Source organism: Paraburkholderia rhizosphaerae (assembly GCF_004366595.1).
GTDB lineage: Bacteria > Pseudomonadota > Gammaproteobacteria > Burkholderiales > Burkholderiaceae > Paraburkholderia > Paraburkholderia rhizosphaerae.
Map to the genome: position 1 here is coordinate 1 of NZ_SORE01000021.1, position 111,942 is coordinate 111,942.

Sequence of the window (111,942 nt, forward strand, 5' to 3'; positions counted from 1 at the left end):
CTTTACGTTCGCAATGTCCACGCCCGTGTTGTCCGATTTCACGCGCACCTTCACGTTGTAATCGACCACCCTTTTGACTGGCACCAGAATTTTCAAGGTTTGGCTCCTCCTGCCTGGTTCGATAGATCGGCGCGAGCGCGGGGCGCGGTGTGCGCGCCCAGACTCGCTGCATGGTTCAACTCTGGCAGAACAGGCGCGTGATGGGAATTGTCGATTCCTGAAGTGGCCATTAGGCGTGGGCTAATCGGCGGATGAGGACTACTTCGACGAGTGCTGGCCGCGCCAGATTTTTTCCGCGCATTGACGCGGCGTGGCGTTCCGGAAAAGTTGGACGTTGTCTGAGCAACCTGTGCGACGGTCCGCGATGCGGTTGCACGGTTTGCAGCTTTGGACGTGAATATCAATCGCGTCAAGCACTTGGCATAGCAGTGCGCAGGATGTCCACAGGCTTGTTCAAGCTAACTGTGGATAAGACGGCGCGCCGGCGAAGGCGCGTTGCCGTATTGCGGGCACGGTAGCGAATTCGAGAAACATCAAGCACTTGCGCATGTCATGCGCAGGTTATGCACACCCTTGTCCAGTGAAACTGTTGATAACGCGGCGGAGGGTTTGGTCTGTCCTTGCGTTCGATGTTGCGGCCGTCTGGTTGTCTATTCGCGTGTGTTGTGTTCTCCCGGTCGCGACGAACATGCAGACTACATTCGAAAGATCGCGCTACCATATTCACTCTTCCGCACCCCCTTCCCAAGCATTTTCCATGCACTTCGACTTCGTCGACCTGAGCCTGATGACCGCGCTTGCGGACACGAAGAACCTCGCGCGCGCCGCGAGCCGCTGCCATCTATCCGCGCCGGCCGCCAGCAACCGCGTCAAAAACCTCGAAGAAGGGCTCGGTTTTCGTCTGCTCTATCGCACGAGCCAGGGCATGACGCTCACCCCCGCCGGTGAAACCTTTGTGCGCCACGCGCGCCTCGTGCTCGAAGAAACCGAGCGTCTTGCCGCGGACATGCAGGACTACGGCGAAGGCATCAAAGGACACGTGCGCGTGTGGGCCAACACCACCGCAATCAGCGAATTTCTTCCCGCGGTGTTGAGCCAGTTCCTCCGCGAGCATCAGGACGTCAACATCGAATTGCGTGAAGTGCTAAGCGGCGAGATCGTCAAAGGCCTCACCGAAGGCGCGACCGACATCGGCATTGTCGCGGGCAACGTCGATACCGGTCACCTGGAAACGCTGCCGTATCGCGACGACCGTCTCGTGCTCGTCACCGCGCCCGATCATCCGCTCGCGCAACGCGACGCGGTCGACTTTGCCGAGACGCTCGACGAAGACTTCATCGGGCTGCCAACATCGAGCGCGATTCACTCGTTCATCAACATCGCCGCCGATGCACTCGGGCGGCGCATCAAGCTGCGCATTCAGGTCGGCAATTTCGAGGCCGCTTGCCGGATGATCGCGGCGGGCGTCGGTATCGGCATCGTGCCGGGCTCCGTCGCGTTGCGGCACGCAAATACGATGCACATCAAGATTGTCCACCTGAACGACGCATGGGCAGAGCGCAAGCTGAAGATCTGCGTGCGCAGCGTCAAGGACCTACCACAATTCTCCCGCGAACTGATCGACATGCTGACCGCCGAAGCAGACTAGCCGCTGCAGTGCCGGACCATGCGTCGCAACGAAATACGCTACATTGTTGCCCGGAATTGCGGGCTTGGCCGACAGCGCGTGCGGGACGCGTGACCGGTTCGGGGTAGCCGTGGCGACACGGAAAGCAGACGCATCATCGGCCGCGATTCCTTGTGACTGCAACAGAAAAAGGACAGGTCGATGAAAATTACGCAGTGGCTACATCTCATTCCTTTAGTCTTACTAAGCGCGTGCGCTGTCAGTAGTAAGAAAGGCGCGTCGCCGATGGCGGGCGAACCCGGTGTGATACGGGAATTCCAGGTATTGTCGCAAGCGCCTGCCTATAACGGCGCGACACCGCCGGACGCGGTCGGCCCGTACGAGGTGATCACCGGAATTGTGCACGGCGAACTCGATCCGGACAGTGCGGCCAATGCGCGCATCGTGAACCTGAAAAACGCACCGGTAAACGCGCGCGGCTATGTCGAGTATTCGACGGATGTCGTGATCCTCACGCCGCTGCATCCGGTCGACGGCAAACGCGTGGTGTTCTATGACGTTGTCAATCGCGGCCGCAAGTATGCGCAAGATTATTTTATCGGCGGCAAGGGACCACTCGATTCCGGCGGCGCGCCGGCGTCCACGTTCCCGTCGCTGCTGCGTGACGGTTATACGATCGTATGGAGCGGCTGGCAGGGCGACCTGCCGCAAACCGGCAAGAGCACCATCGCGGGTTCCGCGCTGCTCGGTACGCGTTTCCCGGTCGCGACCCGGCATGATGGCAGCCCGCTTACCGGCTTCACACGTGAGGAGTTCGTGCCCGACTTCGCGGAAGGCGCGCCGACCACCATTGCGCTCAGCTATCCGCCCGCCGATGCGAACGACAACGCGTCTGCCACGCTGAGCGCGCGGCAATCGTGGCAAGTCGACGACGCGCGCGCGACAAGCCGTGCGTCCGGCAATGAGACGCTCACGTATGACGCACCGTCCGTCACGGTGCACGACTGGAAATACGTGCGCAACGAGCAAGGCGGTTACGCAGTGACCTTCACGCCACCCACCGCGGTGCCGGGTCCGCACGGAACCAGCGTGCCGCCTGACGCGGGCACGATCTACAGCTTCGTCTATCGCGCATCGCAACCGACGGTCAACGGTATCGCGTTCGCAGCGGTGCGCGATCTGATCTCGTTCCTGCGCTATCAGCCAAGCGATGAAGAGGGCAATCCAAACCCGCTCAACGGCCTGAAGCAAGCACAATGCGCGGGCGCGCATTGTGCGAACAAGTCGGCGAATTTCGACGTGGCGATCGGCGAAGGCATCTCGCAGTCGGGCCGCTTCATGCGCGACTTCCTGCATCTGGGCTTTAACCAGGACGTCGACGGCAAGCGTGTATTCGACGGCATCATGCCGATCGTACCGGCCGCACGCGGCACCTGGACCAATATGGCGTTTTCGCAGCCCGGCCGCTGGTCGCGCGAGCACGAGGATCACTTCACGCCCGGCTTCCAGTTTCCGTTCGCCTATAACGTAACGACCGATCCGGTCAGCGGGCAGACCGACGGCCTGATGCAGCAGTGTCTCGCGACGCACACCTGCCCGAAGATCATGCAGATCGACGGTGAATTCGAATGGTGGGGCGGCGGCGCATCACTGGTGGTCACCGACGGTGCCGGCAAAGATCTGACGCTGCCGCCCGACGTGCGCTACTACCTCGTCTCCGGCACGCGCCATACCGGCGACCAGGGCGTGACGACGGGACTCTTCACCCAACCGGGCGCAAACAGCGTGTGCGCGCTGCCGAATTCGCCGGTTGCGCTGCGGCCGGTCGTGCGCGCGCTGATTCCGCGGATGGTCGACTGGGTCGCACAGGACAAGACGCCGCCGCCGTCGCAGTACCCCACTGTTGCACACGCAACCGCTGTGGCACCCACCGTCGCGGCGACCGGCTTTCCGGACCTGTCCGATGTGATGGTGCCGAACGGTCCTGCCGCGAAGCCGTTGCAGCTACATGTGCAGTTCGGGCTAGTCAATCCGGTGTTCGTCACCGATTACAGCAACGCGGCGCCGGTGGTCGATACCGCAAAACGCTATACGGTGCTGGTGCCGAAGGACGATCGTAATGGCAACGCGCTAGCGGGCGTGCGCGTGCCCGACCTGCAGGTGCCGCTTGCGACTTATACCGGCTGGAGTTATCGCGCGAGTGGCCATGCGGCGGGGGAGAGCTGCCTGTCCGCGGGTTCGGCGATTCCGCTCGCGGTCAACGACGCGGAAAAGAACGGCGGGCACGATACGCGCGCGTCGCTGGCTTCGCTGTATCACGGCCGCGCGGATTACGTCAGCAAGGTCGCCAACGCCGCGCATCAACTCGTCGACGATGGCTACTTACTGCCGGCCGACGCGGATAACCTGTTCGTCGCGAACGCGCGCAAGGTCTCGCCAGCGTTGCTGCCGAGCCCCTGATACCGCGTGCGTGCGGCGCGTTTAGCCGCGTACGCGGAATACCGACACCGCCTGCGACAGCCGCTGCGTCTGCCCTTCGAGCGACGCAGTGGCGGCCGCCGCCTGCTCGACGAGCGCCGCGTTCTGCTGCGTGACGAGATCCATCTGCGACACGCTCTGGCCGACCTGGCCGATGCCGGCGCTTTGTTCCTGCGAGGCGGCGGCAATTTCGCTGATGATGTCGGTCACCTGCTTGACCGAGCGCACCACGTCGGCCATTGTCGTCGCTGCGCGTTCCACTTCGACGTTGCCGTTACTCACGTCCTGCGCGGCGCCGTGAATCAGCGCCTTGATTTCCTTCGCCGCCGTCGCGCTACGCTGCGCGAGGCTGCGTACTTCCGATGCGACCACCGCGAAGCCGCGGCCGTTCTCGCCCGCGCGCGCCGCTTCGACGGCTGCGTTCAACGCGAGAATGTTGGTCTGGAACGCGATCCCTTCGATCACCGCGATGATGTCGACGATCTTGTTCGAACTGCCGGCAATCTTGTGCATCGTCTCGGTGACCTGGCTCACCGCTTCGCCGCCGCGTGTCGCGGTGTCGGATGCACCAATCGCGAGCCGGCTTGCCTGTTGAGCGTTGTCAGTGTTATGGCGCACCGCGGAGGTCAACTGCTCCATGCTCGATGCAGTGGTTTGCAGCGACGCCGCCTGTTCTTCAGTGCGCGACGACAGATCGGTATGGCCGCTTGCAAGCTCGTGCACGCCGGCCTCGATCGAATGCGCGCCCTGGCGCACCGCGGTCACGATGTCGGTGAGGCTCGTCTGCATCGCCCTCAGCGCGTCGAACAGACGGCCGATCTCATTGCGTGACTCGTGCGCGATCCGCCCGGTCAGATCGCCGCGCGCGACGCGCGACAATTCGTCGACCGCGTCGGTAAGCGGCTGCACGACCGCGCGGTTCAGCAACTGATAGACAAGCACGATCAGCGCCGCGGCGACGATCAGCGTGCCGCTTACCAGATACACCATCATCTGATATGAGTCCGCCTTCGCCGCGCGAATTTCCGCCGAATCGGCTTGCACCAGTTTGAAGAAATCTTCTGCGGCGTGGCCGAACGCAGCACTTGTGTCGGTCATCTCGCGCTCGTTGACCGCTGCATAACGTTTGCCGTCGCCCGCGTGCAACGCGTCGAACAGCGCGTCGAGCGCGGCGGCATGGGCCTTGAACGTATCACCGACACGATCGGCCGCGGCGCGGCTCGCATCGCTCCACTTCGGCACCGCCGCAAACGACGCGTAGTTTTGCTTTGCGAGGTCGTAGTAACCGGAGGCGGCGGCGAGCGCGCCCTGTTCCTCCTTGCTGTCGGCGCCCGCGCCCGATAGCAGCGCGATATACGCACGCGCGAGCGCGCTGCGCGCCCGCAGGTTGTTGATATAGACGTCTTTCAGGCCGATTACTTCGGTATCCTGGACGCTGATCTTCGCCGACGCGGCATTGTTCCGCTGCAGCGACACGATGCTCAGCGCGCCGATGATCACAATCAGTGCGCCGAACAGGGCAAGCACGGCCACAAAACCGGCGCGTACCGGGAAATTCTTTAAGCTCATCGCGGTTGATTCCGAGGGTCGATTGCTGGACCGGCGCGCGCGTCGCGCAACACCGGGGATTCACGTGGGCACGGAAAGCCGGTGGCGCAGCGAGATGCGCAACTGGCGGAGTGCCTGATCACCGCGGTATATCGGCCGCAATCTGCGGAATCTTGACGAACGTGCGATGTTTACTCAGGTGCGTTTCACAGGGCTGCATGACGCTGGCGGTCATGCCAGGGTTTCTACTGGTTTGCGCGAGGCTGTCAGGTCACTAGCATGAGCTACTTGGTCAACTGGTCGACCAGTTGACCAATTGAAAGGTTCTAAGTCATGGCGGTGTGCGGGCGGTTGAAGGTGCGGGCGGCACGTGAGCGCTCCAGAGCGTCCGCGGCACGCGGCGGCATGTCTCGCGGGCCGAAGGAGATGGAATGAGTTACCTGTACGACGAGAAGCTCGACGGAGCGCTCGAGTCGCACGATCGGGATACGGTCGTGGCGGAACTGCAGAAGTTGCTGCCGGACCTGCAACTGCTGCATTCACGCGAAGAAGTGCGTCCCTTCGAATGCGATGGGCTGTCCGCGTATCGCACCGCGCCGATGCTGGTCGCGTTGCCGGAACGCGTCGAACAGGTGCAGGCCATACTGAAGTATGCGCACACGCGCCGGATTCCGGTGGTCGCGCGCGGCGCGGGTACCGGGCTGTCGGGTGGCGCGATGCCGCTGGAAAAAGGCATCCTGCTCGTAATGGCGCGCTTCAACAGGATTGTCGAAATTGACGCGGATGCCGGTATTGCACGCGTGCAACCCGGCGTGCGCAACCTTGCGATCTCGCACGCGGCCGCGCCTTACGGCCTTTACTACGCGCCTGACCCTTCGTCGCAGATCGCCTGTTCGATCGGCGGCAATGTCGCGGAAAACGCGGGCGGTGTGCACTGCCTGAAATACGGGCTGACCGTGCACAACATTCTGCGCGTCGACATGATCACGATTGACGGCGAACGTCTGACGCTCGGCTCCGACGCGCTCGACAGCCCCGGCTTCGATCTGCTCGCGTTGTTTACCGGCTCGGAGGGCATGCTCGGCGTCGTGACGGAAGTAACCGTCAAGCTGCTGACCAAGCCGCAGAGCGCGAAAGTGCTGCTCGCCAGCTTCGTTGATGTCGAGAAAGCCGGCGGTGCGGTCGCGAAGATTATCGGCGCGGGGGTGATTCCGGGCGGCCTCGAGATGATGGACAACCTGTCGATTCGCGCAGCCGAAGACTTTATCAAGGCGGGTTACCCGGTGGACGCGGAAGCGATCCTGCTGTGCGAGCTCGACGGCGCGGAATCGGATGTCGACGAAGATATCGCCTGCGTCGATGGCATTCTGCGCGAGTCCGGCGCGACCGATGTGCGGCTTGCGCAAAACGAGGCCCAACGGCAGCGTTTCTGGGCGGGCCGCAAGAACGCGTTCCCCGCGGTCGGCCGCATTTCACCCGATTACTACTGCATGGACGGTACGATCCCGCGCCGCGAACTGCCGCGCGTGCTGAAAGGTATCGCCGATCTATCGACTGAATACGGCCTGCGAGTCGCGAACGTATTTCATGCAGGCGACGGCAATATGCATCCGCTGATTCTGTTCGATGCGAATGTGCCCGGCGAAATGGACCGTGCCGAAGGACTCGGTGCGCGCATTCTCGAGTTGTGTGTCGAGGTCGGCGGCAGCATTACCGGCGAACACGGCGTCGGGCGCGAGAAGATCAACCAGATGTGCTCGCAGTTCAATAGCGCCGAGCTGACCGTGTTTCATGCGGTCAAGGCGGCATTCGACGAGTTGGGCCTGTTGAACCCCGGCAAGAACATCCCGACGCTGCATCGCTGCGCGGAATTCGGCGCGATGCATGTGCATCACGGCGCGTTGCCTTTTCCCGAACTGGAGCGTTTCTGATGCGCCGCGATTTCGAATCCGTCGACGACAGCATCCGGCTGATCGACCAGGTCGCTTCGGCGGCGGCGCGGCGCGTGCCGCTGCGCATTCGCGGCGGCGATAGCAAGGTGTCGCTCGGCCGGCCCGTCGAAGGCGAAGCACTCGATACGCGTGGACACCGCGGCGTGGTGAGCTACGACCCGACCGAACTGGTGATAACCGTGCGCGCCGGAACGCCGGTAGCGGAACTGAATGCGGTACTCGATGACGCCGGCCAGATGCTGCCATGCGAGCCGCCCGAGTTCGCCGGGCAGGCGACGGTCGGCGGCGCGGTTGCGAGCGGCCTCTCGGGGCCGCGTCGTCCGTGGGTCGGCGCGGTGCGCGATTTCGTGCTCGGCTGCCGGTTGATCACGAGCGAAGGCAAGTATGTGCGCTTTGGCGGCGAAGTGATGAAGAACGTCGCCGGCTACGATCTGTCGCGCCTGATGGCCGGTAGCTTCGGTTGTCTCGGCGTGATCGCGGAAGTGTCGTTCAAGGTGCTGCCGAAACCGCGTGCGCAGTACAGCCTGTGCCACGCGATGAGCGCGGCGGAAGCGCTCGACCGAATCGTCGAGTGGCGTCGGGCGGGTTTACCGGTTACAGGCGCGTGTCATCTGAACGATGCATTGTATTTGCGCCTCGAAGGCGGCACTGCGTCGGTGCAGTCGGCTGCGCAACGGATCGGCGGCACAGGTATCGATCCGTCGTTCTGGACCGATCTGCGCGAACAGCGTTTGCGGTTTTTTTCGGACCCTGCGTGTCTTTGGCGCCTGTCGTTGCCCAACGGCGCGAACCTCGCGGCAGTGCCCGGCGAGGCGGCGCTCGACTGGGGCGGCGCGCAGCGCTGGCTGAAGAGCAACGCGCCGGCCGCGCAGATCCGGCATCTCGCCGAATCCGCCGGCGGACACGCGACGTGCTTCACGCCCGCAGCGGGCGTCGAACCGTTCCATCCGCTGCCTGCGCCGCTACTGCGCTTTCACAAACAATTGAAACAGAAGCTCGATCCGCACGGCATCCTCAATCCTGGGCGGATGTACGCCGAACTGTGAGCCCCATCGAGAAAGAGAAACAGCATGCAGACGAACCTTTCCGATCGCGCACGCAGCCTGCCGCGTGCCGAGGAAGCCGATGAAATCCTGCGCTCTTGCGTGCATTGCGGCTTCTGTAACGCGACCTGTCCGACCTACCAGATCCTTGGCAACGAACTGGACGGGCCGCGTGGGCGTATCTATCTGATCAAGCAGTTGCTCGAAGGCGGGGAGGCAACCGGGAAGACGCAGCTGCATCTCGACCGGTGTCTCACCTGCCGCAATTGTGAAACGACCTGCCCGTCGGGCGTGCGTTACCACTCGCTGCTCGATATCGGCCGCGCGGAACTCGAAAGTCGCGTCGAACGGCCGCTGCGCGAGCGTGCGCTGCGCGCCGGGCTGCGTCATGTGATTCCGCGTGCCGGTGTGTTCAATTCGCTGCTGAAGGCCGGCCGTGCAATGCGGCCGATGTTGCCGAAGGCGCTGGGCGACAAGATTCCGGAGAATACGGTAGCGGCGAAGGCGCGCCCGGTTCAACGTCACGCGCGCCGGATGCTGATGCTCGAAGGTTGCGTGCAGCGGTCGCTGTCGCCGAATACGAATGCGGCGACGGCGCGTGTGCTCGACAAGCTCGGTATCAGCATCGAAAACGCACCGCAGGCAGGCTGCTGCGGCGCGACTGACTACCATCTGAATGCACAGCAGGCGGGACTCGAACGCGCACGCCGCAATATCGACGCATGGTGGCCGGCTATCGAGGCAGGCGCCGAGGCGATCATCCAGACCGCGAGCGGCTGCGGCGCATTCGTCAAGGAGTACGGCCATCTGCTGCGCGACGATCCGCGCTATGCACAGAAGGCACAACGTGTCAGCGAGCTCACGCGCGATCTGGTCGAAGTGCTGTCAGCGGAGAAACTCGACACGCTGCGCACGACCGAAGCGGAGCGCCGCGTTGCGTTTCACTGTCCGTGCACGCTGCAGCATGCACAGAAACTCGGCGGCGCGGTGGAGGGCGTATTACAGCGGCTCGGCTTCGAATTGACCGCGGTGCCCGATGGACATCTGTGCTGCGGTTCGGCGGGCACGTATTCGTTCACGCAGCCCGAGCTGTCGAAGCAGTTGCGCGACAACAGACTCGATGCGCTCGAGAGCGGCAAGCCGGACCTGATCGCGACCGCGAACATCGGCTGTCAGACGCATCTGGATGGCGCGGGCAGAACGCGGGTGCGTCACTGGATCGAGATCGTCGAGGATGCGCTGACGGATGCATGAGTGCGCGGTACGACGGGCGCGTCGGGTCCCGTTTCGGGAACGCCTGAAGCGCGGCTAACGCGACGCGTTTTCGCGGATAAACTCGAGATGGGTGCCGAGCGCACTGCGCGCGGCGCCCGGATCGTGCTTGCGAATCGCTTCGTAGATCGTGCGATGCTGCTGCACCAGATAAAACAGATCGGCATTACGCTTCTTGAACGTCGCGTAGGTTTCTTCGATCGACTTCTGCACCAGGTTGTGGATGCCGTGCATCACGTGCACGAGCACGATATTGTGCGTTGCGTCCGCAATCCTCAAATGAAACGCCGCATCGAGCTGCGGTAGCGTGGCCCCGCCGTCGGCGACGTCGTATGGATGATCCTTGCTGAACGCGGTTTCCAGTTCGGCGAGCGCTTCCTTGATGCTCTGGATATCCGTTTTGGTCGCGCGCACCGCGGCAAGCTCGACGGCGACCGCCTCCAGCCCTTCACGCATTTCCAGAATATCGCCGGCGGCCTTGCGGTGGCGTGCCATCAGATGCGCGAGCGGATCCGCGATCAGCGGCGCAGTGGAATTCGCGACGACATACCCGCCTCCCGCCTTCGCCTGTATCAGTTTGCTGCCTTCCAGACGCAATAGCGCTTCGCGCAGCGACGGGCGCGACACATTGAGCTTCTGCGCCAGATCGCGTTCGGACGGCAGCGATTCGCCCGCCCGCAGCGTTCCATCGACGATCAACTGCTCGAGCTGGTCGCAGACCGCATCGGAGAGTCGAAACCGTGGAGGCGGAACGATTGGCGAATAGGACATCGGCGTGGTGCTCCTTCTGGCTTTCGGTTGTTATGTTGGCAGAGAGCGCGGCCGGCGGGCTCCCGAACACAGTGTATGGCGGCGAGCGCCGACCGACTGTGCGTTAAAACCCGCTGGAAACCGGCAAATTTCAACGGGCAACTGTAGCCAGTAACCGGAATCGGGTCAATTGCGGCGGAAAGATGTGTGCGAACGCGGGCAATCGATATTCCGCAGCGGGCGCGCGGATCGCGAGGACGTCGATGCGGGTTGGATGACTGACTTGTGCTGACGCGGGCGCATCGCGCCGCTTTGAACGCGGAGGAAGCGAGTTAACCCGCGAACCAGGCCGCGGGGCGGCTTAATGAACGGTCTGTACGGATGCACTCGGCGTTTGTTGCGCCGACCGGTCGGGCGTCGCGGCATTGTCGCGCGCTTGCTGCGCGATATCCCGCTGCGCAAGCAAGTCGATTTCGTGCTCGAACTTCGCGAGCGCGGGTGTCAGCCATTCACGCAGAAAGTCGACGAGGGTGCGCGTTTTTGCGTCCAGATAGCGGCGCGACACATAGAGCGCGTAAACATTCATCTGCCGCAGCCGCCACTGAGGCAGTACACGCACAAGTGCACCACTGCGCAAATCGTCGACGGCGTTGTAGGCAGCCAGCACGCCGATGCCGGCACCGGATTGCAGCGCGTAACGCATTGCGTCCGGCACGTTGGTCTGGAACGGCGACGTTTTCACGGTGACGATGCTCGAGCCGTCGGCGCCTTCCAGAGGCCACTCGTCAAGCGGCATGCCGGGGCATGAAAAACGCAGCAGCGTATGTTGCGCGAGATCTTCGGCGCGGGTCGGTATGCCATGTCTTTCCAGGTACGCGGGCGACGCGGCCAGTACCGCATGAGAGGAGCCCAGCTTCTGCGCGATATAGGCGGAATCGGGCAATTGCATCGAGCCGACCAGCGACACGTCATAACCGTCTTCGACGAGATTCGGCATGATCTGCGCGACTTCGAGATCGACCGACACGTCAGGGTGCCTCGCCTGATAGGCGATCAGCGCTGCGGTGACCGCGCCGCGCGCAAGACCCGGCGCCGCGTGCACGCGCAGCCGCCCATGCGCATGCGACATCGCATTGCGCGCTTCGACGGTTGCATTGTCCAGTTCAGCGAGAATCAGTTTTGCGCGTTCGAAGTACTTCGCGCCTGCTTCGGTGACCGATAGATGCCGCGTGGTGCGATGAAGCAGCAGCGTTTGCAGTTCATCTTCGAGCAGCGAGACCGCACGCGACACCTGCGCGGTGGTGACGTTGCTCTCTCTCGCAACGGCCGTAAACGTACCCGCTTCGACGACGCGCACGAATGTGCGCATGCTGTGAACCATGTCGACCATGACAAACCTCATCAGCGGCGTACCCATCGCCACACGGCAAATCATGCTGCCATAGTTAGACACGAGTGTCAAGAATGGCTGGCTGGAATTGAGGATTGGGGGCGATTACCGCAATCTGCGTAAAGAGTCTCTATCCGAGTAAACCCTTAAATGTCGGGCCGGTGATGACTAGACTTCGAATCAACGACGAAATGCGACCGACGCATCGATCGTCGAGGTTTCAACTGATCTTTACGAGGCGATTCATCATGAACATCCGACAAGTTTTGATTGCATCTGCTGTGCTTTCCGCATTGGTTGCGCCGGCCGCGGCGTTCGCGCAGCAAAATTCGTCTGTGACGCGTGCGCAGGTGAAGGCTGAACTGGCGCAACTGCGTGCCGCGGGCTATCGAGGCGATACGGAGGCCGGGTATCCGAACGAACTCGACGCGGCGCAGGCGCGCGTTGCGGCGAAACAGGCTCAATCCGCGGCGGCTAGCTCATATGGCCCTGGCACCGCAGGGACATCCGCTGCGGGCGGTGGTGCGACGCCGGGCCTGAAGCCGATCTATACCGGTCAGTAAGCCGATACGTTCAGGCTTCTGGACGCAGGTGTGGCAGGCGCGTAATCGCGCTGCGATCGCGATATGACCGGCGCCGCGGTGTTCGACGTGCGCGAAGAAGGGTTGCTGAAACATGACCGGGTCGAGCGTAGCGCGCTTGAAGTGGAGCGCAATATCGAGCGCTTCAGGCTCGCCGCGTGATGCGCTTGCGCGCGTGCATCGGGACCGGTCTCGACCCGTCGATCACGGCGCTTACAGCGCCTACAGCGCCGCATCGACAAGCAGCGATGCCTTCAGATGACGTATGCGCTGATCGACAAAGTAACCGCCGCCTTCGACGTAACGCAGGTAACAGCGGCCGCAAACCGTGCATTCGGAGACGGTGCAGCGGTTATAAGGGAAGAAGCGCGGCGCGATGGGCGCGTTTTCGGACCAGTAGCGTGTGCCGTGCGGATGGTATTCGGCGAAGGTCGCATCGTCTTGCGGTTGTTCGGCGAGCGTGCCGGCCTCACGCAGTTGCGCTTCGGGGATCGACAGCGGCAGTGTTTGCCAGCCGTCGGTGGGCGTTGCGTTGCACGCGCATGGGACGCTGACCGCTTCCGAACGTGATGCGAGTTCGGACAGGGCGGCGAAGTCGAGAAGGGGAGGTGTGGTCATTGGATGGTGAATGGCATGCATGGCGGGCGTTGCGATCTCGCGGCGGATCTCCCAGCGAATCTCGCGGTGGGTGAGCGGGATAAGCTGGCGCGCTTGTCCCGCGTTCAACCCGTTACCTACCTACCGACGCGAAAAGCCGCAAGCTTCGCACATTCGGGCGCGGCATGCGTAATGCCGGTGCATGCGGCCGGTGCATGCGGCCGGTGCAATCCGGCCGGCGCAATCCGGCCGGCGCAATCCGGCAATTGCAAATGCCGCGAGTGAGGATGCATCAAGCCGTGCAGCGCCCGATGCTTGCATCATTGCACCGCACTCGATTCCGACAGCGCCTGGCTTTCCTTCGCGACCGCACGCTCCGGCAGCAGGTAGGCGATCAGCGCCGCAAGGAACGCGGCGACCGCAAGCGCGATCAGCGCCGCGCCGAAGTGCCCGGTGAAGTCTTTGATGATGCCGACCAGCCACGGTCCGAGCAGTCCGCCGAACTGGCCGATCGTATTGATCAGCGCAATGCCGATCGCGGCCGCCGCGCCGGTCAGGAATTCGCCGGTGAGCGTCCAGAACACCGCGAGACAGCCCCAGATGCCGCCAGCCGCGATGCACAGCAGCACCAGCCCGATAAGCGGCTGCGAAACGAATGCGCATGCGAGCAACGCGAGGCCGCCGATCGCCATGCAGATCACGATATGCATCCGCCGTTCGCCGACGCGATCCGAATGGCGCGCGACCAGATACATCGACACGGCCGCGCAGCAGAACGGCAACGCGCTAACGAAGCCAACCTGTAAATCGGACATCGTGCCCATGTTCTTGACGATCTGCGGCAACCACAGCAGCACACCGTAGAACGCGGTCAGGAAGCAGACGAACAGCAGCGACAGGCTCCATACGCGCGGCATCATCGCGATCTTGACGAACGGCATGCTCGCTGTTTTCGTGAGCTTCGACGCTTCGGCTTCGAGTTCAGCGACGAGCCACGCGCGCTGATCGTCGCGCAGCCAGGTTGCGCGTTGCGGACGGTCGGTCAGCCAGAACAGCACGAAAAAGCCGAGGACCACCGCCGGTACCGCTTCGAGCAGCAGCATCCAGCGCCAGCCGGAGTATCCGTGCACGCCGTCGAGCGCGTGCATCAGGATGCCCGACAGCGGCGAACCGATCGCGGACGCCACCGCGGTGGCCATGATCACGCCCGCATTCGCGCGCGACCGGTAACGCACCGGAAACCAGAACGCGAGATACGCGACCACGCCCGGAATAAAGCCTGCTTCAGCGACGCCAAGCAGAAAGCGCAGCACGAAGAACGAGGTTTGCGTATGCACGAACGCGAGTCCCGCGGACACGAGCCCCCACGTGATCATGATGCGCGAAATCCACATTCGCGCGCCGAAGCGATGCAGCATGATGTTGCTCGGCACTTCAAAGAGCGCATAGCCGATAAAGAAGATGCCGGCGCCCAGGCCGAACACCGATGCGCTGAAGCCGAGCTCATGGTTCATCCGCAGCGCGGCGAAGCCGACATTCACGCGGTCCATGTAGTTGATGATCAGCAGCACGAACAGCAGCGGCACAAGGCGCCGATAGATGCGGCTGATCGTGGATGCTTCGAGGGTGGGGTTCAAAATCGTCTCCTGTACTGGCGCGGCCTGCCCGGCTGCGCAATCTTGGGTTTGTAGCGCAATTGGCTTGCGCGTGCCGGGAGCGCCGCGCGGGCCGCGCCGCCAGAGGCGCGGCACGTACCGCCGCTGCGCTGCGACCCCCGTCGCGGTTGAACGTTAACCTGCCGCCGCGGCGTTCGATGCGACCGCTAGCGGATTGAGCACGTTGATCGGTTCGCCCGCGCGCCACGCGATCAACTGCTCGATTGCAATGCCGAAGTAGTGTTCGTACGTGTCTTTCTCGACGTAGCCGATATGCGGCGTCGCAAGCACGTTGTCGAACGCGAGCAGCGGATGGTTTGCACCATAAATCGGCTCGTGCTCGTAGACGTCGACCGCCGCAAAGCCGGGACGGCCTGCTTTGAGCGCCGCTTCGAGCGCGCCCGGCGCAACCACTTCGCTGCGGCTCGTGTTCACGAACAGCGCGGAGGGTTTCATCGCCGACAGATCCTGCAGCGTGATCGCACCGCGCGTGGCCGGCAGCAGCCGCAGATGGCAGCACACCACATCGGCTTGCGCGAAGAATTTCTGCCGGTCGCTTTCGCTTTCAATGCCGTCGGCAAGCGCGGCCGCGCGCGAGGTTTCGTGATCGTCGAGCGCGACCACGCGCATGCCGAACGCGCGTCCGTAGCCGCCGACCACGCTGCCGATCTTGCCGTATCCCGCGATGCCGAGCGTGCGACCCTTTAGCCCGATGCCCAGATGTCCTTGCCATAGGCCCGCCTTCAGCCGGTTCGCTTCGACGTGGACCTTGCGCATCGATGCCATCACGAGCGCCCACGTCAGTTCGGCCGCGGCCGTCGTCGCCGAGCCTTCCGCCGAGACCGGAATGCCGCGCGCGGTGCACGCGGCAAGGTCGACGTGATTTGCCGCGCGGCCGGTCTGGCTGATGAACCGGAGCTTCGGCAGACGCGCGAGCAGCTCGGCCGTCACCGGCGTGCGCTCGCGCACCAGCAGCAGTGCGTCGGCATCGGCAAAACGCGCGGCTTGCGCATCGACGGACTGCAGCGTGTCGTTATGAATCTCGACGTCGAATTGCGCGGCGAGCTGCGCATAACAATCGAGCGTGCGCACGCAGTCCTGGTAGTCGTCGGAAATAATCACTTTCATTGCGGTCTCCTGGCGCCCGTTCAGATCTTCGACCAGGGCGCGGACATCACGAGCTGGTTTTCCTGGCGCTCGATATACCCTTGCGCGGTCATCTTTTTGTATTCGGCCCAGTCCGGGTCCGCTTCCATCGCGGCGCGGCGCCGCTGACGGTCTTCGAAACTCTCGTAGCCCCACAAATGCACAACCTGGTTCAACGTGCCCACTTCGGAGATGAAGTAGCCGAGCGGGTCGCCCACGTGCCGACGTTGCACCGGCAGACCATACTTTTCATACAGCGCCAGATAGGCCTTCAACTGGCCCGGTACGATCGTGTAGCGGCGCAGATCCACCAACATCCGTGTCTCCTTTCGACAATTCATGTTTGAAGCGCCGAGTCTAGTGGTGGCGGATGGGGGAATACAATCGATTAAATTCGCTTGATTCACGAGCAAAATCGATGAATGACAAGTCTTTCAATTCAGCTTCCAAACGCCTTTCGATCCGGCATATCCGTGCGTTTGTCGCGGTCGCGATGCATCGCAGCCTGACGCGCGCGGCCGAGTCGCTATTCGTCACACAATCGGCGCTCAGCCTGACGATCCAGCATCTCGAGGACGATCTCGGCGTCATGCTGTTCGACCGCTCGACGCGACGTCTCGACCTGACCCAGGCGGGCCACGAGTTTTTGCCTTCGGCTGAAAGGCTGTTGCAGGATTTCGATTCGTCGATCCGCACGATGCGCGCGCTCGGCAAACGCGAGCGAGGCAAAGTGGGTGTGGCGGCGGTGCCGTCGGTGATGGCGTTGCTGCTGCCGGAAGCGGTGGCAGTCTATATCGATGCGTACCCGAACATCGATATCTATTTGCGAGAGGACAATTCGGAAACGGTGCAGCAGCGCATTATCAGCGGCGATGTCGATTTCGGCATTTGCAGCCCGTGGGAGCACGATCCGGAGCTCGTCTTCGAGCCGCTTTTCGAAGACAGCTTCGGTGTCGTCTGCGCGCCGCATCACGCGCTGGCTGCTAGCGACGGCGAGCTGTCGTGGCAGGAGGTCGCCGGGTACCGGATCATCGGCTTCAGCCCCGACCTTGGCATGCAACACCAACTAAGCCGCACGCCGGGCTTGAGCATCGAAGTACGCGAGCCGCGCTACCGTGTGTCGAATACGTCGACCATTGAAACACTGGTTGCGCGCGGTGTTGGCGTGTCGATCATGTCGGCGCTGGCGGCGCAGCGCGCGCCGCTGGACAAGCTGAAATTGCGGCTGTTATCGCAGCCGGTGCTGACGCGGACGGTGGGTGTGCTGCGCCGCGAGGGCAAATCGCTGTCGCCGGCCGCGGCGACGATGCTGCAGTATGTGCGCGCCGCGGTGCCGCAACTCGCGCGTTTTCCGGGCGTACGGGTCGAGCCATCGCTCGTTGACGATGCGCCGCGCGTTTGATCGGAACGTTGAGCGGTGCGATTCGCTGGCGCAATGCCCATCGGGTACGAAAGACCTGGCATGCTCGATGATTTATCGGCGCGCGTTCAGCGCTTTTTTCTTGCCGACCGCCGCGATTTCGCTGATTTCGCGTTTCTTCGACGCTTGATCAGCTTGGCGAGTGACTTCTCCTGACTGCCGTTCACTTCAGTCCAGCGCGCGGGTTGCGAGAAGACCCATCGCGACGCCGTGGTAGTCCTCGCTTTGTTCTTCCCACGTCCGCCGCGCTTCGCGGGCCTTGCGTGCGCGTCGCGCAGCGAGTGCTTTTTCAACGGACCGTTCAGAAATCTTCGTATCGATCCGGTCGACGATGATTGCAAACAACGCCGATACGACACCGACCATGATTCCCATTCCAATGAAAAGTGAAAGAGCGGGGGTAAAGCTCATTTTCGACTCCTGATTGCGAACTGAATTTGTCTGATTCGTCCGTTCGGCGCGCTGCGGCGAACTCGAATGCTGACAAGCGTAGTGCCGGTGAATGAGGGCAGAGTTAGCACACGCGATTCGCTATGCAGGAACCCGAAAGGTGCAATGCCGCCAAACGCGCGCAATTTTAGAAGAGCCCGCTTACCTAACTGACGAGAATAGGGTGCCCTTGCGAAATCGCACGGGTTTTTCAATCTAGTCACGACGGAGATGACGGAATGTCCAAACCGGAACAAGTCGACACGCTGATCCTCGGAAGCGGTCAGGGTGGCAAGCTGCTCGCGTGGCATCTCGGACGCTCAGGGCAGAAGGTGGCGGTGGTCGAGCGCCAATGGGTCGGCGGTTCGTGCCCCGCGGTCGCGTGCCTGCCGAGCAAGAACGAAATCTGGAGTGCGCGCGTCGCGCATCTCGCGCATCACGCCGCGGCGTTCGGCACAACAACGGGCGCGGTGAAGACCGACCTCGCGAAGGTCCGGCAGCGCAAACGCGAGATGGTCGAGCGCGAGACGGCCGCGCATCTGCACTTCTATCAGTCGACCGGCGGAGAACTGGTGATGGGCACCGGCCGCTTCGTTGCGCCGAAGACGATCGAAGTCGCGCTCAACGACGGCGGCACGCGCACGCTGACCGGCGCTCAGGTCGTCGTCAATGTCGGTTCGCATGCAGCGATACCGGAGATTGCGGGGCTCAAGGACGCGCGACCGCTCACGCATATCGAAGCGCTCGAACTCGGCGAACTGCCCGAGCATCTGATCGTGCTCGGCGGCGGCTATATCGGCATCGAAATGGCGCAGGCTCTGCGGCGTTTCGGCAGCCGCGTGACGATCATCGATCACAATCCGCATTTGATGCATCGGGAGGATCCGGACATCGCCGACGAAGTGCAAAACATTTTGCGTAGCGAAGGAATCGAATTGCTGCTCGGCGCGCAAGCGTTGAACGTCGCGGGCCAATCAGGCAAAGACGTGCGCGTGACGGTGCGCGTCGCGGACAACGAAAAGATCGTCGACGGCAGTCATCTGCTGGTCGCGACCGGGCGCATTCCGAATACCGCGGACATCGGCCTCGACAAGACCGGCGTCGAACTGGACGAGCGCGGCTATCTACGCGTGAACGAGCGCTTGCAGACGAGTGCGCCCGGTGTCTGGGCGATCGGCGAATGCGCGGGCAGTCCGCACTTTACGCATGTGTCGGTCGACGACTTCCGGATCGTGCGCGACAACATGGCGGGCGGCACACGCAGCACGCAGGACCGGCTGGTGCCGTACTGCATGTTCACTGATCCGCCTCTCGCGCACGTCGGCCTCAATGAGAGCGAAGCGAAACGCCGCCAGGTTCCGGTGCGGGTCGCCAGGCTACCGATGAAAAACGTGCTGCGCGGCGAGGCCACCGACGAGACGCTGGGCTTCATGAAAGTGCTGGTCGGCGCCGACGACGATCGGATCGTCGGCTTTACGATGCTCGGCGCGGAGTCGGGCGAAGTGATGGCGGCCGTGCAGACGGCGATGCTCGCGGACCTGCCGTATACGAAGCTGCGCGATGCAGTGATCGCGCATCTGACCTACGCGGAGGGACTTGGGCCGTTGCTTGGCAACGTGCCGGCGCGCGCGGGCTGAGCAGGGCGGCCACGGCGCGAAGACGATAGTGGTTGTGCACGCAACCTGCGAAGGCAGGCGCCGGCAGCGCTTCGCCAGGCCGTTTCATCAGCGCTTCATTGAGGGCATGCAAAGTCCGCGTGGTTCGAGTCGACCACACCCGGGCCGCACGGGGGCGGACTCGGGGCAGACCCGGCCAGGCCTTGGCCCGACCCGGCCTGAGCGGCCCGAAACCGGGCTGGACCCGATTCGTTACAATAACGCCGCCCATTCACGAGGAGAGAATCTGATGAAATTTGCATTGTCCGCGCTGACCGCCGCTGTTTTCGCCACCGCCGCCGCCGGCAGCGCGTTCGCCGCCCAAGGCTCGACGCAGAAGCTGCCGTCGGGCGTGATCGTCGAGACGCTGACGGCCGGCACGGGTGCGCAACCGGTCGCGACCGACGTCGTGCGCGTCAACTACCGCGGCACGCTCGCGGACGGCACCGAGTTCGACAGCTCGGCCAAACATGGCGGCCCGGCTGAATTTCCGCTCAATCGCGTGATTCCGTGCTGGACCCAAGGCGTCGCGACGATGAAAGTCGGCGGCAAAGCGAAGCTCACGTGTCCGGCCGCGACCGCCTATGGTCCGCGCTCGATCGGCATCATTCCGGCGAACAGCGACCTGACCTTCGAAGTTGAACTGCTCGCGATTGTCAAGTAAGGCCCGCGCGTTCCGCTTTCTTCCGCTTTCCGTAGTCTGACCGCCAGCCGCGCCGCCGTCGTGCAATGCGACGCCGGCGCGGTGCCGTATCGGTTATGCGGCCACGATGTGTGTCCCCTGCCGGGAAACATCGCGTGCAACGGGGCATGCAGCGAAAAATGCGTGCCGCGTGTTACTGTGAGCAGTCGCGCGTCGGCGCGGCAGCCCGCCGCGAACTGACCGGCGGGCGAGCCCGGCGCCATTGCTTCACATCGCATGGAGGCGCCTTGGACCATCCCCTGATCGTCGGTTACGCGATCGTCGTTGTCGATCTCGCCGTATGGCGCTTTCGCCTGCCACCGCAGGAAGTGCCGCGGCTTCTGTCGCGCCTCGTGCTATTCGCGGCGCTCAGTTATGTGCTGTTCGCTTCCGGCCTGAGTCCGTTCTCGCAGGCGCCCGTGTTCGACTCGGTGCCGCAGCACGTGGCCGGCCAGGTGCTCGAGATCATCTGGTGGCTGATGGGCGCGCGGCTGCTCGGCATGACGCTCGACACGCTGTTGCTGCCGCGCGCATGGCGTCGCCAGCGCCTGTTTCAGGATGTATTCGGCGCGCTGGTGTTTCTCGCCGCAGTGGTCGCGTCGCTTGGCTTCGTGCTCGAGTTGCCGATTCGCGGGCTGGTTGCGACGTCCGGCGCGCTCGCAATCGTCCTCGGTCTGGCGATTCAAAGCACGCTGAGCGACGTGTTCGCCGGCATCGTGCTGAACACGACCGAGCCGTATCAGATCGGCGACTGGGTCGCGATCGACGATGTCGAAGGCCGGGTCGTCGAGATGAACTGGCGCGCGACGCATCTGCTCACATCACAAGGCAATGTCGTGATCGTGCCGAACGCGGTGGCCGCGAAAACGAAGATCACCAATAACAGCCGGCCGGGCGCGCTGCATGGCGTGAAGGTCAGCCTCGAGATCTCGCCGCAGGAGCGGCCCGCGACCGTGATCGGCGCGCTCGAGCGCGCCGTCGCCAGTGTCACGTCGCTGATGTCGGACCCGGCGCCGTATGTGAATGCCAAGCACAGCACGATCAATTCGGTGCTGTATGAGGTGACCGGCTACGTGAACGACATGGGCAAGAAAACCTCGGTGACCAACGAACTGTTCGACCTGTGCTACCGGCATCTCGCGTCGGCAGGCGTCGAATTGCGTTCGCTCGGTGTGCCGGCCGCCGCGCCGATGATCGACGATCCGCGCGAGGCGCTGTTGCGGCGCGTCGATCTGTTCTCGACACTGAGCCGCGACGAAATTCAGAAGCTTGCGCCGCTGCTGCAGCGCAAGGAATACGAGGCCGGTGACGTGCTGCTGACAAAGGAGGTGGTGCCGGAGTGTCTGACCATCGTCGAGTCCGGTATCCTCAGCGTCACGATCGACGAGCCCGCCGGCACGATCGAACTCTCGCGGCTCGGCCCCGGCGATACGATGGGCGAGCAGGGGTTGCTGGCCGGCATGCAGGCCCGTGTGCAGATCGCGGCGTTGAGCCGGGTGATCGTCTACCGGTTGCAGAAGGACGATCTGACGCCGCTGCTCAAGCGCAACCCCGATGTCGCGAAGCAGATGTGCGAGTTGCTGTCGCGGCGGCAGGACAAGCTAAGCCGCGTGTCGTCCGCCGACGCGCCAGTCTCGCATACCGAGCAGGGGCTGTTTCAATGGCTGCTCGACGGCATGCGCAAGCTGCACGACCTCACGTTCTGAGTACATCGCCACGCGCGCGGCGTTACAGGTCGAGCACGAGGGGCGCGCCGCCGCTCGCTTCCGGGCTGGCGGGCACCGCGCAGCAGATCAACGCTTCGTGATCCGCGACCGGGTACTCCGGCGGGTTCGGGTACGCAACCGCGCCGTCGACCACGCGGGTGCGGCAGGTTCCGCAACTGCCGCCCCGGCAGCTGAATTCCGGCGATAACCCCTGCGCTTCCGCGAATTCCAGCAGGGTGCCGCTCGCTGGCGTCCAGCGCGTCTGCTTGACCGATTTCGCGAACACGACGGGCGTCGGCGCGGTCGCGGGCGTGCGCGTCGCGGTATCGGCGCAAGCTGGCACCACAGCGCCGCTGCTATCCGCTTCTGCGGACTTCGCATCGCGGGTGCGGGTGAGGCCCGATGGCCCGAACGCTTCGGCGTGAATCCGCACGTCGTCGATATTCATGTTGCGCAAGCCGTCGTACAGCGATTGCATGAAGCCGGCCGGCCCGCACAGATAGAAATCGTAGTCGTCCAATGGCAGCGTGCGTCGCAACAGAGCGATATCGATCCGTCCTGCGTGATCGAAGTCCTTGCCTTTGATTGCACGTTGCGCATCGGACAGCGCGCGCACCACATGCACCGCGCCGCCGGACAGGCTCGCGAGATAGTCGATCTCGTCGTTGAACGCGCGCTCTCCTGCGGTGCGCGCGGACTGGAACAACCACGTCGGCCGCATGCGCCGCGTACGCAGCCCTTCATACACGATATGCCGCAGCATCGCGATCATCGGCGTGATGCCGACGCCCGCCGCGAGCAACACGGCCGGCCGCGTTTCGTGTGCATCGAGTGTGAAGCGGCCCGCGGGCGCGCGGGCTTCGATCACGCTGCCCACACGCAGCGTGTCGTGCAGATGCCGCGATACCTTTCCATCGCGCTTCACGCTGATCCGGTAATAGCCGTCCGCCGGACCCGATGAGATCGTGTAGGTGCGCAGCAGCGTCTTCGTGGACGAAGGTGCAGAAGTCGGCGCGGACGCAAGCGTCGATGCGCCCGCGGTCGAACTGGCGGCGGTATCCGGCAGCACGACGCGAATCGGCAAATGCTGTCCCGCCGCATGCGGAATGATCCCGGCGCCATCGACCGGCTCCAGATGAAACGACCGGATCGTCGCGCTTTCGTCGACGATTTGCGCGACCTTGAATGGGCGCCAGCTTGCGGCGAGCGTCGCTGCCTGCAGACGACGTTCCGCTTCCGTCCAGTTGCCGGTCATCAGCGAATTCAGCGACCAGCCGTTCTCATGAAACACCCAGCGCAGCGGCAGCGTGCCCGCGCGGTACACGATGCGGCGCGGCGTCACGCGCCACAAGCGCTCGGCGCCCTGAAATGAGGCGACGTCCGGCGAGTCGAGCTCGACGGTGGCGTCGCCGCTAATCTGCAGCAGATCGCCGCTTGCGAAGTCGACGAACACGAGGCCCACATGGCCGTTCACGACGATATTGCCGAGCGTCGCGAAAAACCGGTTGCCGGCGAAGTCGGGCACGGTCAGCACGCCGTCCGCGCCGATGCGCACGAAGCCGGTATTGCCGCCGCGATGCGACACATCGACCTCGCGATGCGACCCGCCACGGTCCGCGTACGATGCTACAAAGAACGTATCGGCGCCAGCGATCATTTCCCGTGCGCGATCCGTTAACGCGCGGCTAATCACCGGTTCGGCGTCCGCCGCCACCGCGGGGTCGCGCGTGAACGCGAAATTGCGCAGCTGGATGTACTGCGGGCAATTGCCGAAACTTTGCGCGACATCGACCGAGAATCCTGTCGCGCTGTTTTCTCTGACGATGCCGTTCATCCGGTTGCGCCGGCGCGTATGCAGTTCGATGCCGAGCAGGCCGACCGCAGCGCCGTTATATATCCCGGCGGAAACCGGGTCGTGCGAGTCAGGCTTCGCGTTCACGCGCAGCGTGTGTGCGCTCGGCGCGTGCATGAAACCGGGCTTGCCGGCGACCAGCGTCGCCCACACGTCACCGTCGTGATCGACTGAACCCAGCGCGACAAACGGCAACTGCGCGAAGAATGCGCGATGCTGATCCGGCATATGGTCGCGCAGCACGCGGCGCCCGAGGTCCTTCATCTGGTCCGCAACGCCCGCCTGCCGTTGCAGCGCTACCTCGCCCGCATGCCATGGCGAGTCGGCTTCATCGAACCATCCGGGAGGGGTCATGTCCATCACTGCGCTCCTTCAGAATCTGCGAGTTCCGTCCTGTTCCCGCGCTCGAGCCAGCGCGCGGCCGCGCCGCTTACTGGTGCGCCGCCAGCCCGGCCGGCGTCTTCTGGAACGGCACGAAGCCGGGCAATGCTTCGATGCGGCGCAGCCACTTGAGCACCTGCGGGTAACCGGACAGATCGACATTGCCTTCGGGCGCGCTCGAGATATAGCTGTAAAGCGCGATGTCCGCGATGGTGGGTGCGCTGCCGACGATATAGTCATGGCCGCCCAGCGTCGCATCGATCAGACCGAGAATGCGATGCGCGCGCTTAATCACTTCGTCCGCATTCATATCGCGGCCGAACACGGTGATCAGACGTGCGGCGCACGGTCCATAAGCAATTTCTCCGGCCGCTACCGATAGCCAGCGTTGCACACTCGCCTCGCCGAGCGCGTCTTGCGGCAGCCAGTCAGTCTTGCCGAACTTGCGCGCAACGTACACAAGAATGGAATTCGAATCGGGGATCACGGTGTCGCCGTCGACTAGCACCGGAATCTGCCCGAACGGATTCAGCTTCAGGAACGGCGGCGACTTGTGCTCCGCAGCCGCGAGGTTCACTTCGATCAGCTCGTGCGGCACACCAAGCAGCGACAGGCCAAGATGAGCGCGGTGCGAATGGCCGGACAGCGGGTGGGAATAGAGTTTCATGGCGCGAGTCTCATGTCGAATGAATGGCCCGGACCATCCGGACCACTGCTTCGAAGTGTAGGAGCGCGGGGTGCGTTTCTGAATACGTGGCGAGCCCAAAGCATTTTTCTCGTTGCGAGAACAATGCGCGGGCCATCGTGTGAATGCGCGTATTTGAGCCGCGCAAGCAGATCGATGAGCCGTTCAAGCATGCCGGAGCATGGGCTCTGCCGCTACACTGCGTGCGAGGCAACTCTGTTTCGGCAGCAGGTACGTTATTCAATGAACTTTGGATTTTTTTCACTGCCGCTCGGTCCGCTGATCCTGTTGGTGAGCGTGATCGCGGCGTTGGTCGCGGGTCATTTCGCGGGTAGGCGCGCAGCGGTGGCGGTCGACCAGTCGGTGTTCAATGCGCTGATCGTCGGACTCGTCGCGGCGCGGCTCGTCTTTATCGGACGGTACCTGCCCGGCTATGACGGCAGTGTGGTGAAAATGCTCGATTTCCGCGATCTGGGTTTCGACATGGCCGCAGGCGCGATAGCGGGCGCATTGGTGGTCGCGTGGACCGTGCTGCGGCGGCCTGCATTGCGCAAACCGCTGCTCATCGCAATGGCCGCCGGCGTCGCCACCTGGAGCGCTGCGACGGTTGCCGCGCAGTTCGCGCAGCCGCCGCAGTTTGTGCCGCAGGTGTCGCTCGTCGATAGCGACGGCCAGTTGCGTCCGCTCGCGCGACACGATGGCAAGCCGCTCGTCGTCAATCTGTGGGCGACATGGTGTCCGCCGTGTCAGGCCGAAATGCCGGTGCTCGCGCAAGCGCAGACGGACCATCCGCGTGTCGATCTGGTGTTCGTCAATCAGGGCGAAACGCGTACGGTGGTCGACGGTTATCTCGCATCGCACGATATCCGCATTGCGAACTCGATGTTCGATCCCGGGCTTGCCGTCGCGCGCGCGGTTGGCGCGGCCGGTTTCCCGACGACGTTGTTCTACGATGCGCAGGGCCGATTGCTCGCGCGGCACCTGGGCGGGTTTTCGCGCGCGACATTCGAGCAGGCGCTCGAACAGTTCTATCCGGAAAGCCCGGCGCACAAGCAGGAGGCCTCGCGATGAGCGGCTGCCGGTCGTGCCGGTTACACCGGCCGCATGCCGTGCCGCTGTATGACGACAGCGGCCGGCGCTTCCTTCGTGCTGCCGCCGCGTCGCTATTCGTATTTTTCACCCTCTGGAAGGGGACTGTCATGACTGCCTATGCTGAAGCACCAGATGCCGTTCCCGCATCGCTTGTCACCGTGCAGAGCCAGTACGATTTCGCGACGACGGTTGCGCGCCTGCGCGATACGCTCGCCGCGCGCGGGATAACGCTGTTCGCCGATATCGACCAGAGCGAAGCCGCGGCGGGTGTCGGCATGTCGCTGCGGCCGACGCGGCTATTTCTATTCGGCAATCCGAAATCGGGAACGCCGGTGATGGATGCGTATCCGCATGCGGCGCTGGAGTTGCCGCTCAAGGCCGTGGTGTGGGAGGACGCGGACCAGCATGTTCATATCGACTATCAGGATGTGGCGAAGACGCTCACGCCGTATGGCGTCGATGCGTCGCAACTGGCGCCGTTGCAGCCGGTGGCGGGCTTGTTACGCGCGGTGGCCGGGCAGTAGCGTGGTGCGCATTCACGAATGACCGACCGGAAGCTGACACAGTTGTCGCTCGACATCTGCCAGTTCGCCGAGCCTGGTGTATTGCATGTTGCGCACATCTCGCAACGAACTGTGCACGCGCTCGACCTCAGTCCGTAATTGCGCGATCAGCGCACTTTCTTCACGCCCATCCGCGCCGGCCGCCTGCAAATGGCGCAATGCATCCTCGTAGGTTCGCAGCTTCTCGTAACCGCGGTCGATCATCGCGAGCATCGATTGTTCCGAGGCACTCAGGGATCCGAGAGCCTGTTTCAGGCTATCGCGCCTGTTTTGCAGATCCTGACGCATGGCCGCGCTGCCGGGTCCATCTGGACTGCCGCCGGGCAGCCCGGTGTCGCGATGTGGCGCCCAGTTGCCTGCAGAAGTCTGGCGGATCGGAATGCCCGGCTTTGTCGGGTCCTGCAACTGCACGACGCGCGACGTACCGTTCGCCGCGTCATTGCGTATCGCGTAGTAGTCGGCGCCAATCGGCACGTAAGGCTGGCCTGACGCATCGATCAGCATGCCGGCGTGCTGCGGATCCGAATGCAGGTCGCCGGTCGGCTTACCGATGTACGCATCGGGCAGTGCTGCGGCTGCGGTGGTCTGAATCGCGCCGGACGCGTCGTGAGCAGCGACGGGTGGTCTACGTGCTGCGACGGTCCCGTGCTGCGCGGGCGGCGCCTGTCGTACGAGGTTGGGCGCACCGGCTTCGGGAGGCGGAATTTGGGTTTCGCTCGGGTGCAATATGCTGGGTTCGATATGAACCTGGCCCGTTTCCAGATGCAGTAGTGGCATGTGCGGCAATCTCCGTGAAGAATGAACGCGCGCTACGTTCGCGGCGGCCTGTCGGACCGTTTCGCTAAACGAATCGCGTACCGTTGATTTACTCAGAGATTTGCATCGCAATGTGATGCAATAAGCAAGTTTGCCCGCAACCTCGCGGCTGCCGCGGGGCCAAGCTTCGGCGCTCGCGGCCGAGAGGATCTACGTCGAACGTGGCGGCAATTGAGAAAGGCTTCGATCGATGTCGCGGACGTTGCTGCGTATAACGTGCAGCGCGTCCCGGATTCCCCTTAACGACCTGTGTGTACGCGATAGCCGCTCTTTTATCTGATTGATCATGCGTTCCTGTTCCGCTACGTCTTCGCCGCGGTTTTGCATGTCGCGCAGACGGGCCTCGGCGCGTTCCCGTTCACCGTCGAGCACGTCGATCATTCCAAGCGAGCCATGCTCCTGCGCGCTCAGGCTGTCCGCTTGAAGCAGATTGGCGTTACGGGAATGCTCGAGAGTCCGGCGCTGCGCTTCCACACGTGGATCGTTTGGGCTACCGCCGCGCAAGCCGGTGTCCTCGCGCGGCTTCCAGCGGCCCATCTGATCGCGCGCGATCAGGATTTCCGGTTTGACCGGGTCCTGCGCCTGATACACACGCCATGTGTCGCCCGTGTGATCGTCGCGAACCGCGTAGTAGCGGTCGCCGATCGGTACGTATCGTTGCCCTGATGCATCGACGACTACGCCTGCGTGGAGCGGATCCGTACGCAGATCGCCTTGCGGCTTGCCGATGTAGCGCTCGGGCAAACCGGCCGGTAAGGTTGCGATACCGGTAAAAGCACTGGATTGCGGTCGCGTTGCGGCAGGCCTGAGAGGGGCTGCCGCAGGCGCGATCGCGCTACCGGTCTGCGGCCCGTGTTCCCGTTGCGCGGTGGTGTCGGAACTGGACGCGCTGCTATCGCGCACGCGCGGTGATTCTGCCGGCGGTGTTTCGATCGGCCCCGATCGAACCGGCTCGGGATGAGTACGGACCACGATTGCAGGGCGGACGATCATCGCGGCATTCTCCATCGTAAGAAGTCACAGCAAACCGCTATTCGACATCGCTTGATATCGACTCGAGTTCTTCGATCCGCTGCCTCGCGCGCAGGATCGACTCCGACGTGTGCTCCAGCTCAGCGGTCGTGGTGGTGATCATCGTCCGCAGCGTAGCGATGTGCGTCGCCGTCTGATCGACCAGGCGCTGCAACCCCGCCATCCCGCCTGTCATGATGTCGATCCGTTCGGTCATCCGCTCGAGTCCGGTCCGCATTGAGGGTTCCGGGTCGCCGCGCTCAAGCTGTCGTGCGTAGTAGCCCGCCATGCCCTGGGCGAAGTCGCGTTCGCTGCGTACCGCGTCGAGGTCCGCACGTGCTTCGTCGCGAAACGTTTCGTGTCCGCGCAGCATGTCGCGAAGATCGAAGATGTGCTGACGCTGACCGATTCGCCGGAGTGTCAACTCGTGCAGCGACGCTTGCGTTGCGCGAAGATCGGACGCTATCTGGGTCCGCGTCGGAATCGGTCGGCCGCCTCGCATTCCCACTTCGTGATGCGGGCGCCACTGGCCCTCCGGATCGCGGCGGACAGGAATGCCGGGCGTCGCCCGATCTTGCAACCGGACCGCGCGCCACGTTCCGTTTGCAGCGTCGTTACGCACCGCGTAGTAGTGGTCGCCAATCGGAACATACGGCTGGCCGGTTTCATCGGTGAGCACGCCTGGGTGATGCGGATCGGACTTCAGATCGCCTTGGGGCATACCGATGTAACGGGCGGGGAGCGAGATGGCTCGCGTGCCGTTCGTGCCGGCGGCGGCGCCTGTCATGCGACGCGGCGGCACTCCGATGACGTGGGATGCGCCGGCTGGGAGCGGGGAATGTGTGCTGGACCCGGTGCGTTGCTGCGTCGTATCCGCTTGTGCCGGCGGCGGGCGCTGAGTTTCCGGCATGCGGGTTTCCGGCGAGCCGGTTCCGCAGGGTTCGGCAGTCAGCAGGTCATGGACGGCGGGCAATCTGATCATCGACAAACGCTCCGGGCAATGACACGCGCGAGCGGCTGCGTCGCTCACGGGGCGAGCGCGCGGCGCTGCGGCGCTTGAGCGTCATTAACCCAGAAACCGCTGCGGCGATGTCGTACCAGGAGCGAGCAGATTGTCAGTCGATCGCCGATTGCTTCACGCTCGTCCGTTCAAAACTTCTCTGGCTCTTTCTCCCATGCGACCTCGATCGCATGCAGCGCACCGAGCACGATCGAGCGGTTCAGCGCCGCGGCCAGCACGCCGTCGCGTTCCTCATACGCTTCGCACAGCCGCTGGTGATCCGCGCAGGAACGCTGCAGACGGCCAGGCAGCGATGTGCTCAGATGCCGCAGCCGGTTGGTGCGCATCTTCAGCGTATCGAGCACTTCCCTGAAGATGTTATTGCGGCTCACGCGCAACTCTTCGTCGCGAAACGCGACGTTCGCCCAGAAGTAGCCGTCCACATCGTCGCGTGCCGCGACGTCCGCGAGACGTTGGTGCGCGCGCCATAGCGCGGCGATATCGTCGTCGTTCGCCTGCTCGACGATCGCGTACGACACCTGCGCATACAGCACCGCGCGCAACTGGTAGATCTCGCGCACGTCCTTGATGTTAAGTGTCGACACTCGTGGCCGCCGCCGCGGCGACCAGTCGACCAGTCCTTCGCGGCTCAGCACGAACAGCGCCTCGCGCACCGGCGTGCGGCTCACGCTGAAACGTTTCGCGAGATCGACCGAGTTCAGGTCGTCGCCGGGCCGCAGGCGTCCTTCGATGATGCCGCGCGCGACCCAGTCGACGATTTCCGCCACCCGTGGCGAATCCGCTTCCTCGAGCGACGCCGCGCCCGCGGCCATACCGGCCGCCGCGTGTCTGCCCCCATCCCTGACCATATTCTGTTCCTCGCTCAACTGCCCGCCGCTGCGCTGCACGGGGCCAGATTCTAACAAACCGGCGGCGTCCGGCGACAGGCGGCCTACGCGTTCCGGAACTTAAAGTGTGCACACTTGATGAAGGTTTTGCTTGAGTTTACCCGAATCAACCAGCATACTCGGTCTAAGTGTCGACACTAAAGTATTCAAGGCACGCACTTCCCGTTCAGAGACAGGAGACGTCGATGTACATGGACAAAGAACTCGCAACGACCGCGAATGGCAATGCGAGCGTTTCGGCGCGGCTCGACCGGTTGCCGCCCACGCGCTATTTCAGAGGACTGGTCGCGCGGATCGCGGTTGGGGGCTGGTTCGAGTTCTATGAACTTTTCATGGCGGCGTACGTGTCGCTCGGGTTGATCCATGGCGGCCTGTATCGCGCGACGACCGCGGGGCTGTTCGACATCAATGGTTTCGCGAGCTTTCTGGGTTCATTCTTCGCGGGCATGTTCGTCGGCACGGTGGCGCTCGGCGGCATCACTGACCGCTATGGACGCCGCGCGGTATTTACCGCGGCGATGGTCATCTATTCAATCGCGACCTTTGTCGCCGCTTTTCAGGCAACCCCGGAGGCGCTCGACGTATGGCGCTTCATCGCGGGCGCGGGCATCGGCGTGCAGTTGCTGACGGTCGATACCTATATCTCCGAGCTCACACCGTACAAGACACGCGGCCGCTACATGGCGTTCAGCATTCTGGTGATCCTTACGTCGGTGCCCGTCGTCGCGGTGCTCGCGTATGCGCTGGTGCCGCGCACGGTGCTGGGTCTCGAAGGCTGGCGATGGGTGATGATCGTCGGCTCGGCCGGCGCAATCGCGATCTGGTTCGTGCGGCGCGGCTTGCCGGAGTCGCCGCGCTGGCTCGAGAGCAAGGGGCGTCACCAGGAAGCGCTTGCCATCGTCGACCAGATCGAAGCGCGCGTGATCGCGGAAACCGGCCAGCCGCTTGCGGCGCCGGAACGGCAGGCGTCGGGCGCCGCGGACCCGCACGCGCAGGGGGCGCGCAGCGAGCAGGGTTCGTGGTCCGAGATGTGGAAGGGCCGCTATCTGCCGCGCACGATCATGCTGTCGTTCTTCAATTTCTGCCAGACCTTCGGCGTGTACGGCTTCGGCTCCTGGGTGCCGGTGCTGCTGTTCTCGAAGGGCATCACGATCACGCACTCGCTGCTGTACACGATGGTGATCGCGTTCGCGACACCGCTGGGCGCGATCGGCGCGATGACCTGCGCGGAACGGCTCGAGCGCAAGTGGCAGCTAGTGGGCTGCGCGCTGGTGGTAGCGGTTGCGGGCGTGCTGTTCGGACTCGCGCGCGACACCGCGACGATTCTGATCTGCGGCAGCGCGGTGACGATCGCGAATAACTGGCTGATCGGCATCTTCCATACGTACCAGGCCGAGCTGTATCCGACCCGTATTCGCGCGCGCGCGGTCGGCTTCGTGTTCAGCTGGAGCCGGGTCAGTTCGATTTTCGTGGGTTTCTGGGTGGCGGCTCTGCTCAAGCATTCGGGTGTGACCGCCGTGTTCGTGCTGATTTCGTCAGCCATGTTAGTGATCGTCGTGATGGTCAGCGTGCTCGGCCCGAAGACCAACGGCGTTCGTCTCGAGGAGTTGTCTCAATGAGTTTTGTCGCCGCCGCATTTGCGCAGGGCCTTTATGCGCTCGCGCAGCGTCCGCTGCCCGCGGAAGTCCAACGGGAGGCACGGCGTTCGTTTATCAATGTGGTCGGAACGTCGATTGGCGCGTCGCGCCATCCGGGTGTCGATGCGATTCTGTCCACCGCGAGCGATTTGCGGGTCGCCGCGCTCGCACCGGTGCTGGGCCGCACCGAACGCGTCGATGTCCATTTTTCGGCGCTCGCCACCGGCTTTGCCGGCCATCTCGACGATTTCGACGACACTCATCTCGCGACCGTGATTCACCCGGCCGCGTCGGTGCTCGCGGTGCTGAGCGCGCTCGCGCCGGAGACAGAACCGGACGGCGCGAAGGCGCTGAGCGCGTTTGCGCTCGGCTGCGAGGCACAGTTGCGCGTCGGCGTGTCGATCTCGCCGGAGCACTACGATCGCGGCTGGCATATCACCGGCACGTGCGGCGTGATCGGCTGCGCGGTGACCGCGGGCTTGCTGCTCGGGCTCGATGAACAGCAGCTCACGCACGCGGTCGGCATTGCTGCGTCGATGTTCGTCGGCCATCGCGAAGCGTTCGGCACGATGACGAAGCCGTACCACCCCGGCAAGGCCGCGTCGAACGGTATCGCCGCCGCGCGCCTCGCGAAGGCGGGGCAGCACGCGCAAGCGGATATTTTCGAAGCGCAGGGTGGTTATTCGCACTCGATGTCGACCAAGGTCGATTTCGATCTGATGAACGGTGCATTCGGCGAGCGCTGGGAATTGCTGTTCAATACGTACAAGCCGTATCCGTGCGGGATCGTCGCGCATCCGGCCATCGACGGTGGCCTCGCGCTGTCCGAAAAGATCGCGAACGCGGCCGATATTGAAGCGATCACGCTGCGTTGCCATCCGCTCGTGCCCGAGCTGATGGGCAACCCGCAACCGAAGGATGGCTTGCAGGCGCGCTTCAGCGCGATCCACGGTGTCGCGGCGGCGTTGTGCGACAAGGTGGTCGGCATCGCGCAATACGAAGACGCGCGGGTCGTGCAGGACGATGTGACGGCCGTGCGCGCGAAGACGACGCTCGCGCCGGACACGTCAGTGAACCGCGACGAAGTGTTTATCGAGGCCCGTCTCAAGGACGGCACGACGGTCAAACATCACGTCGGGCATGCGCGCGGCAGTCTCGCGCGTCCGCTGACCGACGCAGAGCTATTGAACAAGGTACGCCTGCTGGTGGATCCGCTGCTTGGCCAAGGCACGGCAGTGAAGCTTGCCGCTGTTGTCGACGGTATCGCCGAGGCGAAGAATCTCGATGCGCTTTTCGCGCTTTGCACTCCGACGAAGGAATCGAATCATGCATAACCCTGCTGCCCATTCCGCCATATCCGATGCGCTCGTCAAATTCGCGTCGGGCCCGTTGACCGAGCAAGGCGCGGCGGCTGTCGCGGCCGCGGCACGCGCCGTCGCGCATGCGCGCTCGAATCTCGCCACGCTGAACCATGCGGGCCGTCAAACCGCCGCGCTGCTGCAATCGCAAGGCAGCGGCCCGAACGACACGCGCGTGCAAGCGTGGGCGCTTGGCGCGACGCTTGCGAACGAGCAGCCGGCGACCACCGCTACGCCGGTGCTCGCGGCGGTTGTCGCGACCGGCGAGCTGGTGTCGGCCGACGCCGAAGAGGTTGCTGTTGCGGCGGCAATCGGTATCGAAGCGGCGCTGCGCATTCGCAATGCGGTCGACAGCGACGAGTTTCGCGCGCGCTGGAATGTCGCGTCGGCCGTCGGTGTGCTCGGTGCGGTGCTCGCGGTCGCGCGCCTGCTGAAGCTCGACGGCACGCGCATGCGCAACGCGCTCGGCATCGCGGCGACGCAGTCGGCAGGGCTTGCGCACAATGACGGCCAGGCGCTTGCCGCGCTCGAAGTCGGCAAGGCCGCGGCGGATGCGATCGAGGCGGCGCTGATGGGCAAACACGGCTTCACGAGCGCGCCGGCTTCGATCGACGGCCGGCGCGGTTTCGCGGCGCTGATGGCGTATCGTTTCGATGCGGCGGCGATTACCGAAGGGCTGGGTGAAGCGTGGGCGTCGCTGCGCTGATGCGCTAATTCTCTGACGCTGGTGGTTCATGTGCGGTGCGGTGTGCTGTCCGTGTTTGGGTGGCCGCTGCCCGCACTTTTGCATGGATGAAATCGCTGCCGCGCGACGGGCCGGAAAATTCAAATAGTGCGGACAGGGTGTTGTTGGCGGGTTGACCGGTTGAGCGCGAAGCTCACGCGCATCGTGCATCTTGTGCGATCGAGCGGAAACCAGCCGTCGCTCAGGGTCGTCGCTGATGGTCGTTTGTGGCAGACTATGTCGCCATTGCAGCCGCCATCAGTGAGCGTCACGCATGCGTTCATCGCAATTCACACAGATAGTCTGTGCACTACCGTCGCGAATCTCGCGATGAAACAGCGCCTGACATTTTGCAATCTGGCAGCCGCCATGGTCCTTTCGGTGCTGCTTGTCACAGCCTGTTCGCGACAGGACAGCGTGTTTTCAAGGGCGCCTGCGCTGACGCTGCACTCGCATGCGTCGCTCACCGCGGTGGCCAACTGTATTGCTTCAAGATGGCAGGACAGCGCGCGCCATCTGCGCCGCGTGCAGACCGGCGGCATCGTCACGCTGAAGGCTCAGTCCTTCTTCAAGGGCGTGACCATCGGCGTACGGCTCACACGCCAGTCAGGCGAAACGTTCGTTCAATACTTCGAGCGGCGCGTCGCGACGCCGCTTTACGCGGCGATGGTGCGCGATTGCGCGATGCCATCCGGAACGATTTCGCCTGAAAAGGTCAAACGAACCCAATAGGTCCTGTCGTCCGGTTCTGGCAGGTCAATCGCCCGAAAGCGCTGGCCATCGGGCACGAATTGCCGGTCAACTGCTTGTTCCGCCACCGCTCACTCATGCACGATCCCTCGAAGCGCAGCCCTTTTTCGCGTGTGGCCCACCAGTATGCGAGGCAACGGTCGGCACTCGTGGCCGCAACGTTCGCACTTGCATTCGTTGCGCTTGCGTTGCGCGCCTTCTGGGTTCAATGCGTCGACTACGGGTTTTATCAATGGCAGGGCAACCTGCGGCAGATGCGCGACTTCCAGATCCACGCGATGCGCGGACGCCTGCTCGACCGGGATGGCCGGCCGCTCGCGCTGAGCTTGCCGACCCGTGCGCTATGGATCGATTCGAGCGATGTCGACGACGTGCCGCTGAACAAGGTGTCGGCGGTCGCATCCGTGCTGGGCCTTGATGCGAAACACGTGTCCGCGCTGTTCGCCGCGCATCGTTCTTTTGCGTATCTGAAGCGTCAGGTGCCGGATGCCGTCGCGCTGCGCGCAATGCGCGTCGATCTGCCCGGCCTCTATATGGCGCGCGACTATCGGCGGTTCTACCCGGAGGGCGGGATTGCAGCGCACGTGACCGGCTTTGCGGGTGTCGACGGCGCCGGGCAGGAAGGCATGGAGCGGGTCGACGACCGGCTTCTGACCGGCGTCGACGGCAACCGGCGCGTGCTGCGGGACGCGCACGGTCGGGTCATCGACACCGTGTCGCTCGTCAAACCGCAAGCGGGCAAGGATGTGACGCTGTCGATCGATCAGGCGATCCAGTACGCAGCGTTCAAGGCCGTCAAGGACGCTGTCGCGCGCAGCGACGCGCGCGCCGGGTCCGCGATCGTGCTCGATGCGCATACCGGCGGCATCCTCGCGCTGGCGAACTGGCCGACGTACGATCCGAACCGCCAGTCGGCGCGTCACGGCGACGGTGTACGCGATCGCGCGGTTACCGATGTGTTCGAGCCCGGCTCGGTGCTGAAGCCTTTTACGATCGCGCTGGCGCTCGCGCGCGGCGTGATCTTGCCCGATTCCATCGTGCCGACGGACGGCGGGCGCTTGCACCTCGATCACGCGGTCATTCACGACGACAAGGATTTCGGCACGCTGACGGTGTCGCAGGTTTTACAGAAGTCGAGCAACGTCGGCACCGCGAGTATCGCGATGCTGCTGTCGCCTCGCGATATGTGGACCAATTTCCGGGCCATCGGTCTCGGTCGGCCGCCGGGCGCGGGACTACCGGGTGCCGCGTCGGGCAGCTTGCGGCACTACGCGCACTGGCGGCGCATTGAACAGGCCACCATGTCGTACGGCTACGGTTTGTCTGCTTCGCTGCTGCAACTGGCGCAGGCGTACACCGTGTTTGCCAATGACGGCGTGTTCGTCCCCGCGTCGATTCAACTGGCAACCGGCTCGCCAGTACGCGGGCGGCGCGTGTATCCGGCGCAAGTCGCGCGCGAGGTGAGGGCGATGCTCGAGACGGTGATCTCCGCGGACGGCACCGCGCCGCAGGCGTCCGTGCCCGGCTATACGGCCGCCGGCAAGACCGGCACCGCGTACCGCTGGACGCCGGACGGATACGACCACGACCAGTACCGCGCGTCGTTCGTCGGCATGGTGCCCGCCGACGCGCCGCGCGTGATTATCGCGGTGTCGATCGACCGGCCGCACGTCGGCTCGCACTTCGGCGGCGCGGTGTCCGGCCCGGCGTTCTCGGCGATTGCGGCCCGCACGATGAGCATCATGAATGTGATGCCCGATAACCCGACGGTTCATTTCGTATCGGGTCCACGCGACCCGTCGACATAGGTGAGGGTGCTTTCACATCGGCACGACGCGCTATGTGCGCGTGCAAATAAGGGCCGTTGCAATGCCCACAAATTTAAGTTTCGTTTAAGTTTCGCCTTTTACGGTTTGCGTTCCTCGACCTCCATGGCCACGCCGTTCCGATGCCATCGCACTCGTTCAGTCGATCCGCCGCGCACGGTATCCGTGCACCCGTTCAGCGGGAATAGCGACGGCGCGTCTGTCATCGCGGGTCGAGCCGCACATTGGTGCCCTTCATTTACAAGCGGGCTTGTTGATCGCCGCTGTCAATCTTCCGTGCTCTTCCATGCCTTTTCCCGTAGTGGCGACGCTCTCGACGCGCGCCGGCAAAGTCATACTCGTTTGTGCAATCAGTTCAGCCTGCGCGGCGTTGCTGTTCTCCCAGTCGTTTTCCGTGCCCAGCAAAAAGCCGCGTGCCGATGGCGACGATGCGGATGAGTTGCCCGCGCAGCCGTTAAGCCGTGACGCCGAAGCGTCGCGTGCCGCGCGTGCGGCTGCGGCATCGGCTCCGCAGCAGGCGGCGTCCGCTGTGCCGGACGTCAATGCGGCCAACGCGGCGGCCAGCGCGGCAACAGACGCTGAAACCAACGCCGCAAAGAGCGCCTCATCAGCGCCGCCGCCGGCAATGACCGTCCGATCCGTGCCGTTGCACACGAGCTTCGACGACGCGATGCAGCGTCTCGGTGTCAACGCGGCAACGACCGCGCTGCTCGTGCACGCATATGCAGGCGTAATCAATTTTCATCGGGATCTTCGCGAAGGCGACACCGTCAGCATTGTGGTCGCGCCACCCGCCGCGAGCGGGCCACGCAACGCAGCGGACAGCGAGCCGCTTGCCGTGCGCGTGCAACACGGGACCACGTCGCACGACCTGTTTCTGCATCGCAATCTGCAAGGCAAACCGTTTTACTACACGAAGAGCGGTGCGGCCACGACGCCGTCGTTCGAGCGCTATCCGCTCGCGTATTCGCGCGTGTCGTCGGGCTTTGCGTTGCGGCGGCTCGATCCGGTCACGCACCAGTGGCAGAGCCACGACGGCGTCGATCTGGCGGCGCCGGCCGGCACGCCCGTGTATGCGACCGCGCGCGGCACGGTGTCGTTTATCGGCCGCGAACGGGGTTACGGGCGGATCGTCGTGCTCAACAACGTGCGGCCTTATCAGACGGCGTTCGCGCATTTGTCGCGTTTTGCAAAGGGGCTGCACCGCGGCAGCCGCGTGCGTCGCGGACAGGTGATCGGGTATGTCGGCTCGAGCGGTTGGGCGACAGGCCCGCACCTGCATTTCGAGGTGCGTGTGCATCACGTGCCGCGAGACCCGCTGACGGTCGCGTTGCCGGGCAATGACGCGGGCGGCCTGCACGGTGACGAGCAAGCGCGCTTTGCCGCGCAGGCGCAGCGTCTATCCGCGCTGCTATGACGCGCGGCGTCGCGCGTGACCGGACCAGGCCAAGCCTGTGGCTCGCAGCGGCCATGCTGGTTTTCATCGGTATGGTTCCGGCGCTCGCGTTCGCGAAGCGCGCGGTGCCGCGGCCGGCGGTGTCCTCCCGGGCGGCGATGGTCGTCGACCTTTCGACCGGCAGGACGCTCTACACGAAGCATGCCGACGAACAGATGCCGATCGCGTCGCTGACCAAGCTGTTGACCGCGATGGTCGTGCTCGATTCGAAGCGTTCGCTGCTGCGTCCCGCCCGCATCACGAATAACGACGTGGACCGCCTGAAGGGGTCGCGCTCGCGTTTGCCGGTGGGTTCGCTGCTGCTGCGCAAGACGATGTTGCACATCGCGCTGATGTCGTCGGAGAATCGCGCGGCATTTGCGCTGAGCCGGGATTACCCCGGCGGACGCCGCGGCTTCGTGCGCGCAATGAACCGCACTGCGCAGCGGCTGCATATGAAACGCAGCCATTTCGTGGACCCGACCGGTCTTTCGCCGCACAACGTATCGACTGCACGCGATCTGACACGGCTCGCGCGCGCCGCGTACCGGTACAAGACGATCCGCAGCTACACGACCTCGCAAGAGCAACGGGTGCTCGGCGGCGCAGGTCCGCTGATGTACCACAACACCGACCCGCTGGTGCGCCGCGCGGCCTGGCATGTCGGCTTGCAGAAGACCGGCTTTACCAACGAGGCGGGGCATTGCCTGATTGTCATCACGCCGGTACACGGACACGCGATGCTGATCGTACTGCTGGGCGCTCCGACGCCGAGCTCGCACTTCCAGGATGCGATCGACCTGCGGCGCTGGCTGGTGAGCACGCACCACGCGCGCCGCAAGCATTAGCTAGCGATGGCGTAAATTGAAGGGAATGAACGTTTCCAGTCAGGCGTTTTATTCAATATGCGGCTCTAATTGCGTTGCCGGTTCGCTCGAACACGACGCCGATGGGCCGCGTCGTCTTCCTTCAAGGAGTGTGCGCAATCATGTTAGCCAACGCTGTGGCCCGAGCCCGCCAGTCTTCCGCGTCGTATCGTATCGACGACGGTTGTGACTGTTCGCGCCGTTCCGGTCAGTCACGAGCCCCATTCATGCGCGGCACGCTCGCCGCGCTAGCGGCGGTTTTCGGACTCGCGTTCTCGGGCGCCGCATTTGCGCAGCAGCCGCCGGCCGGCATCAAGATCGAAACCTTGCTGAAAAGCGACAACTCTTGGGACGGCACACGCTACCAGTCGTATCCGTCGGGGCAGCCGCAACTGTCGGTACTGAAAATCGAAATTCCCGCGCATTCGGTGTTGCCATGGCATACCCATCCGATGCCGAATGCCGGCTATGTGCTCGCGGGCGAGATTACCGTCGAAAAAAAGGATGGCGAGAAACAGACGGTGCGGGCAGGACAGGTGCTGCCTGAGACGGTCGGCAGCGTGCATCGCGGTGTAACCGGAGATAGTCCGGTTACGTTGATCGTTTTTTATGCGGGAGCGGATGGAATGCCGCTTTCGCAGCATCCGTGAAGCGGCTTCGCAAAATAATAGCGGGCGAACGGCTGCGTGTGGCGCGGCAATCAGCGAGAATGCGGGTCTCGATTCGTCTGATTTGCGACCTTCAACGGAGAAAAAATGACTGGGAAGACGGCTCAAGCCCGCCGGCTAACGGGCGCGCGCGTCGTGCTGGCAGCCGTGGCGGCACTGGCGCTGTGGCACGGTGCGCCGCAAGCGGCGCACGCGGATACGACACTGCTCAATGTGTCTTATGACGTCGCGCGCGAACTCTACAAGGACATCGATCCTGCGTTCACCACTGAATACAAGCAGAAAACCGGCGAGACGGTAGACGTGCGGCAGTCGCACGGCGCATCGAGCGCGCAGGCGCTGTCGGTGCTGCAGGGCTTGCCGGCCGATGTGGTGACGATGAACCAGCCGAACGATATCGATCTGCTCGTGCAGCAGGGGCACTTGTTGCCGGCGGACTGGCGCACGCGTTTGCCGCATGACAGCGCGCCGTACACGACGACGATGGTGTTTCTCGTGCGTAAGGGCAACCCTAAGCACATTCAGGACTGGGACGATCTTGCAAAGCCCGGCGTTCAGGTCGTAATTCCGAATCCGAAGACCGCGGGCAATGGCCGCTATTCGTATCTGGCCGCATGGGGCTACCGGAAGATGCACGGCGGTACCGACGCGCAGGCGCTCGATTTCGAAAAGGAGATTTTCCGTAACGTGCCGGTGCTCGATACCGGTGGACGTGGCGCGACGACGACGTTCACGCAGCGCGGCATCGGCGACGTGCTGGTGACGTTCGAGAATGAGGTCGCGTTGATCGATAGCGGAGTGGGCGGCGGCGGATTCGATGTCGTCTATCCGTCGGTGAGCATTGTCGCGGCGCCGCCGGTGGCGATGGTCGATAAGGTGGTCGACAAACGTGGCACGCGTAAGGAAGCGCAGGCGTTTCTGAATTTTCTATATTCGCCTGCCGCGCAGGAGATCATGGCGAAGCATCATTTGCGGCCGACTGATGCGGCCGTGCTGGCGAAGCATCAGAGCGAATTCAAGCCGATCAGGACTTTTACGGTAGAGCAGATGTTCGGTAGCTGGCAGAACGCGCAGCAGGTGCATTTCGCGGATGGCGGGACGTTCGACAGGATTATTGTGGATCGGAAATAACAAGGCGCGCGGGGTGGATGCCTCGCGCGGCGCAACTCCAGGCATCAACATCTATGTCGTGCACCGTCTAAAGCTGCTCGAGAGTGCCTGGCCGCTCTTCACCCCTTGCTAAACCGCGCCAAAAACTGCTGCGCACGGGCCGACTTCGGCGCGCCAAAAAACTCATCAGGCGACCCCGATTCGACAATCTGCCCACCATCCATAAACACCACCCGCGACGCCACCTGCCTTGCAAATTCCATCTCATGCGTGACGATGATCATCGTCGCCCCTTCCGCAGCGAGCGATTTCATCACCGCGAGCACTTCACCGACCAGTTCGGGATCGAGCGCACTGGTCGGCTCATCGAACAGCAGCACATCAGGTTTCATCGCCAGCGCGCGGGCAATCCCGACGCGTTGTTTCTGCCCGCCCGACAAGCGCGACGGAAACTGATCGCGCTTTTCCGCAAGCCCCACACGCGCGAGCAACGCCTCAGCCTCCGCACGTACCGCCGCACGGTCGCGCTTCAATACATGCAGCGGTGCTTCCATCACATTCTCGATCACGGTCATATGCGGCCATAGCGCGAAGTGCTGAAACACCATGCCGATTTTCGCGCGCATCTGCGCGAGGTCCGCATCGCTCATCTTGATGCGCGTGTTGTCGCGCACGCCCATCCGTTTGCCGGAGATATGCACGCTGCCCGCATCGGGCGTTTCCAACCAGTTGACGCAACGAAGCAAGGTCGACTTGCCGCAGCCGGACGGCCCAAGCAGACAGATCGTCTCGCCTTGCGCGACCTGCAGCGACACGTCGCGCAGCACCGTATTGCTGCCAAACGACTTCGAGATGCCGTTCAGCATCACGACAGGGCGCGCGTCGCCACGTGCGGCCAGTGACGCGTCGTGCAGCGTCTGCGTGGTTTTGGCGGCGGCCCACGAATCGGTAGGGGAGTTCACGCGCGGCGCTCCTCAGCAAGTTTGTTCAGCATGCCGGTACCGGCCTCGATCGCGAGACACACGCACCAGTAAAGCAGCACGGCCGTTACAAAGGCCGCGAACGGAATGAAATAGGTTGACTGAATACCGGTCATTTCGTGCGTCAATTCGTCGACCGCAATCACGGTCAGAAACGCACTGTCCTTGACGATCTGGATCACCTGGTTGCCGATCATCGGCATCGCGCGCAAAAAGACCGGCGGCAGGATGATCCGGCGTAGCAGCGTGAAGCCGGAAAAGCCGTACGCCTTGCCCGATTCGACCAGCGCGGCGGGCAGTTCATGCCATGCGCCACGCAGCAATTCGGCCATATACGCGGTGTTGTACAGGATCAACGCAATCGCGCCGGCCCACCAGTTCGACAACCGGATGCCGAGCGTCGGTAGCCCGAAATAGATCAGGTAGACGAACAGCAGAAACGGCGCGCAGCGCATCGCATCGACATAGGCGGTGGCCGCGCGTGCAATCGGCTTGCGCTGAGACATCAGCAGCGGCGTGACTAGCGCGCCGAGCACGAGCGATGCGATTCCCGAGCAGACCAGCAGAATCACGGTATTCAGCAAGCCGGACAGCACGTCGGCACGTTGGGCCCAGATTGTCGCGAAGTCGTGGATCATGCGGCTTCTCCGTGCCGCGCGCGCCATTCGATCACGCGCTGCACGCGTAGCAGCGCATAGACAATCACACCGTACAGCACGAGCGCGAACACAAAGGGCGGCAGCGGCTCATACGTATTCGAGCCGACCCGTAGCGCCGCGCGCGTGATTTCGACGATACCGATCACCGCAACTGCCGGCGTCGACTTGATCTGCAGCGTCATTTCATTCACAAGGCCCGGCAAACTCGCTCGCCAGATCTGCGGCAGCACGATGCGGCGCATCCGCGTCATGCGCGGCATCGCGAACGACAGCGCCGCGTCGTACTGGTCGCGTGGAAACGCAACCAGCGCGCTGCGCCACACCTCGCAGTTGAACGCGGATGTGCTGACTGTCAACGCGACAATCGCCGCCGGAACCGGATCGAGCGACAGTCCCAACTGCGGCAGCGCGAAGAAGATCAGCAGCGTCAGCGTGACGGTCGGGCACGAGCGCACGATGCTCACGTACGAGTACACCGCGCGATCGAGCACCGGCAGACGCGCCCAGCGGATCAATGCGAGTGCGAGACCGAGCGGCACGCCGAGCACGATGCTCGCCAGCGATAGCGAGATCGTCGACAGCGCGCCGCGGGTGATGCTCCAGTAGTCGAATGCGGTCATCGGACAGGGCTCGCCGGTAGCATCAGTTGACCGACTGCGGCATCGATTCGAAGCTCGCGCCGAACCACTTCTTTTGCATCTGGTACATCTCGCCGCTCTTGCGCAGATCGAACAGCACCGCGTTGATCATCTGCAGCGCGGCGGTGTTGCCTTTCTTCACCGCCCACGCGATATACACCGGCTGGCCGACCTTCTGGCCGAGCACGAACGTGTCCGGGCGCGTCTTGATCAGCGAATTCAGATTGATCTGCGTGTTCGCGACCGCATCAAGCCGGCCAACGCCCAGGTCCTGGTAAGCCTCCGGATACGACTGATACTCGACAATCTGTTTGATGCCCTGGCCGCCGTGCTTCTTCTTCAGTTCGTCGTCGTACGCCTTCAGGTCCGACAGCATCGCGCTGCCGGTTTGCACACCGACCACCTTGCCAACCAGATCGTCGCCGGTCTTGATGCTCGAGCCTTTCTTCGTCGCGTAGTACGTGGTCGATTCGACCAGCGGTGTCGTGAAATCGAATGTGTTCTTGCGTTCCGGCGTGACCAGTACCGCAGTGACCGCCATGTCGTACTTGCCGGTCGTCACGCCGGGCAGGATGCCTGGCCACGGCATGATCTGCTGCCGCACGTCGACCGGCAGCTTCTTCTTCACGAGCGCGAGCATCTCGTTGTCGTAGCCGGTCGGCTTGCCGTCGTCGACGAATTCGAACGGTTTGAAGTCGTCTTCGGTCGCGACCGTCAGATAGCCGCGCGCCTTGATGTCGTCGGCGCCCGCCGCGCTGGCGGGTTTCGTCAGGCCGAAGCCAAGGCCGGCCGCGGCGAGTGCGGAGAACAGCGCGAGCACGCACGCGCGCCGTGCGACTGCGCGCGGTTTGGCCGGGACGGCGGTGACGCGAGTGAAACGGCGAACGAGGTGAAACGGGCGGCACGGCATGTCATTCCCCTTTGCGGTTGGAGGCGTCGGTCGGTGAGTCGTCGCTGCGAACAGCGATATTTGTTTGCACACTGATGAGTTCGGTCGCCACGATGCAAATGACATGCCAGTGATCGACGTTTCCACGGCTGCAAGGTGCGCACGCGTGCAGCACATCCGGGCGCTGCGTCATGCGGCCGGATATCCTGTACGGAAGCGCACCAAAGCGTTGCGGCGATGCACGTTGTGCTGCGTGTTTTGCACTCGAATGGACGCATCGGAGAGACGGCGCGATAAGCTAGTACAGCCTCGTTTCTTCCTGATACGATGTGTACTGACGATATCGCGAACACAAGGAAATGCGACGATGACCGAGGCCGCCAGATCGGGGCGCCACACAGACGGCTATGCGGAAAATCGCGCGAACAAGCCCGCGCATGCACTCACGATGGCCTTCGAGCGATGACTACCCGAGCACCCAGCAAACGGATTGCGGCAAAAGCCGCGCCCGCGCCGGCGCACGCCGCGGATGGCTCCGAATGGCGGCACACCGCGCTTGAAGTACGGCCGGGCTTTCTGATTCGACGCCTGCATCAGATTCACGTCGCGCTGTTTATCGAAGAGTGCGCGCCGGAAGGCATTACGCCGGTGCAGTACAGCATCCTGACCGCGCTCGATCAGATGGGGCCGTCAGAACAGATCGCATTGTCGAACGCGGTCGGTCTCGATCGTGCGAACACCGCGGACGTCATCGCGCGGCTCGCCGAGCGGCGCTTTATTCAACGACGCGGTTCACGTACCGACAAGCGGAAGAAGGTCGCCGAACTGACCGACGTCGGGCGCGCGCTGCTGGCGCGGCTCGAAACAGGCGTCGAGCGTGCGCATCAACGCACGCTGGCCGCGCTGCCCGCGAAGGACCGCAAGCAATTTATCGAGTACCTGGTGCGGCTCGTCGAAACCAACAATGAGTTGAGCCGCACGCCAATCCGGCGTGAACGCAAGAGCGCGGCGGCAACGGGCGACGCGTAAAGCGTGCGTGACGCGCGGGTCGGAGTCGTCTTAGCGTCTGAACCGGCTTCAGACTGAGCGCGCGAGCGCGTCATGCACCGCGCGCGCAACGGCAAGCACGCCTTCGTCGTCGCCGCGCGCGCCGATCACCGACAGCCCGAGCGGCGCACCGTCGAACGATGTCCAAGGCAGGTTGACTTGCGGCAAGCCGGCCAACCCCGCGATGCACAGCATCTGCTGCGAGCGCACGCGCGCCTCGTCGACTTCGACGCCGGATGCGCCGATCAGCGGCGCGATCCACGGCAGCGTCGGCATCACGATATAGGTATCGGATTCGTCAAAGACATGCGCGAGCGCACGGATCGCATCGCTGCGCACCCGTTGCGCGGCATGCACCTGCTTGCTGTTGATGGTGACTGCGGCTTGCATGCGCGCGCGGATATCGGCGCCGAAGCTATCCAGATGCTGCAACGCCCATGCGCCGTACTGCTGCGCGATTTCGGCCGCTTGCAACACACGGAAGCTCTGCGCCCACGTTTCGGGCGCGAGGCTCGCCGATGTCAGCAGGCTGGTGTCGAAGCGCTCGGAGAGCGTATCGAATACCGATGCAAACGCGGTTCGAACCTCGATGTGCAGCAACGTGACGAGATCGTCGGGCAGACACACCATCACGCGCTCGGGTAACGTGCGGGTTTCGCTGTGCGCGAGCGCATTGAACACGTCGGTCAGCAACGCGCCATCGCGGGCGAACCAGCCGACCGTGTCGAAGCTGTGCGCGAGCGTGAAGCAGCCGTTGGTCGCGATGCGTCCGTGCGTGGGGCGGATGCCCCAGATCCCGCAATAGCTCGCGGGCAGCCGGATCGATCCGCCGCAGTCGGTGCCGAGGCCAATGTCCGCGTGGCCAGCTGCGACGGCGACCGCCGAACCCGAAGACGAACCGCCGGGTATGCGCTGCGGACTCGCCGGGTTGCTGGGCGTGCCGTAATGAACGTTCACGCCCGCGAGACTGTAGGTCAGTTCATCGGTGACGGTCTTGCCGACCCACTGTGCGCCGTGTTCCAGAAGCGTCTGCACGGCGAATGCGGTGGAGGTTGCCAGCGGCTGCTGCGCGGCCCATGTGGGGTTGCCGTCGCCCGCGCGTAGCCCTTTGACGTCGAAGACATCCTTGACCGCGAGTCGCTGGCCGACCAGTGTGAGTTGCGATGTAGTTGGCGCAACGGAATGGGCGGCGGTTCGCGCGGCAACTTCGGCGGCAACTTCGGTGGCGACTTCGGCAGGCAATGCGCCGAAGCCATCGCGAACGAATGCGCCATTAAGGCCCGGTTCAAGCAGGGTATTCATCTGTTAAGCCATCCAGCTCACGTGTGCGGCGACGACGCGCCAATCTCCACCGATTTTCACCCAGGTCTGGGTTTGACGCCCAATGCGTGCTTCACCTGCGCGCGTAAACGTAATGTTCGCGACTGCGTAGTCGTAGCCGAACGTCGTAATCGAACGATCGACGATGGTGCGCATCAGGTTGCCACCTGGCCGCTGCGCGCGGAACGCGCGGATTTCGTCGTACCCATGCAGGTTTTCCGTCGCGCCGTAACGCAACGTGTGCGGGCTATTCCAGAACAGCGTGTCGAGCATCGCGACATCGTTGGTCGTGAGCGCGGTTTCATACGCGTCGAACGCGGCGCTGACGGCGTCGTAGGTAGCAGGGTCGTTGATCAGCATGGTTGGGCTTACGAAATTCGTTGTCAATGATCGCGGTCCTCCTGTCTCGTTTCGCCGAAACGGGGCCGGCGGCACGTAGCATACGATGCGCGGATTACAGTGCGCGCAACGCGGCTTCGAACAGGGCAACCGGCGCGGCATAGACGCCGCGGCCGACGAGGCCTGCGCGTCCATCGGCGCCGATCATCGCGATCGCGGCGAGCGGTTCGACGTTCTGCCGCACGACCGCTGCGGCATCGAGCGCGCTATGTAACCTGCCGAATGCTGGATGCGCGCCGGCGAGCAGCGCGGGCTGCGCGCTGTGCCAATCGGCGGGCAGCCATGCGGCGAATGTGCTCGCGGGCTCCGGCGCGAGCGCGAACGCCTGCGCGCCGAAGCCGGCCGCATCGATTATGCCGCTGTCGCCCGTCAAAGGCGCGACGGCGGCGTGCGTCGCGTGGTCGAGACGCGGACCGGCGGGCGCCCCGGCCGCGCACGTCGTCCATACCGAAGGCCGGCCCGCGAGCCGCACGCCGGCTTCGCGGCCGTTGCCGGCAAGCGCGACGACCAGCGTCGTCGCGGGGTCCGCGTCGCGCGCCGTGGCGGACATCATCAGATGGCAAGCGGCCATCCATAGCGTCAGGAAGAACAGCGGCGTATCCGCAAGCATCGCATCGACCGGTCGCGCTTCGATGAATGGCGATAGCTGCGCGCGCAGTGCCGCCGTCGCCGCGCTGGTGCGTGCATGCAGGTCGTCGCCGTTCGCAAGGCCCGTGGCCGCAAGCGCCAACAGATCGATCGGCCCGGTTCGCCCGAGCACCGCGACGAGTTCGCGCGCGAGCACCGTATCGCGCCATGCGAGCCGCTCGAGCACGGCGGGGTTGCGGCTGCCGAAGCGGATCTGCGGACCCGCGCCGCTGCCGGCGAGCGACCATGCGCGATGCGACGGATCGCGCGGGTCGCCGACTTCGACCAGCGTCGACGAGGGTGAGACGACGGCGGCGAGTGGCGTGACCACGCCGAAAGACTGCGCGTTGACCAGTTTCACCTGACCGCTCGCGATCAGTTGTTCCGCCTGTGCTTCGGTGCTTGCCCATTTCTCGTACAGACAGCACAGCACGGCCGACGACCGTACCGGCGCGGCGGGGTCGCACGGGTTCGCGTACGGAGGGCCCGCATGCAGCAACGTGAACTCGGGCAGGCCGAGCGCGTCGCGGGCGCTCGAGACTGCTTGCCAGTGCGGTCGTACCGCATATAGCCGCGCGAGCGCGTCGCGGTTTGCGTCGTTCGACGCGGGTGCGTTGCCCGGGGTCATCGCGATGTCGCGCCCAGGCGCAGCCAGCCGCGTATGCGCGACCACAGGATTTTCCAGAACAGATTGCCGAGGTCGAGTGGGGCGTTTGCTGGAGCGGTGACTTGAGCAGTGTGCCGTACGCTTGCATTTGCCGCGTCGACGCCCGGTTTCGTGTGCGGCGGAGTCTGCATCGCGCGCGTCGTGGCGGCGTCAGCGGATGCAGCGCTTGATTGCGGCATTGCTGCGTTCACCGGTACAGACGGCGCCGCGTCGACTTCAGCTTCTGCTTGCGCTTCGTTTAACGCGATTGGCTGTGTCCCGTGCGTTGCAGCGAGCGCCGACGCCGACGCGGTTTGCCCGGCGCGCGCATGCGGCGACGCATCGAGCTTCGCTTTCAGATTCTGCGCAAATGCGTCGGTCAGGCGCGTCGCGAGTTCCTTCACGATGCCGCCGCGCGAAAACTGCGCGAGACTGCCCGCGATCGTATAGTCCACTTTCACGTCGACACGCGTTTCGCGCGACGCGATCTCGTGCAACGCAAATGCCGCGATGCCCTTCACGCGCGATGCGCTTTTACGGTCGACGCCCGCGCCGCTGACGCTGCCGCGCTTGCCGTGTTCATCGAGCGTCATCTCGCCGTCGCCGGCGAAGCTGGCGGCGATCGGACCGAGCTTCACGCTCATCACAAGCTTGAGCGCGCCGTTTTCCGGCGGCGCGGTAAGCGACGCGCCGGGCAGGCATGCGACGATGCCGGGTGTGTCGTGAAACGACGCCCATACGTGATCGAGCGGATAGGCGACGGTAAAGCTTTGTTCGATTTCCATTGGGTCTCGCTCGCGGTTGGAACAGCGGGGTGGTGGAACCGGTTACGCGGTCGTCACCGCGGGCACAGCGGCCGCCGCCGGCACGTGCGGTTGGGCGGCCGCCGCGCGGCGCGCATCGAGCACGCGCCGGATCGCGCGGACAATGCCCACATAGCCGGTGCAGCGGCACAGATTCCCGGATAGCTCATAGCGCACGCGCGCATCGTCGGCGTCGGGCACGCGCGTGACGATGTCGTGCGCGGTGACCAGCATGCCCGGCGTGCAATAGCCGCATTGCAGCGCGTGTTCCGCGGAAAATGCGGCGCGCAGCTCGTTCATCAGTGCGTCGTCGTCGAAGCCTTCGATGGTGCGGACCTGTGAGCCTGCGCACGCGATTGCCGGCGTAATGCACGAGCGCGCCGGCGCACCGTCGATCTGCACCGTGCACGCGCCGCAAACGCCCTGTTCGCAGCCGATGTTCGTGCCGGTCAGCAGTTGTGCCTCGCGCAGGAAATCGGCCAGATGCGTGCGCGGTTCGACGAAAGCGGCAACCGGCTTATCGTTGAGCGTGAGTTGCAGCGGTTTTACGAGCGCGTGGGTCATAGCGGATTCCTGCCGTAAGTGCGAAGCGTCGCGATCGCGCGTTCCAGCGCCACGCGATGCACCTGGTATTCATAGCTGCCGGGTTCCAGTCCCGCGTCGAGCAGATGCGGGTCCGGTGCGGCGGGCGATGGATCGTCAAGCAACGCGTGCGCATTTTCGATGCGGTGAGGGGCACCGTCGAGCGCGCCGATCACCGCACGGCAGATGCCGGCGGCCGCGTCGTCGATGCACAGCGCGATCGCCTCGGCGAACTCGCCAGGCTTGCGGTTGAATTTGTAGTAGCTCCAGCGCGCGGCACTCGTCAGTTTTCTGATGCGCACGCCGGCGAGGATTTCGTCGGGTTCGAGCGCCGTCGTGAACGCGCCGGCCATCCAGTCGGCGCTTGTGACGATGCGCTCGCCGTGCGCGCCGATCACCAGAAAGTCCGCGTCAAGGCCGCACATCACGTTGATCCAGTCGGCGGCCGGGTCTGCGTGCGCGAGACTGCCGCCGAGCGTGCCGCGATTGCGCACCGCGCGATACGCGATGCCGCGCGCGACATAGCGCATCAGTCCCTGCGTGTAATCGTCGGCTGCGCCGTCTTCGATTTGCGCGTGCGTTATGCCCGCGCCCAGCACGCCGAACGCGCCTTCGTCGCGGCACGCGCGCAGAGCGGCGATACCGCGCAAGTCGACCAGCGATTCCGGTTGCGCGAAACGCAGGTTCATCATCGGGCCAAGCGACTGGCTGCCTGCGACAAATTTGCCGTTGCCGCCGCTCGCGGCCATCACGCGTATCGCTTCGTTGAAGTCGAGCGGCTTTTCATAGTCGAATGCGGCAGCCTTCATACGGTCGCTCCTTTCGTCGCGCGTTCACGCGCGGTGGCTCGCGCAATGGCATCGAGCACCACACGCGGCGACACGGGCAGGCATGTCACTTCGGCGTTAAGCGGGCGCAGCGCATCGTTGACTGCATTCGCGATCGCAGCGGTCGAGCCGATCGCGCCGGATTCGCCAATGCCCTTCTGGCCGAATTCGGTGTAAGGAGCCGGTGTTTCCATATGCTCGATGCGGATCGCCGGCACTTCCGTCGCGCCGGGCAGCAGATAGTCGGCGAGCGTCGACGCAAGCGGCTGGCCGTCTTCGCTGTACGGCATCGCTTCGTAAAGCGCGGTGCCGATGCCTTGTGCGGCGCCGCCGTACACCTGGCCGTCGACCACCATCGGATTGATCAGCACACCGCCGTCTTCGACAATCACGTAATCGAGAATTTCAGTTAGCCCGAGCGCGGTATCGACCGCGACGACCACCGCGTGACACGCATAGCTGAACGTGCCGGTGTCGCGTTTCGCCTGATAGGTGGTGGCGACTTCGAGGCCGCGCCGGTCGACGTCGGGCGGCAGCCGTTGCGGTTTCAGGTACCACGTGTGCGCGATCTGCGCGAGCGTGCATGACGTGCCGTCAGGCGCAATGGCTGCACCGTGTTGCCAGCGCACCTCGGCAACCGGCGCTTCGAGCAGCCATGCGCCGATTTTCAGCAGTCGCTCTTTCAGTTCTTTCGCTGCCTGACCTACCGCGCCGCCCGCCATCACGATCGAGCGCGAGCCCCAGGTGCCGGTCGAGTAGGGCGTGACACCGGTATCGCCGAGCACGACGCGCACGCGATCGGTGTCGATGCCGAGCACGTCGTGCGCGATCTGCGCGAGCGTGGTCTCCATGCTCTGGCCATGCGAATGGACGCCCGCGCGCACTTCGAGCACGCCGTCCGGCGTCACGCGCAACACCGCGGGCTCGCGGCCGGGCACCATCGGAATGCCCCAGCCGTGATAAACGGACGTGCCGTGCGCGCCTTGTTCGCAGAACACCGCAATGCCGAAGCCGATCCGGCGTCCGTCCGTTTCAGGTTGTTGCTGCCGCGCGCGCACCGCGGGCAGATCGATCGCCGCGACCGCGCGGCGCACCGCCTCCGGATAATCGCCGCTGTCGAAGTGCTTGTTCGTGATGTTGTCGAACGGCATTTCATGCGGCTCGACGAGGTTGCGCAGCCGCACTTCATGTGGCTCGAGACCGGCGGCCACCGCGATCGCATCCATCATCGTTTCAATCGCATAGCAGACGCCGGTGCGCGCGACGCCGCGATACGGCAGGATCGGCGGCTTGTTGGTCGCAACCGACCAGGTGCGGCAGCGGTAGCGATCCAACTTGTACGGCCCCGGCAAAATGCTGCCGACTTGCGCCGCTTCGAGGCACGCGGAAAACGGATACGACGAATACGCGCCGGAGTCGACGGTCGCTTCGCACTCGATCGCGAGCAGACGTCCATCGTGGTCCGCATACGCGGTGATGTCGTAGTCGTGCTCGCGGCAATTCGCGTTCGCGCTCAGTTGCTCGCGGCGGTCTTCAAGCCAGCGCACCGGCCGCTCGAGCCGCATCGCCAGCCAGCCGCAGCAGACTTCCTCGGGCAGCAGAATGCCCTTATAGCCGAAGCCGCCGCCGACGTCCGGTGCGATCACACGGACTTGACCTTCGTCCAGACCGAGGCATTGAGCGAGACCGGTGCGCGTGATGTGCGGCATCTGCGCGGATGTGTGTACGATCAGTTGCGCGAGACGCTTGTCCCAGTGCGCGACCACGCCGCGGCCTTCGATCGGTGCCATGCTCTGGCGCGCGGTGCGCAGGGTGCGCTGCACGCGGATCGGCGCGTGGCGGCGGAGCTCGTCGAGATCGGTTTGTGTTGCTGCTGCACTGGTGGCATCGACAAAGGTTTCGAGAAACACGTTGTCGCCCCAATGCTCGTGGACGAGCGCCGAGTGTTCGCGGCGCGCGTCGAGCATATCGACCACCGCGGGCAGTTCCTCGAAGTCGACGAATACCTGGGCGGCGATGTCTTCCGCGTCGGCGCGCGTCGCGGCGACGCACATCGCGATCATCTCGCCGACCTGGCGGACCTTGCCGCGCGCGAGCACCGGCTGCTCCGACGATTTGAAGCCCGGTAGCGCCGAGTTCGCAATGATCGGTTGAACGCTGTCGAGATCGGCGTGCGTATAGACCGCGTTTTCAAGGCCCGCGGGCTTTTCGATGCCGACGATATGACCATGCGCGATCGGACTGCGCACGAATGCGACATCGAGCATGCCGACCATCCGGATGTTGCCGACGTATTCGCCGCGCCCGCGCATGAAGCGCTCGTCTTCCTTGCGCGTGAGCGACGCGCCGATGCCCTGCGGACGGTCAGGCGGCTGCGGTGCGGGACGTTTGATCATCTGTGGTGTTTCCTCGCGGCGTGGCGCCGGGTATGACATTCATTCAGGCGGCCCGCGCGAGCGGCAGGCTCGGCGAGTCAGCGTCGTAGCGCACGCCGTCGCGCACGCACAGTGCGGGGGTGAGCATCCGGTCGGTGACGATCTGCGTGCCTTCGTTGTCCTCGAGCACCCAGCGGCCGCGCCGGTCGTCCAGCACGCTGATGTCCGCGATGCCGCCGGCCTTCAGTGTGCCGAGTTCGCCTTCCATGCCGACCATGCGCGCCGCGTTCGACGTGACCATGCGCACCACGTGATCGAGCGGCAGGCCGAGCGCGAGCATGCTCGTCATCGCGCTGACGAGGCTGAACTGCGTGCGGCCGAGAAACGAGTGCTCTTCGTCCGGATGGCTGTCGGGCGTGCCGGCCGGCGCGGGCAGATGCGTGTTGTAGCCGTGCATATCGGCGCCGAGCGTATCCGGCATGACGCCCGCGTCGAGCACGATGCGCGCCGTTTTGAAGCTGAAGTGCGAACCGTGGCCGACGTCGACCTTCAATCCGCGCGCAATCGCTTCGGGCACGAGCGGGTGCAGTTTGCCGTTCTGCTCGACAAAGCCGCCCGGGTGGCGGCTGAACGGATGCGCGAGGATATCGCCGGGTTTCAGCGTTTGAACGACCTGATTGAAGATCGAGTCCGGATTGACCGGCAGGCCGCCGCGCTCGGGCTTCGGCCACAGTTGCCCGAAGTGGATGTAGACGGGCAACTGCGCGTCGCGGCCGATCTGCGACGCGATTTTCATCACGTCGAGGCCCCAGCGCGCGAAGCCGCCTATCTCGGCATGCGCCTTCACGCCTTTCACGAGATCCAGATTGGCTTGCGCAGCCTTGACGGTCGCGGCCGCATCCAGGCAATCGGGGCGATAGAGCTCCGGATAATAGTGCCCTTCGAGTCCGCCGACGATATATGCGGAGATAAACGACAGCACGCGCGTCTTCGACGGCGCGGCGATGAAATGCCGGAACCCCGGCATCGTGATACAGCTCGGGCCGCCCTGATCGACGAGCGTGGTCACGCCGGACTGAACGCCGCACATGTCCGCGTTCAGTCCGAAGCGGCCGGTCACGTACTGGTACACGTGTGCATGGGTATCGATCAGGCCGGGCAGCACGAGCTTGTCCTTGCAGTCGATGATGTCGGCGATCGGCGCGGTGGCCGCGAGGTCGGGGCCGATCGCGGCGATGCGTGAGCCGTCGACGAGAATATCGAGGGTTGCATCGAGACCGGCGGCGGGGTCGATCACACGACCGCCTTGCAGAAGAACCTGGGTCATAGCGCGTAGCGAGCCTGGTGGCAGTGGTGGAAAAATGCGTGGTGTACCGCAAATAGCGTGCCGGTTGCCGGCAGGCCGGAGCAGCACGCGCGAAAAGCCAACCGTGCGTGGGGTTTGCGCGGGCCTGCATGACATTTGCATCGATGTCGTTCGACATGCGGTTATGCACAGCATCGACGCGTGTCGCATGCGGCTGCGCACCGGATCAACGCGCCGCGCATGATTATGGTGAATTGCGTGGTGTACCCCGGTTATGGCCCCACGCGCTTTGATTCGATAGAATGCAGCCCATTCAGACTTGCAGCGATCGCATGATGCGCTTGCGCGATCGCGAGGACCCACACCTATGTCGACCACGATCAACGACGATGCCGCGACCCGTTCGGTGCGCGAAGAACTGAACGCATGGCAGGCGCGCTCGCCGCTCTTTAGCCGGCCGGGGTTTCTGATTCGCCGCATGCACCAGATTCACGGCTTTCTGTTTGCGCAGGAAACCGCTGAGTTCGATGTCACGCCGGTGCAATACAGTTTGCTGACCGCGCTCGAAGCGCTTGGCGATATCGATCAGAACTCGCTCGCGATCGAAATTGGTCTCGAGCGCTCGAGCGTCGCGGAGGTGATGCCGCGCCTCGAAGGACGCGGGCTGATCGAGCGCCGTCAGGCCGACTATGACAGGCGCGTGAAACTCGTCAAGCTGACACGGCAGGGCAAGCGGCTCGTCGCAAAGATGGCGCCTGCGGTGCAGCGCGCGCACGATCGCACGATCGAGCATCTGCCGCCCGCCGAGCGCGATCTGTTCATGCTGCAACTGATCAGACTGGTCGAAGCGAATAACGACAACAGCGTCGTGCCGTTCCGCTTGCCGCAGGATTGACGCGCCGCTGCCGCGCGCCACATGGCGCGCGGCGCGCTGCTATGCGAGCACGGTGAATTCCACTTCGACCGGATGCAGTGCATTGATCGGCACGATGTCCTGCGGACAGGCGGAGAACACGAAGACGCAATCCATCGCCGCCTTGATGTCGACATAGTCGCCGGCCTTCGACACCGCCGGCAGCCACTCGATTGAATAGTCGGGCTTCACCGGAATGTTCATCCACAGGTTGAACGGCTGCGGCACTTCGCGGGCGCGCAGGCCGATCGCCTTCAGCGCGAGCCGCATATTGTCCGCGCAGTTGTCGTGATAGCCGGCCACGCCGAAATTGCGGTAACGGTACAGGTCGCACGCGGCGATCAGCGTGTCGTGCACGCCGGGCGACGTGTCCGCGGTGAGTTCGGCAATCGGGCGGCGCTGGTTTGTCACGAGCGGGTCGCCGGGCCGGGGAATCACGCGGTCGATATACGCGCGGGTGTGCTCGAACGACAGGAACTCATTCAGATGCGCGGCGTTGAAGATCCACGTATCGCAGACCTGCGTGCCGTGCGGGTTCGCGATGCGAATCGTCTGGCCGGCTTTCACGCGCACCGCGCGGCCGCAGCGCGCGGGGACCGTGTAGGTGCGGCCGGGCTCGGGCGTGCCGTCCGGCGAAATCGGCTCGTGCAGCGTTGCGTTTTCGCCGAGCGCGCTGCCGTTGTCATCGTGCGTATGCGAGTGGGTTTCAGCGGGGGAATGGGTCGTTGCAGTCATTGCGGATTCCTCGTGCACACGGGTTCGGTTGGGATCGATTGGGAGGTGCGCTTACGCATGTTCAGTGAGCTTCATTGCACAGTTCGACCAGGCAGTGCGCGAGCGCGCGCGTGCCTAGCACGAGGTCCGCATCGTCGGTCGCTTCGAGCGGATTGTGACTGATGCCGCCGCGGCTCGGTACGAAGATCATCGCGGTCGCGCATTGCTTCGCGAGATGCAGCGCATCATGAAACGCACCGGAGACAATCGGTTGCGAACGCGCGCCGAGCGCATCGCAGGCCGAGCGCACACGCGCGATCGCGGAATCGGCAAAGTGCACCGGCGGGTGTTCGAACAGCGGTTCGAGATGCACATCGGCACCGTGGTGCGCGATACAGGCGGCGAGCGCCGCATCGAAGCGCGCGAGCACCGCGGGGTCCGGGTGACGGAAGTCGACGGTTAGCGTGACCGTCGACGGAATCGTGTTGATCGAGTTCGGCTCGATGTGCCAGCTGCCGAATGTGATGCGTGCCGCGTCGCCACCCAGTTCGAGCGCGAATGCTTCGATTTCACCGCGCACGCGCACCGCGAGCGTCATCGCGTCACGCCGTACGCGCATCGGCGTGGTGCCCGCATGCGCGGCGGCGCCGGTGCAGCGGATCGAATGCCAACGCACACCCTGGATGCCGGTCACGACGCCAAGCGGTGTGCCGGCCAGTTCGAGCAGCGGTCCCTGTTCGATATGCAGTTCGATAAACGCGTGCGCGGCGCCCGGTGCGCGCGTGGCGAGCGATGGGAAAGCCGTGCGATGCGCGTCGAGCGTCGCGCCGAACGTGACGCCCGCCGCATCGCGCACTGAGCGGAAGCCGGCCAGACGCGCCGGGTCGACGAAGGTGCTCGAGCCCATCGCGCCCGGTTGGAAGCGCGAGCCTTCCTCGTTGGTCCAGATTGCCACTTCGAGCGGCCGGCGCGTGTGCACGCCCGCATCCGCGAGCGCGGCGAGGCATTCGAAGCCGGCCAGTACACCATAGGCACCATCGAGCCGGCCACCGGTCGGCTGCGTATCGATATGGCTGCCGGTTATCACAGGCGGCAGATCCTCTTCGCCGGCGCGGCGGAAGAACAGGTTCGCGCATGCGTCGGTGGAGACGGTGCAGCCAAGCGCCTGGGCGCGCTCGATCAGGCCGCGGCGCGCATCGATCTCAAGCGTCGAGAGCGCGGGGCGGTCGACGCCGCCGTCGCCGCGTGCGCCGATCGTTGCGAGCGCATCGATCGAGCGGAGCAGACGCGCGGCGTCGACGTGTTCCGCCGCGCGTAATGCGCTTGTTGTGTCGTCGTAAGAGTGGTTCATGGTGGTCCGGTGTGGGTGCGCCGATCTGCTGCGCGACGCGAACGCATGATCGCGCGTCACGCTCGATGGGCCCGATGTCGATTGCGGATCGGACGTCGATTCAAGGATAGTGAACGGTGTGCGCGATCGTGCGGAAATCGCACGAAGCGATGCTGGAAGCATGATGCATGCCGGAATGCGCGGCGAATGGTGCACCGTAATCGTGATTCGTATGCCGGCATTGCACCGCGGACGTGAGCGCGGAGAAATGCGCTCTGCCTAGTTGTGAAATTCGGGCAGCACGTATTCGGCGAGTTCTTCGATCACATCGCGCGGCGCGCGTGGCGACGAAGGTAGGTTCAGCGATACATGGTGCGTGCCGTGTTCGCGCAGCGCGCGCAATCGCTCGACCAGCGCATGCCGGCCTGTGCGATAACCGAGCAGGATTGGCGTTGCCGGCTCGTCCGGGTCGTCGCTGAGTTCGAGCCGCAGCGCCGTGCCGAACGCGCGGAACTCGCCCGGCGCAACCCGTTCGACCGCCGCGCGCCACATGCTGTGCCGCGCCTGTTGTGCGTCGGGTTCGCGATGGTAGGTCATCCAGCCGATTGCATGGCGCGCAATCCAGTCGACGCTCTGTCCGCCTGAGCCGACCGCGAGCATCGGCACCGCGCGCAGCGGCTGCGGCAGCAGCGTGAAGCCGGGTGCGCCGTCGGGCGCGGCGTCCGGCATTACGCGCGGTGCAGGTCCGACGGCGGCTGTCACTGTTTCCCAATGGCGGCGATAGAGTTCGCGGCGCGCGTCGCCGTTTGCACCGAATGCCGCGTATTCGGGCGGCCGGTCGCCAGAGCCGAGGCCGAGAATGAAACGCCCGCGCGACAAGGTTTGCACGGAAATCGCGCCCTTCGCGATATGCAATGGATGACGCAGCGTCAGCACGATTGCGCCGCTGACGAGCGCGATCTGACGGGTGTGAGAGGCCAGCGCGCCGAGTAGCACCCAAGGGTCGAGATGGCCGACCGGGTCCGGATAGTCCGCGCTATTGAGCGGTACGTCGCGTACCCATAGTGCGCGAAAGCCGAGCGCGTCGGCGCGTTGTGCCAGCGCGATCTGCTCGTTGAAGTCCGCGACGATCTGGCCGGACGGTAGAAGCGGCAGATTCAGTCCAATCGATAAGTGTGCTGCGCGAAATACGCGGGTTTCGATGGGTTCGGTCTGTGGGCTGGCGTCGGGAGCGCGGGTCAGGTCGTCTGCTTGAGCGGGCATCGGATTCTTCGTTCAGGGCAGGGCGGAAGAAGGTCCAGCGCGACGCGGCTTGCGGCTCGCGCCGATGTGCAGCTGCGCGTGATGGCGTGCGCGTTTTTCAACGCGCGATGTTCGACGCATCGATGTTATCACCGCGCTTCGCGGCACGACGGCCGAGCGTCACGCGCTTGCAGCGGCAAGGGTTGCGGCTGTGCGCAAGCAGCGCGAGCGGTGAGTGCAACCGCAACCGCCAGCGTTACGGGCGGCTCGCTTCGATCACGAAGTCGACAAAGCGCCGCACGCGCGAAGGCATCTGTGTGCGCTGAGGGTAGTACATGAACACGCTCAGGCGCGCGCTCGACAATTGCGGCAACAGCGGGACCAGGCTGCCGTCGTCGAGATCCTGCTGGATCATGTACGTCGCCAGCTGGCCAATGCCGATTCCGTTACGCACCGCTTCGACTTCGGTCGCGACGTCGTTGAACGTCGCGACCGCCGGCACCTCCTGATAGACGATCTCGCTGCCTTTTTGCAATTCCCACGGCAGCGTCTTCCCGGTATTCGGATGCCGAAAGCCGGTGCAGCGATGCTTGAGCAGCTGCGCGAGCGACGCCGGTTTGCCGTTTTCTTCGATATACGCGGGCGCCGCGCAAATCACGAGCCGCACATCGCGCAGCTTGCGCGCGATCACATTGCGTTCGGCCGATGTGCCGATCCGGAAACCGACGTCGACACGCGCTTCGACCAGATCGGTGAAGCGATCGTCGAGTAGCACGTCGAAGCGCATGGACGGGTGCAACTTCTGATAGTCGCGCATCAGTGGCACCAGCAGTTTGCCGCCGAGCGAAGGGGGCGCGGCGACGCGCACGGTGCCGCCCGCCGCTTCGCGGCTCGCGTGCACCTGGTCCACTGCATCGTCGAGCATCCGCATGCCCGGATCCGCCAGCTCAAATAGCCTTGAGCCTTCGTCGGTCAGGCTGAGCTTGCGCGTCGTCCGGTGCAGCAGGCGCACGTTCAGGTGCGCTTCGAGCTGGCGTACCGCCTTGCTCATCGCTTGCGGCGTGAGGCCGGCTTCGACCGCGGCGCGGCTGAAGCTGCCCGCGCGCACGACGGCAAGAAAAAGCGTAAGGGCTCGGGTTCGGTCCAAGGTGGGGGCGCCGCCTGCGGTTGAAATGCCCGCCAGTTTACAGGGTCGGCTTGCGCAGCGGACGGCGTTGCATTGCCTGTGCGGCAACGCATCGAACTTTTTTTGCTGCGGACTTCGACGGTTTGCTTCGCATGCGAAGCGGCGGCAATCGTTCGGTCACCTGGAAGGCTGTTCGTATGCGCGCGCCGCGAAGGGGGGGCGCGGCGCGCCGATCATGCGCAGAAAACCACAATGAAACGGCGATTGGATGATTCGATCGGCATATCGAAGCAGACCTTGGCTACCGCATCGCGCGTGCCGCACCGTGCGCCGTTCGCATTGCGTGCCGATGCCATGTGTAGAACCACTGTCGTGGCCCTTCTGGATAAAGGAGACCTCGAGCCGTCGCAGCGCGGCCGTTCGCATCACCGGAGCGCGTTGCCTGCATCGCGGTGATGATGCTGCTCGTGACAATGGCGCCGACCTGGCGAGGCGTTGCGGTCGGCATGCTGGTGCTGGCGGGGCTCGGTCTCACGTTCGAGCATTTCGATCGTCAGCAGGCGATTGTGTATCTCGCCGCATTGACGCCGTCACGTTGTGTCTAGCGCGTGATAGCGACCGCTGGTGCAGCGTGGGTCACCCGTTAACGCTGCGGCATTCGCGGCGAAGCGGTTTGCTTCGCCGCGAATGCCGCGCGCTTATACCTATGTATATCGCCCGATAGAGCGCGTGACACGTCGCAGGTCAACCTGCGGTGTTCAACCGCGATGACCGCCACAAGGCTCGCGGTTGATCGCGCGGTCGATACACGCAAGGATCGTTTCGCCGTCGACGGGCTTGGTCAGAAAGCAGGTTGCGCCATTCGCCTCGGCGACGCTGCGCAACTCGTGGTCGGGAAACGCAGTAATGAACACCATCGGAATGGGCAAGCGCCGCTCGCGCAACGCGGTCTGCAGATCGATGCCGCTCATGCCAGGCATCTGCATGTCCGAGATCACGCAAGCGGTGTGATCGACACATTCCGACGCGAGAAACGCTTCCACCGAAATGAAGGTGCGGCTTTGCACGCCGAACGAGCGAAGGAGATTGGCGGTGGCAAGACGGACAGAGTCGTCGTCGTCGATGATCGACACCACCTGGGAAGGAAGCAAACTCGGCATTGCGAACCTGGATAACGAAATAAAGCTGTTGCTCACGCAACTGGCCATCACAGGTTACCGGACGCGTCCTGCTTCACAACTATATGTAGGTATAACAAAGCCGCGCCACGAGCCGCGCGCGGTGCCGCGCTTTATGCCTGCTCTTCGCGAATTTTCAACATCACCGCCTGGTGCAGCAAATCGGCCAGCGTACGCGCGCCCATTTTTTTCATTGCCTGGCCGCGGTGCACTTTCACGGTAATTTCACTTAAGTTCAGCTCGGCCGCGATCTGCTTGTTGAGCAGACCCTTCGCGACCAGCGACATGACCTGCTGTTCGCGCGGCGACAATGACTGGAAACGCACCTTCAGTTCGGTCAACGATCTCTGCGACTCGCGCCGCGCGCGATCATTGCTGATCGCGCGCGTCACCGCATCGAGCAGGTCCTGGTCGCGAAAAGGTTTGGTGAGGAAGTCGACCGCGCCCGCCTTCATCGCTTGCACGGTCATCGGGATATCGCCGAAGCCGGTCATGAAGATGATCGGCAACTCGACGCCCGCGCGCGCCAGGTCGTTTTGCACCGTGAGCCCGCTATCCGCCTTTAGCCGCACGTCCAGCACGATGCAGGCGGGCGCGTCCGGCCAGTTCGTGGTGAGCAGGCTCTGCGCGGAAGCAAAGGCTTCGACGCGCATGCCGACCGAGCGCAGCAGGTTGGTCAGGGCGCCGCGGAAGGAGTCGTCGTCATCGACGACGAAGACGACCGGGTCGTGGTCCGCCGGAGTGACGCTGCCATCGCGGGATGCGCCAGCCTTGGCGGTTGCATACGGAAGTTGGGCCATAATCGGATCTTCGTGTCGCGGTGTCGTGGGTGCGTGGGTGCCGGTACCATGCGGACACCCCGTCTGCGGCCCGAGCCACGCGTGGCCGGAAAAATACACGCAGGCGAAATCGGGTTAGTGCAGTATCTTCGCATGTCTGACCGTTGCGCGCATCTAGCCAGCGGTCATCGCGCGCCGCCTTCGGCGGCAACTCTGGAGAAGCCGAAATATGTCTGATCTGAACGGCCGCCGCGCTGCTGTGAAGGATCCGCTTGTCGATGCCTCGGGTGCTTCGCCCGCTGCCCGCAACAGCGCGCCGGCGGCTGCCGGGGCGCGCGGCGCGGCCAGCCGCGCGTCCGCCGCGTCCGGCCATGCGGCAGCCGCGAGCCGGCGTGCCGCGGCGTCGCATGTCGCCTGCCCGATCGTCGCGCCGGCCGGCGACGCGCTGCCCGATGACGCGCGTTCTCACGCGTCGGCCGCACGGCAGGATTCGCCGCAGAACAAACTGCCTCGCATGGGCATCGCGTTCGCGATTGCGGCCGCGATCTTTCTGGTCGACGCACTGACGACGCTCGATATCGCGATCGCCGTGTTGTATGTCGTTGTCGTCCTGATTGTTGCGCCGATCTGTTCGCGGCGCTCGATGCTGGCGGTCTGCTGCGCGCTGATGGCGCTGACGGTGATCGCTTTCGTGATGTCGCACAGCGATATCGATATGGTTCCGCCGATCGGCCGCTGCATCGTCAGCCTTGCGGCGATCGGCATCTCCGGGTTTCTGACGCTAAAGAACATCGCGGCCACCGATGTGCTGCGCGAGCACGTCGCGCTGCTCGATCTGACGAGCGATGCGCTGATCGTGTACGACATGAAACGCCGCATCCGCTTCTGGAACAGCGGCGCGCACGCGCTGTACGGCGTAAGCGCCGAACAAGCGCTTGGCCGGTCTCCGCACGAAGTCCTGCAAACGGCGTTTCCGCTCCCGCTCGCCGATATGCTTGCCGAGTTGCGGCGCACCGGTCGCTGGGAGGGCGAGCTGACGCAGACTTGCCGCGACGGCCGCGAACTGATTGTCGCGAGTCGCTGGACCTTGCAGCGCGATCTGCAGGACAAGCCGCTCGCAGTGCTGGTCACCAATAACGACATCACGCAGCGCAGGCGGATGGAGATCGAGATCCAGCGGCAGCAACAGGAGATTCGCGCGGCGATCGATGCGATTCCGGCGATGGTGTGGGTGTCGTCCACCGACGGCCGGCCAGTGTTCGTCAACCAGCGCTGGTCCGAACTCGGGCTGCCGCTCGAGCAGATCGGCGAGAACTGGCACACGCTCGTGCATCCGGACGATCTGCCGCAGATGAAAAGCGACTGGAGTCATGCGCTTGCGACCGGCGCGCCGTTCGAGAACGAGTCGAGGATGCGCGGCGGCGACGGTGCGTATCGCTGGGTGCTGCTGCGCGCGACGCCGCTCACCGATGACGACGGCCACATCGTGCGCTGGTACGGCGTGACGGTCGATATTGAGGAGCGCAAGCGCGCGGCCGAGGCGCTCGCGCGTAGCGAATCGTTCCTCGCCGAAGCAGAGACGCTGAGCGAGACCGGCAGCATCGGCTTCTCGGTGCCGCGCTTCGAGATGTTCTGGTCGAAGCAGGCATTCCGCATCTTCGGTTATCCGGACACGGTCGAGCCGTCGCTACGGGCGATGCTCGCGCGCGTGCATCCGGACGATCACGCGCGCGTGTCGGCGCTGATGAAAGCGGCCGGCGCAAGTTCGGCCGATACCGATCGCGACATCGAAGCGGAATTCCGCTTGACGATGCCGGGCGGCGCGGTCAAGCAGGTGCATCTGGTCGCGCATGCGGTCGATGCGGGCCATGAGGCGAGCGAATTCCGCGGCGCGTTGATGGACGTCACCGAAGCACGCAATGTGCAGGACGCATTGCATCGCTCGCTTGCAGAGCTCGCACATGTCACGCGTGTGACAATGCTCGGTGAGCTTTCCGCATCGATCGCGCACGAAGTGAGTCAGCCGATCGCCGCGATCATGACCAACGGCGACGCGGGGATGCGCTGGCTCGACCGCGACGAACCGCAGTTGAACGAAGTGCGTGCGGCATTGAGCAACATGTTGCGCGATGCGCAGCGCGCGGGCGGCATCGTGCAGCGGATCCGCACGCTCGCGAAGAAGAGCGCGCCGAACCGCGCGCCGTTCGACCTGAACGCGTTGATTGACGAATCGGCTCTGCTGATTCAGCGGGAAATCGGCATCCATGCGATCGAGCTCGATCTGCAGCTGACCGACGACGGGCTGACGATCATCGGCGACCGTGTGCAGTTGCAGCAGGTCGTGATCAATCTGATGATGAACGCGATCCAGGCGATGGCCGCGATCGCCGGACAGCCACGCCGGCTCACCGTGCGCTCATCGTTCTCGCAGGACGACGGCGCGCGGGTCGATGTCGTGGACAGCGGACCCGGCATTGCCGAAGCGGACTTGCAGCGGCTCTTTCAGCCGTTCTTCACGACGCGCGTCGAGGGTATGGGCATGGGGTTGTCGATCTGCCGGTCGATTGTCGAGTCGCACGGCGGCAAAATTCGTGCTTGTTCGGAGCCGGGCTGCGGCGCGACGATAAGTTTCGTGCTGCCGAATTCCACGCGCGAGGAAAAGCGCGAACCCGTGGCGGTGGGGCACACGTAGCGCTGATTGCGCGTCTGCGCCTCTCTGGTCCGCGGGCCATCCCTGGGATAACTCGACAATCCGCCGGACAACCCGCTGGACACCTCGCGGGAGACCTGCTAAACACCCCGCAACACTCCGCAACACCCCTCCGCCGGGGCGCGTCGCAACGCGCCAAATCGGTGCGCACCTGGTTCCAACGACCTTAAAGTTGCGGTGAATGGCACCAAAGTATAGGTCGATGACACGTATACACCGTTGCAAGGAACCTTTGTACGATAGAGCGCCACGCTTTTCTCCACTACCTTTGAAGCCATAGAGCGGCGAAGCGAATCGCCTCCCGCAGATGGCGTTCGAATCGTTGGAGATACCAGGAGCGTGGACCATGGAAGCCTCTTCTTTGCCCGTCGGCGGTGCGCTGGCGGATTCGCTGAAATCCTGCATACGTAGCGAGGATGCGTGGCGGCTGCCGGCGCTGGCCGATGGGGTGGGCATGGGCGTTCAATCTGCATCCTCCGCCGCCTCAAGCCTTGCAGTGTCTCGCTGGAGCGTGGTCGGCATCGGCGGCACCGCACCCTCCAAGGAACTGTCGGCAACCACGCCGGCGGACACCTATACCGTCGGCGTGAACCTGCGTTCGACCGACATCACGTTCCTGCATGACGGCCGTCTCACGTACGAAGGCCGTGTGATGCCCGGCATGTTTCAGGTGACCGGCCCCGGTCATGCGGCGCGCGCGGTGTTCCATGCGCCTTGCGACGTGCTGCATCTGTATGTGCCGCAAGCGGTGCTCGATGCGTGCCAGCGCGAGGTGGCGGGCAAAAACCCCACCGCGGGCGCGCTGATCGACGACCCGCAGGTCAGTCACGATCCTTGCATCGAGCGGCTCGGCCAGGCGCTGTTGCTTGCCGACGAAGCGTTCACGTCGTTCGGCCAGATGTATGTCGACAGTATCAGTCTTGCGCTGGTGAGCCGTCTGCTAGAGCTGCGTTCACGCGTGCCGGTAAACAGCGCGCAGCCGAAGCTGCGCAAGTCCGCACTGCCCAAATGGCGCCTGAAGCGCGCGGTCGAGTTTATCGACGCGCACCTGTCCGAAGCGATCGGTCTCGAAGATGTCGCGAACGCGACGGGCCTGACACGCATGCACTTTGCCGCGCAGTTTCGCGCGGCGACCGGGCTGAGGCCGCATGAGTACTTGCTGCGCAGGCGTATCGAATGCGCGCAGCAACTGCTTGCCGACGAAGAGTACTCGCTGCTCGACGCCGCCCAACTGGCGGGATTCCGCTCGCAAGCCCACTTCACGACGGTGTTCAAGCGGATGGTCGGCTCGACGCCGAAACGCTGGAGGGACACGCAATATGACGGAGCGTGACCTATTGCGTTGGCTGGACCGCGCGCGTTGCGGCGCGCTCGCTCCATCGGCGCATGCGGCGCGGGCGGCACGTACCGCGTCGCATCGTCGGGAATCCTGTCCTGTTCGCCTGCTGGACTCGAGCAGGCGTACCCGATGCCGGTGTGCTTCGCATGGCCACCGACGCCTTGACGCCTACCGCATCGCGGCAGGCCGTCGCTGTGATGACATATGACATGGCCGCGCCGTTTCATCGCGGTCGCCGCCAGGAGCCTCGAAAATGTCAGACGTAGCTCGTTGTGATCCGTGGTCCCAGACGTTGGGCCTGTTGTCGTCGCTGTCGCAAGGCGCGACAGGCTTGCCGCGTCCGCGCCGGCTGAAGTCGTGCGCGCCGCGCGCGCCGTCGGCCGACTCATGCACTGGAACCGCGCGGCTGGTGGAACGGGTCGGAGAACGCCTGTTGACCGTCAGCTGGAGCGATCCGACGTCGTGCTGCTATCCGGATCAACCGTGGGTCGTCGCGATTGCGCGGCGCGACGGTGTATGCGCGTTAAGCGGCCAGGTCATTTCGTATGGCGACCCGATCTTCCGGCCGCGCGCGGCGAAGCTGATGCCGACCAACTCGCAGGCGATGATGCTGGCAAGCGCGGTCAATGCCGTGATGCCTGCGCCGGCGCCTGGCTGCTGGCTTTGATTGGCGCGCACCGCATGGACCGCCGGCGTGTGCGTCGGCGGAGGTGGGTTAAGAGCGTGGGTTAGAAGCGTAGGCGGTTTAAAGGGCGATTAACGGTTACTGGTGGCGTAACTGCGGGAGTAACTGCGGAAATAGTAGCCGGCGCCGGGCTTGACGCCGGCGTTGGCGTTGGCGTTGGCGCCGCACGCGTTTCCACGCGTTGCATTGAACGCTCAGGTCCAGTGCTTGAACTCTTCGAAGCGGATCGAACGCACGACACCTGGCGTGCTTTCATGCGTGTCGCGGCCGGTCGGGCGCGTCGTCGACGCGGCGCGCGATTCCCAGAATGCCGGATCACGCACCGGACCTTGTGTCGTGCCGCGCGACGTTTGCGCTGCCGGCGCGTCGAACTGCATCGACGGGGCCGTGCGCGACCGGTCGCGCATCAGGCTGCGCGTGCGCGTATCACGATGCGCGCGCGAGATGATCTCTTCCTCCACTTTCACCTGCTCGATCGCGAGCGTTTCCAGTGGCAGTTCAGTGTCCGCACCGACTTTGTTGAAGGTATCGGCAAAGCTGGACGGTCCGCCGACATACATGCCGATCGACACGCAGCTCGCCGCGCTGACAAGCAACCCGCGGCGTAACAATGCAATTCGGCGTGTGTCCATGGTCGTGCTCCCGCGGTGCTGCACTCGAACAGATACGGATGACGAAGGGTTGCATCAGCGTTGCGCATCCTTCGCCTTTCGCCGCGCGATTCGCGGCATTGCGTTTAGCGTTGGGTTCAGTATTGACCGGCGGTCGATTCAGATCTTCCGGCACTGCACGTTCGCTTTGAGATTCGCACCGGTCGCGTGCTGCGTTCGCCGTGCCGCTTGATGCTTGACCCCTGTGTCAGTCACGCGGCGATCGGATAAACGGTCAGCGAAGGTCGTGTCGCGTGCGGCGGGAATACCCGCCAGCACCGGTCCTGATGACGGAAGAAAAACATGCCGCGCGTGCCGGTGGAGGTGATCGTTTCGATCAGCACGAAACGCGCGCGCTGCGCGGGCATGCGGCCGGAACGCACGACGCGCACTTGCAGCACCGTCGCCGGTCCAAGCCATTTGTCGACGAGCCGATGCAGGGACGTTTCGCTTGCGTTCATCAGAGTCTCCTTCCGTCTCGCCGCGCGCCGTTGATCGACGCTGTGCGCTTGCCGCCGCTGATTTTCCGGCGGCAATGACTGAAGAGTAGGCGGACATATCCAAGATAACAGTTAATGTTTTTCATGGAAACAATAGCTGATCGTCTATGGATGTGCGCCGCCGCGGAATCAGCCGGCCGCGACTGCGCTTTCAGGTGGCTGCATTGAAGCCCAGATATTCGAACGCGGCGTTCGGACAGTCGCTCGTATGCGCGTGCAATGCACCGATCGATGCAAGCGTGTCGACGGTGGCGCGCTGGTTCGACACGATGCGCCACTGTGTTGCCGACTCAGGCGCCGCGCGATCCGCGTGCATATCGAGCGATTGCAGTGCATGCAGCGCATCATCGCGCGCCGGCGAGTGAATCGCGAAGCCTTCGTTGGCCAGTGCGGCGGTGTCGATGCGAAGCAGCGCGCACAAGCGATCCTTGAGCGACGCATCGCGCGCATCGACCGCACGCGATTCGTCGATTACCTGTGCGATTCGCGCGTCGACAAGCTTGCCGGCCACTGAAAAAACCGGCTTGTGCTGGCTCCATGCGTCAGGCGGACACGCCTTGCTCGCGGGAGCGAGTTCGATGAACGGATTGGATTCCGCCGGATAGATGCGGCACACACGCGGCCTCGCGTCGTAGATGCCGCAACGCATGTCCGCGCCGAGATTGGGGCAGGGGCCGTCGTACGTGGCGACGATGGTCGCAATCACGCGCACCGGCAGTGCCGCGCTGTTCGACGCGAATGAACGTCTGCGCTTGTGCTGCGCCTGCAGATGGCTCGCGGGCGGCTCGTCGGGCCACGGGATCGCCTCGCAGAAAAGCTGGACCGTGCCGCCGCGCGTCAGCCACGCGAGCGCTTCGTCGAGGCTCAACGGCAAACGCAGGTCGTGGCAGCATTGCCCGCACATCGTGCAGGCGAAGTGTTGAGTCATGAGTGGGATGACGGTTCATGCCGCGGCGTGCACGCCTGACGGATGAACGGAGCGCGGCGGGAAGCGATTGTGCACGCAATTTTCCGCACGTGCTTTTGCCCGCGGCGCCAGTTTACGAAACCGTATCCTCGGCCGGTGCGCAGTCCTTTACGTCGCGGCTGCCCGGCGGCGCGGGCAGGTCCTCGCAGCGCACATGCTGCTCGATGATCGCCCGCGCGAAGTTGACGAGCGACGATACGTTCCCGTGCACGCTGTGGTACTCGGCATTACCGATGCGCGCATCCAGCGCGACGAGCATGCCTGATTGCTTGGCCAGTTTGAGAATATCCACCATATGTCAGTCTCCGAGATGCTGCGATTGCACACGCAAGAAGCGGGCCGGAATCGCCTATACGTGCATGTTGAAACGGTCCGCCGACGCGTGGTTGTTCAAACGAAGTCCACGTTTCGCAAATGCCCGCTGTTTGCACCGCGGCGTTCGCTGTGCCGGTCCGCGCAGCTGGAATGCGTGCTGCTGAAGATGTCGTGCTGAGTCTTTTGCTTTGCAATGGACCGAAACAGAAAGACTGTCGTGCGAATTGTGAAACTGAGCCATGACTGAAAAATCGCGACGGGCGTTCTCGTCCTACTGTGATACGCACGGGTTGTCGCAACGCGACGCCCCATCGCGCGTACCGCAACGCAAGCCGGCGTGTCCGGTTGCGAACAGTCAGGTTACGAGTGGTTAACAAGCGGCGAGCGCAGAACATTCCGGAGGAGACTGTTATGTTGCTGTGGTCGAATCATGAAAATCGCCGGGGCTTGACGGTGGTGCAGCGCACCGCATTGGGCGCGGTGCTGGCCGGGTCACTGATCGAAACCCCGTTTGAACTGTCCGCCAGCGTATCGGCGACGCAAAGCGCCGCGCTCGTGTTCTCCAAACTGTTGCTGGTGATGCTGGTCGCGTGCGCGTGCAGCCGTGCATCGCTTGCGCCGCTCGCGCGGGTCGTGACGCTATTTATCTGTGGCGCGAGCGTGCTCGCGATCGTGCCCGCATTGCCGACTGAATTCCGCTACGACCGTGTCGCGTTTGTGCTGTCTGTCGTCGAATGTGCGACGAAGGCGTTCGCGATCCTCGCGCTCGCTTCGCGCGACACCCGTCCTTCACTTTGGAACGGGTGGCAGCGTTCGTGACGGATCGGGTGCGTGGTACTTATAGCGTGGTCGTGACCTGCTGCTCGACCACGCCATACCATCCCATGCCGCGATACGTTTCATAGCCGGGCGTCAACGCATAGCCGACCAGCGAGCCGTTGCCGGTGCGGTAATTGCCGGTGTTTTCGCGGTTTGGCGGCAAATCGAAACGCGCGGCATCACGGCCCGCTTCCTTCGAATCCGCGATCACGCGGCCGCCCGCATCGACGATCATGCAGCGCGTGCGCGCGCGTTCTTCATCGGTGAGGCGAACGCCATGCACGACCGCGGACGCCTGTTTTGCCCAATCGAAAAACACCGCGAGCACGCCGACGACGCGACCATCGCTCGCGCCGTCCGCGCGAATCGCGGTCGCATAAGTTGCGACTTGCGCATCGTTCAGCGGCTCGAACGAATCGACATTGGCGGTCGCGTACTCGTCGCCGGAGCGAGTGCGTAGCGCGGCCGCGAACCATTCGTGCTGCGCCGCATTGGCCGCGCCGGCCACCGGAAATTCCGCGGGCCGGCCGTTGGCGACCACGCGGCCGTGCAGATCGAGCACCCAGATGTCCAGATAAACCGTGTAGCTGTCCAGAATCACCGACAGTCGTTTCGACGCATACGTGGCCGCGTCTTCCGAGCCGCTCATCATGCAATTGACGATGGCCGCATCGGTCGCCCACCACCGCACGTCGCATGAGCGTTCGTAGAGGTTGCGGTCGATCACGTCGATCATGTTCAACGCGAGATCGGTGAGGCGCTGCCCCTGCTGTCGTTCGAGTTCCGTGACCATCCGTTCGGAGAGGCCGTTGAGCTCCTTGCCCAGTTCGCCGGTCAACTGGCCGATGCGGCCCGAAACATTCTTCACCTGATTCGCGACCACCGCGAAGCCGCGGCCGGCTTCGCCCGCACGCGCCGCTTCGATCAGCGCATTGATCGCAAGATAGGTGGCCTCGCGATTGATCAGATCGATGTCCGAAATCTTGTCCCGGGAAATCTTGCGGACTTCGCGGGTCAGTTCGGCGATAGCCGAACCTTGTGACGTTTGACGCTTTTCCAACAGGGTGGACATAGTGTGAATCCGATTCGCGGAATGGTCAGCGCTTGTGACGCCCTTCGATTAGTTAATCGGCGTTTACGGCATCCCAATTCGAATACTTAAGCGCACCTGAATAAAATTCGCGGTAAAGCTTTCAGTCTTTTGCCGATTGCACCGGACTTGTGCGGGAGGCGATTCGTTTATCTTTTTTCGTGCGCGAATGATGCGAAATGGGGCGCACCGCGATGGGGCGTCGAGGCGCTTTGTCCCATTTGCCGGGAAGCCTGCGGGGCCAGGGCGTGACGGGCGGATCATGAGTTTTTTGTCATGCTGGCGTAAGATCTTGCGTGATAAGAGATGAAACCGTTTCCACCCGCGCCGCGGGTGGCCGGGTTTTGTCGAGCGTCCGGGTATTCCGGATTAATACGCGCACAGCGCGAATCAACGATAGGGCAGATACATGGACCGCTTGGAGGCAATGGAGATATTTACGCGGGTAGTCGAAGCGAACAGTTTTTCGAAAGTGTCGGAATCGCTCGAACTGCCGCGGGCCAAGGTCAGCCGAACCATCCAGGCGCTGGAGGAACACGTCGGCGTGCGGCTGTTGAACCGCTCGACGCGCCAGGTCAACGTGACGGAAGATGGTGCGCTTTTTTACGATCGCTGCGTGCGCATTCTCGCTGACGTCGCCGATGCGGAATCGTCGTTATCGAACAAGCGGGAAACGCCGGCCGGAACAATCCGCGTGGATACGTCGGGGACGCTTGCGCGCGCGTTGCTGCTGCCGGCGCTCGACGATTTCTACCGGAAGTTTCCGGAAATCGATGTGCGGCTCGGGCTGGCCGACCGCAATATCGATCTGATCCAGGATGGCGCGGATTGTGTGATCCGCATGGGCCGGCTCGAGGAGTCGAGCCTCGTCGCGCGCCGGATCGGCAATGCGCGCATCGTCACCTGCGCGGCGCCCGCGTATCTGGAGAAGTACGGCACGCCGGAAACGCTCGACGATCTGAACGAACACCGCGCGGTCAACTATGTATCGGCGCGCAGCGGAAAGACGTTTCCATTCGAGTATGAAGTGGATGGCGAGACCGTCAAGGTACAGATGAAAGGCGTGCTTGCGGTCAACGACGGTAGTGTTTATATCGGCGCGGCCGCGCTCGGTCACGGCATTATTCAGCCGTCGCGTTTCATGGTGGCTGAACTGATCGACAAGGGCTTGTTGCGCGAAATTTTGACGGGCTTTACGAGCCCGTCGACACCGCTATCGATCGTCTATCCGCACCGCCGCAATCTGAGCTCGCGGTTGCGGGCGTTTACCGGTTGGGTCAGCGAACTGGCGCAGAGCCACCCGGATCTGAACGGCGCCGCGCAGGACTGAGCCTGCGCGGAGGTTGAAGCGGGCTCGCGCCGGTGCTTCGCGGCGCGCTGCCATTTGTTTTCGGTTCAGCGAACCGTGCCGGTCGGCAGCCATCCATCGTTGACGCCGATCTCCGCGATCTGCTTTGCGATCTTGTCGCCGAGGTGCTTCGCATCCTGCGCGATCGTGTCGTGCTTCGTTTCGGACACACCATGCAGTCCGCCGCCGACCGCGGCGGATGTCGCGATATGTCCAGCCGCCGCGCCGACGCCGGCCGTTTCGACGACGCCAGGCATCTTGCCGCTGTCCGCATTCGCATCGAAGCTCTGGACCAGCGTCGGGGTGCCGCCGGCCGGCTTGTAGAGAATCTGCACGCTGGTGCCGACATCGCTTTCGCCGGCGCCCAGGCCGATCATCGTACGGCGGCGGCGGTTGCCGGCGTCGATCTTGTCGAAGCTGCCTTGCACGAGCAGCACGTTCTGGTCGGCGGGCGGCGGCGCATCGGCGCGCACCGCATGCAAGCCCATCGACTGCAGCTTCACGACGATTTCGTTAGCGACCTGTTCCTGCACCTGCACTGCGTCTGCTGCCTGCTGCGCCTCGCCGGAACTGCCGGACATGCGCGACATCAGCTTGTGCGCGAGGCCGCCGCTATCGAGCTTGACCTGGTCCGGCGTGCTGCCGAACGAGTACACGTAGATGGTGTCGGGCCGCACTTGCGGCGCCGTTGAATACTCGCTCGCGTTTGCGACGTTGCTGATGCCGCTTGCGCAGCCGGTGAGAAGGATCGAGCTGAACAGCAGCGCGGTGGACGCGCGGCGCGCGGTTTTTTTGCTGAGCGAAGAGAACGTCGTGAACATGATTGACCTTGTGCGATGTCGTAAAAACGTTTTGGACGTATCGTCCGATGATTCCGGCGATGTCACCTGTTGCGTGACTTGCCTGATCTGATCTGCTCTTACGCTTTCACAAGGCCGTGCACGCGGAAGCGAGTATGGTCGACGCGCTCCGCTAGCGCCATTCATCAATTATGTCGCGCCATGTCAGTGCGCCGCGGCGCCTGCTGCGCGGCGGTCTCGCGCAAACCGGTTCAGCTCTTGCGTGACGTCTTCGCGACGAACTGTGTAGGCAGGTGCTGAGTTTTCTCGCTGCCGCATTTCGGGCAGACCGGATGCGCGGTCGGATGCTCGCTGATGTGCTCGGCGTGTTCGAACTTTTCGCCGCATTTTTCGCAGCGGTATTCGTAGGTCGGCATGGCAGAACCTCCTGCTGGAAGCGGTGCGGGAGAAGTGATGCATCGGATGCGCCGGCGGTTAAGGCAAGCGGTGTGTTGCGTGGCGCTTGCGCGGTGTCAGCCGGGCCAAATTTATTCTAGTGCGGAAATGTGCGACGGGCGGCGCTGTATAAGCGGGTAATGCAGGGGCGGGTAATGCAAAGGCGGGTAATGCAAAGGCGGGTAATGCAAAGGCGGGTAATGCAGAGGTCGGATGTCGAGCCTCTGCGTGCGCAGCGTGTTTTCTTCAAGCGTGCGGCTTATCGCGCGGACGCGTCGAAGCGATACAGCGTTTGCGGCGAGCGCGTGAGGATCGTCTCGCGTTGCGCGGGGTTCGGCACCCAATAGTCGAGCGCCATACGCGCCGCGTCGTAGTCCACGCATTGCCGGTGCTGCGTATGCGGCCAGTCGCTGCCCCACACGAGCCGCTCGGGCGTAAACGCGGCGAGCAGCGGTGCGGCGAGGCGCGCGCCGAGTTCGGTGCCGTCGTCGTGCATGCAGTCGCCGCGCACGCTTCGATACGCACCGGACAGCTTGACCCACACGCGGCCCGTCGACGCCACCGACAATAAATACTGGAAGCCCGGGTCGTCGGCGCCCAACTCGGGAGACGGCCGGCCGAAATGATCGACGACCACCGTGCAGCGGTGATCGAGTAGCGCGCCGACTATCGCAGGCAGATCCGCCGCCTCGCGGTAGACCTCGACATGCCAGCCGAGCGCGTTGATATGCGCCAGCAGGTTTCGCCACTCGCGCGTGCTCAGATCCGGATTCGGCAGACCGATCAGGTTCAGCCGGATGCCGACCACGCCCGCTTGCGCCAGTGCGTCGAGTTCAGCGTCGCGGACCGACGGTTCGACGACGGCAACGCCGCGCAAGCGGGATGGAAAACGCGTTATCGCGTCGACGAAGAAGCGGTTGTCGGTGCCGAGAAAGCTCGGTTGCACGAGTACGGCATGCGACAGACCATTCGGCTGCAAATAGCTCGCATACGCTTCGAGTGTGGCGTCGTATTCGGGTACATGTCGGCGCTGCGCGGCAAGCGGCAGGCCGCGCACGAATACGTGCGAATGGGTGTCGACTCCGGTGAGCGTCGGATGCGCTGCGCCAAGCCAGCCGGGCGGGACGCCGGCAGGAGTCGGCGTGTCGGAGGATGCGGCCTGCGAGAGGGAGGTCGGCCATTCGATATCTTTGCTGTTCATGAAGATCGTTTGACATGAATGCGCGCCGCGGTCATACGCGATGCGTTTGCGACGCCTGCTGTTGCGTACCCTGCTGTTGCGTACCCTGCTGTTGCGTTCCGTGCGTGCCGTGCATTCCGTGTGAACTGGACGCGGTGACGGTGGCGCCCGGTTGACCGGTGATGCTGCGGCCCTTCGTTTCCGGCAGCAGCAGCGCGGCCAGCACGACGAGTCCATAGGCCGCGCCCGCATCGATGCCGAGCGCGGAGCCGATCGACATCGACTCGCCCATGTGACCGACCAGCACCGGGAAGCCTGCCGACACGATGCGGCCGAAGTTGTAGCAGAAGCCGACGCCGGTGCCGCGCACGCCTTGCGGATAGAGTTCGTTGAACAGCGCGCCAAGCGTTGCGGGAATGCCCGCGGAGAAAAAGCCGAGTGGAAAGCTCAGCGCGAGAATCGCGATATCGCCGATCGGCAGGAACACGTACAGGTTCACGGTCACCGCGCAGCAGACCGCGAACAGCATCAGGTTTTTGCGCCGGCCGATGCGGTCCTGCAGCCATGCGCTCGCGAAGCACCCGCAAGTAAACGCGACGATGATGACCGCGAGATAGCCGCCGGTGCCAAGCACCGACAGATGACGCTCCGTCTTCAGATACGTCGGCAGCCACGTGGCAATCGCGTAATAGCCGCCGTGCGCGCCCAGGCCGATCAGCCCGCCGACGATCGTCGTGCGGATCACCGACCGGTCGAAGATGCCGATCACTGGCAGCTTCGATTCGAGCTTGCGTTCGGTTGCGTTCGCCGCGTCGCGCGGCGGCTCGGGCACGTTGCGGCGCGCGTACAGCACCAGCAGCGCGGGCACCGCGCCGGCCGCGAACAGCACGCGCCACGCCCATTCCGGCGACACCCATGAAAACACGGCTGCATAGAGCAGCACCGCGCCGGCCCAGCCGAAGCCCCATGCGCTCTGCACGATGCCGAGCGCCTTGCCGCGGTGCTGCGCGCGGATCGTTTCGCTGAGCAGCACCGAGCCGGCGGTCCATTCGCCGCCGAAGCCAAGTCCTTGCAGCGCTTTGAGCACCAGCAACTGCTCGTAGTTCTGCGCGCACGCGCAGAGCAGCGTGAACAGCGAAAACCACAGTACCGTGACTTGCAGCGCGCGCACGCGGCCGAAGCGGTCTGACAGGACGCCGGCCAGCAGGCCGCCCAGCGCACCGGCGACCAGTGTCGCGCCGCCGATCAGCCCCGCTTGTCCTTTGGCAATGCCCCAAGTCGCAATCAACGCGGGAATCACGAGGCTGAACGCCTGCGTGTCGAGCGCATCGAGTGCCCAGCCGCCGAAGCATGTCCATAACGTGCGCTTTTCCGTTGGCGAGATTTCCCGGTACCAATTCATCCTGTCTCCGTGCCTGAGGGCCGCGTGCGATGGCCCAGCGTTGCATTGTTCGAATGCGTAACGGCTGCGCCCGCTGCATGTCGGACGAGCATGCACGACGTCCGATGCGGGTGCGTCCATGCGGGGCATTCTAGGGACTCGGTGGATATCGTTGTATTATGAAAGTAATGAATATTCATATTGCGATAATATGGAAACGCGCAATCTCAAGTACTTTCTGGCGATCGCGGATGCGGGCAGCGTGACGCGTGCCGCGGACGTGCTCGGCGTCGCGCAGCCGGCGTTGAGCCAGGCGCTGACGCGCATGGAAAAAGAGTGGGGCGTGAAGCTCTTCGAGCGGACTCGGCGTGGCGCGGCGCTGACGTCGGCGGGGCTGGCGATCGTCGACGATATCCGGCTGTCGGTCGCGCGCATCGATGCAGCATCGCAGCGCGCGCGTGCGATCGGCGCGGACCGTGCGGGGCGCCTGACGATCGGCTTTGCGTCGGCCGCGCTCTTCGATGTGCTGCCGCGCACGATTGCGGCATTGCGCGGCGCGGTGCCCGGTGTCGATCTGGTGTTGCGCGAGATGAGCAACGCGGAACAGGTGAATGCACTCGAAAAGGGTGAGATCGACCTCGGGCTGCTGCATACGCCGGTCGCGGTCAGCGGCAAGATGAAAGAAAAGCTGATCGCGCGCGAGCGCCTGCTGGCGGTGCTGCCGGATTCGTTTCCGCGCACCGGGGACGCGCCGGTTCGACTGCGCGATCTCGCACCGCACGGGTTCGTGTGGTTTCCGCACGATCAGTTGCCGGTGATTCACGCGGGCATTCTCAGCGCGTTTCGCCAGGCAGGCTGCGAGATTGAGATCGCGCAGAACGCGAACCGGTCGCTGACGGTGCTCGCGTGTGTTGCAGCCGGGTGCGGCGTCTCGCTGCTGCCGCGTTCGGTGCGCACGCTGCAGTTCAGCGGCGTGCGCTTATGCGAGATCGAGGACGGCGACGCGCTGCCGCGCTTCGAGTTGAGTGCGATCTGGCCCGCGCGCGCCCGGCCGACACTTGCGGACCGGTTCGCGGAACTGATCAGGGCTTACGAGCCGGAGTAGATCGCGCGTCGGTGGCCGGTGGGTCCTGCGGCGGCTCGTGGGGTGGCCCATCGGGTGGCTCGTTGGGTGTCGCGTGGGGTGCCTCAAGCCGCATGTCGCGCGCCGGGGCACGTCGGCGATCGTGCGACGCCGCACCGCCGATCAACCCGAATTCGACCGGCACGCGCACATAGAACACATGCGCGTTGGCCGTGCGCACGATGTCGAGCACACGCTCGGCTTCCTCTTCGGTGACGGCCATCACGATCTGCACCGGCTGATCGGCGAGCCGCAGCATATGCGCGGCGTGATGCGCGCCCGCGTGTCCGATGCCTTCCGCGCAGTTGACGACAGTCACGCCGCGAATGCCGAGCCGCCGCACTTCGCCGAGCAGCCATTCGCAGACGCTTTGATGCCCGTGCCGGCGATCCTGCCCGGTGTAAAACGTCAGTTGATAGCCGTGCATCGCTACCTCTTCGCGCGGAGTGGCGCACCGCGCGCGAGCCGGCTCGCGCTGGCGTCGCTGTCCTTCTGCGGCGGGAAGCGGGGGGGCTCGCGATGCAGCGTGTCGCGCGCATAGTCGATTGCGTCGATCAGCACCGGCGCGAGGTCGGCGACGCGCTCGCGCGTGATGCGCACTTCGACCCATTCGTGCATTGGGGAGCGCCCGTAAGGCTGGAACGCGAACGCATCGCCTCGTTCGACCAGACGCGCGGCCTTGTCCGCCGGCAGCTTGATGCCGATGCCGCTACCGTACACGCAAAACGCCAGATGCGAACCGACGAACGCGGCCGGACAGCCGAACATCGTGCCTTCACGCACCGCGGGGTCGAGATGCCGGACGTGCGAGAACACCGCGTCGAAAAGGCCCAGGTCGTGCAGAAGTCGGGGAGCGGTTTTCATGGTTGTCTCCAGTGCCAGGCGACGGGCGCTTGCGTCGGCCCTGCGACGCAAGCGCCGATGGCCTTTTTTACGGGTATTTCGTGGATTCGTCGGGCGGGTTCGTGTGCGCGCCGATCAATGCATATTCGACCGGAAAGCGCGTATAGAAGAGCGTGACGTCGCCTTGTCGCAGACGCTCGAGCAGCGAGTCGATGCGCGTTTCATCGGCGGCGACGGTAATGGCGACCGGCTGATCGATCAGTTCGAAGAAACGGGCCGCGTGGTACTTGCCATGCCGGTCGATGCTTTCGCTCGCTTCGATCACGGTGGCGCCCTGAATGCCCGCCTTGGTGATTTCGTCCAGCAACCATTGGACGATTGTCATGCGATTCGTGCGGACGCTGCGGCTGTCCGCGTACACCGTCAGCTGGCTGCCTTTCATGGCAGGCTCTCCGAAAGACCCGAACGGATGCGTCGCCGCGCAGCGTGTGTGCACTGTCGCGGTCGCAGGTGCTGCTGGCAGATTACGCCTCGCGATCTGGCGAGACAAGCGGCGCAGGCCGGACTTCTGCTGCGCGCCTGCCCGGTCCGCAGGCTTCGCTTGTTTCCGGGCTTCGGTGGTTTATTCCGCATCGGCGGATGCGCTCCGCGCAATCGCGGCCGCTCCTGCACCGATAACAACCGGTCGAAGGCAAAATTCCACGCATCAGCGGGCTTAGGTTAGATCGTGAAGCGCCTTATCGTTCGGTGCGCCGACCTGAAACTCGTCGAACTCGACGATCAGGCCGCCGCGCTCGGGCGTGCAGCACATCGGCCCGACGAAGTAGCTCGACGCATGCGGAAACGGCGCGAGCCGCAGCAGCGGCCAGTGCATGCGGTCCACGGAATATTGGACGCGCAATACGCCTTTGGCCACGCTCGCGCGCAACCAGAAGCCGCCGGTGTTGTCGATACGCGAACCGGTCGCCCAGTCGGACTGGCCGACGGTCAATACGCTGCTGAGCATCAATTGCCCGTCGGTGAATTCGACGCCCGCCTTCAGCCATTGTGAGCAATCGATCCGGACCATCAGGCCGGCCTGATCGTAAAGCGTTTCAAATCGACCCTGCACGCGCACCTGTGCCGTGAAATCGCCGGTGGTGCGCACACCGTAACAATGCCCGGAGTCGCGCGTAAAACCGTAGTGGGTTTCGCGCCAGAAATCGGTTGAGTGGTTGGTCGTCACGCGCAGGCGCTCGCCGGTCAGCGTCCATGCCGTGGGTTCGTTCAGCCATTCGCATTGTTCGAACACATCCGTCTCCTTGGGCTTTGCGTTTTGGGGGCTTGCGTGGTCTTTCCCTGGCATGCGGGCAGTGGCAAGCATAAGCCAATCATCGTCCGAGGTGCGTGGCTGTGATGTCGCGCGTCGTTGCGGGAATGGCGGTTGCTTTGATGCGCAATGCGTCGGCGACGTTGCCGTGCGCGCATCGAGCGATGCGATATCCGATCACGCGCCATTCGCGCGACAGGAGGGCACCATGCCGCTAAAGAGAGGAACTTCGAAGGAAACCGTCGGTGAGAACATCAAGACGGAAAAGAAGCAGGGCAAATCGCAGAAGCAGGCAGTTGCGATTGCATTGAATCAGGCGCGCAAGTCGGGCGCGAAGATTCCGAAGAAGGGCGGAAAGTGACGCAGGCGGGCGCCGCCGTTTTAGCGGCGGCGCCCGCGGGCCTGCTCCTGCTTCATTGCGGCGTCATTCAATCACGGTCCATGTCGAATTCGGTGCGCACACCGCGTGGCAGCCATGGCTCCTTACGGCAGCAATAAAGTTCGTAGGTCGGTTCGAAAATACCGGTTTGATCGAATGCGCCGAGTGGCATGTCGATTTCGCTCCTGTCGCCGTACTCCATGTATGCCACTGAGCCGCATACCGGACAGAAATGACGGCGTCCCAGTTCCGAACTCAGCCACGCCTGCGTGGCGCCGGACCACTCGACGTCGTCATGTTCATAGATCGCATAAGAGCCGAACGCCGACCCATGGATGCGTCGGCACGTCATGCAATGGCAGAGGCCGACGCGCTTCGGCACACCTTGCGCGCGAAAGCGCAAGGCGCCGCATGCGCAACCCCCTTCATAGATGTCTTCCTGTGGATGGGCTTCTGGTAACGATTCCATCTGGACCTCCGTATCAAGTGACTTGATTCAAGGCTCAGCAAAGCTTGGACCATAAGGATTCCGTCTGATTTTGTTCTATATTGCTATGTCATGCTGATGACACGATGGTTTAAAACACTTCGTGTTGTGAGGCAGGAATTGCCGGATGCCTCGCGATGCCAAAGCAAGAGTTTCCGGCATATCGAACCTGGCGCAAAAAAGATGCATGAAGAGGGATGCATACCAATTGAAATAACCGCTTTGCCGCATTAGGATGAGGTCCCCGGATCAGAGCCGAGCAGGCTCACAGCCATACCGGACAAGGGTATCGTCAGATTAAACGGTGGCGGTCGCGGCCAGTTCCGGCAGCGGCGCAACCCATCGATCAGGAGACATGCATGCTAAGCCCCCATGAGTTTGCAACGCTCATGCTCGTAAAGCACGCCGAACAATCAATCGACTTCGATCAGGCCGATCTTCATACGCTCATCGAACGCAAGCTCGTTGAGTTCGAGAGCGGCGCCTATGCATCCGAGCAGCCGCGGATAACCGACCGCGGTCATGCCTTGCTCGCGCGTTTTCATGCGCTTCGCTAAACCGACAGGAGACGTCGCGCTCGCATGAGCGTCGTTTCCGCAACGAGGGGTTGCTAAATGGCTAATCTTTTCCCGGAACAATTCGCTGACGCGCAGAAGGCTAATGTCGATGCGATGTATCGGTTCGCGACCGAGACGTTCAACATCTTCGAACAGCTTCTGAGGCTCAATTTGCAAACCATGAAGACCTCGCTCGATGTGCAGGCGGCACGGTGGCAGAACGCGCTGTCGGGCAATGGGGCACAGGCATTTTTAGAGGCACCGCGCGGGACGCAGACGTTGGCCGAACGGGCTACCGCGTACAACCGCCAGGTGTTCGAGATCCTGATGAATGCCCAAGCGGCACTGGCTCAACAGGCGGGCGCCCAGTATGAACGTCAGGCGCGCAAGGTTCAGACGGGGATCGACGAGGCCGCGAAAAGCGGACCGGTCGGGTCGGAAGCCGCAGTCGCCGCGCTGAACTCGATGATTCATGCGACGAACTCGTGGTACGACAGCCTGTACAAGACAGCGCGTCAGGCAGTCGAAACCGCGGAATCCAATATGAATGTCGTGGCGGAGGCGGCGAAGCGCGCGCAAACGGGCGTGCCTCACGCGTCGGCAGGCAGAAAATAGCCGCCGCGGGCATGGCCGTCGGGTGACAGCATCTGTCGAAAGCGCCTTATTGCAGCGCTTTTGACAGTCATAGAAAAGAGACGGCGCGGCACACCTGGCTGCCGCGCCGTACGCATGGTGATTTCAATGCACCGGGTAGTAACCGGGACGCGATCCCCGCGTCCAGGCGCTTTTCAGGCCCGCTATCCGGCGGGCCATTTTTTTTTTGCGCTTACCGCACCGTGACTAGCCCCGCGGCAGCAATGCATCGACTAGCGCCGATGCCGTTTGCCGCAAGCGCTTCGGATCTTCATAAACACGTTCCATCACCGCGATGCCGCGCGTCATCGTGATGATGATCGATGCGGCCTGTTGCGGCGGCACGGCGAGCTGCGCGCGTGCTTCCTTCGTATTCAGCACGCCGAATACCGTTTCTTCGAGTTCATCGAGCATGGCCTGCACGGCCTCACGCAGACGTGGCGAATCCGGGTCGATCTCAACAGCGGTCTTGGTCGACAGGCAGCCGCGCGTGGGCGAGCCCTGTGAAATAGAACGGATTGCAAACGTGAAGAATGACACTAGCGCATCGCGCAGGTCGGGCTTGTCGAGTGCCTTGCGCGCATCGGCGAGAAAGCGCCCGGCGTAGCGCTCGAATACGCGGACGAAAATCTCTTCCTTATCGCCGTATGCGTTGTACAGCGAGCCGCGCTGCACACCGGTGGCCTCGGCGAGGTCGAGCATCGACGTCGAGCGGAAACCCTTGCGCCAGAAAACTTCGAGCGCGTCGGCGAACGCGGTGTCTTCATCGAACTGTCGGACTCCTGCCATGGCTTTCCTCTTATAACGAACGGGTACCTTCGTATTTTGACATCGTTGGAAAAAATGCGCAAAGCTCAATTTGCGCTGGTCTGTGCGGCTTTGTCTGTTTGCAAAAGATTGCAAAGCTTAGCGCGCGGATGGGTCAATGAAGCCTTTGAGCGTCGCCAATGTATCGGCGTCCTCGACGTGTTTGTCGGTGCGCCAGCGCAACATGCGCGGGAATCTGACAGCGACGCCGGATTTGTGTCGAGGGCTCGCCTGAATGCCTTCGAAGCCGATTTCGAATACGAGTGTCGGTGTGACGCTGCGCACCGGCCCGAATTTCTCGATGGTGGTCTTGCGCACGATCGCGTCGACGTCGCGCATTTCATCGTCGGTCAGGCCTGAGTAAGCTTTGGCGAACGGCACCAGCGTGCGTACCCCGTTCGCTTCGTCCCACACCGCGAACGTGAAATCGGTGTACAGGCTCGCTCGTCTGCCGTGGCCCCGTTGCGCATAAACAAGCACGGCATCCACTGCATACGGGTCGATCTTCCATTTCCACCACGTGCCCGCGGCCTTGGTTCGTCCGACGCCGTAGAGCGATTGCCTGTCTTTGAGCATCAAACCTTCGACGCCGCGTGTGCGGCTTTCGCCACATAATGCGGCGAGTTCGGACCAGCTGTTCGCGTCGACGAGCGGGGAGATGCGCAGCAGGTCGTGTGCGAACGTATCGACGAGAGAGGTGGCCAGCGTGTCGAGTTGCACTCGCCGCGCGGCAAGCGGCGCCATGCGCAAGTCGGCGCCGTGCGCTTCGAGCAGGTCGTACGCGAGAAACGCGGCAGGCGATTCGGCGAGCACTTTCTTCGTGAGCAATTTGCGCGTGATGCGCGGCTGCAGACGGGCGAATGGCAAAGGCGCTTGCGCGCCTGGCTGCCACGCGAGGATTTCCCCATCGAGCACGAAGCCGTCCGGGAGCGCATCGCTGAGCGTGACGACTTCGGGGAAGCGCTCGGTGATCAGATCCTCGCCGCGCGACCAGATCCAGACGCGGCCGTCGCGCTTGACGACCTGTGCGCGAATGCCGTCCCACTTCCATTCGACCTGCCATTGCGCCGGCTCGCCGAGTGTTTCGGGCGCAGCCTGCAACGGGTGCGCGAGAAAGAACGGGTACGGCAACCCGCGTTGCGCTTCGTGCGCGGATTGAGCGATGGCAGTTGCCGCATCGGTCGCGCCGGCCGGGCCATTCCGGGCCGGTTCGGCCGGCGCGATCAGCCTCAGGTAGCGTGCGGCGTCGGGTGTTTGACGTGCATCGGTCCAGCCGACCATTCGTTGCGCAATCAACTTGTGGTCGACGCCCGCGACGGTGGCCAGCGCGCGTACGACAAGTTGCCTCGCGACACCGACGCGAAATCCGCCGCCGATCAGCTTGGTCAACAGGAAGCGGCCGCTCCAGTCCAGTTCGTCCCAGTAGTCGACGAGGCGGGTGCGCAATGTGTCCGGCGCGGCGCCGCGCAAGGGCAGCACGCGCTCCTCGATCCATTGCGTAAGTCCCAGTCCGGACGTGCGCGCGGCCGGCGGCAGCACATGCGCAATGGTTTCGGCGAGGTCGCCGACCGCCTGATACGACTCGTCGAAGAGCCACTCCGGTAGACCGGCCCGTTCACGCGCAATCTCGCTCATCAGGCGCGTGGGAACGGTTTGCCGCGGTTTGCCGCCGGCGAGGAAGTACGATGCCCATGCGGCGTCCTCCGGCGGCGCGGCGGAAAAATAGGTTGTCAGCGCATCGAGTTTGTCGCGGGTGGACGTGGTCGCGTCGAGCGCGGTATAGAGTGCGGCGAAGCGCTTCATTGGGGCGGCGCCTCCGTGTGTTCGGGAGCAGTCGCGCGCGGGTCGGGTGACGCGCACGCCGCGGTGTCGTCCGCGGCGCTTTCTTTAGCGCCTTGTGCATCGGCTTCGACGCTGTCGCCGCTGTACTCGGTCGCGAACGCGGCGGCGTCGAGGCCCTGTTCGCGTAGCCAGCGGACCATCGGCTCCACCTGACCGTGGGTGACGATCACGCGCGTCGCACCGGTTGCGGCAATCGCCGTTTGCAGCGCGGGCCAATCCGCGTGGTCCGACAGCACGAAGCCGCGATCGACTCCGCGCCGCCGACGGGTTCCGCGCAAACGCATCCATCCGGACGCGAACGCGTCGCTGTAATCGCCGAAGCGCCGCAGCCATGCGCTGCCTTGCGCGGACGGCGGGGCGACGATCAGCGCTTCGTTGAAGATCGACTTGCTCTTCGCGGCAATGCTCGCGACGTTGTGCGTGTCCTGCAACGCGACGCCCGCGGCGCGGTACGCGCGATTCAGCGGCTCGATCGCGCCGTGGCAAAACACGGGACCGATCGCCGCGTCGATGCTGGCAAGAACGCGCTGCGCCTTGCCGAACGCGTAGCAGAACAGTACTGACGCGCGCCCTTGTGCCGCGTTGTGGCGCCACCATGCGTCGATGCCCGCGAATATCGCGGGCGGCGTGTCCCATCGATAGATCGGTAACCCGAAGGTCGATTCGGTGATGAACGTATTGCACCGCACGGCTTCGAACGCCGCGCAGGTCGGATCGGCGTCGAGTTTGTAGTCGCCGGAAGCGACCCACACGTCGCCGCGATGCGCAACACGCACTTGTGCCGAGCCCAGCACGTGTCCCGCCGGATGCAGCGAAACATCGACACCGTTGATCACGATGCGCTCGCCGTACTCGACGGTTTGCAAGCTGATGCCGGGTAGCCGGGACAGAAGTACCCCCGCGCCTGCTGCCGATGCGAGGTAATGACGATGGCCGACGCGGGCGTGATCCGCATGCGCGTGCGTGATCACGGCCCGGTCGACCGGCTGCCAAGGGTCGATATGGAAGTCGCCCGCGGGGCAATACAGGCCTTCCGGGCGCGCGACGATCAGGTCCGCTGGTGTCGTCAATCGCGGTCTCCGTGATGCGCGATGCGATACGCGCGTGCGGTTAGTTTAATCGTGGAGAGGGGGCCGGGTGAGCGGGATGCGCCGGCGCGATGCGGTGAGTGTCCTCCATCGTTTTGGGTGTGTCGGTGTGTATTGGCGTTTCGGAGGCGCTGTCAATGTCGTACGGTTGATCCGCACGCGATACGTTTGAAGTGGCGCGCCTGCGTGAAGCCGACGCGCCACTTTGACTGGCTCCGACTACTGCGTTTTGCCCGCGTCGAGCTGACTACCAAGCTTCACGTGTGATTCGCGCGGTAGTTGGCTTGCGGTTATTCGCCGTTGCGCAGCGTATCGCCTGTCGCGCCTGACGGGGTACCTGGCGACGTATTTGGCGCCATGCCGCCGTTGCCTGGCGCCATGCCGCGATTCATCGGCCGCTGCTGCGGCGAGGCGCCCGTGCCGGTACCGACGCCGCCGCCGGTGCCCGTTACGCCCGGGCTACCGTAGCCGCCATTCGAATTCATTCCGGGCCGGTTCATCCCGCCGTTCGCGCCAGTGCCTGGTGTCGCGACACCGCCTGCTCCGCCTGTCGTGCCGCCGCCTGCGCCGACACCGTTGCCGTTACCCGCGGTGCCGCCACCCGCGCCACCGCCCGCGCCGCCGGCACCCGCTTGAGCAAAGACGCCACCGGACAGTGCCATCACCAGCGCTGAGGCAAGAAGCTTCTTCACAGTGCTTTTCATCGTCGGATCCTCCGAGAAGGGTTCATGAACACGAGCGGTTGTTGCTCGCCCTCAACCGTTTGATCGCGCAAACGCTGTGCCGCGTTCCGAAGGACGCATTCGATTCGCGTGGGAACGGCGGTTGCGCGAGAGAACTCTGCAATAGCAGCGGGGGAACGACATGGATCAATCGATCGATATGCAGCAACGCGTGAACGAGCTCGAACATGCGCTGTCGCGACGCTTCGCTTCAGCGTCGACGTCGGTCACGCACGTGGCTGATTCGGCCGGGCGGTTGACGCTCCAGGTGTCGTGGATCGCGTCGGCTGCGCAGATGAATATTCTCGACGCGCGTTGCGCATTGAGCGTGGTGCTCGCGCCGCGCGTGCTCGGCCGTTACGCATCGATGAACACCGCTACGCGAGTACGCGCGCGGGAGCGTCTAAGCGGTATCGCCGGCGATGTCGCGCGCGACGCGCAACGCGACGGTCATTCTGGCGAGTGCAATGCAACGCTCGATGTGAGCGAGCCGATGCTCGAGGAAGCGGCGCGCCAGCTGACCAGTGCACCGCGCGACTAGTGCACCTCGCGGTCCGTGCGGCTCACCGCTGTACAACCGTGCAATGACCGCATGGCGCTGTCCGCGCGTGCCCTGCAGGCCCAACGCTCAACACAACGCAGGAACAGCCATTGCGGTGCGGTCCGCAATGTAGTTAATCGTGCCGTGTAGTTATTCACGCAGTCATCGCATAAGCCAATAAGGAGCGCACCGAAATGGCAAGCAAACCCCGCAAGCAAACCGCCGGCTCAACCTCGACGGATGCCAGGTCCGAGGCGCTCGAAAGCTCGCGCTCGCGTCCTGCCGGCGAGGCGCTACGCACCAACCAGGGCGTGAAGATCGCCGACAACCAGAACACGTTGCGTGCAGGTCCGCGCGGGCCATCGTTGCTCGAGGACTTCATCATGCGTGAAAAAATCACGCACTTCGATCACGAGCGCATTCCCGAGCGCATCGTGCATGCGCGTGGCTCGGCCGCACACGGCGTGTTTCAGGTCTATGAACCGATGACCGAATTCACGAAGGCGGCTTTTTTGCAGGACCCGTCGGTGCAGACGCCGGTCTACGTGCGCTTTTCGACGGTCCAGGGACCGCGCGGCTCCGCCGATACGGTGCGCGATGTGCGCGGTTTCGCGGTCAAGTTCTACACGACCGAAGGCAATTACGATCTGGTCGGCAACAACATGCCGGTGTTCTTCATTCAGGACGCGATCAAGTTTCCGGACTTCGTGCATGCGGTGAAGCCGGAGGCGCCGAACGAAATGCCGACAGGCGGCTCCGCGCACGATACGTTCTGGGACTTCGTATCGCTCGTACCCGAATCCACGCATATGGTGCTGTGGACGATGTCGGATCGCGCGATTCCGCGCAGCCTTCGCACGATGGAGGGCTTTGGCGTGCACACGTTCCGCTTCGTCAACGGCGACGGCAAGGCGCGCTTCGTGAAGTTTCACTGGCGACCGGTGCTCGGATCGTACTCGCTGCTGTGGGATGAAGCGCAGAAGATCGCCGGCAAGGACCCGGACTTTCATCGGCGCGACCTGTGGCAAGCGATCGAGCGCGGCGATTTCCCCGAGTACGAACTGGGCGTGCAACTGATTGAAGAGAAGGACCAGCACACGTTCGGCTTCGATCTGTTCGATCCGACCAAGCTCGTGCCCGAAGAACTCGTGCCGGTGAGGGTGATCGGCAAGATGACGTTGAACCGCAATCCGGACAACTTCTTCGCGGAGACCGAGCAGGTCGCGTTTCACCCCGGGCACATCGTGCCGGGCATCGATTTCTCGAATGATCCGCTATTGCAGGGGCGTTTGTTCTCGTACACCGATACGCAGATCAGCCGGCTTGGTGGCGCGAATTTCCACGAGATTCCGATCAACCGGCCGCTGGCGCCGAACGTGAACAATCAGCGTGACGGCATGCACCGGCAAACGATCAACGTCGGTCAGGCGTCGTACGAACCGAACTCGCTCAACGATGCGTGGCCGAAGGAAACCGACCCGGCGGCGCGTGACGGCGGTTTCGACAGCTATCCGGAGCCGCTTGAAGGAACCAGGGTTCGCGTGCGCAGCGAATCGTTTGCCGATCACTTCTCGCAAGCCGCGCTGTTCTATCAAAGCATGAGCGACGTCGAGAAAGAACACATCGCGGCGGCGTATCAGTTCGAGCTGGGCAAAGTCACGCATCCCGCGATTCGTGAGCGGGTCGTCGATGAAATTCTCGCGAACTACGATCTCGACCTGGCGAAGACGGTGGCGTGGGGGCTTGGGCTGCCTGCGCCGCAAAAGGGCTCGAAAGCGGTGGGCAAGCAGCAGCCATCGCCGGCACTGAGTCTGCTCAATCGCGTGAAGCCGGGCATCAGGACGCGCAAGATCGCGTTGCTCGCCGCGCCGGGTGCGGACGAGGCTTCAATCGACGCGATTCGCAAGGCGCTAGAAAGTGAAGGCGCCGCGCCTGTGCTGATTGCACCGACGCTCGCGCCGATCGGCGCAATGCATCCGGACGCGACGCTTGCGGGGATGCCGTCGATCATGATCGATGCGGTGATCGTGTGCGGCGGCGACGCGAGTGCGAAGACGCTCGCGCAATCTGGCGACGCGCGGCACTTCGTGCTCGAGGCATTCAAGCATCTGAAGGCAATCGCGGCGTTCGGCGCGGGACGCGATGTGTTGAAAGCCGTTCAGTTGCCGGACGACGCCGACGGCGTCGCAACCGGTGGCGATAGCGATGTGAACGCAATACTGAAGAAGTTTATTGATGCCGCCGGTCAGCACCGCGTCTGGTCGCGCCGTGGCGCGGCCGAATTAGTGCCGGCGTAGAAGGCGGCGCGGCGGCCGGCATGACGGCAATGCGGCGCGGCTTACCGGCCGCGCGCGCGGCGCACAGGCTCCTCGGTATGCATGACGCTCGCCCGATTGCCCGCCGGCGGTATCCGATGCGACGGCTCGTTGCGTTCAACCGCGCGCAGCCGCCAGTGGCCATTCACCGACTTGTGCCGCAAGCCGGAAACCCAGTTTGCACTGCCTTGCGCCGCGTGGATGTTGCCGCGCCGGTCAATGTTCATGCCGTGCAGTGTGACGAACGGTTCGTCGCAGCCGTGGTCGCAGAGCATCAGTACGCCATCGACATCGTGCATATCGCCCGTCTTGGGCAACTCGATGCCATGGCGTGTTTCGAGCGACCAGTCGAGGTGTTCGGTATCGAGCCACAGCACCGCATATTCGTGGCCGTTGGTCGGGTCCGGTGTATTGATCAGGATCGACAGACGCATGAAACCTCCCCATTAAATTAGCCGGTGGTTCGGCGCGACGTCTGTCCTGCTTGGCTCACCGTTAGCGCGCGATGGGCTCGCGCGCGGCATGGAATTCACAGAAAAAACTTAGGTCATCCACCCAAAAGGTAGTTCGGCAATCTCGCAAGTCAAGCAACGGATGTTCCATTGGAGGTACGCGATGAGCGCGTATGCCAGATGCGGGCGGGGCATTCTTGGCGGTACGCGGCAAATCGGCGCACGTGCGTACAAACTGCAAACGCCTGTGCATATTACGCGCGCGGCATCATCGATCCGGCACGTCCGGACGCTGGTCGATGGATTGCAAGTCCTTGCACCGCACTGCGAATGCTCCAGGTTTGACGGGTTGGGCTCGGGTATGCCGGATGCTGAATGCGCGCATCGGTAGCGATATCGATAGCTGCTTCGCACAGGGTCACTACCAACAAGCTACCAATAAGGACATTCGCAATGAGCCCGCCGCTTTTCCCCACCCGCAAAACCCATTCGAGCCCTTCATCCGCGCAGAGCACTGACGAACCGGATTGGGTGCGCAGACAACTCGTTGCGGCGATCGTCGGTTCGGTTGCGCTGTCGGCTTGCGGAGGGGGCGGCGGTGGTGACGATCCGGGCTCGGGCCCGACGCCGGCCGGCACGGCCATCGGCCAGATTCCGCCGGACCGTGCGAGTCTTCCGCGACCCGCGTTGCCGGACCCGGGCGCGTCGGGTATCGACCATATCGTGCTGGTCACAATGGAGAACCGCTCGTTCGATCACCTGCTCGGCTGGGTGCCGAACGCGGAAGGCTTGCCCGCCGGGCGGCAGTTTACCGATGCGTTCGGCGAAGTGCGGACGCCGTTCGCGCTAGCCTCGAACCCGGCATATGGATTTCAGGCATGTTCGTTCGCCGACCCGAACCATGCATACGACGCGGGGCGCGTGCATCTTGCTAATGGCGCAATGAATGGCTTCCTGTTGACGCAGAATACGAGTCTTACGCGCGGCGACCTGCTGCCGATCGGATTTTTCCAGCAGGCGGACCTCGATTTCTACCGCGGCGCGGTGCCGCTCTATACGGTCTGCGACTACTACATGAGCGGCATTCTGGCCGACACGTTTCCAAACCGCGTCTATCTGCATAGCGGTGAAACGGACCGTCTAAGCGACACGCTCGATACGTCGTCGCTGCCGACCATCTGGGACCGGCTCGACGCGAAAGGCATCACATCGGGTTACTACTTTCACGATGTGCCGTTCACCGCGCTGTACGGCACACGCTACGCGGCCCGCTCGAAGCTGTTCGCGCAGTTCCTCGCGGATGCCGCGGCCGGCTCGCTGCCGTCGTTCTGCATGGTCGACCCGAGCTTCGGCGGCGAAGCGCAGGGCATCTCGAACGATGACCATCCGCACGCGGACGTGCGCAACGGTCAGGTGCTGCTCGGCCAGATTTACGACGCGCTGCGCACGAGTCCGACCTGGAGCTCGACATTGATGATCGTCGTCTACGATGAGTGGGGCGGCTTTATGGACCACGTCGCGTCGCCGGTAAAGCCGGTGTCGGCCGCCGAGCAGGCGCTCGGTAACGACGGCCGGCTCGGCTTTCGCGTGCCGTGCCTGTTGCTCGGGCCGCGCGTGAGCGCCGCGAAGGTCGCACGTTATCCGTTCGACCCAAGCTCGATCCATCAGCTGCTGATGTGGCGCTTCGGCCTCGATCCGCTCGGCGTGCGCGCGACCGATCCGAACACGTTTAACCTGGCGTACGCGCTTGATCTGACCGACCCGCCGCGCACCGACGCGCCGCCGATTGCCGTCACGCAAGGCACGTTCGGCTCCGCCTGTCCGATTGCGCCGTCAGGGGCGAGCGGCGTCGGCTCGATCGACAATGCGCAGCAAACCGGCGCGCCGGCGTCGGGTGCGCTCGCGCAGAGCATGCCGGGCGGCCGCTTCGCGGAACTGCGCGCGAAGGCGACCACATTAGGCTTCCCGCAGTAGTGCGCATGTCCGTGACGATGATGAATCTTCGATGACCGCGTCGGCAAAGCGGGGCCGTATCTGATATCGTCGCGGGCATGCCGCCAATCATATCGATCTCCAACCTGTCAAAAACGTACGCCTCCGGTTTTCACGCGCTCAAGCGGATCAATCTGTCGATCCAGCGCGGGGAGATCTTTGCGTTGCTCGGGCCGAACGGCGCGGGCAAGACGACACTGATCAGCATCATCTGCGGGATCGTCAGGGCGTCCGAAGGATCCGTCAGCGTCGACGGTCACGACATTCAGACCGACTACCGCGCCGCGCGCGAGCTGATCGGCCTCGTTCCGCAGGAACTCACCACCGACGCGTTCGAAACCGTGTGGGCCACGGTGTCGTTCAGCCGCGGGCTGTTCGGCAAGCCGAAGAACCCCGCTTACGTCGAAAAGGTGCTGCGCGACCTGTCGCTGTGGGAGAAGCGCGATAACCGCATCATGACGCTTTCCGGCGGTATGAAGCGCCGCGTGCTGATCGCCAAGGCGCTCGCGCACGAGCCGCGCGTACTGTTCCTCGACGAGCCGACCGCGGGTGTCGATGTCGAGCTGCGGCGCGATATGTGGCGCCTCGTGCGTTCGCTGACCGCGAGCGGCGTGACGGTCGTGCTGACCACGCACTACATCGAGGAAGCGGAGGAAATGGCCGACCGCATCGGCGTGATCAATGCGGGTGAGATTGTGATCGTCGAACAGAAAAGCGAGCTGATCCGCAAGCTCGGCAAGAAGCAGTTGCTGCTGCATCTCGAGGCGCCGCTCGCGGCGGTGCCGTCGGCGCTGTCCGGCTATGGGCTCGAGCTCGGCAACGGCGGCTCCGAACTCATCTATACGTACGACTCCGAGCGCGAACGCGCGGGTATCGTCACGCTGTTGAACGATCTGAATCATGCGGGTATCCGCTTCAAGGACCTGCAAACGTCGCAAAGCTCGCTCGAAGATATCTTCGTGAGCCTGGTGCGGGGGCAATCATGAATCTGTACGCGATCCGCGCAATCTACCGCTTCGAAATGGCGCGCACCGGCCGCACGCTGATGCAAAGCATCGTCGCGCCAGTTATTTCCACGTCGCTTTACTTTGTCGTGTTCGGCGCGGCAATCGGCTCACGCATTCGGGAAGTGGAAGGCGTGTCATACGGCTCGTTTATCGTGCCGGGGCTGATCATGCTGTCGCTGCTGTCGCAGAGCATTTCGAATGCGTCATTCGGTATCTATTTCCCGCGCTTCACCGGCACGATTTACGAACTGCTTTCCGCGCCGGTGTCGTATCTGGAGATCGTGATCAGCTATGTCGGCGCGGCGGCGACGAAATCGATTGTTCTCGGTCTCATCATTCTCGCGACCGCGGGGCTGTTCGTGCCGCTGCAAATCCAGCATCCGCTGTGGATGGTGCTGTTTCTCGTGCTGACGTCGGTCACCTTCAGTCTGCTGGGTTTTATCATCGGCATCTGGGCCGACAACTTCGAGAAGCTGCAGATCGTCCCGCTGCTTATCATCACGCCGCTGACGTTTCTGGGCGGCAGTTTCTACTCGGTCGCGATGCTGCCGCCGACATGGCGCGTGGTCGCGCTGTTCAATCCGATCGTTTACCTGATTAGCGGTTTTCGCTGGAGCTTTTACGGGCTCGCCGACGTGAGCGTCGGTATCAGCCTCGGCATGACCGCGCTGTTTCTTGCCGTTTTCCTCGCGGTGATCGCGTGGATCTTCAAAACCGGGTACCGGCTCAAGTCGTAGTACGATGGACATCGGTGATGGTCCGGCGTATGCGCCACCGGTCCGTCTACATTCGTCGTGCTTCGTCGCAGGGACCCGCCAATGGCTGTGCAACCATCACGACCACTGCGCCTTTTTGCCGACTACCTTCGCCTGGAACGGGTCAATCTGACCGAACGATGGATGAAGGCGGTATTCAACGACGCCGATCTCTCGGAGTCCGATCGGCTCACCCATGAGCAGTTATCCGATCACGTCCCCGAGATTCTCGGAGAAATCTTTAGCGCGCTCGAAGACCAGGACCTCGACGAGGTCGAGCCATCCATCGAGCGCAATGCGAGGCAGCACGGCAGACTGCGCTGGAAGCAGGGCTACCGGATCGACGAGCTGGTGCGCGAACTCGATCTGCTGCGCCAGGTTCTGATGGGCGCGATCGACAGTTTTGCGCAGGGTCATCCGACATTCACGCGGCGCCACGAGGAACGCGCAAGGCATTTCGTCGACGAGGCGATCAGCTTCGTCACGCTCACTTCCATTCGCGAGGTGGTGACCGAGCGCGACCGGAAAATCGACGAATACACGGGCCAGCTCGAGCGCGCGAATCACGAGTTGCTGCTCAAGCAGAAGCTGGTCGGCGAATTGTATGAATCGCGGATGCAGATCACGCGCAGCGTTGTGCACGATCTGCGCAATTTCCTGAATGTGTTCGCGATGGCGTTGCAGATGATCGCGCGCGCACCGGCCAGAACCAATGCGGCGCTCGCGTTGGCGAACCGGCAGGCGGCCGACATGAAAACGCTGGTCGACGAACTGGTCGAATATTCGATCGTGCTCGGCGATAACAACCCGTTGGCGACGGAAGCGTTCGACCTGCGGGTATTGTTCGACGAACTGGTTGCGTCGTGCGGTCCCGCAATCGAAGCGAAGGGCTTGCGTCTCGTGCACCGGTTCGATCCGCAGCTGCGGACGATTACGACCAACCGGTTGAAGCTTAAGCAGGTCGCGCTCAATCTGCTGACCAACGCGGCGAAGTATACGAAGGTGGGCGAGGTCGAACTCGATATGCGCGCGCATGGCGATGCGCATTGGCGGCTGCGTGTGTCGGATACTGGAGTTGGTATTTGCGCTGAAGATCAGCAGCGCGTATTTCGCGAGTTCGAGCGCGCGAATCAGGACGATGTGCCGGGCGCCGGACTCGGCCTCGCGATCGTCAGCGAATTGTGTCGCAAGCTGCACGGCGAACTGCGTTTTGCATCGCACGAAGGGGAGGGTACGACCTTCGAGATTACATTCCCGTTGCGGCTTGACCCGGGCGGGTGATGCGGACGCTATGGACGAAAACGCTATGGACGAAAGCGCGCTGTAAACGAACATGGCCGGGCATTGCGCCCGGCCATGTTTCATTCAGCGATCGATTGCAGCGGTGTTCAGCCGAACAGCTTCATCGCCTGCGCCAGCGTGTTGGTCACGCCCCATGCGAGCGGAATCAGCACATAGAGCCAGAAAATAACGAGCAGGCCCTTGTTCGACGGATGTTCCTGATTCGTGGTGTTCATAGACATGTCCTCTTATTTCTCGGCGGCCAGTTCCGCTTCGGTCATATGGTGCTTCTCGTCGACGTGCTTCACGAGCAGGTTGCAGATGAAGCCGATCACGAGCAGCACGGCCATCAGGTGCACGGTCAGCGTGTACGCATCCGCTTTCGCGACGCCGTGAGCGACTTCATACGCACGGATGTAGTTCACCAGCACCGGGCCTGCCACGCCTGCCGCTGCCCAGGCCGTCAGCAGACGCCCGTGAATGCCGCCGACGAACGCGGTGCCGAACATGTCAGCGAGATACGCCGGCACGGTCGAGAAGCCGCCGCCGTACATCGACAGGATCACGCAGTAAGACAGCACGAACAGCGCGATATTGCCCGAGTCCGCGAAGGTCGGCACAAAGTAGTACAGCACCGCGCCCAGCACGAAGAACACGAAGTACGTGTTCTTGCGGCCCAGCCAGTCGGAGCCGGACGCCCAGATGAAGCGGCCGCCCATGTTGAACAGCGACAGCAGGCCGACGAAGCCCGCCGCGGCCGCGGCCGTCACCGTGCTCTTGAAGCTTTCCTGAATCATCACCGACGCCTGGCCGAGAATGCCGATGCCGGCCGTCACGTTCAGGAACAGCACCAGCCAGATCAGGTAGAACTGCGGCGTCTTCAACGCCTGGTCGATGTGCACGTGGTTGCGCGTGATCATCTTCGTCGTGGTCGTCGCGGGCGGCGTCCAGCCGGCCGGCTTCCAGTCTGCCGGCGGCACGCGGATCGCGAGCGAGCCGATCGTCATCGAAATGAAGTACGCGATGCCGAGCACGATAAAGGTTTCAGCCACGCCGATGCTGGTTGCGCTCTTGAAATGGTTCATCAGCGCCACCGACAGCGGTGCGGCAATCATCGCGCCGCCGCCGAAGCCCATGATCGCCATGCCCGTCGCCATGCCGCGGCGGTCCGGGAACCAGCGGATCAGCGTCGACACAGGCGACACATAGCCGAGGCCGAGACCGATACCGCCGATCACGCCGTAGCCGAGGTACAACAACCAGATCTGATGGGTCCACACGCCGATCGCGGAAACGATGAAGCCGCCGCCGAAGCAGCACGCCGCGGTGAACATCGTGCGGCGCGGACCGACATGCTCGAGCCACTTGCCGGCGAACGCGGCCGACAGGCCGAGGAACACGATCGCGAGCGAGAAGATCCAGCCGAGCGTGGTCAGCGACCAGTCATCCGGTGCGGACTGCGTAATGCCGATGACTTTCGTCAGCGGTCCGTTAAACACGGAGAACGCGTAGGCCTGGCCGATACACAGGTGTACCGCGAGGGCGGCCGGCGGCACCATCCAGCGCGAAAAGCCTGGACGGGCGACAGTCGCCTGCTTGGAAAAGAACGAGGGCGAGCCGGTTTTGTCGCCTGGCTTTGCAATACTGCTCATGGGGTCGGTCTCCGGTGGGGTACGTCTTGTTCGTTATCGGTCATCAGCTGGATTAACTTGAGCTTTCAGCGTGTTTTTGTGGAAACGGGCCGAAAACTCATCAATTTATATGCTGACTGACTGCATATGACGGCTCGACGCTATACGCCTAAGTGGCGATGGCGAGACAATATTTCTTCGTTGGTCTCTTGGCAATATGACGATTAGCAACATATGGTCCATGCGTCGTCGTCATGATGCGCTGCGAAAGTTTACACTGTTTGGTATGACGCAAGTAAGGCGAGACAAGCTGGGCAGGACTGCTGCATTGCCGCGCACGAACGTTGCGCGCGCTGCCGCGTGGGCCGATTCTGAAAAATTCGCGATGCGCATGTTAGGTTTTTCACCGAGTTCGAAACGCAACACGGCCTGATATACTACATACAAAGTTATTGACGTATGCCGCGCCGCAGCATATGATTGAGTCATTCCGAACACTCAATCATGTGGAGCATCAAATGGACTTCGTATCCCTGGCGCTGCTTGCTGTCGGTTTTGTGGGTCTCGGCTCTGCCGCGACCGTTTTGCTGACGAATCTGGTACCGCTGAGCGTAGCAGCCAGCGCGGCCAGACATGGCCGGTTTGCCGGTCTCGCGGGCGGAAACGGTGGTGTCTTCGTGCCGGCGCCGTTCCGTGCATCTGTCAAAAAAGAGGCGATGAATGTCGTCGGATCTTCAAACTGAAAATGGTGTGGCTACGCCGCTGACGCTGGCGCTGCAGCCGATCAATGCGAGCGCCAGCCTGCGCGACCAGGCCTATGCGATGCTCCGCCAGGCGATTGCCGACGCGGACATCTATCAGTCGAAGGATGAAATCCGGCTCGATGAGCGACTGCTTAGCGAGACGCTCGGTGTCAGCCGCACGCCCGTGCGCGAGGCGATGACGCTGCTCGAGCAGGAAGGTTTCCTGCGCATGGTGCCGCGGCGCGGCATTTATATCGTGCGCAAGAGCAAGCGTGAAATCGTCGAGATGATCCAGATGTGGGCGGCGCTGGAAAGCATGGCCGCGCGTCTGGCCACGCTGCACGCGACCGATACGGAAATCGCGCGGCTGCGTCATATGTTCGACAACTTCCGCGATACGACGCCGGCCGAGCATATCGCCGAGTATTCGGACGCGAATATCGCGTTTCATCAGGCGATCGTCGAGCTCTCGAAGTCGCAGATTATCCTCGAGACGATCAAGAATATCTTCATCCACGTGCGGGCGATTCGCCGGCTGACGATTTCGCAGAGCGACCGCGCATCGCGTTCGATCGTCGACCATCTGCGCATTATTGAAGCGCTCGAACAACGCGATACCGAGCTTGCGGAACGGCTGGTCCGCCAGCATTCGCTCGATCTCGCCGACTTTGTCGAAGCGAACTGCGATTTTCTGGACTGATTGACTGGTTGGCCGAAGAGGGCGCGGTTTGCGCTCAGGTTCGTGCCTGTCGATGTCAGAAAAAGGAAGCCAGCGGGTTTATCGCCCGCTGGCTTTTTTACATCTGCGAACCCGCTTCTCTTCTTTATTTGCTGGGGCGCATCCGCGGCATGTGATGCGGTGCGCCCGTCCTTCTACTATGTGCGATGCCGCACGGCGCTCAATGTGCGCGCAATGCCTGCACCATCGTTTCGCCCAGTGCCGCCGGCGATTGCGCGACATGAATGCCGGCTGAACGCATCGCGTCGATCTTTGCGCCCGCGGTTCCTTTGCCGCCCGAGATGATCGCGCCGGCGTGACCCATCCGCCGACCCGGCGGCGCGCTCGTGCCCGCGATAAACCCGACCACCGGTTTCTTCGTGCGCGCGTCCTTCAGGAATTGCGCGGCGTCTTCCTCCGCGGAGCCGCCGATTTCACCGATCATGATGATGCCGTGCGTGTCGTCGTCGGCGAGGAACATCTCGAGGCAGTCGATAAAGTTCGTGCCGTTCACCGGATCGCCGCCGATGCCGATGCAGGTCGTCTGGCCGAGGCCCGCGGCGGTCGTTTGCGCGACCGCTTCGTAAGTCAGCGTGCCCGAGCGCGACACCACGCCGATTTTCCCCGGTTTATGGATATGGCCGGGCATGATGCCGATCTTGCATTGTCCCGGCGTGATCACGCCGGGACAGTTCGGCCCGATCAGGCGCGTCTTCGAGCCGGCGAGCGCGCGTTTCACGCGCACCATATCGACCACCGGAATGCCTTCTGTAATGCAGACGACCAGCGGCACTTCGGCATCGAGCGCTTCGAGAATCGCGTCGGCGGCCACCGGCGGCGGCACGTAGATGACCGATGCGTTGGCGCCGGTCGCGTCGACGGCGTCGGCGACCGTGTTGAATACCGGCAGTCCGAGATGCGTGGCGCCGCCTTTGCCGGGCGTCACACCGCCGACCATTTGCGTGCCGTACGCGAGCGCCTGCCCGGAATGAAAGCTGCCTTGCGACCCGGTGAAGCCCTGGCAGATCACTTTGGTGTTGCGGTCGATCAGAACGGCCATGTCAGTGTGCTCCCGAGTGTTGATCTGCGGAGGTTGTCAGATTCGCTTTGCCGTTTGCGCGGACCGCGCTGACGACCTTGTCGGCGGCATCCGCGAGATGGTCGGCCGACAGAATCGGCAAGCCGGAGTCGCGCAGAATCTGCTTGCCGAGCTCGACGTTCGTGCCTTCGAGACGCACCACGAGCGGCACACGCAGATCCACTTCACGCGCGGCGCTGACGACGCCTTCGGCGATCACATCGCAACGCATGATGCCGCCGAAGATGTTCACCAGAATCGCTTCGACCTTCGGGTCGCGGAGAATCAGGCGGAACGCGGTCGCGACGCGCTCCTTCGTCGCGCCGCCGCCGACATCGAGAAAATTCGCCGGTTCGCCGCCGTATAGCTTGATGATGTCCATGGTCGCCATTGCGAGGCCGGCGCCGTTCACCATGCAGCCGATGTTGCCGTCGAGCGTCACATAGTTGAGTCCGTGTTTCGCGGCCTCGAGTTCGGCCGGATCTTCCTCGGCTTCGTCGCGCAATGCCTCGATCGGCGGGTGACGGAACAGCGCGTTATCGTCGAAATTAATCTTCGCGTCGAGTGCGACGACGTCGCCCGATGCGGTCACGACGAGCGGATTGATCTCGACAATCGATGCATCCAGCTCGACGAACGCGCGGTACGCATTGACGATGAACTGCGTCGCGGCCTTGATCTGATTGCCGACGAGGCCGAGCCCGAAAGCGATCTGCCGTGCGTGAAACGGCTGCAGACCGGTGGCGGGATCGATCGCGACCTTCAGGATCTTGTCCGGCGTGCGCGCCGCGACTTCCTCGATTTCCATGCCGCCTTCGGTCGACGCCATCACCGTGATGCGCGAGGTCGCGCGGTCGATCAGCATCCCGAGATACAGCTCGCGCTCGATCGCACAGCCTTCTTCAATATAGACGCGCTTCACTTCGCGCCCGCTGGGCCCGGTCTGCTTCGTCACCAGCACCGACGACAGCATCTGCGCGGCGTTTTTTCCCACCGCGTCGACCGACTTGACCACCCGCACGCCACCCGGGCCATTACGATCGTTAGTGAAGCGCCCCGCGCCGCGGCCGCCCGCATGAATCTGCGATTTGACGACCCATACCGTGCCGCCGAGTTCGCGCGCCGCTGCCTCTGCCTCGTCCGGCGTAAACGCGACGCGGCCGTTCGGCACCGCGACGCCATAGCCTCTTAGCAGTTCTTTCGCCTGATATTCGTGAATGTTCACAGACTCCTCACTGGGTTCGTTTCGGGACTGGGGCAGTGGGAAACACTTCTTGACGGGCTGTGAAATATGGTATGTGATATATCAGAGCGATACAAGACGAAGGAGTGGTCGGTATTTTCCCTCGGTCGAAGGCAATTCGCGTGCTGAGAACACGCGGAACGCCTTACCAGGAAAGGCTTCGCAGGATCAGACAGTGGCGCGCCGCAGCATCAAAATACGCTTGCTGCATTGTGATATATCACATACCGTATTGATCGGGACATGCACATGATGTCTGTCGTGTTACAAGCCAGCGAATCCGGCCGCGTCCATCGATAACCGCCAGATCACGATCGATAAGGAGACGACTATGTCCGCAAAACTTTTATTCCCCAACCCCGGCATCGGTGCTCGCGGCGACGCGCGGCGCGCGATTCACCCGACCATCGACAAGTGAAGCAGGGAGGAGACAGATCATGGGTAAGGCACTTGACGGTGTGCGCATTCTCGATTTCACACACGTGCAGTCGGGTCCGACCTGCACGCAGCTACTGGCATGGTTCGGCGCCGATGTGATCAAGGTAGAGAAGGCCGGCACGGGCGATATTACGCGCGAGCAACTGCGCGATATTCCCGATGCGGACAGCCTCTACTTCACGATGCTCAACCATAACAAGCGGTCGGTGACCATCGATACGAAGAATCCGGAAGGCAAACAGGTTCTCGAAACGCTGATCAAGAGCTGCGACGTGCTGGTCGAAAACTTCGCGCCGGGCGCGCTCGACCGCATGGGCTTCTCGTGGGAACGCATCCAGGAACTGAATCCGCGGATGATCGTCGCGTCGGTGAAGGGCTTCGGCCCCGGGCCTTACGAGGACTGCAAGGTTTATGAGAACGTCGCGCAATGCGCGGGCGGCGCGGCGTCGACGACCGGCTTCGACGATGGTCCTCCGGTCGTGAGCGGTGCGCAGATCGGCGATAGCGGCACGGGCCTGCACCTCGCGCTTGGCATCGTCACCGCGCTGTACCAGCGCACGATGACTGGCCGCGGCCAGAAGGTGCTCGCCGCGATGCAGGACGGCGTGCTGAACCTGTGCCGCGTGAAGCTGCGCGACCAGCAACGCCTCGAGCGCACCGGCGTCATGAAGGAGTATCCGCAGTACCCGAACGGCACGTTCGGCGAAGCCGTGCCGCGCGCCGGCAACGCGTCGGGCGGCGGCCAGCCGGGCTGGATTCTGAAGTGCAAGGGCTGGGAAGCCGATCCGAACGCGTACATCTACTTCATCACGCAAGCGCCGGTGTGGGCGAAGATCTGCAACGTGATCGGCAAGGAAGAGTGGGCGACCGATCCCGACTACGCAACGGCGACTGCGCGCTTGCCGCGCCTGAAGGAAATCTTCGCCGAGATCGAGCGCTGGACGATGACGAAGACCAAGTTCGAGGCGATGGACATCCTCAACAAGTACGACATTCCATGCGGTCCGATCCTGTCCATGAAGGAGATCGCGGAAGATCAGTCGCTGCGCAAGACCGGCACGATCGTCGAGGTCGATCATCCGGTGCGCGGTAAATATCTGACCGTTGGCAATCCTATCAAGCTGTCGGACAGCCCGACAGACGTCACGCGCTCGCCGTTGCTTGGCGAGCATACCGACGAAGTGCTGGCCGAGATCGGCTATTCGCCGGAACAGATCGACCTGTTGCGCACCGCGGGCGCAATCTGAGCGGTAACGGTGTGCGTGTAGCAAGCCGGCAGTGCGCGTGTCCTTGATGCGTCGCCTGCCGGCACAGCAACCGGCAGATGGCAGGCCGGGTGACTTCATAACCAGAATCGGAGACGAGACGATATGGCATACGAAGACTCCCTATCGCTGCAGGATCGCGGCGGCGCTCACTTGTCGAATCGCGCGGCTGAGCCGAACAAGGCGGTCGTGCGGCACATTCTGGACAGTGTAAAAGCGGAAGGCCGCACGTCGCTGACGGCCCCTGAAGGCAAGCTGGTTTGCGACGCGTATGGCATCGCGGTGCCGAAAGAAGGGCTCGCGACCGACGCGCGCGAGGCCGCGCAGATTGCCTCGCAGATGGGCTTCCCGGTGGTGCTGAAGATTGTGTCTCCCGAGATCCTGCACAAGACCGAAGCCGGTGGCGTGCTGGTCGGCCTGAAGGACGCGGCCGAAGTGGAGCGCGGCTTCGCGACGATCATGGACAACGCGAAGCGCTACAACGCGAGCGCGAATCTGCATGGCGTGCAGGTGCAGCAGATGATCGGCGGTGGCCAGGAAGTGATTATCGGCGCGGTGACCGATCCGTCGTTCGGCAAGCTCGTCGCATTTGGTCTGGGCGGCGTGCTCGTCGAAGTGCTGAAGGACATCACGTTCCGTCTCGCGCCCGCGACGCTCGACGATGCGAGTTCGATGCTCGACAGCATTGCCGCGGCGGACATCCTGAAGGGCGTACGCGGTGGCGAAGCGGTCGATCGCGACGCGCTCGCGACGCTGATCCAGAACGTATCGCAGCTCGTCGCCGACTTTCCGGAGATCTCCGAGCTGGACCTGAACCCGGTATTTGCCAGCAAAAACGGCGCGATCGCGGCGGACGTGCGGATCGTGCTTGATTTCGCGCCGCCTGCGCCGCGCTACCGGCCGAGCCAGCAGGACATCGTGCGGCAGATGAACCGCATCATGCGGCCGGACCGGGTCGCGGTGATCGGCGCATCGGCTGAGGACGGCAAGATCGGCAACTCGGTGATGAAGAACCTGATCAATGGTGGCTACAAGGGCGAGATCCTGCCGATTCACCCGAAAGCCGATGAAATTCTCGGCCGCAAAGCGTACAGGAGCGTGCTCGATGTGCCCGGCGATATCGACGTCGCGGTATTCGCGATTCCCGCGAAATTCGTTGCGGCTGCATTGACCGAAGTTGGCAAGAAGAAAATTCCGGGCGCCGTGCTGATTCCGTCCGGGTTCGCGGAAACCGGCAATGTCGAGGGCCAGGAAGAAATCGTGCGTATTGCGCGCGAATACGACATTCGGCTGATGGGCCCGAATATCTACGGCTTCTATTACACGCCGAAGAATCTGTGCGCGACCTTCTGCACCCCATACGACGTGCAGGGTAAGGCGGCGCTGTCGTCGCAATCGGGCGGCATCGGCATGGCGATTATCGGCTTCTCGCGTTCGGCGAAGATGGGTGTGTCCGCCATTGTCGGCCTTGGCAACAAATCGGATATCGACGAAGACGACCTGCTGACGTTCTTCGAACAGGACGAGCACACCGAGATCATCGCGCAGCACTGCGAGGATCTGAAGGATGGCCGCGCGTTCGCGCAAGCCGCGGCGCGGGTGTCGAAGAAAAAGCCGGTGGTGGTGCTCAAGGCCGGTCGCACGAGCCTCGGCGCTCGCGCGGCGAGCTCGCACACGGGAGCGCTGGCGGGCAACGATCGCATCTATGAGGATGTGTTCAAGCAGTGCGGTGTGATCCGGGCGCGGTCGCTGCGCGACCTGCTCGAATTCGCACGCGGTATTCCGAAGCTGCCGACGCCGCAGGGCGAGAACGTCGTGATCATTACCGGCGCGGGCGGTTCGGGGGTGCTGCTGTCGGATGCGTGCGTCGACAACGGCCTTTCGCTGATGACGATGCCCGCCGATCTCGACGCGGCATTCCGCAAGTTCATTCCGCCATTCGGCGCAGCGGGCAACCCGGTCGACATCACCGGCGGCGAGCCACCGACCACCTACGCGAATACGATCCGGCTCGGTCTCGAGGACCCGCGCATCCATTCGATCATTCTCGGCTACTGGCACACGATCATTACGCCGCCGATGGTCTTCGCGAAGCTCGTGATCGAAGTGAAAGAAGAAATGAAGGCGAAGGGCATCGAAAAGCCGATCGTCGCATCGCTTGCGGGCGACGTGCAGGTCGAGGAAGCAGCCGAGTACCTGTATCAGCATGGCGTGCCGGCTTATGCGTATTCGACGGAAATTCCGGTGGCGGTGCTCGGCGCGAAGTACAAGTGGGCGCGCGGCGCAGGGCGAATCTGAAAAAGCGTCGTTCGTTGTGTATGCAACAAGCACCGGCGTGGCCCTATTATCGTAACCACGCCGGTTGCGTAACGGAGTACGTATGGAAACCTGGATGCGTTTTTTGTCGACGGATGACCGCGTCGTGTTCGGCAAGGTCGAAGACGGCAATCTGCACGAACACCTGAGCCTCGAGCATCCGGTGCCGACCGGCGCGGTATGGCCGGTGCGCGCGTTGAAAGCATTGGCGCCATGCGCGCCGCGCAAGGTCGTCGCGCTATGGAATAACTTTCATGCACTCGCCGCGAAGCTGGAAAAGCCGGTGCCTGCGCATCCGCTGTTTCTGATCAAGCCGGCTGAGTCTGTGATCGGCGCCGACGAGCCGATCCGGCGACCCGCGCATTATGCGGGGAAGATTGCCTATGAAGGAGAGCTTGGCATCGTGATCGGCAAGCGCTGCCGCGATGTGAGCGTCGACGAAGCGGCTGCGTCGATTTTCGGCTACACGATCGTCAACGACGTGACTGCCGCAGAACTCCTTAACGAAAATCCGCACTTTCCTCAATGGTGCAGAGCGAAAGGATTCGATACCTTCTGCTGTATCGGACCCGCGATCGCGACGGATTTTGACTGGCGATCGGCGCGCGTCATCACGACACTCGACGGCGTCGAGCGTCAGAACTATCCGCTGTCGGATATGGTCTTCACGCCGGCGGAGCAGGTCAGCATGATTTCCCAGGACATGACGCTCGAACCCGGTGACGTGATCGCATGCGGCACGTCGCTCGGCGTCGGCTCGATCAAGGACGGCGGGGCGGTGTCAGTCACGATCGACGGAATCGGCACTTTGACGAACCGGCTTGCGGCAGCGGGCTTGTCCGGTCAGCAAGCGGCATCCGCCGCTGCGAGCGCAGTTTGAAACGGCATGAATAAATGATCGGCGGTACAGATCGAGGAGAGAACATGCCGGATGGTGTGGCTGGTTCGGACCAGCCCGATATCGGCGACGTAAGCGGCCGGCGTCGCCAGTCATTGGTTGCGCTTGCAACTATCGCCTGTTGTGGCGTGGGACTGGTCTCGCTGGCCGGCGCTTTCGTGCGGTATTTTTCTTCTCCGTGGACGCTGACGTTGAAGCAGAGCGGCGAGCGCATCGAACTGTATGTCGCGGTATTCGCCGGTGCATTGCTGGTCGCCGCATCCGCACTCGCATTCTTCAGACTGCGCAATACCATGCGCGCCGCAGTACAAACGCATGTGAGCGCGTGCCCGGGTTGCGCGCTCGTCGATCTGTTCGCATTGCTGCTGTGCATCTGGCTTGGCTATGGCTTCGTGACGGAGGCGTCTCCGGCATTGGGGCTTTCGGTGTTGGTCGCGGCGGCCGGACTTTCCGCAGCATTGGGCGTGCATCTGGCCGCGACCGTGGATGACCGCTACGGCCTGCTGGTTGCCGCGGCGCACGGACGTCGCTGGCATCCCGCGCATCGCGCACATTGCGGCTCGACGCGGCGGCGCGCGGCGTTATTCCGTGTCGAATGGCGTGCCGATGCGATGAACAGGTGGCCGTCAGACGATTTTACGCAGCGCTGGACACTAACCGTTGCGCCGACGCGGAGCAGGGCTGCGAGACACTGCGCGCTGCGTAATCGCGGCGATCGGCGTCAGACTGGACGCAATCGGGGTATCGGACGATGAAGCGGTCCATAAAGCGGCGTCTGCGCGAATTGCATCGATTTGAGCATCGACATGAACGGGCGCCCGCGGTCGGGCGCCACGCCATCGATCTTCGCGCAGCGCCAACCGGCTCAATCAGCCGCCGCTTCGCGGTAAAACTCAGTCTTCTTCTGGAAGATCAACTGTGCGAGAAAGTCGGCCTCGTACGCATTCAACAGGTGCGCATGAAACCGCTCGATATACGCGGTGATACGCGCGATTTCCGTATTGAATTCCTGCTTCAGCACGTCGATGGTCTCGCTATCCCAGCGAAAACGCAGGCCGAGGTCACTGAAGGCACTGTTGTACGCGCACAGATTGGCTTCTTCGGCGCTGTTCGCGGCGACGTGAGCAGCGGGCGAAGCGTTAGGTGTGGCAACCGAAGCGTGATTCATGGCAGGACTCCTGAGCTGGCGAGTGATAAGACTCGCCTCAAGCATAGAAGCCCTGATGGATTTGCAATAGTTAAAGTTTTATTGGAATTCTATTCAGCATCACTTATGGGTGATCAGCTGCGTGACGCGGGTGATCTCTTCGATCTGGTTCGCGCCTTCTTCCATCAGGAACTGCTTGAAGGCGACCGCGACGGGTGGCAGGCGCTTGTTCTTCCGGTGCACAACGTACCAGTTGAGCATCACGGGAAAACCCTCGACGTCGAGCACGACAAGATTGCCGACCTGCAGTTCGAGGCTGATCGTATGCGCGGAGAGGAAGGCGATGCCCATGCCCGCAATCACCGCCTGCTTGATCGTCTCGGTGCTTTTGATTTCCATCGCGATCTTGAGATTGGTGAGGCGCCCCGCGAAGCCTTCTTCCATCGAATTCCATGTGTCCGAGCCGCGCTCGCGCACGACGAACGCCTCTTCGGCGAGTTGCGCCATCTTGATGCGGCGCTTACCCGCGAGCGGATGATCGGGCGCCGCGACGATCACGTACGGGTGCGGCGCGAACGCCTCGTTGACGGCGTCCATTTCGTGCGGCGGGCGCACCATCACCGCAAGGTCCGTTTGATTCGTCGCAAGCTGATGCAGCAGTTCTTCGCGGTTATGCACCGAAAGGTTGAGTTCGACGCCCGAGTAGCGATGCGTGAATTCGGCGAGCAGGCGCGGAAAAAAGTAGTCACCCGCGCTGATGACCGCGACGTTCAGCTTGCCGCCGGACACGCCTTTAAGCTGGCTCATCGCTTCGTCCACTTCGTGGAACTGCTGGATGATCGTGCGGCTGTAGTGCAGCATCTCCGTGCCGGCCGTGGTCAGGTAGATTTTCTTGCCGAGCTGTTCGAAGAGCGGCAAGCCGGCGTGCTCTTCAAGCTGCCGGACTTGCGTGGAGACCGCGGGCTGCGTCAGATGCAATTCTTCCGCGGCGCGCGAGAAGCTCAGATGCCGGGCGACAGTCTCGAACACCTTCAACTGGCGGAGTGTCGCATTTCTCATCGTCATGGCCGATGTATAAGCTGGAATGAATCGACATGGTAACAAACTTTAATTATCGGTAATTCAGCAATGACCCTAGCATGCAATGTAAAAGGCGGTTCCCGTCTTCTATTTGCGGCTTACAGTGGCCTTGATGCTCGGGTTAACGCTTAGCTAGCAAGGAGGGGAAAAGCAAAGGACAGGTCGCTTGATCCCTTTAGTCGGTAATCTGTTTGACTAAAGGAATCGACTAACGGAATCAGGTGGCGCTTTAAACAGTTTTTTAGCAGTGAGCCGGCAATTGCCGTTAAGACCCGACGATTCGATCGGGACACAACTACAAGTGGTATGCATGTAATCCGGCAATCCGGCCGGTTGCAGAATACATATCGGAGACAAAGCACATGGAACACATCTCTCGGCAGGCTCCGGCCCCCGCGTTCTGGCATAACCGCTGGTTCCAGCTATTCGTCGGCATCTTGTGCATGGGGTTGGTTGCCAACCTGCAATATGCATGGACGTTGTTCGTCGCACCGATGAATGCGCGTCATGGCTGGGGGCAGGCGTCGATCCAGCTTGCATTCTCGATCTTCATCCTGACTGAAACGTGGCTCGTGCCACTTGAAGGGTATTTCGTCGATAAGTTCGGTCCGCGTCCGGTCGTTGCGGTCGGTGCGATTTGCGCAGGTGTCGCGTGGGTGATGAATTCGTTCGCGACGACGCTGCCCGAACTGTATATCGCAGCGGTCATCGCCGGCATCGGCGCAGGCGGCGTGTATGGCACGTGCGTCGGCAATGCGCTGAAGCTGTTTCCGGATCGTCGCGGTCTCGCGGCCGGTTTGACGGCGGCGGGTTTCGGCGCCGGCGCGGCGGTCACCGTTATTCCGATCGCGAACATGATCACGGCTCGCGGCTATGAGCATGCGTTCCTGTTCTTCGGCATCCTGCAAGGCGTCGTGATCTTCATCCTGTCGATGTGGTTGAGAAAGCCTGAACCGCACAAGGCGGCGGCGATCAAGCGCAAGTTCGCGGTGGCGAAGACCGACTACACGCCTGGCCAGATGATCAAGGCGCCAGTGTTCTGGGTGATCTACCTGTGCTTCGTCGCAGTGGCGGCAGGCGGTCTGATGGCAACGGCGCAACTTGGCCCGATCGCGAAGGACTTCGGTATTGCGAAGCTGCCGATGACACTGTTCGGCGCTACGCTGCCGCTGCTCACGATGACGCTGTCGATCGACAACATCTGCAATGGCTTTACGCGTCCGCTGTGCGGCTTCATTTCGGACAAGATCGGCCGTGAAAACACGATGTTCGCGATTTTCATCGGTGAAGGCCTCGCGCTGCTCGGTCTGATGGAATTCGGCACGAACCCGTACGCGTTCATGACGTTCGCCGCGCTGATCTTCCTGTTCTGGGGCGAAATCTTCTCGATCTTCCCGGCCATTTGCGCGGATACGTTCGGCAGCAAGTACGCCGCGTCCAACGCGGGCACGCTGTACACGGCGAAGGGCACGGCATCGCTGCTGGTGCCGATCGCATCGGTGCTCGCGGCTACCGGCGGCTGGAACATGGTGTTTATCGTGGCGGCGGTGATCACAATCGCGGCCGGTGTGTCGGCGAAGTTCGTGCTTGCGCCGATGCGTACGCGCTGGATCGAGCAAAGCGATCCGCTGCTGCGTGAAGCCAGCAAAAGCGGGGCTCCGTCGCGACTGAGCACGTGGCCGGAACAAACCGGCGAGTAAACCCATAGCCTGACCTGAAGCATAGCGGCGGACACATGAACGTTTCATTGCAGCAATTGAAGGTGTTCGTCGCTGTCGCGCGCCAGCGCAGTTTTACGCGCGCGGCGCGCGAGTTCGATCTGACCCAGTCGGCCGTGAGCCGCTGCGTTCGCGAACTCGAAGAAGCGATCTCACTCCGACTGTTCGACCGCACCACACGCCAGGTCGAACTGACGCCGGCGGGCGCGAGTCTCGCGCGCCGCATCGGCCAGCTCCTCGATGAAATCGATCTGACGCTGCGTGAAGAACGCGCCGCGCACCATGGCCATACCGGCGTGGTGACGATTGCGAGCAATCCGGTCCTATCGTCGAGTTGGGTGCCGGACGGCATCGCGCGGTGTGCGGTGGTCTTTCCTGGTGTGACTGTCGATGTGATCGACCAGCCGCAACAAGCGGTGCTCGCAAGCGTCGCGCACGGCGATGTCGATTTCGGCGTGGTGTCGGACCTCGACACGCCAGGCTCCGACACGTTGCAAATGCAACCATTGTTCTCCACTCCGCTGTGCGCGGTAATGCCGGACACACACGCGCTCGCACGCGGCACGACGCTGATGTGGAGCGCGCTCGGCGACAGTGCGCTCGTTACGCTGAATGCCGATGCCGGCAGCCGCGCTGCGGTCGAGCGCGGCATGAACGCGCATCGTGTGCAAGCGCGGCGCATGCAGGAATGCGGGCACGTCGCCGCGGTGATACGTATGATCGAATTAGGGTTGGGAATTGGCGTACTGCCGATCGGCGCGCATTGGCCGGCACCGGCTGCCGGGCTCGTGGCGCGCCCCTTGCTGCCTGAAGTATCGTTCACGACGATGCTCGTGCGGCAACGCAACCGGACGTTGCGCCCCAATGCCGAAGCCGTATGGTCCCTTTTCTCCGACCGCGGCCGCGCATCGGGCCGTCTGTCCGATACGTCGCCTGCCAATGAGCACGCGTCGTCCGGACCTACGCCGGCCGCGCCCGCAGGCGCCGCACCGCTGCTCGCGTCCAGACAGGCCTGAAAACACCGCCTGAAACGCGACCGGAGTCGCGACTGACGCCAGCAACAGAGCGCCACGTTTGAGCGCCACGTTTCGGCTTTCGTAGGCCCGGGTCCTCTCTTTGCAAGGAGTACCACCATGGGCACCGAATCCGACCTTCAACGCCATGATTTGCTAATCGATGGTGAACGCGTGCCGCCACGCAGCGGCGAATACTCTGTCGATATCGACCCCGCTAGTGAGCAACCGATCGCGCGGGTCGCACGGGGCAGTGCAGCGGATGTCGATACAGCGGTGCGTGCCGCGCGCGCCGCGCTGCCCGTATGGAACGGCATACGCGCCAGCGAGCGTGGGCGCATCCTCGTGCGTTTCGCGGACCTGCTGCGCGCAAATGAGCAGCAGATCGCCGAGCTCGAAAGCCTCGACGCCGGCAAGCCGATCGCGTCCGTGTTGCGCCAGGACCTGCCCGCTACGATCGACACGCTTGCGTACTACGCAGGGTGGTGCGACAAGATTAATGGCGAAGTGGTGCCGGTGCGGCCCGATGCGCTGACATACACGGTGCGCGAGCCGGTCGGCGTGGTCGCGGCAATCGTGCCGTGGAATTTTCCATTGATGATCGGCATGTGGAAGATCGCGCCGGCGCTCGCGTGCGGCTGCACGCTGATCGTGAAGCCCGCGGAAGTGACACCGCTGTCCGCGCTGCGCGTGGCCGAACTCGCGCTCGAAGCAGGCGTGCCGCCGGGCGTGTTCAACGTCGTGACAGGTAAGGGCAGTGTGGTCGGCGACGCGCTCGTCGCGCATCCGGGCATCGACAAGGTGACGTTTACCGGATCGCCTTCCGTCGGCCGCGGGATTCTGCAGGGCGCGGCGAGTAATTTCAAGCGTGTCACGCTCGAACTCGGCGGCAAGTCGGCAAACGTGATTTTTCCGGATGCGAATCTGGATAGCGCGGTACGCGCGGCGGCTTCGGGCGTGTTCTTCAATACGGGCCAGGTTTGCTCGGCGGGCTCGAGGATTCTCGCGCATCGCGACGTCTACGATGACGTCGTCGAGCGCCTCGCGGCGCGTGCAAAGTCGATCAAGGTCGGCGACCCGACAGAGCGCGAAACGGGCATGGGGCCGCTCATTTCAGCCTCGCAGATGAAGACTGTGCTCGGCTATATCGACATCGGTAAAAACGAAGGCGCGTCGCTCGTGACCGGCGGCGCGAGGATCGGTGAGCGCGGCTTCTTTGTCGAGCCGACTTGTTCGCCAATGTCGCGCACGAAATGCGCATTTCGCAGGAGGAGATTTTCGGGCCGGTCGCGAGCGTGATCCCTTTCGACGACGAGGCGCACGCGATACGTATTGCGAACGGCACGCTTTATAGCCTCGCCGCAGGGGTCTGGAGCGCGGATATCGGCCGCGTGCATCGTATCGCCCATGCGCTCAAGGCGGGCACCGTATGGATCAATACGTATGGCTATACCGATGTTCGTCTGCCGTGGGGCGGCACCGGCGATTCGGGGTTCGGCCGTGAACACGGCGACGTGGCGATCGAAAACTTCACGGAGCCCAAGTCGGTCTGGCTTGCGCTCGATCATTGACGACGATGGTCGGAAATAAAAAAGGATCGAATGCGCGACACGCATTCGATCCTCGTTCGATGCCGCTACGAGACTAGGCGATCAAATCGATCAATCGTTTCGGAGCGCCATTCTTTCGCGCATTTTGACCAGCGCGAGTACCACGTCGATGGTCGGAGTGGGCTCGCCCACCAGGCGCCCCATTTCCTGCACGACAGTGAGCAGCGGATCGATCTCCATCGGCCGGCGGTGTTCGAGATCGACGAGCGTCGACGTCTTGTGCGCGCCAACCGCGCCCGCGCCATCGATGCGCCGCTCGATATCGACGCGGAAATGCACGCCGAGCGGTTCGGCAATACGCTTTGCTTCGGCCATCATCGTGCGGCAAACGTCGCGCGTGCCGGGGTCGCTCGCAAGCAGATCGAGTGTCGCATGCGTGAGCGCGCTGATCGGGTTGAAGCACAAATTGCCCCACAGCTTCAGCCAGATTTCGTCGCGGATGTTGTCGCGAATCGGCGCATCAAAGCCCGCCGCGGTCATCATTTCATGAAGCGCCTGGATGCGTGGCGTGCGCTCGCCGCTCGGTTCGCCAATCGGGAATTTCTTGCCGTACACGTGTTTGATTACGCCGGGCTCGATGATTTCAGCGGCCGGATACAGCACGCAGCCAATCGCTCGCTCCGGTCCGAGCTTGTTCCATTGAGTGCCGTCCGGATCGATACTCGAGAGCCGGGTGCCCGCGAATTTCCCACCGTGCTGATAGAAGTACCAGTACGGAATACCGTTCACGCCGGTGATTACCGCAGTGTGCTTGCCCAGCAACGGTTGCATCGCATCGACGACAGCCGGTACCGAATGTGCCTTCAGCGTGATGAGCACATAGTCCTGTACGCCCAACTCGCCCGGATCCGACGTGCAACGCACGCGAGCGGACACCTCTTCGCCATCCATCAATACACGCACGCCATGCTCGCGCATCGCGGCGAGATGCGGGCCGCGCGCAACAAAGCTGACGTCCGCGCCAGCGCGCGCGAGCTGCACGCCCATCATCGCTCCAATCGCCCCTGCTCCGAAAACACAGATCTTCATGATGTTCGCCCTAATGACATTGAAAACCCGCTTGCCCGGTGTGTCGGCGTAATAGTGTGTGGCGGTGCCGACATCGTTCGGCGCGTGACGCGTGCGCGCTTGGCGCGCATGCAGCGTCACACAACCGTAACGGGCGATAGTGTGAGCATAGGGGCCTGTAACGATTGAGGACAGTTAAAGTTTCTCGCGAATTGCATTAGTGATTAGTTATGCATGCCGACGACTGTCATTCGCTCCTATGGATTCATTGCCTGGTTCGCAAGGCGTATGCCTTGTACGCGTGTCAACTTTGCGCGCGCCGCAGGAGCAGAAAGCTCACGCCGATCGCGCCGAGGAACATGCCGCAGCAGCGGTTGAACCAGCGACGCACGCTGGTGCGCGTGAGCCATTTGCCGAGGTACACGCCGGCCCCGGAGTAGAGCGCGATCGCGACCCACTCCAGCACGAGAAAGCTCGTGCCGAGTACCGCGAACTGCGGCAACATCGGTTTCGCGATATTGACGAATTGAGGCAGGAATGCGGTGAACACCAGAATTGCCTTTGGATTGCCCGCGGCGACCAGGCACTCCTGGCGCGCGATGCGAAGCAGCGAAGCATCGCCTGCGTCGCGTTGCGTATGCATGGGGGCGGCATCGCTGCGCCACAGCTGAATCGCGAGCCAGATCAGGTA

107 protein-coding genes and 2 pseudogenes (1 of these 109 only partly in view) are annotated in these 111,942 nt (G+C 63.4%); 47 read left to right on the top strand and 62 right to left on the bottom strand.

Going from position 1 to position 111,942, the window contains the following annotated elements; genetic code table 11:
* A pseudogene (locus BX592_RS24055) lies at positions 1-96 on the bottom strand (electron transfer flavoprotein subunit beta/FixA family protein); the annotation flags it as partial.
* Positions 97-757: 661 nt separating this feature from the next.
* Between BX592_RS24055 and BX592_RS24060 the strand changes: the two are divergent.
* Positions 758-1,648: a LysR family transcriptional regulator gene (locus tag BX592_RS24060; RefSeq protein ID WP_134195283.1), complete on the top strand. Its 891-nt coding sequence runs from the start codon at positions 758-760 to the stop codon at positions 1,646-1,648.
* 264 nt (positions 1,649-1,912) lie between these two features.
* Positions 1,913-4,087 (top strand): alpha/beta hydrolase domain-containing protein, encoded by a 2,175-nt coding sequence (locus BX592_RS24065; RefSeq protein WP_134195285.1) that lies wholly within the window; start codon positions 1,913-1,915, stop codon positions 4,085-4,087.
* 21 nt (positions 4,088-4,108) lie between these two features.
* Here the strand turns inward: BX592_RS24065 and BX592_RS34900 are convergent, their stop codons facing one another.
* A complete protein-coding gene (locus BX592_RS34900) occupies positions 4,109-5,674 on the bottom strand; it encodes a methyl-accepting chemotaxis protein (protein WP_134195288.1) in 1,566 nt (521 codons plus the stop codon).
* Between the two features lie 410 nt (positions 5,675-6,084).
* On the opposite strand from BX592_RS34900, the gene glcD reads away from it, so the two are divergent.
* The 3 genes from glcD to glcF are packed head-to-tail and all read left to right on the top strand — an operon-like array spanning position 6,085 to position 9,902.
* Positions 6,085-7,584, top strand: coding sequence for a glycolate oxidase subunit GlcD (gene glcD, locus BX592_RS24075; protein ID WP_134195290.1), 1,500 nt, complete (start codon positions 6,085-6,087; stop codon positions 7,582-7,584).
* Entirely contained in the window at positions 7,584-8,651 is a 1,068-nt protein-coding gene (gene glcE, locus BX592_RS24080; protein WP_134195292.1) for a glycolate oxidase subunit GlcE, read from the top strand. The genes glcD and glcE overlap by 1 nt, the downstream gene beginning before the upstream one ends.
* A gap of 24 nt (positions 8,652-8,675) precedes the next feature.
* Positions 8,676-9,902 carry a glycolate oxidase subunit GlcF gene (gene glcF, locus BX592_RS24085; RefSeq protein WP_134195294.1) on the top strand — a complete coding sequence of 409 codons (1,227 nt, stop codon included), beginning with the start codon at positions 8,676-8,678 and terminating at the stop codon, positions 9,900-9,902.
* Positions 9,903-9,956: 54 nt separating this feature from the next.
* On the opposite strand, the gene BX592_RS24090 is transcribed toward glcF, so the two are convergent.
* A complete protein-coding gene (locus tag BX592_RS24090; RefSeq protein WP_134195297.1) occupies positions 9,957-10,691 on the bottom strand; it encodes a FadR/GntR family transcriptional regulator in 735 nt (244 codons plus the stop codon).
* A gap of 340 nt (positions 10,692-11,031) precedes the next feature.
* Positions 11,032-12,060: a LysR family transcriptional regulator gene (locus BX592_RS24095; protein WP_134195299.1), complete on the bottom strand. Its 1,029-nt coding sequence runs from the start codon at positions 12,058-12,060 to the stop codon at positions 11,032-11,034.
* Between the two features lie 248 nt (positions 12,061-12,308).
* Here BX592_RS24095 and BX592_RS24100 point away from each other — a divergent pair, with 248 nt between their 5' ends.
* On the top strand, positions 12,309-12,623 hold the full coding sequence (locus BX592_RS24100) for a DUF4148 domain-containing protein (protein ID WP_341804900.1): 315 nt from the start codon (positions 12,309-12,311) through the stop codon (positions 12,621-12,623).
* 240 nt (positions 12,624-12,863) lie between these two features.
* Here BX592_RS24100 and BX592_RS24105 read toward each other — a convergent pair whose 3' ends face one another.
* The 4 genes from BX592_RS24105 to BX592_RS24120 form a co-directional block, all read right to left on the bottom strand.
* A complete protein-coding gene (locus BX592_RS24105) occupies positions 12,864-13,259 on the bottom strand; it encodes a hypothetical protein (RefSeq protein ID WP_134195301.1) in 396 nt (131 codons plus the stop codon).
* A 299-nt stretch (positions 13,260-13,558) separates the two neighbouring features.
* Entirely contained in the window at positions 13,559-14,875 is a 1,317-nt protein-coding gene (locus tag BX592_RS24110; protein WP_134195303.1) for an MFS transporter, read from the bottom strand.
* 153 nt (positions 14,876-15,028) lie between these two features.
* Entirely contained in the window at positions 15,029-16,021 is a 993-nt protein-coding gene (locus BX592_RS24115; RefSeq protein ID WP_134195305.1) for a D-2-hydroxyacid dehydrogenase family protein, read from the bottom strand.
* A gap of 20 nt (positions 16,022-16,041) precedes the next feature.
* Complete coding sequence (locus tag BX592_RS24120; protein ID WP_075160119.1) at positions 16,042-16,356, bottom strand: NIPSNAP family protein; 315 nt, start codon at positions 16,354-16,356, stop codon at positions 16,042-16,044.
* A 101-nt stretch (positions 16,357-16,457) separates the two neighbouring features.
* On the opposite strand from BX592_RS24120, the gene BX592_RS24125 reads away from it, so the two are divergent.
* Positions 16,458-17,441, top strand: coding sequence for a LysR family transcriptional regulator (locus BX592_RS24125; RefSeq protein WP_166676445.1), 984 nt, complete (start codon positions 16,458-16,460; stop codon positions 17,439-17,441).
* A gap of 186 nt (positions 17,442-17,627) precedes the next feature.
* On the opposite strand, the gene BX592_RS24130 is transcribed toward BX592_RS24125, so the two are convergent.
* Positions 17,628-17,870: a hypothetical protein gene (locus BX592_RS24130; RefSeq protein ID WP_134195309.1), complete on the bottom strand. Its 243-nt coding sequence runs from the start codon at positions 17,868-17,870 to the stop codon at positions 17,628-17,630.
* Positions 17,871-18,127: 257 nt separating this feature from the next.
* Here BX592_RS24130 and BX592_RS24135 point away from each other — a divergent pair, with 257 nt between their 5' ends.
* The 3 genes from BX592_RS24135 to BX592_RS24145 all read left to right on the top strand — a co-directional run bounded on the left by BX592_RS24135 (position 18,128) and on the right by BX592_RS24145 (position 21,931).
* Positions 18,128-19,525 (top strand): FAD-dependent oxidoreductase, encoded by a 1,398-nt coding sequence (locus BX592_RS24135; RefSeq protein ID WP_134195311.1) that lies wholly within the window; start codon positions 18,128-18,130, stop codon positions 19,523-19,525.
* A 268-nt stretch (positions 19,526-19,793) separates the two neighbouring features.
* Positions 19,794-20,207, top strand: a complete 414-nt coding sequence (locus BX592_RS24140; RefSeq protein WP_134195313.1) for an FKBP-type peptidyl-prolyl cis-trans isomerase — start codon at positions 19,794-19,796, stop codon at positions 20,205-20,207.
* A gap of 266 nt (positions 20,208-20,473) precedes the next feature.
* Positions 20,474-21,931 carry a mechanosensitive ion channel family protein gene (locus BX592_RS24145; protein ID WP_134195316.1) on the top strand — a complete coding sequence of 486 codons (1,458 nt, stop codon included), beginning with the start codon at positions 20,474-20,476 and terminating at the stop codon, positions 21,929-21,931.
* A gap of 22 nt (positions 21,932-21,953) precedes the next feature.
* Here the strand turns inward: BX592_RS24145 and BX592_RS24150 are convergent, their stop codons facing one another.
* Together BX592_RS24150 and BX592_RS24155 are read right to left on the bottom strand one after the other, a co-directional pair.
* Entirely contained in the window at positions 21,954-24,143 is a 2,190-nt protein-coding gene (locus BX592_RS24150) for a 2Fe-2S iron-sulfur cluster-binding protein (RefSeq protein WP_243849707.1), read from the bottom strand.
* Between the two features lie 70 nt (positions 24,144-24,213).
* Entirely contained in the window at positions 24,214-24,831 is a 618-nt protein-coding gene (locus BX592_RS24155) for a glutathione S-transferase family protein (protein WP_134195318.1), read from the bottom strand.
* 261 nt (positions 24,832-25,092) lie between these two features.
* Here BX592_RS24155 and BX592_RS24160 point away from each other — a divergent pair, with 261 nt between their 5' ends.
* Both BX592_RS24160 and BX592_RS24165 read left to right on the top strand, forming a co-directional pair.
* Positions 25,093-25,920, top strand: coding sequence for a TlpA disulfide reductase family protein (locus BX592_RS24160; protein WP_134195320.1), 828 nt, complete (start codon positions 25,093-25,095; stop codon positions 25,918-25,920).
* A 128-nt stretch (positions 25,921-26,048) separates the two neighbouring features.
* Entirely contained in the window at positions 26,049-26,465 is a 417-nt protein-coding gene (locus BX592_RS24165; RefSeq protein ID WP_134195322.1) for a DUF302 domain-containing protein, read from the top strand.
* A gap of 12 nt (positions 26,466-26,477) precedes the next feature.
* On the opposite strand, the gene BX592_RS24170 is transcribed toward BX592_RS24165, so the two are convergent.
* The 4 genes from BX592_RS24170 to BX592_RS24185 all read right to left on the bottom strand — a co-directional run bounded on the left by BX592_RS24170 (position 26,478) and on the right by BX592_RS24185 (position 30,164).
* Complete coding sequence (locus tag BX592_RS24170; RefSeq protein WP_134195324.1) at positions 26,478-27,281, bottom strand: hypothetical protein; 804 nt, start codon at positions 27,279-27,281, stop codon at positions 26,478-26,480.
* 189 nt (positions 27,282-27,470) lie between these two features.
* Positions 27,471-28,313 carry a hypothetical protein gene (locus BX592_RS24175; protein ID WP_134195326.1) on the bottom strand — a complete coding sequence of 281 codons (843 nt, stop codon included), beginning with the start codon at positions 28,311-28,313 and terminating at the stop codon, positions 27,471-27,473.
* 37 nt (positions 28,314-28,350) lie between these two features.
* Positions 28,351-29,118: a hypothetical protein gene (locus BX592_RS24180; RefSeq protein ID WP_134195328.1), complete on the bottom strand. Its 768-nt coding sequence runs from the start codon at positions 29,116-29,118 to the stop codon at positions 28,351-28,353.
* Positions 29,119-29,480: 362 nt separating this feature from the next.
* Positions 29,481-30,164, bottom strand: a complete 684-nt coding sequence (locus BX592_RS24185) for a GntR family transcriptional regulator (RefSeq protein WP_134195524.1) — start codon at positions 30,162-30,164, stop codon at positions 29,481-29,483.
* A gap of 260 nt (positions 30,165-30,424) precedes the next feature.
* Between BX592_RS24185 and BX592_RS24190 the strand changes: the two genes are divergently transcribed.
* From BX592_RS24190 to BX592_RS24230, 9 genes are all read left to right on the top strand, one after another.
* Positions 30,425-31,858 (top strand): MFS transporter, encoded by a 1,434-nt coding sequence (locus tag BX592_RS24190; RefSeq protein WP_134195330.1) that lies wholly within the window; start codon positions 30,425-30,427, stop codon positions 31,856-31,858.
* A complete protein-coding gene (locus BX592_RS24195; protein ID WP_134195333.1) occupies positions 31,855-33,210 on the top strand; it encodes an MmgE/PrpD family protein in 1,356 nt (451 codons plus the stop codon). Before BX592_RS24190 ends, BX592_RS24195 begins: the two co-directional genes overlap by 4 nt.
* Entirely contained in the window at positions 33,203-33,940 is a 738-nt protein-coding gene (locus tag BX592_RS24200; protein WP_134195335.1) for an MmgE/PrpD family protein, read from the top strand. Before BX592_RS24195 ends, BX592_RS24200 begins: the two co-directional genes overlap by 8 nt.
* A 387-nt stretch (positions 33,941-34,327) precedes the next feature.
* On the top strand, positions 34,328-34,690 hold the full coding sequence (locus BX592_RS24205) for a hypothetical protein (RefSeq protein WP_166676446.1): 363 nt from the start codon (positions 34,328-34,330) through the stop codon (positions 34,688-34,690).
* Between the two features lie 167 nt (positions 34,691-34,857).
* Positions 34,858-36,516, top strand: coding sequence for a peptidoglycan D,D-transpeptidase FtsI family protein (locus BX592_RS24210; RefSeq protein ID WP_243849708.1), 1,659 nt, complete (start codon positions 34,858-34,860; stop codon positions 36,514-36,516).
* A gap of 304 nt (positions 36,517-36,820) precedes the next feature.
* Positions 36,821-37,951 carry a M23 family metallopeptidase gene (locus BX592_RS24215; protein WP_243849709.1) on the top strand — a complete coding sequence of 377 codons (1,131 nt, stop codon included), beginning with the start codon at positions 36,821-36,823 and terminating at the stop codon, positions 37,949-37,951.
* 53 nt (positions 37,952-38,004) lie between these two features.
* Entirely contained in the window at positions 38,005-38,817 is an 813-nt protein-coding gene (locus BX592_RS24220) for a D-alanyl-D-alanine carboxypeptidase family protein (protein WP_243849710.1), read from the top strand.
* A 245-nt stretch (positions 38,818-39,062) separates the two neighbouring features.
* On the top strand, positions 39,063-39,485 hold the full coding sequence (locus BX592_RS24225; protein ID WP_134195341.1) for a cupin domain-containing protein: 423 nt from the start codon (positions 39,063-39,065) through the stop codon (positions 39,483-39,485).
* A gap of 105 nt (positions 39,486-39,590) precedes the next feature.
* On the top strand, positions 39,591-40,634 hold the full coding sequence (locus tag BX592_RS24230) for a sulfate ABC transporter substrate-binding protein (protein WP_134195343.1): 1,044 nt from the start codon (positions 39,591-39,593) through the stop codon (positions 40,632-40,634).
* A gap of 98 nt (positions 40,635-40,732) precedes the next feature.
* On the opposite strand, the gene BX592_RS24235 is transcribed toward BX592_RS24230, so the two are convergent.
* The 5 genes from BX592_RS24235 to BX592_RS33985 form a co-directional block, all read right to left on the bottom strand.
* A complete protein-coding gene (locus BX592_RS24235; RefSeq protein ID WP_134195530.1) occupies positions 40,733-41,479 on the bottom strand; it encodes an amino acid ABC transporter ATP-binding protein in 747 nt (248 codons plus the stop codon).
* A 92-nt stretch (positions 41,480-41,571) separates the two neighbouring features.
* Positions 41,572-42,231 (bottom strand): amino acid ABC transporter permease, encoded by a 660-nt coding sequence (locus tag BX592_RS24240; RefSeq protein WP_134195345.1) that lies wholly within the window; start codon positions 42,229-42,231, stop codon positions 41,572-41,574.
* Entirely contained in the window at positions 42,228-42,872 is a 645-nt protein-coding gene (locus BX592_RS24245) for an amino acid ABC transporter permease (RefSeq protein ID WP_134195347.1), read from the bottom strand. Before BX592_RS24245 ends, BX592_RS24240 begins: the two co-directional genes overlap by 4 nt.
* A gap of 22 nt (positions 42,873-42,894) precedes the next feature.
* Entirely contained in the window at positions 42,895-43,800 is a 906-nt protein-coding gene (locus BX592_RS24250; protein ID WP_134195349.1) for a transporter substrate-binding domain-containing protein, read from the bottom strand.
* Between the two features lies 1 nt (position 43,801).
* Positions 43,802-43,972, bottom strand: coding sequence for a hypothetical protein (locus tag BX592_RS33985; RefSeq protein WP_166676447.1), 171 nt, complete (start codon positions 43,970-43,972; stop codon positions 43,802-43,804).
* A 269-nt stretch (positions 43,973-44,241) separates the two neighbouring features.
* Between BX592_RS33985 and BX592_RS24255 the strand changes: the two genes are divergently transcribed.
* Positions 44,242-44,808: a MarR family winged helix-turn-helix transcriptional regulator gene (locus tag BX592_RS24255; protein WP_134195351.1), complete on the top strand. Its 567-nt coding sequence runs from the start codon at positions 44,242-44,244 to the stop codon at positions 44,806-44,808.
* A gap of 48 nt (positions 44,809-44,856) precedes the next feature.
* Here the strand turns inward: BX592_RS24255 and BX592_RS24260 are convergent, their stop codons facing one another.
* From BX592_RS24260 to BX592_RS24295, 8 genes are all read right to left on the bottom strand, one after another.
* The gene (locus tag BX592_RS24260; RefSeq protein WP_134195353.1) at positions 44,857-46,128 is read right to left on the bottom strand and encodes an amidase; all 1,272 of its coding nucleotides are present in this window, start codon (positions 46,126-46,128) and stop codon (positions 44,857-44,859) included.
* A 3-nt stretch (positions 46,129-46,131) separates the two neighbouring features.
* The gene (gene hpxZ / locus BX592_RS24265; protein WP_134195532.1) at positions 46,132-46,506 is read right to left on the bottom strand and encodes an oxalurate catabolism protein HpxZ; all 375 of its coding nucleotides are present in this window, start codon (positions 46,504-46,506) and stop codon (positions 46,132-46,134) included.
* A gap of 94 nt (positions 46,507-46,600) precedes the next feature.
* A complete protein-coding gene (locus BX592_RS24270) occupies positions 46,601-47,845 on the bottom strand; it encodes an oxamate carbamoyltransferase subunit AllG family protein (RefSeq protein WP_377681614.1) in 1,245 nt (414 codons plus the stop codon).
* Positions 47,797-48,603, bottom strand: coding sequence for an SRPBCC family protein (locus BX592_RS24275; protein WP_134195357.1), 807 nt, complete (start codon positions 48,601-48,603; stop codon positions 47,797-47,799). The genes BX592_RS24270 and BX592_RS24275 overlap by 49 nt, the downstream gene beginning before the upstream one ends.
* Positions 48,604-48,645: 42 nt before the next feature.
* A complete protein-coding gene (locus tag BX592_RS24280; protein ID WP_134195359.1) occupies positions 48,646-49,185 on the bottom strand; it encodes a (2Fe-2S)-binding protein in 540 nt (179 codons plus the stop codon).
* Positions 49,182-50,012: an FAD binding domain-containing protein gene (locus tag BX592_RS24285; protein WP_134195361.1), complete on the bottom strand. Its 831-nt coding sequence runs from the start codon at positions 50,010-50,012 to the stop codon at positions 49,182-49,184. The genes BX592_RS24280 and BX592_RS24285 overlap by 4 nt, the downstream gene beginning before the upstream one ends.
* Positions 50,009-52,426, bottom strand: a complete 2,418-nt coding sequence (locus BX592_RS24290; RefSeq protein ID WP_134195363.1) for a xanthine dehydrogenase family protein molybdopterin-binding subunit — start codon at positions 52,424-52,426, stop codon at positions 50,009-50,011. Before BX592_RS24290 ends, BX592_RS24285 begins: the two co-directional genes overlap by 4 nt.
* Positions 52,427-52,469: 43 nt before the next feature.
* Positions 52,470-53,732, bottom strand: a complete 1,263-nt coding sequence (locus BX592_RS24295; protein ID WP_134195365.1) for an amidohydrolase/deacetylase family metallohydrolase — start codon at positions 53,730-53,732, stop codon at positions 52,470-52,472.
* A 346-nt stretch (positions 53,733-54,078) separates the two neighbouring features.
* Between BX592_RS24295 and BX592_RS24300 the strand changes: the two genes are divergently transcribed.
* Positions 54,079-54,606, top strand: a complete 528-nt coding sequence (locus BX592_RS24300; RefSeq protein WP_134195367.1) for a MarR family winged helix-turn-helix transcriptional regulator — start codon at positions 54,079-54,081, stop codon at positions 54,604-54,606.
* A gap of 39 nt (positions 54,607-54,645) precedes the next feature.
* Here BX592_RS24300 and BX592_RS24305 read toward each other — a convergent pair whose 3' ends face one another.
* The 4 genes from BX592_RS24305 to BX592_RS24320 form a co-directional block, all read right to left on the bottom strand.
* Positions 54,646-55,359 carry a DUF1989 domain-containing protein gene (locus BX592_RS24305; protein ID WP_134195370.1) on the bottom strand — a complete coding sequence of 238 codons (714 nt, stop codon included), beginning with the start codon at positions 55,357-55,359 and terminating at the stop codon, positions 54,646-54,648.
* A 61-nt stretch (positions 55,360-55,420) separates the two neighbouring features.
* Entirely contained in the window at positions 55,421-56,689 is a 1,269-nt protein-coding gene (locus BX592_RS24310) for a M20 family metallo-hydrolase (RefSeq protein WP_134195372.1), read from the bottom strand.
* A gap of 258 nt (positions 56,690-56,947) precedes the next feature.
* Positions 56,948-57,931 carry an LLM class oxidoreductase gene (locus tag BX592_RS24315; protein WP_134195374.1) on the bottom strand — a complete coding sequence of 328 codons (984 nt, stop codon included), beginning with the start codon at positions 57,929-57,931 and terminating at the stop codon, positions 56,948-56,950.
* A gap of 235 nt (positions 57,932-58,166) precedes the next feature.
* The gene (locus BX592_RS24320; protein WP_134195376.1) at positions 58,167-59,057 is read right to left on the bottom strand and encodes a LysR family transcriptional regulator; all 891 of its coding nucleotides are present in this window, start codon (positions 59,055-59,057) and stop codon (positions 58,167-58,169) included.
* A 434-nt stretch (positions 59,058-59,491) separates the two neighbouring features.
* Here BX592_RS24320 and BX592_RS33990 point away from each other — a divergent pair, with 434 nt between their 5' ends.
* Positions 59,492-59,641, top strand: a complete 150-nt coding sequence (locus tag BX592_RS33990; RefSeq protein ID WP_166676448.1) for a hypothetical protein — start codon at positions 59,492-59,494, stop codon at positions 59,639-59,641.
* 153 nt (positions 59,642-59,794) lie between these two features.
* On the opposite strand, the gene BX592_RS24325 is transcribed toward BX592_RS33990, so the two are convergent.
* Together BX592_RS24325 and BX592_RS24330 are read right to left on the bottom strand one after the other, a co-directional pair.
* On the bottom strand, positions 59,795-60,196 hold the full coding sequence (locus tag BX592_RS24325) for a response regulator transcription factor (protein ID WP_208327969.1): 402 nt from the start codon (positions 60,194-60,196) through the stop codon (positions 59,795-59,797).
* A gap of 131 nt (positions 60,197-60,327) precedes the next feature.
* Positions 60,328-61,014 carry a response regulator transcription factor gene (locus BX592_RS24330; RefSeq protein WP_134195378.1) on the bottom strand — a complete coding sequence of 229 codons (687 nt, stop codon included), beginning with the start codon at positions 61,012-61,014 and terminating at the stop codon, positions 60,328-60,330.
* 208 nt (positions 61,015-61,222) lie between these two features.
* On the opposite strand from BX592_RS24330, the gene BX592_RS24335 reads away from it, so the two are divergent.
* From BX592_RS24335 to BX592_RS24345, 3 genes are all read left to right on the top strand, one after another.
* Positions 61,223-63,685, top strand: a complete 2,463-nt coding sequence (locus tag BX592_RS24335) for a PAS domain-containing sensor histidine kinase (protein WP_243849711.1) — start codon at positions 61,223-61,225, stop codon at positions 63,683-63,685.
* A 364-nt stretch (positions 63,686-64,049) separates the two neighbouring features.
* Positions 64,050-65,036 carry a helix-turn-helix transcriptional regulator gene (locus tag BX592_RS24340; protein WP_166676449.1) on the top strand — a complete coding sequence of 329 codons (987 nt, stop codon included), beginning with the start codon at positions 64,050-64,052 and terminating at the stop codon, positions 65,034-65,036.
* A 259-nt stretch (positions 65,037-65,295) separates the two neighbouring features.
* Positions 65,296-65,709, top strand: coding sequence for a DUF3331 domain-containing protein (locus BX592_RS24345; RefSeq protein WP_134195383.1), 414 nt, complete (start codon positions 65,296-65,298; stop codon positions 65,707-65,709).
* Positions 65,710-65,921: 212 nt separating this feature from the next.
* Here the strand turns inward: BX592_RS24345 and BX592_RS24350 are convergent, their stop codons facing one another.
* The 4 genes from BX592_RS24350 to BX592_RS24365 form a co-directional block, all read right to left on the bottom strand.
* On the bottom strand, positions 65,922-66,359 hold the full coding sequence (locus BX592_RS24350) for a hypothetical protein (RefSeq protein ID WP_134195385.1): 438 nt from the start codon (positions 66,357-66,359) through the stop codon (positions 65,922-65,924).
* A gap of 230 nt (positions 66,360-66,589) precedes the next feature.
* The gene (locus tag BX592_RS24355) at positions 66,590-66,838 is read right to left on the bottom strand and encodes a hypothetical protein (protein WP_243849712.1); all 249 of its coding nucleotides are present in this window, start codon (positions 66,836-66,838) and stop codon (positions 66,590-66,592) included.
* 190 nt (positions 66,839-67,028) lie between these two features.
* Positions 67,029-67,805 carry a YkgJ family cysteine cluster protein gene (locus BX592_RS24360; protein WP_134195388.1) on the bottom strand — a complete coding sequence of 259 codons (777 nt, stop codon included), beginning with the start codon at positions 67,803-67,805 and terminating at the stop codon, positions 67,029-67,031.
* A 112-nt stretch (positions 67,806-67,917) separates the two neighbouring features.
* Entirely contained in the window at positions 67,918-68,103 is a 186-nt protein-coding gene (locus tag BX592_RS24365) for a hypothetical protein (protein WP_243849713.1), read from the bottom strand.
* A 467-nt stretch (positions 68,104-68,570) separates the two neighbouring features.
* On the opposite strand from BX592_RS24365, the gene BX592_RS24370 reads away from it, so the two are divergent.
* Entirely contained in the window at positions 68,571-68,978 is a 408-nt protein-coding gene (locus BX592_RS24370) for a hypothetical protein (protein ID WP_134195393.1), read from the top strand.
* 19 nt (positions 68,979-68,997) lie between these two features.
* Here BX592_RS24370 and BX592_RS34905 read toward each other — a convergent pair whose 3' ends face one another.
* Positions 68,998-70,050 (bottom strand): cache domain-containing protein, encoded by a 1,053-nt coding sequence (locus BX592_RS34905; RefSeq protein WP_134195395.1) that lies wholly within the window; start codon positions 70,048-70,050, stop codon positions 68,998-69,000.
* Positions 70,051-70,477: 427 nt separating this feature from the next.
* Between BX592_RS34905 and BX592_RS24380 the strand changes: the two genes are divergently transcribed.
* The gene (locus tag BX592_RS24380; RefSeq protein WP_134195397.1) at positions 70,478-71,398 is read left to right on the top strand and encodes a LysR family transcriptional regulator; all 921 of its coding nucleotides are present in this window, start codon (positions 70,478-70,480) and stop codon (positions 71,396-71,398) included.
* A gap of 65 nt (positions 71,399-71,463) precedes the next feature.
* On the opposite strand, the gene BX592_RS24385 is transcribed toward BX592_RS24380, so the two are convergent.
* From BX592_RS24385 to BX592_RS24400, 4 genes are all read right to left on the bottom strand, one after another.
* Positions 71,464-72,237: a DUF4410 domain-containing protein gene (locus BX592_RS24385; protein ID WP_134195399.1), complete on the bottom strand. Its 774-nt coding sequence runs from the start codon at positions 72,235-72,237 to the stop codon at positions 71,464-71,466.
* A 230-nt stretch (positions 72,238-72,467) separates the two neighbouring features.
* The gene (locus BX592_RS24390) at positions 72,468-72,632 is read right to left on the bottom strand and encodes an FmdB family zinc ribbon protein (RefSeq protein WP_134195401.1); all 165 of its coding nucleotides are present in this window, start codon (positions 72,630-72,632) and stop codon (positions 72,468-72,470) included.
* Positions 72,633-72,910: 278 nt separating this feature from the next.
* Positions 72,911-73,852, bottom strand: a complete 942-nt coding sequence (locus BX592_RS24395; protein WP_134195403.1) for an amidohydrolase family protein — start codon at positions 73,850-73,852, stop codon at positions 72,911-72,913.
* A gap of 31 nt (positions 73,853-73,883) precedes the next feature.
* Positions 73,884-75,233 carry an MFS transporter gene (locus tag BX592_RS24400; protein ID WP_134195405.1) on the bottom strand — a complete coding sequence of 450 codons (1,350 nt, stop codon included), beginning with the start codon at positions 75,231-75,233 and terminating at the stop codon, positions 73,884-73,886.
* 190 nt (positions 75,234-75,423) lie between these two features.
* Between BX592_RS24400 and BX592_RS24405 the strand changes: the two genes are divergently transcribed.
* The gene (locus BX592_RS24405; protein WP_134195407.1) at positions 75,424-76,317 is read left to right on the top strand and encodes a LysR family transcriptional regulator; all 894 of its coding nucleotides are present in this window, start codon (positions 75,424-75,426) and stop codon (positions 76,315-76,317) included.
* On the opposite strand, the gene BX592_RS24410 is transcribed toward BX592_RS24405, so the two are convergent.
* From BX592_RS24410 to BX592_RS24425, 4 genes are all read right to left on the bottom strand, one after another.
* Positions 76,295-76,762, bottom strand: coding sequence for a DUF190 domain-containing protein (locus tag BX592_RS24410; protein ID WP_134195409.1), 468 nt, complete (start codon positions 76,760-76,762; stop codon positions 76,295-76,297). The genes BX592_RS24405 and BX592_RS24410 overlap by 23 nt on opposite strands.
* A 2-nt stretch (positions 76,763-76,764) precedes the next feature.
* On the bottom strand, positions 76,765-77,199 hold the full coding sequence (locus tag BX592_RS24415; protein WP_243849714.1) for a hypothetical protein: 435 nt from the start codon (positions 77,197-77,199) through the stop codon (positions 76,765-76,767).
* 67 nt (positions 77,200-77,266) lie between these two features.
* Positions 77,267-77,620: a DUF190 domain-containing protein gene (locus BX592_RS24420; protein WP_134195412.1), complete on the bottom strand. Its 354-nt coding sequence runs from the start codon at positions 77,618-77,620 to the stop codon at positions 77,267-77,269.
* Between the two features lie 273 nt (positions 77,621-77,893).
* Positions 77,894-78,469 (bottom strand): DUF1349 domain-containing protein, encoded by a 576-nt coding sequence (locus tag BX592_RS24425; protein WP_134195414.1) that lies wholly within the window; start codon positions 78,467-78,469, stop codon positions 77,894-77,896.
* Between the two features lie 226 nt (positions 78,470-78,695).
* On the opposite strand from BX592_RS24425, the gene BX592_RS33995 reads away from it, so the two are divergent.
* A complete protein-coding gene (locus BX592_RS33995) occupies positions 78,696-78,848 on the top strand; it encodes a DUF6496 domain-containing protein (protein WP_166676450.1) in 153 nt (50 codons plus the stop codon).
* 67 nt (positions 78,849-78,915) lie between these two features.
* Here BX592_RS33995 and BX592_RS24430 read toward each other — a convergent pair whose 3' ends face one another.
* Complete coding sequence (locus BX592_RS24430; RefSeq protein WP_134195417.1) at positions 78,916-79,335, bottom strand: GFA family protein; 420 nt, start codon at positions 79,333-79,335, stop codon at positions 78,916-78,918.
* A gap of 431 nt (positions 79,336-79,766) precedes the next feature.
* Positions 79,767-79,898 carry a hypothetical protein gene (locus BX592_RS35275; RefSeq protein WP_279589206.1) on the bottom strand — a complete coding sequence of 44 codons (132 nt, stop codon included), beginning with the start codon at positions 79,896-79,898 and terminating at the stop codon, positions 79,767-79,769.
* A 69-nt stretch (positions 79,899-79,967) separates the two neighbouring features.
* Here BX592_RS35275 and phaP point away from each other — a divergent pair, with 69 nt between their 5' ends.
* Entirely contained in the window at positions 79,968-80,525 is a 558-nt protein-coding gene (gene phaP, locus BX592_RS24440) for a TIGR01841 family phasin (protein ID WP_134195422.1), read from the top strand.
* A gap of 225 nt (positions 80,526-80,750) precedes the next feature.
* Here phaP and BX592_RS24445 read toward each other — a convergent pair whose 3' ends face one another.
* The 4 genes from BX592_RS24445 to BX592_RS34000 form a co-directional block, all read right to left on the bottom strand.
* On the bottom strand, positions 80,751-81,332 hold the full coding sequence (locus BX592_RS24445; RefSeq protein WP_134195424.1) for a TetR/AcrR family transcriptional regulator: 582 nt from the start codon (positions 81,330-81,332) through the stop codon (positions 80,751-80,753).
* A 117-nt stretch (positions 81,333-81,449) separates the two neighbouring features.
* Positions 81,450-83,153 carry an ATP-dependent DNA ligase gene (locus tag BX592_RS24450; protein WP_134195427.1) on the bottom strand — a complete coding sequence of 568 codons (1,704 nt, stop codon included), beginning with the start codon at positions 83,151-83,153 and terminating at the stop codon, positions 81,450-81,452.
* Positions 83,150-84,262, bottom strand: a complete 1,113-nt coding sequence (locus BX592_RS24455) for a ligase-associated DNA damage response exonuclease (protein ID WP_134195429.1) — start codon at positions 84,260-84,262, stop codon at positions 83,150-83,152. Before BX592_RS24455 ends, BX592_RS24450 begins: the two co-directional genes overlap by 4 nt.
* Before the next feature lie 308 nt (positions 84,263-84,570).
* The gene (locus tag BX592_RS34000; RefSeq protein ID WP_166676451.1) at positions 84,571-84,984 is read right to left on the bottom strand and encodes a hypothetical protein; all 414 of its coding nucleotides are present in this window, start codon (positions 84,982-84,984) and stop codon (positions 84,571-84,573) included.
* 160 nt (positions 84,985-85,144) lie between these two features.
* Here BX592_RS34000 and BX592_RS24465 point away from each other — a divergent pair, with 160 nt between their 5' ends.
* Positions 85,145-85,543 carry a DUF3022 domain-containing protein gene (locus tag BX592_RS24465; protein ID WP_134195434.1) on the top strand — a complete coding sequence of 133 codons (399 nt, stop codon included), beginning with the start codon at positions 85,145-85,147 and terminating at the stop codon, positions 85,541-85,543.
* A 194-nt stretch (positions 85,544-85,737) separates the two neighbouring features.
* Positions 85,738-87,840 carry a catalase HPII gene (gene katE, locus BX592_RS24470; protein WP_134195436.1) on the top strand — a complete coding sequence of 701 codons (2,103 nt, stop codon included), beginning with the start codon at positions 85,738-85,740 and terminating at the stop codon, positions 87,838-87,840.
* A gap of 41 nt (positions 87,841-87,881) precedes the next feature.
* Here katE and BX592_RS24475 read toward each other — a convergent pair whose 3' ends face one another.
* The gene (locus BX592_RS24475) at positions 87,882-88,292 is read right to left on the bottom strand and encodes a DUF3564 family protein (protein ID WP_134195438.1); all 411 of its coding nucleotides are present in this window, start codon (positions 88,290-88,292) and stop codon (positions 87,882-87,884) included.
* 471 nt (positions 88,293-88,763) lie between these two features.
* On the opposite strand from BX592_RS24475, the gene BX592_RS24480 reads away from it, so the two are divergent.
* The 4 genes from BX592_RS24480 (at position 88,764) to BX592_RS24495 (ending at position 93,345) form a co-directional block, all read left to right on the top strand.
* On the top strand, positions 88,764-90,284 hold the full coding sequence (locus BX592_RS24480) for an alkaline phosphatase family protein (RefSeq protein ID WP_134195440.1): 1,521 nt from the start codon (positions 88,764-88,766) through the stop codon (positions 90,282-90,284).
* Between the two features lie 77 nt (positions 90,285-90,361).
* Entirely contained in the window at positions 90,362-91,288 is a 927-nt protein-coding gene (locus BX592_RS24485; protein WP_134195442.1) for an ABC transporter ATP-binding protein, read from the top strand.
* Positions 91,285-92,046, top strand: coding sequence for an ABC transporter permease (locus BX592_RS24490; protein WP_134195445.1), 762 nt, complete (start codon positions 91,285-91,287; stop codon positions 92,044-92,046). The genes BX592_RS24485 and BX592_RS24490 overlap by 4 nt, the downstream gene beginning before the upstream one ends.
* 81 nt (positions 92,047-92,127) lie before the next feature.
* On the top strand, positions 92,128-93,345 hold the full coding sequence (locus BX592_RS24495; protein WP_134195447.1) for a sensor histidine kinase: 1,218 nt from the start codon (positions 92,128-92,130) through the stop codon (positions 93,343-93,345).
* 107 nt (positions 93,346-93,452) lie between these two features.
* On the opposite strand, the gene BX592_RS24500 is transcribed toward BX592_RS24495, so the two are convergent.
* Both BX592_RS24500 and BX592_RS24505 read right to left on the bottom strand, forming a co-directional pair.
* Positions 93,453-93,581: an MFS transporter small subunit gene (locus tag BX592_RS24500; protein ID WP_134195449.1), complete on the bottom strand. Its 129-nt coding sequence runs from the start codon at positions 93,579-93,581 to the stop codon at positions 93,453-93,455.
* 12 nt (positions 93,582-93,593) lie between these two features.
* Positions 93,594-94,997: an L-lactate MFS transporter gene (locus BX592_RS24505; protein ID WP_134195451.1), complete on the bottom strand. Its 1,404-nt coding sequence runs from the start codon at positions 94,995-94,997 to the stop codon at positions 93,594-93,596.
* A gap of 497 nt (positions 94,998-95,494) precedes the next feature.
* On the opposite strand from BX592_RS24505, the gene BX592_RS24510 reads away from it, so the two are divergent.
* Both BX592_RS24510 and BX592_RS24515 read left to right on the top strand, forming a co-directional pair.
* Positions 95,495-95,719, top strand: a complete 225-nt coding sequence (locus tag BX592_RS24510) for a hypothetical protein (protein ID WP_134195453.1) — start codon at positions 95,495-95,497, stop codon at positions 95,717-95,719.
* Positions 95,697-96,419, top strand: coding sequence for a GntR family transcriptional regulator (locus BX592_RS24515; protein ID WP_134195456.1), 723 nt, complete (start codon positions 95,697-95,699; stop codon positions 96,417-96,419). Before BX592_RS24510 ends, BX592_RS24515 begins: the two co-directional genes overlap by 23 nt.
* A 199-nt stretch (positions 96,420-96,618) precedes the next feature.
* On the opposite strand, the gene sucD is transcribed toward BX592_RS24515, so the two are convergent.
* Positions 96,619-97,497, bottom strand: coding sequence for a succinate--CoA ligase subunit alpha (gene sucD / locus BX592_RS24520; protein WP_134195458.1), 879 nt, complete (start codon positions 97,495-97,497; stop codon positions 96,619-96,621).
* A 1-nt stretch (position 97,498) separates the two neighbouring features.
* Positions 97,499-98,740: an ADP-forming succinate--CoA ligase subunit beta gene (gene sucC / locus BX592_RS24525; protein WP_134195460.1), complete on the bottom strand. Its 1,242-nt coding sequence runs from the start codon at positions 98,738-98,740 to the stop codon at positions 97,499-97,501.
* 455 nt (positions 98,741-99,195) lie between these two features.
* Here sucC and frc point away from each other — a divergent pair, with 455 nt between their 5' ends.
* The 4 genes from frc to BX592_RS24545 all read left to right on the top strand — a co-directional run bounded on the left by frc (position 99,196) and on the right by BX592_RS24545 (position 104,430).
* Positions 99,196-100,443 (top strand): formyl-CoA transferase, encoded by a 1,248-nt coding sequence (gene frc, locus BX592_RS24530; protein WP_134195462.1) that lies wholly within the window; start codon positions 99,196-99,198, stop codon positions 100,441-100,443.
* Positions 100,444-100,566: 123 nt separating this feature from the next.
* Positions 100,567-102,759: an acetate--CoA ligase family protein gene (locus BX592_RS24535; protein ID WP_134195465.1), complete on the top strand. Its 2,193-nt coding sequence runs from the start codon at positions 100,567-100,569 to the stop codon at positions 102,757-102,759.
* Between the two features lie 82 nt (positions 102,760-102,841).
* Positions 102,842-103,657, top strand: coding sequence for a fumarylacetoacetate hydrolase family protein (locus BX592_RS24540; RefSeq protein ID WP_134195467.1), 816 nt, complete (start codon positions 102,842-102,844; stop codon positions 103,655-103,657).
* Positions 103,658-103,701: 44 nt separating this feature from the next.
* Positions 103,702-104,430 (top strand): NAD(P)(+) transhydrogenase (Re/Si-specific) subunit beta, encoded by a 729-nt coding sequence (locus tag BX592_RS24545; protein ID WP_166676452.1) that lies wholly within the window; start codon positions 103,702-103,704, stop codon positions 104,428-104,430.
* A 110-nt stretch (positions 104,431-104,540) separates the two neighbouring features.
* Here the strand turns inward: BX592_RS24545 and BX592_RS24550 are convergent, their stop codons facing one another.
* Both BX592_RS24550 and BX592_RS24555 read right to left on the bottom strand, forming a co-directional pair.
* Positions 104,541-104,843 (bottom strand): hypothetical protein, encoded by a 303-nt coding sequence (locus BX592_RS24550; RefSeq protein WP_134195471.1) that lies wholly within the window; start codon positions 104,841-104,843, stop codon positions 104,541-104,543.
* 99 nt (positions 104,844-104,942) lie between these two features.
* The gene (locus tag BX592_RS24555; protein WP_134195473.1) at positions 104,943-105,887 is read right to left on the bottom strand and encodes a LysR family transcriptional regulator; all 945 of its coding nucleotides are present in this window, start codon (positions 105,885-105,887) and stop codon (positions 104,943-104,945) included.
* A gap of 377 nt (positions 105,888-106,264) precedes the next feature.
* On the opposite strand from BX592_RS24555, the gene oxlT reads away from it, so the two are divergent.
* The 3 genes and pseudogenes from oxlT to BX592_RS24570 all read left to right on the top strand — a co-directional run bounded on the left by oxlT (position 106,265) and on the right by BX592_RS24570 (position 110,204).
* Positions 106,265-107,602, top strand: coding sequence for an oxalate/formate MFS antiporter (oxlT, locus tag BX592_RS24560; protein ID WP_134195475.1), 1,338 nt, complete (start codon positions 106,265-106,267; stop codon positions 107,600-107,602).
* A 35-nt stretch (positions 107,603-107,637) separates the two neighbouring features.
* Complete coding sequence (locus tag BX592_RS24565) at positions 107,638-108,636, top strand: LysR family transcriptional regulator (RefSeq protein WP_134195477.1); 999 nt, start codon at positions 107,638-107,640, stop codon at positions 108,634-108,636.
* 117 nt (positions 108,637-108,753) lie between these two features.
* Positions 108,754-110,204 (top strand): annotated as a pseudogene (locus tag BX592_RS24570) (aldehyde dehydrogenase family protein).
* A 90-nt stretch (positions 110,205-110,294) separates the two neighbouring features.
* On the opposite strand, the gene BX592_RS24575 reads toward BX592_RS24570, so the two are convergent.
* Together BX592_RS24575 and BX592_RS24580 are read right to left on the bottom strand one after the other, a co-directional pair.
* Positions 110,295-111,272: a 2-dehydropantoate 2-reductase gene (locus tag BX592_RS24575; RefSeq protein ID WP_134195480.1), complete on the bottom strand. Its 978-nt coding sequence runs from the start codon at positions 111,270-111,272 to the stop codon at positions 110,295-110,297.
* A 283-nt stretch (positions 111,273-111,555) separates the two neighbouring features.
* Positions 111,556-111,942: the 3' portion of a LysE family translocator gene (locus tag BX592_RS24580; RefSeq protein ID WP_134195482.1), read on the bottom strand. 243 nt of this gene lie beyond the right edge of the window; only the last 387 of its 630 coding nucleotides appear in the window; its start codon lies off the right edge, out of view; its stop codon occupies positions 111,556-111,558.

Excerpts from the sequence above, each read along its gene's own strand:
- BX592_RS24060 (WP_134195283.1), top strand. The coding sequence starts at position 758 with ATGCACTTCGACTTCGTCGACCTGAGCCTGATGACCGCGCTTGCGGAC.
- BX592_RS24065 (WP_134195285.1), top strand. The coding sequence starts at position 1,913 with ATGGCGGGCGAACCCGGTGTGATACGGGAATTCCAGGTATTGTCGCAA.
- BX592_RS34900 (WP_134195288.1), bottom strand. The coding sequence starts at position 5,674 with ATGAGCTTAAAGAATTTCCCGGTACGCGCCGGTTTTGTGGCCGTGCTT.
- glcD (WP_134195290.1), top strand. The coding sequence starts at position 6,085 with ATGAGTTACCTGTACGACGAGAAGCTCGACGGAGCGCTCGAGTCGCAC.
- glcE (WP_134195292.1), top strand. The coding sequence starts at position 7,584 with ATGCGCCGCGATTTCGAATCCGTCGACGACAGCATCCGGCTGATCGAC.
- glcF (WP_134195294.1), top strand. The coding sequence starts at position 8,676 with ATGCAGACGAACCTTTCCGATCGCGCACGCAGCCTGCCGCGTGCCGAG.
- BX592_RS24090 (WP_134195297.1), bottom strand. The coding sequence starts at position 10,691 with ATGTCCTATTCGCCAATCGTTCCGCCTCCACGGTTTCGACTCTCCGAT.
- BX592_RS24095 (WP_134195299.1), bottom strand. The coding sequence starts at position 12,060 with ATGGTCGACATGGTTCACAGCATGCGCACATTCGTGCGCGTCGTCGAA.
- BX592_RS24100 (WP_341804900.1), top strand. The coding sequence starts at position 12,309 with ATGAACATCCGACAAGTTTTGATTGCATCTGCTGTGCTTTCCGCATTG.
- BX592_RS24105 (WP_134195301.1), bottom strand. The coding sequence starts at position 13,259 with ATGACCACACCTCCCCTTCTCGACTTCGCCGCCCTGTCCGAACTCGCA.
- BX592_RS24115 (WP_134195305.1), bottom strand. The coding sequence starts at position 16,021 with ATGAAAGTGATTATTTCCGACGACTACCAGGACTGCGTGCGCACGCTC.
- BX592_RS24120 (WP_075160119.1), bottom strand. The coding sequence starts at position 16,356 with ATGTTGGTGGATCTGCGCCGCTACACGATCGTACCGGGCCAGTTGAAG.
- BX592_RS24125 (WP_166676445.1), top strand. The coding sequence starts at position 16,458 with ATGAATGACAAGTCTTTCAATTCAGCTTCCAAACGCCTTTCGATCCGG.
- BX592_RS24130 (WP_134195309.1), bottom strand. The coding sequence starts at position 17,870 with ATGAGCTTTACCCCCGCTCTTTCACTTTTCATTGGAATGGGAATCATG.
- BX592_RS24135 (WP_134195311.1), top strand. The coding sequence starts at position 18,128 with ATGTCCAAACCGGAACAAGTCGACACGCTGATCCTCGGAAGCGGTCAG.
- BX592_RS24140 (WP_134195313.1), top strand. The coding sequence starts at position 19,794 with ATGAAATTTGCATTGTCCGCGCTGACCGCCGCTGTTTTCGCCACCGCC.
- BX592_RS24150 (WP_243849707.1), bottom strand. The coding sequence starts at position 24,143 with ATGGACATGACCCCTCCCGGATGGTTCGATGAAGCCGACTCGCCATGG.
- BX592_RS24155 (WP_134195318.1), bottom strand. The coding sequence starts at position 24,831 with ATGAAACTCTATTCCCACCCGCTGTCCGGCCATTCGCACCGCGCTCAT.
- BX592_RS24160 (WP_134195320.1), top strand. The coding sequence starts at position 25,093 with ATGAACTTTGGATTTTTTTCACTGCCGCTCGGTCCGCTGATCCTGTTG.
- BX592_RS24165 (WP_134195322.1), top strand. The coding sequence starts at position 26,049 with ATGACTGCCTATGCTGAAGCACCAGATGCCGTTCCCGCATCGCTTGTC.
- BX592_RS24170 (WP_134195324.1), bottom strand. The coding sequence starts at position 27,281 with ATGCCACTACTGCATCTGGAAACGGGCCAGGTTCATATCGAACCCAGC.
- BX592_RS24175 (WP_134195326.1), bottom strand. The coding sequence starts at position 28,313 with ATGATCGTCCGCCCTGCAATCGTGGTCCGTACTCATCCCGAGCCGGTT.
- BX592_RS24180 (WP_134195328.1), bottom strand. The coding sequence starts at position 29,118 with ATGACAGGCGCCGCCGCCGGCACGAACGGCACGCGAGCCATCTCGCTC.
- BX592_RS24185 (WP_134195524.1), bottom strand. The coding sequence starts at position 30,164 with ATGGCCGCGGGCGCGGCGTCGCTCGAGGAAGCGGATTCGCCACGGGTG.
- BX592_RS24190 (WP_134195330.1), top strand. The coding sequence starts at position 30,425 with ATGTACATGGACAAAGAACTCGCAACGACCGCGAATGGCAATGCGAGC.
- BX592_RS24195 (WP_134195333.1), top strand. The coding sequence starts at position 31,855 with ATGAGTTTTGTCGCCGCCGCATTTGCGCAGGGCCTTTATGCGCTCGCG.
- BX592_RS24200 (WP_134195335.1), top strand. The coding sequence starts at position 33,203 with ATGCATAACCCTGCTGCCCATTCCGCCATATCCGATGCGCTCGTCAAA.
- BX592_RS24205 (WP_166676446.1), top strand. The coding sequence starts at position 34,328 with ATGGTCCTTTCGGTGCTGCTTGTCACAGCCTGTTCGCGACAGGACAGC.
- BX592_RS24215 (WP_243849709.1), top strand. The coding sequence starts at position 36,821 with ATGCCTTTTCCCGTAGTGGCGACGCTCTCGACGCGCGCCGGCAAAGTC.
- BX592_RS24220 (WP_243849710.1), top strand. The coding sequence starts at position 38,005 with ATGCTGGTTTTCATCGGTATGGTTCCGGCGCTCGCGTTCGCGAAGCGC.
- BX592_RS24225 (WP_134195341.1), top strand. The coding sequence starts at position 39,063 with ATGCGCGGCACGCTCGCCGCGCTAGCGGCGGTTTTCGGACTCGCGTTC.
- BX592_RS24230 (WP_134195343.1), top strand. The coding sequence starts at position 39,591 with ATGACTGGGAAGACGGCTCAAGCCCGCCGGCTAACGGGCGCGCGCGTC.
- BX592_RS24235 (WP_134195530.1), bottom strand. The coding sequence starts at position 41,479 with ATGCTGAACGGCATCTCGAAGTCGTTTGGCAGCAATACGGTGCTGCGC.
- BX592_RS24240 (WP_134195345.1), bottom strand. The coding sequence starts at position 42,231 with ATGATCCACGACTTCGCGACAATCTGGGCCCAACGTGCCGACGTGCTG.
- BX592_RS24245 (WP_134195347.1), bottom strand. The coding sequence starts at position 42,872 with ATGACCGCATTCGACTACTGGAGCATCACCCGCGGCGCGCTGTCGACG.
- BX592_RS24250 (WP_134195349.1), bottom strand. The coding sequence starts at position 43,800 with ATGCCGTGCCGCCCGTTTCACCTCGTTCGCCGTTTCACTCGCGTCACC.
- BX592_RS33985 (WP_166676447.1), bottom strand. The coding sequence starts at position 43,972 with ATGACGCAGCGCCCGGATGTGCTGCACGCGTGCGCACCTTGCAGCCGT.
- BX592_RS24255 (WP_134195351.1), top strand. The coding sequence starts at position 44,242 with ATGACTACCCGAGCACCCAGCAAACGGATTGCGGCAAAAGCCGCGCCC.
- BX592_RS24260 (WP_134195353.1), bottom strand. The coding sequence starts at position 46,128 with ATGAATACCCTGCTTGAACCGGGCCTTAATGGCGCATTCGTTCGCGAT.
- hpxZ (WP_134195532.1), bottom strand. The coding sequence starts at position 46,506 with ATGCTGATCAACGACCCTGCTACCTACGACGCCGTCAGCGCCGCGTTC.
- BX592_RS24275 (WP_134195357.1), bottom strand. The coding sequence starts at position 48,603 with ATGGAAATCGAACAAAGCTTTACCGTCGCCTATCCGCTCGATCACGTA.
- BX592_RS24280 (WP_134195359.1), bottom strand. The coding sequence starts at position 49,185 with ATGACCCACGCGCTCGTAAAACCGCTGCAACTCACGCTCAACGATAAG.
- BX592_RS24285 (WP_134195361.1), bottom strand. The coding sequence starts at position 50,012 with ATGAAGGCTGCCGCATTCGACTATGAAAAGCCGCTCGACTTCAACGAA.
- BX592_RS24290 (WP_134195363.1), bottom strand. The coding sequence starts at position 52,426 with ATGATCAAACGTCCCGCACCGCAGCCGCCTGACCGTCCGCAGGGCATC.
- BX592_RS24295 (WP_134195365.1), bottom strand. The coding sequence starts at position 53,732 with ATGACCCAGGTTCTTCTGCAAGGCGGTCGTGTGATCGACCCCGCCGCC.
- BX592_RS24300 (WP_134195367.1), top strand. The coding sequence starts at position 54,079 with ATGTCGACCACGATCAACGACGATGCCGCGACCCGTTCGGTGCGCGAA.
- BX592_RS24305 (WP_134195370.1), bottom strand. The coding sequence starts at position 55,359 with ATGACTGCAACGACCCATTCCCCCGCTGAAACCCACTCGCATACGCAC.
- BX592_RS24310 (WP_134195372.1), bottom strand. The coding sequence starts at position 56,689 with ATGAACCACTCTTACGACGACACAACAAGCGCATTACGCGCGGCGGAA.
- BX592_RS24315 (WP_134195374.1), bottom strand. The coding sequence starts at position 57,931 with ATGCCCGCTCAAGCAGACGACCTGACCCGCGCTCCCGACGCCAGCCCA.
- BX592_RS33990 (WP_166676448.1), top strand. The coding sequence starts at position 59,492 with ATGATGCTGCTCGTGACAATGGCGCCGACCTGGCGAGGCGTTGCGGTC.
- BX592_RS24325 (WP_208327969.1), bottom strand. The coding sequence starts at position 60,196 with ATGCCGAGTTTGCTTCCTTCCCAGGTGGTGTCGATCATCGACGACGAC.
- BX592_RS24330 (WP_134195378.1), bottom strand. The coding sequence starts at position 61,014 with ATGGCCCAACTTCCGTATGCAACCGCCAAGGCTGGCGCATCCCGCGAT.
- BX592_RS24335 (WP_243849711.1), top strand. The coding sequence starts at position 61,223 with ATGTCTGATCTGAACGGCCGCCGCGCTGCTGTGAAGGATCCGCTTGTC.
- BX592_RS24340 (WP_166676449.1), top strand. The coding sequence starts at position 64,050 with ATGGAAGCCTCTTCTTTGCCCGTCGGCGGTGCGCTGGCGGATTCGCTG.
- BX592_RS24345 (WP_134195383.1), top strand. The coding sequence starts at position 65,296 with ATGTCAGACGTAGCTCGTTGTGATCCGTGGTCCCAGACGTTGGGCCTG.
- BX592_RS24350 (WP_134195385.1), bottom strand. The coding sequence starts at position 66,359 with ATGGACACACGCCGAATTGCATTGTTACGCCGCGGGTTGCTTGTCAGC.
- BX592_RS24355 (WP_243849712.1), bottom strand. The coding sequence starts at position 66,838 with ATGAACGCAAGCGAAACGTCCCTGCATCGGCTCGTCGACAAATGGCTT.
- BX592_RS24360 (WP_134195388.1), bottom strand. The coding sequence starts at position 67,805 with ATGACTCAACACTTCGCCTGCACGATGTGCGGGCAATGCTGCCACGAC.
- BX592_RS24365 (WP_243849713.1), bottom strand. The coding sequence starts at position 68,103 with ATGCTCGTCGCGCTGGATGCGCGCATCGGTAATGCCGAGTACCACAGC.
- BX592_RS24370 (WP_134195393.1), top strand. The coding sequence starts at position 68,571 with ATGTTGCTGTGGTCGAATCATGAAAATCGCCGGGGCTTGACGGTGGTG.
- BX592_RS34905 (WP_134195395.1), bottom strand. The coding sequence starts at position 70,050 with ATGTCCACCCTGTTGGAAAAGCGTCAAACGTCACAAGGTTCGGCTATC.
- BX592_RS24380 (WP_134195397.1), top strand. The coding sequence starts at position 70,478 with ATGGACCGCTTGGAGGCAATGGAGATATTTACGCGGGTAGTCGAAGCG.
- BX592_RS24385 (WP_134195399.1), bottom strand. The coding sequence starts at position 72,237 with ATGTTCACGACGTTCTCTTCGCTCAGCAAAAAAACCGCGCGCCGCGCG.
- BX592_RS24390 (WP_134195401.1), bottom strand. The coding sequence starts at position 72,632 with ATGCCGACCTACGAATACCGCTGCGAAAAATGCGGCGAAAAGTTCGAA.
- BX592_RS24395 (WP_134195403.1), bottom strand. The coding sequence starts at position 73,852 with ATGAACAGCAAAGATATCGAATGGCCGACCTCCCTCTCGCAGGCCGCA.
- BX592_RS24400 (WP_134195405.1), bottom strand. The coding sequence starts at position 75,233 with ATGAATTGGTACCGGGAAATCTCGCCAACGGAAAAGCGCACGTTATGG.
- BX592_RS24405 (WP_134195407.1), top strand. The coding sequence starts at position 75,424 with ATGGAAACGCGCAATCTCAAGTACTTTCTGGCGATCGCGGATGCGGGC.
- BX592_RS24410 (WP_134195409.1), bottom strand. The coding sequence starts at position 76,762 with ATGCACGGCTATCAACTGACGTTTTACACCGGGCAGGATCGCCGGCAC.
- BX592_RS24415 (WP_243849714.1), bottom strand. The coding sequence starts at position 77,199 with ATGAAAACCGCTCCCCGACTTCTGCACGACCTGGGCCTTTTCGACGCG.
- BX592_RS24420 (WP_134195412.1), bottom strand. The coding sequence starts at position 77,620 with ATGAAAGGCAGCCAGCTGACGGTGTACGCGGACAGCCGCAGCGTCCGC.
- BX592_RS33995 (WP_166676450.1), top strand. The coding sequence starts at position 78,696 with ATGCCGCTAAAGAGAGGAACTTCGAAGGAAACCGTCGGTGAGAACATC.
- BX592_RS24430 (WP_134195417.1), bottom strand. The coding sequence starts at position 79,335 with ATGGAATCGTTACCAGAAGCCCATCCACAGGAAGACATCTATGAAGGG.
- BX592_RS35275 (WP_279589206.1), bottom strand. The coding sequence starts at position 79,898 with ATGAAAACGCGCGAGCAAGGCATGACCGCGGTCGGTTATCCGCGGCTG.
- phaP (WP_134195422.1), top strand. The coding sequence starts at position 79,968 with ATGGCTAATCTTTTCCCGGAACAATTCGCTGACGCGCAGAAGGCTAAT.
- BX592_RS24445 (WP_134195424.1), bottom strand. The coding sequence starts at position 81,332 with ATGGCAGGAGTCCGACAGTTCGATGAAGACACCGCGTTCGCCGACGCG.
- BX592_RS24450 (WP_134195427.1), bottom strand. The coding sequence starts at position 83,153 with ATGAAGCGCTTCGCCGCACTCTATACCGCGCTCGACGCGACCACGTCC.
- BX592_RS34000 (WP_166676451.1), bottom strand. The coding sequence starts at position 84,984 with ATGAAAAGCACTGTGAAGAAGCTTCTTGCCTCAGCGCTGGTGATGGCA.
- BX592_RS24465 (WP_134195434.1), top strand. The coding sequence starts at position 85,145 with ATGGATCAATCGATCGATATGCAGCAACGCGTGAACGAGCTCGAACAT.
- katE (WP_134195436.1), top strand. The coding sequence starts at position 85,738 with ATGGCAAGCAAACCCCGCAAGCAAACCGCCGGCTCAACCTCGACGGAT.
- BX592_RS24475 (WP_134195438.1), bottom strand. The coding sequence starts at position 88,292 with ATGCGTCTGTCGATCCTGATCAATACACCGGACCCGACCAACGGCCAC.
- BX592_RS24480 (WP_134195440.1), top strand. The coding sequence starts at position 88,764 with ATGAGCCCGCCGCTTTTCCCCACCCGCAAAACCCATTCGAGCCCTTCA.
- BX592_RS24485 (WP_134195442.1), top strand. The coding sequence starts at position 90,362 with ATGCCGCCAATCATATCGATCTCCAACCTGTCAAAAACGTACGCCTCC.
- BX592_RS24490 (WP_134195445.1), top strand. The coding sequence starts at position 91,285 with ATGAATCTGTACGCGATCCGCGCAATCTACCGCTTCGAAATGGCGCGC.
- BX592_RS24495 (WP_134195447.1), top strand. The coding sequence starts at position 92,128 with ATGGCTGTGCAACCATCACGACCACTGCGCCTTTTTGCCGACTACCTT.
- BX592_RS24500 (WP_134195449.1), bottom strand. The coding sequence starts at position 93,581 with ATGAACACCACGAATCAGGAACATCCGTCGAACAAGGGCCTGCTCGTT.
- BX592_RS24505 (WP_134195451.1), bottom strand. The coding sequence starts at position 94,997 with ATGAGCAGTATTGCAAAGCCAGGCGACAAAACCGGCTCGCCCTCGTTC.
- BX592_RS24510 (WP_134195453.1), top strand. The coding sequence starts at position 95,495 with ATGGACTTCGTATCCCTGGCGCTGCTTGCTGTCGGTTTTGTGGGTCTC.
- BX592_RS24515 (WP_134195456.1), top strand. The coding sequence starts at position 95,697 with ATGTCGTCGGATCTTCAAACTGAAAATGGTGTGGCTACGCCGCTGACG.
- sucD (WP_134195458.1), bottom strand. The coding sequence starts at position 97,497 with ATGGCCGTTCTGATCGACCGCAACACCAAAGTGATCTGCCAGGGCTTC.
- frc (WP_134195462.1), top strand. The coding sequence starts at position 99,196 with ATGGGTAAGGCACTTGACGGTGTGCGCATTCTCGATTTCACACACGTG.
- BX592_RS24535 (WP_134195465.1), top strand. The coding sequence starts at position 100,567 with ATGGCATACGAAGACTCCCTATCGCTGCAGGATCGCGGCGGCGCTCAC.
- BX592_RS24540 (WP_134195467.1), top strand. The coding sequence starts at position 102,842 with ATGGAAACCTGGATGCGTTTTTTGTCGACGGATGACCGCGTCGTGTTC.
- BX592_RS24545 (WP_166676452.1), top strand. The coding sequence starts at position 103,702 with ATGCCGGATGGTGTGGCTGGTTCGGACCAGCCCGATATCGGCGACGTA.
- BX592_RS24550 (WP_134195471.1), bottom strand. The coding sequence starts at position 104,843 with ATGAATCACGCTTCGGTTGCCACACCTAACGCTTCGCCCGCTGCTCAC.
- BX592_RS24555 (WP_134195473.1), bottom strand. The coding sequence starts at position 105,887 with ATGACGATGAGAAATGCGACACTCCGCCAGTTGAAGGTGTTCGAGACT.
- oxlT (WP_134195475.1), top strand. The coding sequence starts at position 106,265 with ATGGAACACATCTCTCGGCAGGCTCCGGCCCCCGCGTTCTGGCATAAC.
- BX592_RS24565 (WP_134195477.1), top strand. The coding sequence starts at position 107,638 with ATGAACGTTTCATTGCAGCAATTGAAGGTGTTCGTCGCTGTCGCGCGC.
- BX592_RS24575 (WP_134195480.1), bottom strand. The coding sequence starts at position 111,272 with ATGAAGATCTGTGTTTTCGGAGCAGGGGCGATTGGAGCGATGATGGGC.